The 115,343-nt window shown below is 37.7% G+C and carries 105 protein-coding genes and 2 tRNA genes (2 of these 107 cut by a window edge); 45 read left to right on the forward strand and 62 right to left on the reverse strand.

Annotation, left to right across the window (positions count from 1 at the left end; all coding sequences use genetic code 11):
* The 3 genes from ACSZOX_RS09910 to ACSZOX_RS09920 all read right to left on the reverse strand — a co-directional run.
* Positions 1-258, reverse strand: partial view of a hypothetical protein gene (locus ACSZOX_RS09910; protein WP_437919727.1) — the 5' portion only. It extends 204 nt beyond the left edge of the window; only the first 258 of its 462 coding nucleotides appear in the window; its start codon is at positions 256-258; the stop codon falls past the left edge of the window.
* A gap of 41 nt (positions 259-299) precedes the next feature.
* Entirely contained in the window at positions 300-593 is a 294-nt protein-coding gene (locus ACSZOX_RS09915) for a hypothetical protein (protein ID WP_437919728.1), read from the reverse strand.
* A gap of 623 nt (positions 594-1,216) precedes the next feature.
* Positions 1,217-1,435, reverse strand: a complete 219-nt coding sequence (locus ACSZOX_RS09920; RefSeq protein WP_437919729.1) for a hypothetical protein — start codon at positions 1,433-1,435, stop codon at positions 1,217-1,219.
* A gap of 200 nt (positions 1,436-1,635) precedes the next feature.
* Here ACSZOX_RS09920 and ACSZOX_RS09925 point away from each other — a divergent pair, with 200 nt between their 5' ends.
* The 3 genes from ACSZOX_RS09925 (at position 1,636) to ACSZOX_RS09935 (ending at position 4,238) form a co-directional block, all read left to right on the forward strand.
* Positions 1,636-2,253, forward strand: a complete 618-nt coding sequence (locus ACSZOX_RS09925) for an ABC transporter ATP-binding protein (protein ID WP_437919730.1) — start codon at positions 1,636-1,638, stop codon at positions 2,251-2,253.
* 9 nt (positions 2,254-2,262) lie between these two features.
* Positions 2,263-3,381 (forward strand): hypothetical protein, encoded by a 1,119-nt coding sequence (locus tag ACSZOX_RS09930; RefSeq protein WP_437919731.1) that lies wholly within the window; start codon positions 2,263-2,265, stop codon positions 3,379-3,381.
* Between the two features lie 119 nt (positions 3,382-3,500).
* Positions 3,501-4,238, forward strand: coding sequence for a prolyl oligopeptidase family serine peptidase (locus ACSZOX_RS09935; RefSeq protein ID WP_437919732.1), 738 nt, complete (start codon positions 3,501-3,503; stop codon positions 4,236-4,238).
* 223 nt (positions 4,239-4,461) lie between these two features.
* Here the strand turns inward: ACSZOX_RS09935 and ACSZOX_RS09940 are convergent, their stop codons facing one another.
* Entirely contained in the window at positions 4,462-6,210 is a 1,749-nt protein-coding gene (locus tag ACSZOX_RS09940) for an alpha-L-rhamnosidase (protein ID WP_437919733.1), read from the reverse strand.
* Positions 6,211-6,245: 35 nt separating this feature from the next.
* Complete coding sequence (locus ACSZOX_RS09945) at positions 6,246-8,909, reverse strand: glycoside hydrolase family 78 protein (protein ID WP_437919734.1); 2,664 nt, start codon at positions 8,907-8,909, stop codon at positions 6,246-6,248.
* A gap of 263 nt (positions 8,910-9,172) precedes the next feature.
* Between ACSZOX_RS09945 and ACSZOX_RS09950 the strand changes: the two genes are divergently transcribed.
* Positions 9,173-9,850 carry a hypothetical protein gene (locus ACSZOX_RS09950; protein WP_437919735.1) on the forward strand — a complete coding sequence of 226 codons (678 nt, stop codon included), beginning with the start codon at positions 9,173-9,175 and terminating at the stop codon, positions 9,848-9,850.
* 8 nt (positions 9,851-9,858) lie between these two features.
* Here ACSZOX_RS09950 and ACSZOX_RS09955 read toward each other — a convergent pair whose 3' ends face one another.
* Positions 9,859-10,389, reverse strand: coding sequence for a hypothetical protein (locus ACSZOX_RS09955; RefSeq protein WP_437919736.1), 531 nt, complete (start codon positions 10,387-10,389; stop codon positions 9,859-9,861).
* Between the two features lie 54 nt (positions 10,390-10,443).
* On the reverse strand, positions 10,444-10,656 hold the full coding sequence (locus ACSZOX_RS09960; protein ID WP_437919737.1) for a hypothetical protein: 213 nt from the start codon (positions 10,654-10,656) through the stop codon (positions 10,444-10,446).
* An 82-nt stretch (positions 10,657-10,738) separates the two neighbouring features.
* Here ACSZOX_RS09960 and ACSZOX_RS09965 point away from each other — a divergent pair, with 82 nt between their 5' ends.
* Complete coding sequence (locus ACSZOX_RS09965) at positions 10,739-11,125, forward strand: hypothetical protein (RefSeq protein ID WP_437919738.1); 387 nt, start codon at positions 10,739-10,741, stop codon at positions 11,123-11,125.
* A gap of 51 nt (positions 11,126-11,176) precedes the next feature.
* Entirely contained in the window at positions 11,177-12,193 is a 1,017-nt protein-coding gene (locus ACSZOX_RS09970) for a TQO small subunit DoxD (protein WP_437919739.1), read from the forward strand.
* A 194-nt stretch (positions 12,194-12,387) separates the two neighbouring features.
* On the opposite strand, the gene ACSZOX_RS09975 is transcribed toward ACSZOX_RS09970, so the two are convergent.
* Positions 12,388-12,475: transfer RNA gene (locus ACSZOX_RS09975), tRNA-Ser, on the reverse strand.
* A 180-nt stretch (positions 12,476-12,655) separates the two neighbouring features.
* On the opposite strand from ACSZOX_RS09975, the gene ACSZOX_RS09980 reads away from it, so the two are divergent.
* The 5 genes from ACSZOX_RS09980 (at position 12,656) to coaA (ending at position 16,810) form a co-directional block, all read left to right on the forward strand.
* Positions 12,656-13,705 carry a patatin-like phospholipase family protein gene (locus ACSZOX_RS09980; protein WP_437919740.1) on the forward strand — a complete coding sequence of 350 codons (1,050 nt, stop codon included), beginning with the start codon at positions 12,656-12,658 and terminating at the stop codon, positions 13,703-13,705.
* A 56-nt stretch (positions 13,706-13,761) separates the two neighbouring features.
* Entirely contained in the window at positions 13,762-14,994 is a 1,233-nt protein-coding gene (locus tag ACSZOX_RS09985; protein ID WP_437919741.1) for a nucleoside recognition domain-containing protein, read from the forward strand.
* Between the two features lie 33 nt (positions 14,995-15,027).
* Positions 15,028-15,393, forward strand: a complete 366-nt coding sequence (locus tag ACSZOX_RS09990; protein ID WP_437919742.1) for a methylglyoxal synthase — start codon at positions 15,028-15,030, stop codon at positions 15,391-15,393.
* Between the two features lie 6 nt (positions 15,394-15,399).
* Complete coding sequence (locus ACSZOX_RS09995; protein WP_437919743.1) at positions 15,400-15,801, forward strand: OsmC family protein; 402 nt, start codon at positions 15,400-15,402, stop codon at positions 15,799-15,801.
* Between the two features lie 61 nt (positions 15,802-15,862).
* Positions 15,863-16,810 carry a type I pantothenate kinase gene (coaA, locus tag ACSZOX_RS10000; RefSeq protein WP_437919744.1) on the forward strand — a complete coding sequence of 316 codons (948 nt, stop codon included), beginning with the start codon at positions 15,863-15,865 and terminating at the stop codon, positions 16,808-16,810.
* Here the strand turns inward: coaA and ACSZOX_RS10005 are convergent.
* On the reverse strand, positions 16,807-17,679 hold the full coding sequence (locus tag ACSZOX_RS10005) for a mechanosensitive ion channel family protein (protein ID WP_437919745.1): 873 nt from the start codon (positions 17,677-17,679) through the stop codon (positions 16,807-16,809). The genes coaA and ACSZOX_RS10005 overlap by 4 nt on opposite strands.
* Before the next feature lie 328 nt (positions 17,680-18,007).
* On the opposite strand from ACSZOX_RS10005, the gene ACSZOX_RS10010 reads away from it, so the two are divergent.
* On the forward strand, positions 18,008-18,961 hold the full coding sequence (locus tag ACSZOX_RS10010) for an acetyl-CoA carboxylase carboxyltransferase subunit alpha (RefSeq protein ID WP_437919746.1): 954 nt from the start codon (positions 18,008-18,010) through the stop codon (positions 18,959-18,961).
* A 55-nt stretch (positions 18,962-19,016) separates the two neighbouring features.
* Here ACSZOX_RS10010 and ACSZOX_RS10015 read toward each other — a convergent pair whose 3' ends face one another.
* From ACSZOX_RS10015 to ACSZOX_RS10025, 3 genes are all read right to left on the reverse strand, one after another.
* A complete protein-coding gene (locus tag ACSZOX_RS10015) occupies positions 19,017-19,919 on the reverse strand; it encodes a polysaccharide deacetylase family protein (RefSeq protein WP_437919747.1) in 903 nt (300 codons plus the stop codon).
* A gap of 292 nt (positions 19,920-20,211) precedes the next feature.
* Positions 20,212-20,670 (reverse strand): hypothetical protein, encoded by a 459-nt coding sequence (locus ACSZOX_RS10020; RefSeq protein ID WP_437919748.1) that lies wholly within the window; start codon positions 20,668-20,670, stop codon positions 20,212-20,214.
* Between the two features lie 107 nt (positions 20,671-20,777).
* Positions 20,778-21,464: a hypothetical protein gene (locus ACSZOX_RS10025; protein WP_437919749.1), complete on the reverse strand. Its 687-nt coding sequence runs from the start codon at positions 21,462-21,464 to the stop codon at positions 20,778-20,780.
* Between the two features lie 227 nt (positions 21,465-21,691).
* On the opposite strand from ACSZOX_RS10025, the gene ychF reads away from it, so the two are divergent.
* Positions 21,692-22,792: a redox-regulated ATPase YchF gene (ychF, locus tag ACSZOX_RS10030; protein WP_437919750.1), complete on the forward strand. Its 1,101-nt coding sequence runs from the start codon at positions 21,692-21,694 to the stop codon at positions 22,790-22,792.
* Positions 22,793-22,964: 172 nt separating this feature from the next.
* Positions 22,965-23,849, forward strand: a complete 885-nt coding sequence (locus tag ACSZOX_RS10035; protein WP_437919751.1) for a DUF72 domain-containing protein — start codon at positions 22,965-22,967, stop codon at positions 23,847-23,849.
* 52 nt (positions 23,850-23,901) lie between these two features.
* Here the strand turns inward: ACSZOX_RS10035 and ACSZOX_RS10040 are convergent, their stop codons facing one another.
* Positions 23,902-24,891, reverse strand: coding sequence for a tetratricopeptide repeat protein (locus ACSZOX_RS10040; protein WP_437919752.1), 990 nt, complete (start codon positions 24,889-24,891; stop codon positions 23,902-23,904).
* A 72-nt stretch (positions 24,892-24,963) separates the two neighbouring features.
* On the reverse strand, positions 24,964-25,734 hold the full coding sequence (locus ACSZOX_RS10045) for an NlpC/P60 family protein (protein ID WP_437919753.1): 771 nt from the start codon (positions 25,732-25,734) through the stop codon (positions 24,964-24,966).
* Between the two features lie 83 nt (positions 25,735-25,817).
* On the opposite strand from ACSZOX_RS10045, the gene ACSZOX_RS10050 reads away from it, so the two are divergent.
* On the forward strand, positions 25,818-26,285 hold the full coding sequence (locus ACSZOX_RS10050; RefSeq protein WP_437919754.1) for a universal stress protein: 468 nt from the start codon (positions 25,818-25,820) through the stop codon (positions 26,283-26,285).
* Between the two features lie 30 nt (positions 26,286-26,315).
* Here ACSZOX_RS10050 and ACSZOX_RS10055 read toward each other — a convergent pair whose 3' ends face one another.
* The 8 genes from ACSZOX_RS10055 to leuS form a co-directional block, all read right to left on the reverse strand.
* Positions 26,316-27,305 carry an RsmB/NOP family class I SAM-dependent RNA methyltransferase gene (locus ACSZOX_RS10055; RefSeq protein WP_437919756.1) on the reverse strand — a complete coding sequence of 330 codons (990 nt, stop codon included), beginning with the start codon at positions 27,303-27,305 and terminating at the stop codon, positions 26,316-26,318.
* Between the two features lie 188 nt (positions 27,306-27,493).
* Entirely contained in the window at positions 27,494-28,774 is a 1,281-nt protein-coding gene (locus ACSZOX_RS10060; RefSeq protein WP_437919757.1) for an ABC transporter substrate-binding protein, read from the reverse strand.
* Positions 28,731-30,281 (reverse strand): glutamine-hydrolyzing GMP synthase, encoded by a 1,551-nt coding sequence (gene guaA, locus ACSZOX_RS10065; RefSeq protein WP_437919758.1) that lies wholly within the window; start codon positions 30,279-30,281, stop codon positions 28,731-28,733. The genes ACSZOX_RS10060 and guaA overlap by 44 nt, the downstream gene beginning before the upstream one ends.
* Positions 30,282-30,434: 153 nt before the next feature.
* The gene (locus ACSZOX_RS10070) at positions 30,435-31,118 is read right to left on the reverse strand and encodes a head GIN domain-containing protein (protein ID WP_437919760.1); all 684 of its coding nucleotides are present in this window, start codon (positions 31,116-31,118) and stop codon (positions 30,435-30,437) included.
* Positions 31,119-31,159: 41 nt separating this feature from the next.
* A complete protein-coding gene (locus tag ACSZOX_RS10075) occupies positions 31,160-31,669 on the reverse strand; it encodes a hypothetical protein (protein WP_437919761.1) in 510 nt (169 codons plus the stop codon).
* Between the two features lie 159 nt (positions 31,670-31,828).
* On the reverse strand, positions 31,829-32,560 hold the full coding sequence (locus tag ACSZOX_RS10080) for a DUF3307 domain-containing protein (RefSeq protein WP_437919763.1): 732 nt from the start codon (positions 32,558-32,560) through the stop codon (positions 31,829-31,831).
* Positions 32,557-33,156 carry a hypothetical protein gene (locus ACSZOX_RS10085; RefSeq protein WP_437919765.1) on the reverse strand — a complete coding sequence of 200 codons (600 nt, stop codon included), beginning with the start codon at positions 33,154-33,156 and terminating at the stop codon, positions 32,557-32,559. The genes ACSZOX_RS10080 and ACSZOX_RS10085 overlap by 4 nt, the downstream gene beginning before the upstream one ends.
* 159 nt (positions 33,157-33,315) lie before the next feature.
* Positions 33,316-36,099 carry a leucine--tRNA ligase gene (leuS, locus tag ACSZOX_RS10090; protein WP_437919766.1) on the reverse strand — a complete coding sequence of 928 codons (2,784 nt, stop codon included), beginning with the start codon at positions 36,097-36,099 and terminating at the stop codon, positions 33,316-33,318.
* A 214-nt stretch (positions 36,100-36,313) separates the two neighbouring features.
* Between leuS and ACSZOX_RS10095 the strand changes: the two genes are divergently transcribed.
* The 5 genes from ACSZOX_RS10095 to ACSZOX_RS10115 are packed head-to-tail and all read left to right on the forward strand — an operon-like array spanning position 36,314 to position 39,978.
* Complete coding sequence (locus ACSZOX_RS10095; protein WP_437919768.1) at positions 36,314-37,192, forward strand: cell division protein FtsX; 879 nt, start codon at positions 36,314-36,316, stop codon at positions 37,190-37,192.
* A gap of 12 nt (positions 37,193-37,204) precedes the next feature.
* On the forward strand, positions 37,205-37,453 hold the full coding sequence (locus tag ACSZOX_RS10100) for a DUF3098 domain-containing protein (RefSeq protein ID WP_437919770.1): 249 nt from the start codon (positions 37,205-37,207) through the stop codon (positions 37,451-37,453).
* Between the two features lie 5 nt (positions 37,454-37,458).
* A complete protein-coding gene (locus ACSZOX_RS10105; RefSeq protein WP_437919772.1) occupies positions 37,459-38,253 on the forward strand; it encodes an undecaprenyl-diphosphate phosphatase in 795 nt (264 codons plus the stop codon).
* Positions 38,254-38,973 (forward strand): tRNA pseudouridine(55) synthase TruB, encoded by a 720-nt coding sequence (gene truB / locus ACSZOX_RS10110; RefSeq protein ID WP_437919773.1) that lies wholly within the window; start codon positions 38,254-38,256, stop codon positions 38,971-38,973.
* A 21-nt stretch (positions 38,974-38,994) separates the two neighbouring features.
* Complete coding sequence (locus ACSZOX_RS10115) at positions 38,995-39,978, forward strand: bifunctional riboflavin kinase/FAD synthetase (protein WP_437919775.1); 984 nt, start codon at positions 38,995-38,997, stop codon at positions 39,976-39,978.
* Positions 39,979-40,013: 35 nt separating this feature from the next.
* Here the strand turns inward: ACSZOX_RS10115 and cmk are convergent, their stop codons facing one another.
* The 5 genes from cmk to yihA all read right to left on the reverse strand — a co-directional run bounded on the left by cmk (position 40,014) and on the right by yihA (position 45,069).
* The gene (gene cmk, locus ACSZOX_RS10120; protein ID WP_437919776.1) at positions 40,014-40,706 is read right to left on the reverse strand and encodes a (d)CMP kinase; all 693 of its coding nucleotides are present in this window, start codon (positions 40,704-40,706) and stop codon (positions 40,014-40,016) included.
* 1 nt (position 40,707) lies between these two features.
* The gene (locus ACSZOX_RS10125) at positions 40,708-41,121 is read right to left on the reverse strand and encodes a hypothetical protein (protein ID WP_437919777.1); all 414 of its coding nucleotides are present in this window, start codon (positions 41,119-41,121) and stop codon (positions 40,708-40,710) included.
* A gap of 5 nt (positions 41,122-41,126) precedes the next feature.
* Positions 41,127-43,502, reverse strand: a complete 2,376-nt coding sequence (gene topA / locus ACSZOX_RS10130; protein WP_437919779.1) for a type I DNA topoisomerase — start codon at positions 43,500-43,502, stop codon at positions 41,127-41,129.
* A gap of 92 nt (positions 43,503-43,594) precedes the next feature.
* Positions 43,595-44,449, reverse strand: coding sequence for a 4-hydroxybenzoate octaprenyltransferase (locus ACSZOX_RS10135; protein WP_437919780.1), 855 nt, complete (start codon positions 44,447-44,449; stop codon positions 43,595-43,597).
* Positions 44,446-45,069 carry a ribosome biogenesis GTP-binding protein YihA/YsxC gene (gene yihA / locus ACSZOX_RS10140; protein WP_437919781.1) on the reverse strand — a complete coding sequence of 208 codons (624 nt, stop codon included), beginning with the start codon at positions 45,067-45,069 and terminating at the stop codon, positions 44,446-44,448. The genes ACSZOX_RS10135 and yihA overlap by 4 nt, the downstream gene beginning before the upstream one ends.
* 110 nt (positions 45,070-45,179) lie before the next feature.
* Between yihA and ACSZOX_RS10145 the strand changes: the two genes are divergently transcribed.
* Positions 45,180-46,088 (forward strand): ABC transporter ATP-binding protein, encoded by a 909-nt coding sequence (locus tag ACSZOX_RS10145; protein WP_437919782.1) that lies wholly within the window; start codon positions 45,180-45,182, stop codon positions 46,086-46,088.
* A 14-nt stretch (positions 46,089-46,102) separates the two neighbouring features.
* Positions 46,103-47,413 (forward strand): ABC transporter permease, encoded by a 1,311-nt coding sequence (locus ACSZOX_RS10150; protein ID WP_437919784.1) that lies wholly within the window; start codon positions 46,103-46,105, stop codon positions 47,411-47,413.
* Between the two features lie 59 nt (positions 47,414-47,472).
* Here ACSZOX_RS10150 and ACSZOX_RS10155 read toward each other — a convergent pair whose 3' ends face one another.
* Genes ACSZOX_RS10155 through ACSZOX_RS10165 form a run of 3 tightly spaced genes read right to left on the reverse strand, consistent with a single transcriptional unit; the run spans position 47,473 to position 52,876 of the window.
* On the reverse strand, positions 47,473-49,773 hold the full coding sequence (locus tag ACSZOX_RS10155) for a GH92 family glycosyl hydrolase (protein ID WP_437919785.1): 2,301 nt from the start codon (positions 49,771-49,773) through the stop codon (positions 47,473-47,475).
* A gap of 36 nt (positions 49,774-49,809) precedes the next feature.
* Complete coding sequence (locus ACSZOX_RS10160) at positions 49,810-50,514, reverse strand: basic secretory protein-like protein (RefSeq protein ID WP_437919786.1); 705 nt, start codon at positions 50,512-50,514, stop codon at positions 49,810-49,812.
* Positions 50,515-50,527: 13 nt separating this feature from the next.
* Positions 50,528-52,876, reverse strand: coding sequence for a GH92 family glycosyl hydrolase (locus ACSZOX_RS10165; protein WP_437919787.1), 2,349 nt, complete (start codon positions 52,874-52,876; stop codon positions 50,528-50,530).
* Positions 52,877-53,117: 241 nt separating this feature from the next.
* Here ACSZOX_RS10165 and ACSZOX_RS10170 point away from each other — a divergent pair, with 241 nt between their 5' ends.
* Together ACSZOX_RS10170 and ACSZOX_RS10175 are read left to right on the forward strand one after the other, a co-directional pair.
* On the forward strand, positions 53,118-54,509 hold the full coding sequence (locus tag ACSZOX_RS10170; RefSeq protein WP_437919789.1) for a sensor histidine kinase: 1,392 nt from the start codon (positions 53,118-53,120) through the stop codon (positions 54,507-54,509).
* A gap of 14 nt (positions 54,510-54,523) precedes the next feature.
* Positions 54,524-55,237, forward strand: a complete 714-nt coding sequence (locus ACSZOX_RS10175; protein WP_437919790.1) for a response regulator transcription factor — start codon at positions 54,524-54,526, stop codon at positions 55,235-55,237.
* A gap of 57 nt (positions 55,238-55,294) precedes the next feature.
* Here ACSZOX_RS10175 and lysA read toward each other — a convergent pair whose 3' ends face one another.
* The 4 genes from lysA to serC all read right to left on the reverse strand — a co-directional run bounded on the left by lysA (position 55,295) and on the right by serC (position 59,939).
* A complete protein-coding gene (lysA, locus tag ACSZOX_RS10180; RefSeq protein ID WP_437919791.1) occupies positions 55,295-56,461 on the reverse strand; it encodes a diaminopimelate decarboxylase in 1,167 nt (388 codons plus the stop codon).
* A gap of 12 nt (positions 56,462-56,473) precedes the next feature.
* Entirely contained in the window at positions 56,474-57,787 is a 1,314-nt protein-coding gene (locus ACSZOX_RS10185) for an aspartate kinase (RefSeq protein WP_437919792.1), read from the reverse strand.
* Positions 57,788-57,911: 124 nt separating this feature from the next.
* On the reverse strand, positions 57,912-58,859 hold the full coding sequence (locus ACSZOX_RS10190; protein WP_437919794.1) for a D-2-hydroxyacid dehydrogenase: 948 nt from the start codon (positions 58,857-58,859) through the stop codon (positions 57,912-57,914).
* A 12-nt stretch (positions 58,860-58,871) separates the two neighbouring features.
* A complete protein-coding gene (gene serC / locus ACSZOX_RS10195) occupies positions 58,872-59,939 on the reverse strand; it encodes a 3-phosphoserine/phosphohydroxythreonine transaminase (protein WP_437919795.1) in 1,068 nt (355 codons plus the stop codon).
* Positions 59,940-60,272: 333 nt separating this feature from the next.
* Here serC and gyrA point away from each other — a divergent pair, with 333 nt between their 5' ends.
* Genes gyrA through ACSZOX_RS10210 form a run of 3 tightly spaced genes read left to right on the forward strand, consistent with a single transcriptional unit; the run spans position 60,273 to position 65,105 of the window.
* Positions 60,273-62,837 carry a DNA gyrase subunit A gene (gene gyrA / locus ACSZOX_RS10200; protein ID WP_437919796.1) on the forward strand — a complete coding sequence of 855 codons (2,565 nt, stop codon included), beginning with the start codon at positions 60,273-60,275 and terminating at the stop codon, positions 62,835-62,837.
* Complete coding sequence (locus ACSZOX_RS10205) at positions 62,803-63,933, forward strand: tetratricopeptide repeat protein (RefSeq protein ID WP_437919797.1); 1,131 nt, start codon at positions 62,803-62,805, stop codon at positions 63,931-63,933. The genes gyrA and ACSZOX_RS10205 overlap by 35 nt, the downstream gene beginning before the upstream one ends.
* A gap of 2 nt (positions 63,934-63,935) precedes the next feature.
* Positions 63,936-65,105 carry a tetratricopeptide repeat protein gene (locus ACSZOX_RS10210; protein ID WP_437919799.1) on the forward strand — a complete coding sequence of 390 codons (1,170 nt, stop codon included), beginning with the start codon at positions 63,936-63,938 and terminating at the stop codon, positions 65,103-65,105.
* Between the two features lie 50 nt (positions 65,106-65,155).
* Here ACSZOX_RS10210 and ACSZOX_RS10215 read toward each other — a convergent pair whose 3' ends face one another.
* The gene (locus ACSZOX_RS10215) at positions 65,156-65,659 is read right to left on the reverse strand and encodes a lipocalin-like domain-containing protein (protein ID WP_437919801.1); all 504 of its coding nucleotides are present in this window, start codon (positions 65,657-65,659) and stop codon (positions 65,156-65,158) included.
* Between the two features lie 130 nt (positions 65,660-65,789).
* On the opposite strand from ACSZOX_RS10215, the gene ACSZOX_RS10220 reads away from it, so the two are divergent.
* From ACSZOX_RS10220 to ACSZOX_RS10250, 7 genes are all read left to right on the forward strand, one after another.
* Positions 65,790-66,671, forward strand: coding sequence for a cupin-like domain-containing protein (locus tag ACSZOX_RS10220; protein ID WP_437919803.1), 882 nt, complete (start codon positions 65,790-65,792; stop codon positions 66,669-66,671).
* 52 nt (positions 66,672-66,723) lie between these two features.
* Positions 66,724-67,050 (forward strand): YchJ family protein, encoded by a 327-nt coding sequence (locus tag ACSZOX_RS10225; RefSeq protein WP_437919804.1) that lies wholly within the window; start codon positions 66,724-66,726, stop codon positions 67,048-67,050.
* A 95-nt stretch (positions 67,051-67,145) separates the two neighbouring features.
* Entirely contained in the window at positions 67,146-67,514 is a 369-nt protein-coding gene (gene rpsF, locus ACSZOX_RS10230; protein ID WP_437919805.1) for a 30S ribosomal protein S6, read from the forward strand.
* Positions 67,514-67,777, forward strand: coding sequence for a 30S ribosomal protein S18 (gene rpsR, locus ACSZOX_RS10235; RefSeq protein WP_105716646.1), 264 nt, complete (start codon positions 67,514-67,516; stop codon positions 67,775-67,777). The genes rpsF and rpsR overlap by 1 nt, the downstream gene beginning before the upstream one ends.
* Before the next feature lie 12 nt (positions 67,778-67,789).
* On the forward strand, positions 67,790-68,233 hold the full coding sequence (gene rplI, locus ACSZOX_RS10240; protein ID WP_437919806.1) for a 50S ribosomal protein L9: 444 nt from the start codon (positions 67,790-67,792) through the stop codon (positions 68,231-68,233).
* 119 nt (positions 68,234-68,352) lie between these two features.
* A complete protein-coding gene (locus ACSZOX_RS10245) occupies positions 68,353-68,646 on the forward strand; it encodes a hypothetical protein (protein ID WP_437919807.1) in 294 nt (97 codons plus the stop codon).
* 122 nt (positions 68,647-68,768) lie between these two features.
* Positions 68,769-68,841: transfer RNA gene (locus ACSZOX_RS10250), tRNA-Lys, on the forward strand.
* Positions 68,842-68,877: 36 nt separating this feature from the next.
* Here ACSZOX_RS10250 and katG read toward each other — a convergent pair.
* Entirely contained in the window at positions 68,878-71,160 is a 2,283-nt protein-coding gene (gene katG / locus ACSZOX_RS10255; protein ID WP_437919808.1) for a catalase/peroxidase HPI, read from the reverse strand.
* 218 nt (positions 71,161-71,378) lie between these two features.
* Here katG and ACSZOX_RS10260 point away from each other — a divergent pair, with 218 nt between their 5' ends.
* The 4 genes from ACSZOX_RS10260 (at position 71,379) to ACSZOX_RS10275 (ending at position 75,169) form a co-directional block, all read left to right on the forward strand.
* A complete protein-coding gene (locus ACSZOX_RS10260; protein ID WP_437919809.1) occupies positions 71,379-72,014 on the forward strand; it encodes a 3'-5' exonuclease in 636 nt (211 codons plus the stop codon).
* Positions 72,015-72,052: 38 nt separating this feature from the next.
* Positions 72,053-73,960: a DUF294 nucleotidyltransferase-like domain-containing protein gene (locus ACSZOX_RS10265; RefSeq protein WP_437919810.1), complete on the forward strand. Its 1,908-nt coding sequence runs from the start codon at positions 72,053-72,055 to the stop codon at positions 73,958-73,960.
* Positions 73,961-74,243: 283 nt separating this feature from the next.
* Positions 74,244-74,825, forward strand: coding sequence for a helix-turn-helix domain-containing protein (locus tag ACSZOX_RS10270; protein WP_437919812.1), 582 nt, complete (start codon positions 74,244-74,246; stop codon positions 74,823-74,825).
* A 179-nt stretch (positions 74,826-75,004) separates the two neighbouring features.
* Complete coding sequence (locus tag ACSZOX_RS10275) at positions 75,005-75,169, forward strand: hypothetical protein (RefSeq protein ID WP_437919814.1); 165 nt, start codon at positions 75,005-75,007, stop codon at positions 75,167-75,169.
* A gap of 348 nt (positions 75,170-75,517) precedes the next feature.
* Here ACSZOX_RS10275 and ACSZOX_RS10280 read toward each other — a convergent pair whose 3' ends face one another.
* The 9 genes from ACSZOX_RS10280 to ACSZOX_RS10320 form a co-directional block, all read right to left on the reverse strand.
* Positions 75,518-78,457 carry a M16 family metallopeptidase gene (locus ACSZOX_RS10280; RefSeq protein ID WP_437919816.1) on the reverse strand — a complete coding sequence of 980 codons (2,940 nt, stop codon included), beginning with the start codon at positions 78,455-78,457 and terminating at the stop codon, positions 75,518-75,520.
* Between the two features lie 202 nt (positions 78,458-78,659).
* Complete coding sequence (gene dctA, locus ACSZOX_RS10285) at positions 78,660-79,937, reverse strand: C4-dicarboxylate transporter DctA (protein ID WP_437919818.1); 1,278 nt, start codon at positions 79,935-79,937, stop codon at positions 78,660-78,662.
* Between the two features lie 158 nt (positions 79,938-80,095).
* A complete protein-coding gene (locus ACSZOX_RS10290; protein ID WP_437919820.1) occupies positions 80,096-80,773 on the reverse strand; it encodes a YceI family protein in 678 nt (225 codons plus the stop codon).
* Positions 80,774-80,910: 137 nt separating this feature from the next.
* Positions 80,911-81,309: a response regulator gene (locus ACSZOX_RS10295; RefSeq protein WP_437919822.1), complete on the reverse strand. Its 399-nt coding sequence runs from the start codon at positions 81,307-81,309 to the stop codon at positions 80,911-80,913.
* Positions 81,310-81,344: 35 nt separating this feature from the next.
* The gene (locus ACSZOX_RS10300) at positions 81,345-81,908 is read right to left on the reverse strand and encodes a chemotaxis protein CheB (protein WP_437919823.1); all 564 of its coding nucleotides are present in this window, start codon (positions 81,906-81,908) and stop codon (positions 81,345-81,347) included.
* 30 nt (positions 81,909-81,938) lie between these two features.
* The gene (locus tag ACSZOX_RS10305; protein ID WP_437919824.1) at positions 81,939-82,763 is read right to left on the reverse strand and encodes a CheR family methyltransferase; all 825 of its coding nucleotides are present in this window, start codon (positions 82,761-82,763) and stop codon (positions 81,939-81,941) included.
* Positions 82,764-83,120 carry a response regulator gene (locus ACSZOX_RS10310; protein ID WP_437919825.1) on the reverse strand — a complete coding sequence of 119 codons (357 nt, stop codon included), beginning with the start codon at positions 83,118-83,120 and terminating at the stop codon, positions 82,764-82,766.
* A gap of 22 nt (positions 83,121-83,142) precedes the next feature.
* Positions 83,143-86,736, reverse strand: a complete 3,594-nt coding sequence (locus ACSZOX_RS10315; RefSeq protein ID WP_437919826.1) for a response regulator — start codon at positions 86,734-86,736, stop codon at positions 83,143-83,145.
* A 4-nt stretch (positions 86,737-86,740) separates the two neighbouring features.
* Positions 86,741-88,210 (reverse strand): ATP-binding protein, encoded by a 1,470-nt coding sequence (locus ACSZOX_RS10320; RefSeq protein ID WP_437919827.1) that lies wholly within the window; start codon positions 88,208-88,210, stop codon positions 86,741-86,743.
* 713 nt (positions 88,211-88,923) lie between these two features.
* Between ACSZOX_RS10320 and ACSZOX_RS10325 the strand changes: the two genes are divergently transcribed.
* Positions 88,924-89,322: a nuclear transport factor 2 family protein gene (locus tag ACSZOX_RS10325; RefSeq protein WP_437919828.1), complete on the forward strand. Its 399-nt coding sequence runs from the start codon at positions 88,924-88,926 to the stop codon at positions 89,320-89,322.
* Between the two features lie 28 nt (positions 89,323-89,350).
* Here ACSZOX_RS10325 and ACSZOX_RS10330 read toward each other — a convergent pair whose 3' ends face one another.
* From ACSZOX_RS10330 to fbaA, 9 genes are all read right to left on the reverse strand, one after another.
* Positions 89,351-90,340, reverse strand: a complete 990-nt coding sequence (locus tag ACSZOX_RS10330; RefSeq protein WP_437919829.1) for a Gfo/Idh/MocA family protein — start codon at positions 90,338-90,340, stop codon at positions 89,351-89,353.
* Between the two features lie 96 nt (positions 90,341-90,436).
* The gene (locus ACSZOX_RS10335) at positions 90,437-92,731 is read right to left on the reverse strand and encodes a GH92 family glycosyl hydrolase (protein ID WP_437919830.1); all 2,295 of its coding nucleotides are present in this window, start codon (positions 92,729-92,731) and stop codon (positions 90,437-90,439) included.
* Between the two features lie 78 nt (positions 92,732-92,809).
* A complete protein-coding gene (locus ACSZOX_RS10340) occupies positions 92,810-93,775 on the reverse strand; it encodes an NAD(P)H-quinone oxidoreductase (RefSeq protein ID WP_437919831.1) in 966 nt (321 codons plus the stop codon).
* A 1-nt stretch (position 93,776) separates the two neighbouring features.
* Positions 93,777-96,563: an outer membrane beta-barrel protein gene (locus ACSZOX_RS10345; RefSeq protein WP_437919832.1), complete on the reverse strand. Its 2,787-nt coding sequence runs from the start codon at positions 96,561-96,563 to the stop codon at positions 93,777-93,779.
* A 123-nt stretch (positions 96,564-96,686) separates the two neighbouring features.
* Entirely contained in the window at positions 96,687-97,214 is a 528-nt protein-coding gene (locus ACSZOX_RS10350; RefSeq protein WP_437919833.1) for a ferritin, read from the reverse strand.
* A gap of 173 nt (positions 97,215-97,387) precedes the next feature.
* Positions 97,388-97,750 carry a hypothetical protein gene (locus tag ACSZOX_RS10355; RefSeq protein ID WP_437919835.1) on the reverse strand — a complete coding sequence of 121 codons (363 nt, stop codon included), beginning with the start codon at positions 97,748-97,750 and terminating at the stop codon, positions 97,388-97,390.
* Positions 97,751-97,850: 100 nt separating this feature from the next.
* The gene (gene hpf / locus ACSZOX_RS10360) at positions 97,851-98,195 is read right to left on the reverse strand and encodes a ribosome hibernation-promoting factor, HPF/YfiA family (RefSeq protein ID WP_437919837.1); all 345 of its coding nucleotides are present in this window, start codon (positions 98,193-98,195) and stop codon (positions 97,851-97,853) included.
* Positions 98,196-98,209: 14 nt separating this feature from the next.
* Positions 98,210-99,091, reverse strand: coding sequence for a tyrosine-type recombinase/integrase (locus ACSZOX_RS10365; RefSeq protein WP_437919838.1), 882 nt, complete (start codon positions 99,089-99,091; stop codon positions 98,210-98,212).
* 138 nt (positions 99,092-99,229) lie between these two features.
* Positions 99,230-100,309: a class II fructose-bisphosphate aldolase gene (gene fbaA / locus ACSZOX_RS10370; protein ID WP_437919839.1), complete on the reverse strand. Its 1,080-nt coding sequence runs from the start codon at positions 100,307-100,309 to the stop codon at positions 99,230-99,232.
* Between the two features lie 382 nt (positions 100,310-100,691).
* Here fbaA and ACSZOX_RS10375 point away from each other — a divergent pair, with 382 nt between their 5' ends.
* Genes ACSZOX_RS10375 through ACSZOX_RS10390 form a run of 4 tightly spaced genes read left to right on the forward strand, consistent with a single transcriptional unit; the run spans position 100,692 to position 105,225 of the window.
* Positions 100,692-101,057 (forward strand): ArsC family reductase, encoded by a 366-nt coding sequence (locus ACSZOX_RS10375; protein ID WP_437919840.1) that lies wholly within the window; start codon positions 100,692-100,694, stop codon positions 101,055-101,057.
* Position 101,058: 1 nt separating this feature from the next.
* The gene (locus ACSZOX_RS10380; RefSeq protein ID WP_437919842.1) at positions 101,059-103,020 is read left to right on the forward strand and encodes a M1 family metallopeptidase; all 1,962 of its coding nucleotides are present in this window, start codon (positions 101,059-101,061) and stop codon (positions 103,018-103,020) included.
* Between the two features lie 12 nt (positions 103,021-103,032).
* Positions 103,033-103,725 (forward strand): hypothetical protein, encoded by a 693-nt coding sequence (locus ACSZOX_RS10385; RefSeq protein WP_437919843.1) that lies wholly within the window; start codon positions 103,033-103,035, stop codon positions 103,723-103,725.
* 27 nt (positions 103,726-103,752) lie between these two features.
* Positions 103,753-105,225, forward strand: coding sequence for an amino acid permease (locus ACSZOX_RS10390; RefSeq protein WP_437919845.1), 1,473 nt, complete (start codon positions 103,753-103,755; stop codon positions 105,223-105,225).
* Between the two features lie 81 nt (positions 105,226-105,306).
* On the opposite strand, the gene ACSZOX_RS10395 is transcribed toward ACSZOX_RS10390, so the two are convergent.
* Entirely contained in the window at positions 105,307-105,540 is a 234-nt protein-coding gene (locus ACSZOX_RS10395) for a hypothetical protein (protein ID WP_437919847.1), read from the reverse strand.
* A gap of 426 nt (positions 105,541-105,966) precedes the next feature.
* Positions 105,967-106,251: a hypothetical protein gene (locus ACSZOX_RS10400; RefSeq protein ID WP_437919848.1), complete on the reverse strand. Its 285-nt coding sequence runs from the start codon at positions 106,249-106,251 to the stop codon at positions 105,967-105,969.
* A gap of 184 nt (positions 106,252-106,435) precedes the next feature.
* Between ACSZOX_RS10400 and ACSZOX_RS10405 the strand changes: the two genes are divergently transcribed.
* Positions 106,436-106,561, forward strand: a complete 126-nt coding sequence (locus ACSZOX_RS10405) for a hypothetical protein (protein ID WP_437919850.1) — start codon at positions 106,436-106,438, stop codon at positions 106,559-106,561.
* Here ACSZOX_RS10405 and ACSZOX_RS10410 read toward each other — a convergent pair.
* The 4 genes from ACSZOX_RS10410 to ACSZOX_RS10425 form a co-directional block, all read right to left on the reverse strand.
* Positions 106,555-107,259: a hypothetical protein gene (locus tag ACSZOX_RS10410; protein ID WP_437919851.1), complete on the reverse strand. Its 705-nt coding sequence runs from the start codon at positions 107,257-107,259 to the stop codon at positions 106,555-106,557. The genes ACSZOX_RS10405 and ACSZOX_RS10410 overlap by 7 nt on opposite strands.
* A gap of 30 nt (positions 107,260-107,289) precedes the next feature.
* On the reverse strand, positions 107,290-108,201 hold the full coding sequence (locus tag ACSZOX_RS10415; protein ID WP_437919853.1) for an alpha/beta hydrolase: 912 nt from the start codon (positions 108,199-108,201) through the stop codon (positions 107,290-107,292).
* A gap of 414 nt (positions 108,202-108,615) precedes the next feature.
* On the reverse strand, positions 108,616-109,092 hold the full coding sequence (locus ACSZOX_RS10420) for an adenylyltransferase/cytidyltransferase family protein (RefSeq protein WP_437919854.1): 477 nt from the start codon (positions 109,090-109,092) through the stop codon (positions 108,616-108,618).
* Positions 109,093-109,162: 70 nt separating this feature from the next.
* Positions 109,163-109,642 (reverse strand): adenylyltransferase/cytidyltransferase family protein, encoded by a 480-nt coding sequence (locus tag ACSZOX_RS10425; protein WP_437919856.1) that lies wholly within the window; start codon positions 109,640-109,642, stop codon positions 109,163-109,165.
* Between the two features lie 229 nt (positions 109,643-109,871).
* On the opposite strand from ACSZOX_RS10425, the gene treY reads away from it, so the two are divergent.
* A complete protein-coding gene (treY, locus tag ACSZOX_RS10430) occupies positions 109,872-114,062 on the forward strand; it encodes a malto-oligosyltrehalose synthase (protein WP_437919858.1) in 4,191 nt (1,396 codons plus the stop codon).
* Here the strand turns inward: treY and ACSZOX_RS10435 are convergent.
* Entirely contained in the window at positions 114,059-114,739 is a 681-nt protein-coding gene (locus ACSZOX_RS10435; RefSeq protein ID WP_437919859.1) for a DUF421 domain-containing protein, read from the reverse strand. The two genes, treY and ACSZOX_RS10435, sit on opposite strands and share 4 nt — an antisense overlap.
* A gap of 276 nt (positions 114,740-115,015) precedes the next feature.
* Positions 115,016-115,343: the 3' portion of a ferritin-like domain-containing protein gene (locus ACSZOX_RS10440; protein ID WP_437919861.1), read on the reverse strand. Its footprint extends 194 nt past the window's final position; 328 of the gene's 522 nt are visible here — the last part of the coding sequence; its start codon lies off the right edge, out of view — the gene reads right to left on this strand; the stop codon is at positions 115,016-115,018.

Here is a 115,343-nt window from a genome sequence, read left to right on the forward strand (position 1 = left end):
ATCGATATTATTTACTTTTAAATGGATTGTATTGTTCTGGTGTTTCCTCACTTTGAACTCCTTGATCGGAGTGTAAGTATCAACATTGTAGGTGCTTAATACAGTGTCTAACAAAATATCTCCGTTTAGATAGATCTCAATTTTGTCGCTGGATATATTATAGCTTCGAGATCCATTATAGTAGATTATTCCTTTGTTTTCATCGACATTACATGCGGATAGCAATAATACTAGGGTGGAATAAAAAAAGATTCTCATAGCGTTAATTGGGTAACGGATTTTCATATCTGGCAATTATATTATGTGTCATTTGATATTTTCTCTATCACAAAAACATTATTTCCTGTAGTTCTATACGCGAAATACCCTGGATCCATATTGGATAGGGAAAGTAACGTGTTGTCCAGTTTAATTATTTCTTCCATAGAAACAACGCTATAATCCGACTCTTCTGCCTTAGTCTCTCCAACAAATTCCCACATCCCATCTTCAAAATAATGATATACTCTTGTTATTTGATCGGCTTTATCCAATACGAATGAAGTTGTCAAAACAGCTTCATTTGGATCTGAAAAATAATTATGTATAATCATCAATATTGCTGCGTATTTTAGTTCTTGTCGTTAGATGCAGTTATCCTGAATTTCCGGACAACTGCATCTTCCTCAAGTTCGTTGTCTTTAAATATCTTTTAAAGGTTCATCACTAATGATTCTTACATCTACTTGATAAAGAGCACCTATCATCTTTCGAGACGGCTAAATATTTTCATCAGCGTAAAACATTTACGTTCCTTTCTATGAAACTGCTTGCTTTAGTGTCCGGAAAATTTTTACCTCATGCTATAATGCCTTCATAGGCTAACATATCGGACGATCTTCTTTTTCCGTCTGCAGCAATAGGTTTCAGTTGGGTAGTGACACTAACCAGTTGGCTAGCTTGATATTCTCGCCCATCTATTTTAATATAGCTTGAAAATTAGGTAATAGAGTTTGCATTTTCATACAATGATTGTTGTTTAAGACAAAAAAATCATTTTGTTTGAAATAACGAACATAATTTATTAACCTCTCTAATACTTCTACCCCACTAAAAATGGGCATTTACCGTTTCCATATTCTGTAGGATATGATTTGTGCTATTTTTAACGGTCTGAAATAACAACAGCCATCTAAAAAAATCCAGATGGCTGCAATAAATTATACTGTCCAAGCAGCTATTTCAGTGCTTCGACCTGCTTTACTGTAAGTCCTAAACCTTTGGCAATATCGTCTAACGGAATGCCCATATTTTTAAAGTTCAAAGCAGATTTAAGTTTTTCGGCTTCTGCCTTGGCACGCTCTTCCAAACGGCCCTGTTTCATGCCCTGTTGTCTTTCCTGTTTTTTAACTATTTCTATAACACCCATATCGATTGTACCTCCTGACAATTGCATTATGTTAAATGTAAGAATTATTGGACTTTTACAGGGAAGAAATACCACGAAAAATTATTTTCAAATATGAATCTTTACCGCTCTATTAATGCTTCTAACCGAATAAAGAAGGGCATTTACCGTTTCTATATTCTATAGGGTATGATTTGTGCTATTTTTAACGGTCTTAAATAACAATTTTCATTAGAAAACATGCCCTCATGCTAGAGATAAGAAATTTAAAAAAATACTACGCATCGTACTTAGCACTCGATATACCATATTTGGATATGAAGGACGGGATTTATTGGATCAACGGTAAAAATGGTTCTGGTAAAAGTACATTTCTTAAATGCCTTGCTGGCCTATTACCGTATCGGGGCGGGATCTCAATGCAGGGGCATTCGTTAAGCAGGCATCCCGAGAGGTATCTTCAGTATGTGAACTATTCGGCGACAGAACCTGTTTATCCTGATTTTCTGACAGGACAAGATCTAATTCATTTTTTTCTTTCGGCAAAGCACGGAAATTCAGTAGATGTAAATCCATTGGTTAACGGTTTTCAGATGCAATACGTTATCCGAGATCGCCCCATATCGCAATATTCTAGTGGTATGTTAAAAAAACTGTCACTAATTTTGGCTTTCATAGGACAGTCAAGACTTATTCTATTGGATGAACCTTTTATAACGTTGGATCTTGATGCTAGTGCTTTTTTAGCGGATCAGATTTATACACGGAGTAAACAGGGGGCAACAATATTGGTTTCTGCTCATACAGAACATTTTCCGCTTGAAGCAACCCGGGTAAATTTGGAGTTAGGCAAACTATTATCTTAAGAAGCCCCGATGAGAAGCACGTTTTTGCAAATTTTTGTCAAAGGATTTTATAAGCGATATACGAAATCTTTCTTGTTGTCTTTCGTTATGGTGAGCAGCTACTTTTTGTATATGCAGACAGCGGGCGTTTTTCTAACAGAAACTGCTGATTATTGGACGATGTTTGTATCCATCAAGCTGCTAACAGAGCCTCTTTTTGTCTTGCTTTTTTGTTTGATAGCAATATTTTATGCTTGCCTGGCTGTCCGCTACGTCAGAATAGAAATCGCTAAAAAGTCGAATCAGTTTTTGTATTATACGTTTATGGGAATGCCAAAGGGACAGCGTTGGAAAATATGGATGATAACCGTGCTTCTAATCCAATTGCCACTTTTTATATATGTTTTATATTCCCTGTTTGTAGGTTATTACTACTGTACTGCGCCCCCATATGGACTTCCTATTCTGCTTTTTTTGACGGCAGTTAATGTTGGAACGGTTATCTGCATGGATACGTTGTCAAGAACTCATTCGTCCACTAGGCAAAGTAAAAAGAGTTTAGGGACGCGCTTTATTCCTTTGAATCTTGTGTTACTTATCAACCACTGCTACAACAACAAGCTTGTTCTTATTGCGACAAAAATACTGGTGTTGGTAACGGTTTTTCTGTTCAAGGAACCTTTAGCTGATCTCGATTTCCGGCTGACAATACTACTTGCGCTCATCCTCGCCTGTTTTAACAGCGCACTCTTATATCAGGATTTCGTTTTTCAAAGCCAACGAATGGCTTTCATGCTAAATTTCCCAAAAACCATTTTCCATCGATTTATAGAGACTAGTCTATATTACAGCATCTTGATTTCTCCCGAAATAGTATACGCTACAATCGCTTCGAATTTTTTCCTGGGCGTTGGCGTATTTACACTATCGTACTTAATTTTCCTCCATTTTGTCAAGAGTTTGATTTTAAGTGTAGGAAATCGCCCCTTAAAAATCAGTAAGGCAATAACGCTATACTTTTTCGTCGGGCTGACGCTTATTCTTTACGAAGCAACGATCTTATTGATGATATTATCCCTGTTAGTAGCCGTGTTATTGTTCTATAAATATTTCCAATACAGTAAATTCTGCGACAATCAGAATTCTTGACGACCTAGTTAACAGCTCATCGATATCTCCCCCAGACAAATAAGTACTCAGCGAGCTGGATGTGGGCAATGGCACTTTGAAGTGAACGAAGAAATTAGTATACTTAGCGTTTAATTATCATGGCTATTCAATCTTTCAACAACATGTTCAGTTTAAAAGATAATCGGTTTGCTGGTATTTTTTCGCTTATCATTTTTAGCTTTTTTATGTCGCAATCCTTTGCTCAGGAAAAACAAAAAGTCAATTATAAGCACTTGACTTATCTCCCTAAAGATTATAATACAGACACGGCGAAATATCCACTTGTTATTTACCTACACGGTGGAGCACAAAAAGGTGATGATCTTGAAAAACTAAAGATTTATGGTTTGCCTTATTTGGTGGATCAGGGAAAGGAATTCGACTTTGTGATGGTCGCTCCACAATGTCCAGAAGGTAGATATTGGTCTACGGAAAATTGGTTTGATTCGCTATACAACGAAGTAACCACAAACTATCGCATCGATAAAAGTCGCGTTTATGTAACCGGAATAAGTATGGGCGGCTACGGAACGTTTATCGCTGCGTTGGATCATCCGGACAAAATTGCAGCGATTGTTCCATTATGTGGAGGGGTTAACGATAGTGATACTACTCGCATTTGCAAACTTAAAGACATCCCCATCCTAACATATCATGGAACGGCTGACGACGAAATATCTATACAAGAAACAGAGCGAATTGCTGAATCGCTAATTAAATGCAATGGTAATATTATTTTTCATCGACTTGAAGGTGAAGGGCATGGAATTCAATACCTCTATGAAACTAAGCCTGAGATATATGAGTGGCTGTTAAGGCAAAGAAAGAACATGTGATAAGCCTCCATAACTAAACGTTTTCTCCAAATTCTATGGCAGTGAGTCTATTATCGATAAACTTAATTCCTGAAATAGTTTCTAAAAAATCAACTGGAGCTTTATTATCTATTTAACGTAACTGTCTCCATTTTTTAGTGAATGAAGTATTATAAAAATACGGAAATTATTTCCTTTTATGAAAGGAAATAATTTCCGTAGATATAATGTAAAATGTGATTCTTTATCGAGCTGTATTCAACGTTACCTCCAGTTCTTTGGGAGCTTTAATTTCGGTAGTGATCTTGCCGTCGTCAGATTTTGTATGCTTGACCCATATCTCTCCAAATGGCGTGGGATACGTTCCTTCCACATAGGTAAGTTCGCCCAGATGCGGTGACACCGTATATTTTTTTGCTGGCACAAGTACTTTGACACCCAATACATGTTCAGAAAGCCAGGCCGTCGGTCCGGAAGCCCATCCGTGACATAGACTATGTCTATGGCCAACGTAACAATAATCCCCAAAGTCTCCGTGGATATCCACTTTATTGTCCAGTACGATTTCATCGATACGAGATGCATTTTTGATCCATTGCAGATTGAAGTCTTCCCAGAATGTGGTTGCTCCCAAATCTAACATGGCGCCCCAATATTGTGAAATGATGTCCATAGCCTCTTGATACCTATCCGCTTTTGCCATTGCTTCCAGCATATAGTAGCCATAAAAGGTTGAAAAATTTTGTGCTCCGCCTACAGAGATTACTTGGTCATAGGCTGATTTGGGCTTCATTAATCCTACTAAAGACATCAGCGATGCTGCTTGCTTTGAATTATTATGTTTAGGTGTATAATTACGCATAGATCTTATCGTAGCGTTGCACAATTTTTCGGTGTCTTTATCCCCTAGTATTTGACTCAGCTCGGCCGCTTTCTCCAAAGCGAGTATGGTCATTGCCTGAAGACCCGCATGTACAGCAAGCGAGTCTTCGCTTGACGGCCAGTCTAGAAACCTGAATCCATCCATTTGTTCTTTGCCATCGACCACTTTAGAAGAAATCTGCGCGACCAGCCTCTTCAAATAGTCTCCTTGCTCCTTTAGGTACTCCAAATGGCCATGGTGCATATACCAATCATGGTGCAAAACAATCCACCACATAGAATAAGTACTGATCCCACACATCCATCCCGGTAACGGTGTTGCATCCCTTGCCAAATCCAGACTTTTGGGTACGACATCATTATAGCCGAAGACTGCATTGACTGTCGCAACTTCCGGATGAAGGTCTCCAACCCAGACCAATCTATCGCGTTTAATACCGTCCCAAAGATAATCCTGCATATTGAGGTGGACGGTATAAGCGCCTACTTCCCAGATTTTATTTAATCTTTCATCATTGCTCTTGAAACTCCCGAGATATGGAACATCTCGGTACGTCGCTATTGCCCTGACTTCCCGTAATTGCAATTCAGATTCTCGGTCCAAAAAATCTATCCGTACAAATCGGAAACCAGACTCCCCAGTTTGATTTTTACCCAACCAAGGGAGTTGCATATTGAAATCACGCATGGCGTGGTCGTTTGTAGCACCTTTGTCTCCTATCTCCGACATGGCCTCGCTCACCGACTCCCCTAGCCTGATACGAATATTTCTAGGATTATGAGAACCTGCCCATGCTCCGGTGACAATTTCAACCGCTCCGTGTATTTCCTTTCCAAAATCCAATAAAATACTCGCAGTATCACGAACTGAATTTCGCAAATGTACAATATGCTGATTGGTCAAACTCGCCTGACCGTCTCCCTTAATCAATATATTGTCTACATCACGTATTTGTCCTTTAGACCAAATAATTTTGGTTGGATATCTGTACTCCCGCGTCAATGGACTGATTAATCTGTGAGCATCCTTAGGACTCTCTTGACCGAAGATTGACGCACAACTGCCTGTTACCAATAACAAGATACTATAAAGACGTATTCGATGCGCCATTGAAATGCTAGATAAGATAAAATAATCCATACCGGTTATTGTAGTTTTATTTTGATTTGATGCTTCCCTGCTGACAAAATCTTTAGCTCTTTGTCTGCAACATTGTATGGCATATAAAAAGTAGCTGTAGTATTGGGGGGAATAACGACATCATACAGCACCTGTTTTCCTTTCTTTTTCCATTTGGAGAATATTTCGCCATAAGGAGAGTTAAATTTCACTTCAGAATGATCTAAGCCATCTGGAAAAATCGGCTTTAACAAGATATGCTTAAACCCTGGTTGGTCGGGATCCGGAAGGATACCACCAATAGATTTGAAAAGCCAGCCTCCAATCTCACCAAACATCATGTGATTATCAGAAATATCCCGCTCGGCTTCTAGGTCCCAGTTTTCTAGCAAGGTGGTTGCACCATTGACGGCCCACCATCCCCAAGATGGGTAAGTGTCTTGCACGGCTACTTTATAGGCGGTCTCGCCATACCCGTTATCTTTCAACGCATTGAGCAAAGCCTTCGCCCCCAATACGCCTACATCAAGATGAAAATTTGCTTGTCTAACTTTCTCATTGAGATTGGCTGCGACTTTTGATTTCATCTCTTCAGGAACTACTCCCCAATAAAGCGGTACGCTCAGCTCGGTTTGACTACCGTTTGCATACGATCCTGTCTCGGGATCGAGAAATTTCTTATTAATGGCCTGCTTGATCTTTTCACTTAAGGCAGCGTATTTAAGGTGATCCTCATCTTTACCAAGAAGTCGTGCAGCTTTTGCTAAAATGCTGGCATCCGTATAATAATAGACAGACGAGGTCAATTCCAGGTTTGAAGTGGTCTTGACGGGCACCCAATCACCTCGGCCAAAGGTGGTCAGTCCTTCAGGGCTGATACGCGTGACATAATCCACGTACCGCTTAATGTTGTCGTAACAATCTTCCAACAGTTTGCTATCACCGTAAAACATATATATTTGCCAAGGGATGATGGCGATTGTACTCGTCCAGTCCAGACCATTCGCGGTACCATACCCCCATCCTCCCGTAGGTATGATATCTGGCAATACGCCGTTTGGCTGCTGCTCATCACGATGGTCGGCAAGCCACTTTTCATAAACTGTGATCGCGTCAAAATTATAAAGTGCACTTTCTATGGCAAGGTGACCGTCACCTGTCCAACCATTTTTTTCGCGTTGTGGACAGTCCGTAGGATACCCCATCAGATTGGACAGATAGGCATTATTCGTAATTTCCCACAACTTATTGACCAAAGAAGAGGATGTATGAACAGATCCGATAGGGCGCACATCGCTGTGCATAAAATAAGCAGTGATATTTGAAGCCGTTAAATCCAGCGGTTTGTCGCTGGTGATCTCAACATACCGAAATCCTTTATAATTGAACTTCGGCATAAAAACGTCTTGTTTTTTACCGCTCAATATAAAAATATCAGTCTGGAAGGGATCATTTATGCGATCGCCTCGATAATACACGTCTATATTCGACATATCAATACGGCCATCGTCGTGTAAACGTTCGCCATGCTTGATCTTCACAACTGTGCCCTCTTGTCCGGTCAGCTTGACCTCGCTTACTCCGGCCATATTTTGGCCCATATCAAAAACATAAGTCGTGTCGTTTATTTTTTTGACCGATTGGGGATGATAAACATTAACCAATCGAATAGGTACGACCTGTTGGGAAACGATATGGTTGGACGGTGCTGCACGATACCTCACGCCGCTCCAAGCGGAATCTACAAAACCAACCTTATCCCATCCTTCTTGTTCTAAACGAGCATCGTAATGTTCTCCAGTATAGATATTGTTTGACACAATGGGGCCTGCAGAAGTCTTCCAATCCCGCTCGCTGACAATGGTTTCTATGGAACCATCCGCATATTCGATCCTGAGGTCCATACAAAATGTTGGTCTGGCTCTCCAGGGTGCATTGTGAAAATCCCAGACGGCTATAGCTTGGTGATTATACCAGCCATTTCCCAGGACTACGCCAATAGCATTTTCCCCTTTTTGAAGCATTGTAGTCACGTCATGTGCTACATATAGTGTACGTCGATCGAACCGTGTATACATCGGATTTAAACGTTGGTCGCCAACCCTTTGTCCATTCAACGAAAGTTCGTATAGGCCGGCAACCGCAATGTATACACGTGCGCGTTTGATTGGTTTTGACGCTACAAATTCCTTTCTGAAATAAGGCGCTGGCCTGTACTGGATATCGTGATGGTCGCTTATCCAGGTGCCCTGCCAGCGTTGCTCTCCCATCATACCGGTCTCAAATGCAGCTACGTCGGAATTCAGAACAGCACCATGTGTATCCCAGAGGCTTACCTTCCAAAAATATCGGGTCAGGGGCTGTAATGCGACGCCATCGTAACGCACCAATTGGCTATCATTCTCCATCCTGTTGCTATCCCAGATACGTCCCTCTCCCTTCACAACTTCATTGGAATCTATACCCACCACGATACGGTAAGCGGTTTGTTTCGCTCCATCATTCTGGTCGGTTACTTTCCAGATCAACCTCGGGTTTGGGTTATCAATGCCCAACGGTGAAATGAGATGTTCACAAGTCAATTCGACCGAGCGTGTAGATTTGCTTTGTGCAACTACCTTGATGGCCGTGAGACTATGGAAGAACGTGATAAATACAGCAATGATTAAGATATTCAATTTGACGTTCATACGTTTTGTTAGTTTGTTGAGATAAGATACAAATTATTATTTGTTATAAAGCTTATCTGCGGCTGACAAACTTTACGTTTATGATTTTGTTCATCTATAAATAAATTGCTTCAAAGTCTCCAATTATTGTTGAAATCCGATATTTCTTTTTATAATATTAAGCGCATGAATGAATAACCAAGTGTATTTATTTCATTTATTTTAAGTATCTTAAGAAAAACAATTATACAGCTATGGATATCTTAATAAGAACTATACATTATATGGCAACTCACATATGGCTCCCACTGGTCATTGCTGCAATTGTTTTTATTCTGCAAGTGGCAATTCCAGTGATGAGAGCTGATAGTGGGAAAATAAAGTATTCTTTTCTAAAACATGTACTTCCCCTTTGCATTTCAATGTTGCTGATAATACTCTGCATTTTTGAGTTGCCGAACTGGAGCAGTGCTTTGCTCAATAAGTATGGAGATGAAGGCACTGGTGTGATTACGCGTATTGAACAGACCAACAATATGTATAATAAACAGTATATCCAGCGATATACGGTTATCATAAAAGATGAGGCCGGCAAGACAATTGAGACCTATTTTAATAGTTCTGATTTTAACGTCTACCCTAGCGAAAATATTGTTTCCTATCCGGGGGTAGGTGAACAGTTTGCGCTAAAGTATTTACCATCTGACCCAAAATTATTTGTCATACTTGCGAATAGTAAAAGTGCGTATACCAAGAGAATATATTGCCAGGCGGCTTTTGAGGCTTTAATTGAAGCAAGAATAAAATTTGAAGCAGATAGTTCTAATTCGACTTACCGAAATGTTTATATCAGAGCCGTCCAAGATGTGTTGAACAACGCGTGTTATGAGAATTCCCCCTCTGGAGAACGACTTATTGAACGGGATAAGAAGATCATCGAGAAATTAATTGGAGGTAACTAACCAGTACTTTACTGTTTTTCTGATTCCGTTATGGAAAATCCCATAAATGCGCATAGAAGCATTGAAGCCGCCTGCCTGGCTTTTGTAGCAACAGGTGTTACCTTTAACCCTGTTTCGCTATTGGTCAATATCCCATCAGATCCCCAGGTCATGTCTTTTTCTGTTACGCCAGAAATAGAGCCATCTTTGTTTATTATAACAAGCAGCGTGTCTTTGTCGTCCGTAAATTTATCGACATTCAGACGGGCTACTAGTGTTCCGTCGTCAGACTTCATTTCTCCTGAAGATGTGATGGAGCCTATAAAATCGTTAAATAGGTAACATTTTCCGTCTTTATCCATACTTAATATTACTTTCTCGGAATCCGAATCAATAATCTTAAAAGCTTCTAAAATTATCGTGTCTTCACCGGCAAAATTCTTTTGATTGTGCTGTAATATTGACGAATCATGTCCTAAGACTTGTTCGTATTGCTTTCCACTGGAGTATAGTACCGTAGTAAGTGCTGCAAAAAATAAAGAAATATTCAAAGCTCTCATTTGATAAATATAACAAGTTTTCTCTAGGAGATTCAACTGCAATTCTTAAAACAGCTAAGAATTTAGGAACAATTTAGCTAATCTTTGTCTCTGATTAATTAGTAACAAGCTTTCTTCTTTACTCAAATCGCTTAATGGCAATGAGCCTAAAACACCCGATTTTGCTGCTGCTTCCACCATCTGTGGCGTACCCACACCAAACATTGGTGCTTGGATAACGGGATACTTCACTCCAACAATCGCCGTCAATTCATTGCTCCATTTCATAATACAAATTTTAAACTTTCGGGTATGTGACTTTTTCCTACACTTTTTATTTTGCTTTAAAAATAAAGCTATATTTGAACTTATGACAAGTGCAAATAAGGAATTTTTAAATATAAAGAACTTTCTTCTTTTGATTGTTCTCTTGTTTGCATTGGCTCCATGTGCTGTTAAAGAGGCTTTACATACTCCATTTGATATTGAGTATACCCAGCCGCTTAATAAAACCAAAACTACTGTTAGTAATTCAACTAATTGTTCTTCTACAGCTGATTTTATTTCTGCTTCGAAAAGTCGTAAAATAAAGATATTCCCAGATTTCCATCCTTGCTTCGTTGCTTTTGATTTTCAGAAGAATAATTTTGGCTTGGTCGAGAAAAAAGTTGTTAGTATAGGCAATCAACCGAATTACGTAAATCGTCTTCCTCCTAAATACATTTTATTTAAACGTCTGAAAATAGCTGTTGTATAGTATATAAACAATACTAGTACAATTCAAAAACGTTTAATTAAAAGTATAAAAATGAAAAACATTCACCATGATCCGTCATATAATATGGCGGGGCTTTTTACACTGTCTATCCGGTTGGTAATAGGCTGGACTTACTTTTCCGCGTTTTGGCGTAGAATGGTTTTGGAAAATAAATTAATCCCCGAGGAAGCGGGATACATTGGAGAGAAATTTAACCATTTTTTACCCAATGCTTTAGGCATAAAGCCGGTTATCGAATACCTCGTTACCCATCCTGAAGCTCTACAAACTTCCATGATTGTCTTTACAATTATCGAAGCTATAGTAGGATTATGTGTGATGCTCGGACTTTTTTCACGTCTGATGGGAATTGGTGTTTTCAGTTTGGCAATAGGAATCTTGTTAGGTTCTGGTTGGCTAGGAACAACTTGTCTGGATGAATGGCAAATCGGGGTACTGGGTGTTGCAGGCGGATTCACGTTATTCTTGACAGGAAGCGGAACTTATTCTTTAGATAATCTCTTGATAAAAAAGAATATTGGTCTTACACATTCGAAATGGTTTAAATGGCTGGGATCGGGGGTATTTCCAATCTCAAATCCGAAACGTCTCATTTTGGTGGGCTCTATCTTAATTTTTGGATTTACTCTTTTTACCAATCAATATTTTCATGGTGGCGTTTTTGGCGTATTACATAATAAATCTGTAAAACCGAAAATTGAAATTAATAACGTCATATTGGAAAACAATCAACTTAAATTTCAAGTATACAGGACAGAAGGCGCAGATGTGTATGGTTCTTTTTTAATTGGAATTCAAATTCATAATGATAAAAATGAGTTGATCTTTGAGATGAATGGTAATGAACTATCGCAATTCCCGAAGGAGAAAATTCACAACTATTATGTCGCCAAGGTAAAACCAGGGAAATACAGTTTAATCATACCTTTAGGGGCCAAAGCTGATTTGGATATCACTATTCCAAGTGAAGGCCTACTCAAAGAAAAAGGCCATATACTCAAACTGATAGATATTAGTGGTGCGGAATGGAGTTCGAAAATAGAATAGTAATTAGCATTTAATCTAAAAGTGGTTGTGGATGCAGCCACTTTATATCGAATATTTTTAATTGTATCATTATCCTTGACTGTATTATGTTTTTATGATGTCCAAGCTCCTCGCACCTATGCGGGTAACAGTCGATCAAATAAAAAAACGCTGGACATAAAAAAAGCTCCAATTTTTTAAATTGAAGCTTTTCGCGGAGAGGGAGGGATTCGAACCCTCGATACAGTCATCCCGTATACAGACTTTCCAGGTCTGCTCATTCGACCACTCTGACACCTCTCCTTTCGGACTGCAAATATAAGAGAATATTATTATCCCTCTAATTTTTTTCAATAAAATTTATTTTGAATTTTTTTGGTCTACATTCCGCACAACAAATCTGTATTTTTTGTATTTTTTTAAAGATTTTAACACAGGTGTTCACTACATTTTACCTATTTTAGGTGCATAAACCAATCAACAATGAAAAGGATACTTTCTATTGACGGTGGCGGTATACGCGGGATCATACCTGGCATGTTGTTAGTAGCTCTTGAAGAAAAAATTAGGGAAGCAACAAATAATCCTAAGGCACATTTAACTGATTTTTTCGATTTTTTTGCAGGAACAAGTACAGGAGGAATATTACTATCTATTCTATTATGCCCTGATGATACCAATAAGATGGTTCAAAAATATAGCGCCAAGGAGGCTTTAGATATATATCTTAATCATGGTGCTAAAATTTTCGCTGCAAAAAGGTGGCGTCGATTCTTAAGTAGATTTGGTCTTTTGAGCGAATTGTATGACAATCAGGTGCTGGAGCGAGTTTTACAGGAGTATTTTGGCGACAGAAAGCTCAGTGAGCTATTGAAACCTTGTATTATTACAGCGTACAATATCGAATTGCGTAAGAACCATCTTTTTAGGCAACAGAAGGCTATTTCACATGGTGAATCTCGCGACTTCTATCTTCGTGACGTCTGCAGAGCTACTTCTGCCGCCCCTACCTATTTCTCGGTAGCAGAAGTGTTTTCGTTAGCAAAAACAAGATATCCTTTAGTTGATGGAGGTGTCTTTGCTCACAACCCTTCGCTCTCTGCCCTACTTGAAGTGATCAAGAGCTATAATACCTATAAAATCAATGATATTTGGATATTATCACTTGGTACAGGTTTATCTAAGATATCGTACGACTATGAGGATTTCAAAAAGAAAAGAGCGATCTCTATTGGGCCTGCCTTGGTTGATATCATGAGTAGTAGTTCAGCAGAAAGCACAGATTATTTTTTAAAGCAGTTATTTCGCTCTGTAAACAAAATTGAAAACTACATTCGCATTGAACCCAGTAACCTTTCATCAATTGATCCTGCAATGGACGCAGCGACATCAAGTAATATCCAAAAGATTGTTTCATTAGGAGATAAACTTGTTAGCGAAAACGAAGACCTCTTGAATCGAGTTGTGTCTGAAATCGTGAATGACAAAAAGGTAAATAAGGAGAGGTCGGTATGGAATTTCCTAAAAGATTAAACAAATCGAATGGTTTTGGTTCATAAAGCTTACATTTACGACGGTAAAAAATACTTATGGCCTTAAATTACGTTTGGATAGCTTTTTTTGTAATAGCTTTTGTTGTAGCACTTGCTAAACTTCTATTTTTAGGAGATACTGAAATCTTTTCGCAGTTAATTAATGGAATGTTTGATAGTGCTAAGACCGGAGCCGAGCTATCTCTAGGATTAGTAGGGATTATGACATTTTGGCTTGGCATCATGAAGGTCGGTGAAAAAGCTGGGATGATTTCTCTATTTGCCAAAGGCGTGAATCCGTTTTTTAGTAAGTTGTTTCCCGGAGTACCAAAAAACCATCCTGCCAATGGGTCCATCATTATGAATTTTTCGGCTAATATGCTGGGATTAGATAATGCCGCGACACCGGTTGGATTGAAAGCTATGCAAGAGCTGCAAGAGCTTAATCCCGAAAAAGAAACAGCGACCAATGCCCAAATCATGTTTTTAGTATTGAACACGGCGGGTATAGCATTGATTCCAACTTCTGTGATAGCCTTACGGCTAGCGAGTGGCGCAGCAAATCCAACAGATATCTTTATTCCTTCTCTAATAGGGACCTTTATCTCCTTTATCTCAGGAATGGTAGCTGTTGCTTTTTATCAAAAGATAAACCTTTTCAAATTACCTATTCTGGCATTTTTGGCCTTTTTTATCGGCCTAATGGCTGTATTGTATTTTGGACTGCATAATCTCCCTCCTGAACAAATGGAAAAAATCACAGGCCTTATTGGTGGTCTATTGATTTTTTCGATTATAATGTTATTCATAGTTTTTGGTGCCGTAAAACGAATAAACGTATACGATGCTTTTATTGATGGAGCAAAGGAAGGCTTTGGAACGGCTGTGATGATTATCCCTTTTTTAATAGCAATTTTGGTGGCTATTTCAGCATTTCGGACAACAGGCTGTATGGATTATATTGTAAATGCTGTTGCTTATGTAGTTTCGGCATTGGGCATGGATACTCGTTTCGTTCCTGCGCTGCCCGTAGGTTTGATGAAGACATTAAGTGGGGGCGGTGCACGCGGACTAATGGTTGACGTTATGCAGACATATGGTGTTGATTCTTTTCAAGGCCGCCTCGCTAGCGTCATTCAAGGCTCGTCAGAAACTACATTTTATGTTCTTGCCGTATATTTCGGTTCTGTAGGCATAAAAAATTCCCGTCATGCATTAGTCTGTGGATTAATTGCAGATGCGGTGGGACTTATTGCAGCTATTATTTTAGCATATATATTTTTTGGGTAGATAGTAAAAGTGATTGAAGAACAAATTATACAAATGAAAAAGACAATTGCATTAATTGCACACGATGGCAAAAAGGCAGATATGGTAGCCTTTGTAAAAGATCATGTTGAACACCTTAGAAATGCGCTTATCATTGCCACAGGAACTACCGGTTCTTATATTAAACAAACAGGTTTGGAAGTGGAGTTAAAATTAAGCGGTCCTATGGGAGGTGATGCCCAAATTGCAGCCTTAACTGCCGAAGGAAAGGTTGATGGAATCATTTTCTTTAGAGATCCGCTGGGAAAACATGCACATGAACCTGATATCCAAATGTTGATGCGTATATCCGATCTGTACAATGTTCCGCTAGCCACTAATCCGGCAACAGGTAGTTTAATTATTGCGGGATTATTTTAATGTCTTATGGCCAGAGAGGTACGAGTTAAAATAGGAAAAGAAAAGTATAAAACAGAAATCGAAGTAGATCAGCTAAATTTACTTGCGGATGAACCAGAAGATGTTGGAGGAGGCAATTTAGGACCTTCGCCAACAGAACTTTTGATGTCTTCTTTAGGTACATGCAAAGCGATGACTATCCGTATGTATGCAGATCGCAAAGGGTGGGATTTAAAAACTGTGCAGATAAAAATTGTCATAGGCGAACAACAAACCGATTTGCAAAAGACTACATTTTTTAATTGCCATATTGCATTAGATGGCGATCTTGATGATAGTCAACGTCAACGCTTATTGACTATAGCTGACCGATGCCCTGTACATAAGATACTGACCAATCCAATAGTCATAGAAAGTAATTTAATATAAATTGTTACACTATTTTTTTTTCGGAACGTAGTATATTTGCCCACATTGAAAATATAAACGTATGTCTTCTAATAACCAAAGTGGCGTAAGTAGCCCGTTTCAGTTATTCGATAGAATAGAATGGGCAAATCTAAACGGTCATTTTTCCTATAATTTGACAAATGAAGATGTAGAAAATCTGCATGCCCTCAATGAACCATTGACCATTACGGAGATTGAAGAGATTTATTTCCCACTTGCTCATTTACTTGATATCTTAATTCAGCGTGCGAAAGATGCACATCAAGTCGTAAATGGTTTTCTCAATAAACATACGCAAAGTCTTCCTTTTATTATCGGTATTGCAGGTTCTGTCGCTGTTGGTAAAAGTACAACAGCGAAGGTTCTTCAGAAGGTATTGTCTATGTTGCCAGGTAAACCTCGCGTGGATTTGGTAACAACAGACGGCTTCTTATACCCTAATGAAGTTTTAATTACGCGCAATATTTTAAATAGAAAAGGATTTCCAGAAAGTTACGATACCAAATTGCTATTAAACTTCCTTTCTGCAATGAAATCCGGTATAGGGAACTTCGAAGTTCCTGTCTACTCTCACTTAGAATATGATATTGTGCAAGGTCATCGCCAACAAGTCTCTAAACCGGATATACTTATTGTAGAAGGTATCAACGTCTTGCAGGTAAATTCTTCCAAAGGGAACAATGTATTTGTCTCCGATTACTTTGATTATTCCATTTATGTCGATGCCCACGAGAATGATATTATGGAATGGTATGTCAAACGATTTGAATCGTTACGCGCGACATCCTTTCAAAATCCCGAATCATACTTTCATCGGTATGCAAATATGAATGAACAAGAAAGTGTAACGATGGCAACAAGTATTTGGAATGAGATTAATCGCCCCAACTTACACGAGAACATATTACCTACACGATACAGGGCTGACCTGATTTTAGAAAAGGGATCGCATCACTTTGTAAAACAGATTAAAGTCCGTAAGATCTAATTCTTTTGCAAGTCATAAGCTCTTTTAAATTGTAAAACTTCCAGCAAAATTTCATTTTCCAACTGCTTGTGTAGTTTATTGCTAGAGCTTGTGGCATGCATTTCCATCTTGTACTTTACAAAATCTTTCCCTATTTCTACTACTTTTAAATGTAAGTCGTTGTCTTCTGTTAAATAAGGGTGATTTAGTAATGTCTTTTGAATACTCTCTTCTAATTTGTCGACTTCTACAGCCGTCTGCAAAGGAAGTTCAAAGCGAACAGAAAAAAGATTTGAACGGTGCGCTGAGAAATTAACCATGGGTGAAGTAAACACGAGGTTATTTGGCACCATGATTATATCATCTTCCTCGTCCTGAATTATAATGCTGGAAAATGTAATATCGACAATTCGGCCTTTATATTCCCCTATTTTAATGCGATCTCCGACCGAAAGCTGATCATTAAACATGATAAAAAGACCAGATAGCATATTGGTTATATATTCTCGAAAGGTGACAGCAATAGCCATAGCCACAATGGTGAGACTTGTGACAAAAGCAGCCGGATTTATGCCGAATGTCAGCATGATCGCAATGATCCCTGTGCTGGTATTTAGAACCGCCGTCAGTCTATTTATACCGAGCACGAAATTTCCCCTTACACTTCTGTTTTCGTTCCGCTTATTGTATAATGTAATAATGATGAATCTACCTACAGAAAAAATGATGCTTGCCGTAAGGAAAAGGTTTAGTGCATTGGAAGCGTTATCTAAAACACGGTGCGTCTTGTAAAAGTCCGAAAAGTACCAAAACGAAATGTACAGCAAGATCCATACAGTAAGCTTTATAATAAATTGAAGAATGCTACGCTGTTTTCTATCGTCCCCCATAGTATGAATCATGTATTATTGTTCCAGTTTTTCACCTTTTTGCAACGAATCGTTGCCAGGCATTACCTCTGTTATCCTTTAATAGAAATGAATCTATTATTTTTAATGCATTAAAAATACATTTTTTTTAATACGATGAAAAGAAGAATGCTTACAGACTTTAACGGAACCTAATGGTATTTCCTTTATATATAGGTATTTAAACCACATAAACAATACACCAACATGTTGATTAATAATTTTTTAGCCAACTATTCCAGTCTGCGCATTTTAAAATAGATAAAAATGATTTAACTTAGCAAGCTAAATGTGCTAGAAACATATAAATATGCAAACAACATTTGATTTTGAAAAGCCTATTGCAGATTTGCAAACTCAAATAGAGAAGGTTCTACAAGTTCAGGAAAAAACAAAAGTGGACATGAGTGCAACCGTAAGCGAGTTGGAGACAAAGCTTGAGTCGACAAAAAAAGATATCTATACAAATATGACCGGATGGCAGAAGGTTCAGATGTCACGTCATCCAGATCGTCCACAAACGTTTGACTATATTGAAATGATTTGTGAGGAATTTATCGAATTACACGGAGATAGAACCGTAAAAGATGATAAGGCGATTGTTGGAGGTATTGCATCTATTGGCGGCCAGTCCGTTATGGTTATAGGTCATCAAAAAGGGAAAAACACAAAGGAACGGCAATTTCGCAACTTTGGAATGGCGAATCCAGAAGGGTATCGCAAAGCGCTACGTTTGATGAAAATGGCGGAGAAATTCAACAGGCCAATTGTTACTTTAATTGATACCATGGGAGCATATCCCGGACTTGAAGCCGAAGAACGCGGTCAGGGAGAAGCTATTGCTCGGAATCTTTTGGAAATGTCTGTATTAAAAGTTCCAGTTATCTGTATCGTGATTGGAGAAGGTGCATCTGGTGGAGCACTTGGTATTGGCGTTGGAGACCGCGTTTACATGTTGCAAAACACCTGGTATTCGGTGATATCTCCTGAATCCTGCTCTTCTATTCTCTATAGAAGTTGGGATCAAAAGGAAAAAGCAGCAGATTCACTTAAGCTTACCGCAGAAGATATGCTTAAGAATGGTCTTATAGATGGTATTATTGAAGAGCCAATCGGTGGTGCACATCAAGATCCCGAGATAACAGCAGAAAATCTTAAATCTAGAATTCTTACTGATATTCTTGAATTGCAGTTGAAAGATGCAGATACGTTAGTTCATGAACGTATAGAGAAATTTAGTAAAATGGGCGTTGTTGTAGAATAACATCCGTTTCGTTACTAACAAAAAAATCCCTCAAGAATCTTGAGGGATTTTTTTGTTAGTAACGAAACGGATAATCTCGAATAAATTCGAATTTATAATCTGTATTATTTTGTATACTGTCTATAAGTGAAGATAGTAACTGTTGCCCTTTTTTATTCTGGAACATATCATCGTGCATTAACAGCACAACATTATTCGGTTCCATCGATGACTTGTTATTCATATAATTACAAATCCTCGTATATATTTCGTGAACAGACTGTATAGGCTTGCCCGTAAGTCCGTGTATCTTCCATTCCACATCCCATCCATAAATCTTATAGCCGTTTGTATAAAGCATGTCGGCAGTGCTAGCTCCACTCTGCAAATCGATTCTTCGCACATCGTCATATATCCATATATTTCGACCTGGTAAACGGATGATTTTGTACTTTAATTTAAGGTCTATTTCATTTTTTTCAAAATCGTCAAATGCACTAATAGGATTACTGTAGAAAGTTGTGAATTTATTATTTGCATGGGTATAACTATGGTTATAACACTCGACCAAGGGATTATTGTAATATTTTTGGAAGTCCCTTTTTAAGCCTTTGGACATGTTTGCATGTTTACCTACCAAAAACACATTAATCTTTATGTTTTTCGCTTTGGAAATAGAATCTATAGCTGTACTCCCTAATAGCGGACCATCATCAAAAGTAAAATAGACATGTTTAGGGAGTTTATTCAATTCGTTACGCACAGAATCCTTTACACGTTTGCGTTCGAATTTTACGAGTTTTGCTAAAGAATCCTTACTAATTGGGTTTACTGTATCTGTGGGGATATGAACAGGAGCCTTTAACCTCTTTGAAAGAGCTCCATCGGGTTTCTGATCGGCTTTTTCCTCTAACACTTCTACCCTATTTTTTTCTTTAATTAATGTATCTTGCGTTGAGTCTGCCGCTTGTGTATTCATCCCTGAGTGGCAAGATGCGAAAAAAAACGAAACATACACTATCGATCCTAAACCTAATAGAATCTTCTTCCCTTTTAACATGCTCTTTATAAGATTATAAGATTTTTTTACAAAATTATACTATATAATGTTTATAAGCAAAAAAATTAACTGAATGATCGGGTTGTTTTACGTTTTTTTTGTAAAAGCTTCATTATAAAGCTCTATTGTATTGGAATAATTTCTTATTCAATAATAGAAGGCCTATTGTTTTACCAATAAGCCTTCTTTGTCGTTTCACTTCAAGGAACATTTAATCGCGTTTATGATTCCTTTTATGTTTTTTATAGTGCTTCTTAGTGTATTTATCCTTTACAACATGCCGATGGTTTCCTCGCGCATCGCGCAGAATATGCTGCGTATGATTACTAGAATACCTCGCATATTGCTTTCTTACTTGGTTGTGATTTCTCCATGGGTTATCATTGTTAAGCACAACCTTATAGGTTTTGTATACGTCTACATGCCTATATCTTTTAGGCATAGAACGGGCGGTAACCCATCTATTTCCTTGATAATAGGTGTACCGACTTTGAACAACATCGTAGTAAATATCAATCTCCGGCATGTAGTAGAATCGGGCATAATTATACCCTACCGGACCCCATTGCGGTTGAGACCCAATATTGATATTTACGCTTACCTGTGCGTCGGCTGAAGTTACTGTGAATAAAAAACCAGCAAAAAATAATGTGTAAATAATTCTTTTCATAAAGTCTCCTTTTTTAATTGCTTACTATATCCTGTTATTTATTATTATGACAGCAAAACAATTAAAAAAGATTAACTTGTATTATGTTAAAAAATGTAAAAATAACGCTAGAAGGCAAATCCCACTTTTAGACCAGCTTCATAAAGATGTAGTCGCGACGTCATACTTCTTACCGAATAATTATCGCCATTCAAGCTCCCATCAAAACTCTGTCCTTTGACATCCTTTAATCGACCTTGTTTATATTCAAAATAAGGGCCTGCTGATATGGCAAAGCTTCTCGCTATTTTCACATTTACTCCTGCCTCTATATTTGCTAAAATCCCCGATGATAATGTGCTAGTGCGCTTATATTCACTCCCATTGATATATTCAGTATGTTTATCTTCGCTTATCCTGAAATTATAACCTAAAGATGTAGCAACAAAGGGGCTAACACGTTTATCCAATATACGGAAGCGAAAATGCCCATATAGAGGAACCGATACATAGCTTCTAAAAGCATCCCAGTCATCGTCGTCCAAATCCCAATTATCTACCTGGACTAAATGTCGGACTCCAGTTCCCGCACCTACTGCGATATGCGGATTGAGATGGATAAGTCCAATATAGTTAAACTGAAGACCTAAGAAATCGATATTGTCGTCATCAAATGCATCAAAATTTTCTCGTGAAGTCCCTGCCGTATAAGACATCCCAAAATTGAAATTATGAGAATAGTAAGGCTTAAAATCTTGAGCACACAGGCTTAAGGTAGTAGAAACAAACAAAATAAGTACAAATAGATTTTTCATGTGTAATTAAATATTTAGGGGTAAAAGCTTTTATCGAAACAAATACATGCGTAGTGTCTGGTTTATGAACATAGGTATCCTTACAAGTATAGAGGTAAAAATACAATTATTTCAATTAAATTAGAGCAGATTGTCGAAATAAAAACACATATCAATGAAGGATTTTACCGATTCCAAGATTCCTTTATTTTAGTTATCTTTGTGCGATTTTAAAAAATGAAATTTTCATGGCTTTACAATGTGGTATAGTGGGTTTGCCGAATGTGGGTAAATCAACATTATTTAATTGCTTGTCGAATGCAAAAGCTCAGGCAGCAAATTTTCCTTTTTGTACAATAGAACCCAATGTGGGGGTTATAACCGTTCCTGACGATCGATTAAACACGCTAGCTGAACTTGTGAAGCCTCAACGTGTTGTGCCAAATACTATAGAAATAGTGGATATAGCCGGTTTAGTAAAAGGCGCCTCTAAAGGTGAAGGTCTAGGTAACCAGTTCTTAGGCAATATCCGTTCTACTAATGCAATTATCCATGTGTTACGTTGTTTCGACGATGGGAACGTAATACATGTGGACGGTTCTGTAGATCCTATTCGAGATAAAGAAATTATTGATACGGAATTACAACTTAAAGATTTAGATACGGTCGTTAAGCGCATTCAGAAAGTCGAAAAGATGGCTAAGACGGGTGGAGATAAAGATGCAAAAAAAACTTTTGAGATATTATCCGTTATAAAACTCCATCTTGAATCTGGAAAATCAGCAAGAACAGCACCTATCTCAGAGGAAGATTTCGAGTTTATCCAAGATTTATCCCTTTTAACAATAAAGCCTGTATTGTATGTTTGTAATGTTGACGAAGGATCGGTCAATTCAGGGAATGCTTATGTAGAGAAAGTCAAAGAAGCAGTAAAAGACGAAAATGCACAGGTACTGGTAATTTCCGCACAGATAGAATCCGAAATAGCACAACTGGAATCCTACGACGAACGTCAGATGTTTCTAGACGATCTTGGTTTAACGGAATCAGGAGTGAATAAATTGATTCGTGCGGCTTATTCTTTACTTGATTTGGCGACTTATTTTACGGCTGGTATTCAAGAGGTTCGAGCTTGGACTATTGAAAAAGGATTTACTGCTCCTCAAGCGGCAGGTGTGATCCATACCGATTTCGAAAAAGGCTTTATTCGTGCTGAAGTCATTAAATATCAAGACTATATTGCATTAGGTTCGGAATCTGCGGTCAAAGATGCAGGAAAACTATCTGTAGAGGGAAAAACGTATATCGTCGAAGATGGTGATATTATGCATTTCCGATTCAATGTATAGATCGGAAACCACTAGTCTAAAACGCCCCCTTGTTATCAAGAGGGCGTTTTTTTCATATCCTACTTTAAGTACTTTTCCTCTATTCGTTAAGACATTTTCGAGATCATTAAAAGTTTTCCCTTTAAATTGTTCGCGCTATCGTTTTTCTCTACACCATTGTTTATATTCGAATATGAAATTTGGTCAAGTAGAAAATCCGGAAGAAGTAGACTTTACCCTTCCACCTATTCATGAAGATACGCTAAATCTTTTACACGCAAATAACTATAAAGGTGATTTGGAAGTATATGTAGGCTGTGCAAAGTGGAACAAGACTGATTTACGCGGTTTTTACCCCCCGGGAGTTAAAGATGAATTACCTTATTATTCTAAGCAATTTAACGCAATAGAGCTTAATACGACATTCTACAACTCGCCGTCAAAAAAACAAGTCGAGATTTGGAAAGATAAATCCGAGAAAGATTTTAAATTTTTCCCAAAAATACCGCAAAGTATTAGCCATTATAGTAGACTTCAAAATGTTACGGAAAAAGTGGAAGCTTTTGTTGATGCCACTGTCTTATTTCAGGAAAAGCTCGGTATGGCCTTTCTTCAGATGCACGACTATTACAAACCAAAAGATTTTGATCGGCTTAGCTCCTTTTTAACGGAGTTTCCGAAAGGCTATCCGTTAGCCATAGAACTTCGAAATACGGAATGGTTTTCAGATACAGATACAAAAAATAAATTGTATAAATTATTAGAAGATACAGAAAAGACAAATGTACTCGTAGACACCGCTGGAAGGCGTGATTTATTACATATGCGGTTAACAACACCTGTGGCCTTTATTCGATATGTAGGAGCAAATATACCTAGTGACTACGATCGATTGACTAAATGGATAGCGGTTATTAAACAATTAAAGGATGCTGGATTGGAAAAATTGTATTTTTTCATTCATCAAAATACCGAAGAAGAATCTCCTTTATTAGCAACACATTTTATCACGCTACTCAATAGAGAAATTGGCACTACACTTCATATACCAAAGAAAGAGCAATCGACATTATTTTAATATAAACTTCAATAGCCTTGAGTAATTAGACCAAGGCTATTGGCTCTTGTCGCTATTCCTCCGCTTCTATTTCTTCAAATAGCAACCTATCTTCTGCTGCTCCCTGCACATCGCCTAATTTTTCTTTAACGTCAGCTCGATAAGCATAAAGATCAGAATAATAAGGATTTAAAGAAATAGCTTTATCATAATCTTCTAGTGCCTCCCGCCATTCGTCCAGTTTTTCCCAGACATCTGCACGCAAGGTGTAAACATAAAAATCTTCAGGCAAGAGATTAACAAGTGCATTAAAATCACAAATTGCCTCTCTGTAAGACATTTGATTGACGAGAAAGTTACCTCGTTCCTCATACACTAAACTGCTTGAAGGCGATAAGTTTACGGCCATATTAAAATCATCCAAAGCATTTGTAGTGACATTTATGGATTCATAAAATTTTGCTCTAGAAATAAATCCTTGAAAATATTGGCTATCAATAACCAAAGCACTATTGAAATCATTTAAGGCCAGATCGTATCGAAGTAACCGCATGTAGATGGCTCCTCGGTAGACATATGCATCTGCCGACTTTGGGGACAATTCGATAGCCGTCGTATACAATTGCTGCGCCCCTTCATAATCAAACTGTTGAGTGGCATCTAAAGCATCATTAAGAATGGTTTTCAAGTCATTGCCAGTATCTTTTATGGTTGTAATAGCAGGTCTATTCTCAAGCCATTCTAAAAAGATATGATAATTAAAATCTAATCGTTTGGCAACTTGATAGTCATAAAATGAACCTTCTTCATCCCCGAGCTCCCGATTTAAGATTGCCCGGGCAGCATAAAAGAAGGGTTGATCTGGAAAATCTTTTATCCCTAATGTATAACGTTGAAAAGCTTCCTCTTTACGTCCATCTCTATAGTGGGCTAGTGCCGAATGCGCAAGCAAAATCGCTTCATCTTCTTTATTTTCCGTTTGATTATTCGAATGACTTAGTCTATCTATTGGAAACAGTTGGCTACTTGCTAATAGATAATACCTGTTGTCTTTTAATTGCATATAGGATTTAAAATATTTCAAACTTAGTAATGTAAAGGAAATCCGTTTTCGCTATAGGTTGCGAAAAACAATTTATAGAAACCGTTTTATAATACGCAATTTGTGCGTATATCGTTTCCATTCATTGTTATATATCCCCTCTGAATCGATTTTATCTATCCGAACTTTTGTCGACGCATGAAGGATCGTTTCATTATCGATCATAATGCCAACATGTATAATTTTACCCTCTGGATTATCGAAGAAAGCCAGATCGCCCATTTTTGTCTCTGACAGAAAATCGACCGTTTTACCGTATTCCGCCTGCTCATAGGCATCCCTTTGTATAATGTGTCCGAAGTAAGCTAATATGGCTTGGCTCAACCCCGAACAATCCACACCATAAATAGATCGTCCTCCCCATAAATAAGGGCTATGAAGATAGTAGTCAATTAATTTAGGAAATTCCGTTGAAAAGTCATCGGTAGTAGGCAGACGTAGTTTTCCTTCGATACGATATCTGAAATTTTCAAAACCACCGTGTTGAACAAAATGGGGCAAAAAACGGCTCGTAGGTAACAATGCTACCGAAGCATGTTCAGAGATTGCCTTTGCTCCTTCGATATCCACTACCAAAAATTGATTTTCATCAAAACTATGTTCCCAATCTTCCACGATATGAAACTGTCCTTTTTGTAACCAACCTTCATAATGCGGACTAAATGTTCGTATAAATGCCCATTCAGAGTCGTCTTCCAGTAACTGAAATAATTCACCAAAAAAAAGCTGATTCGTCATTTCGCTTCGATGTGATGCTGTAGCTCTAAGTGGTACAACTGTCAAATTGCAAATTCCTATAACCATGATTATTTTCCTGATCTAAAAACAAATGGATCTTCTAAAATGTTCTTATCATACGAAGATAACTTTTTTAGACGCCAAAACAGATGAACAATCACAGATTTAATCGTATACTCGTTGCCGTGGACGACACCCCATGTTCGGTGCGTGCCATAGCTTATGCAAAAGACTTAGTTAAAGAATTTAATTCTTCTTTAGCTTTAGTCACAGTAGTTCCGCCTACGTCACCTGCAGCCTATGGAGCCGATCCCCTCTTAGGACAGCAACCTATTATCGTTCCTGAGGTATCGGAGATTCAACAGGAGTCGGCACAGCGCTATCTCGAGTCAGTAGGTCAAGATTTTGAAGGTGCCCACGAGGTATTTCTTTTTAACAAAATAGGAAATATTCGCGATGAAATATTAAATACCGCGAGTGAATGGACGGCTGACCTGATTATCATGGGATCAAATGGAAGAACGGGATTCGAACATTTCATTTCGGGCAGCGTTTCAGAATCCGTTATTCGGAAAGCATCCTGCCCTGTATTAGTTGTTCCTGGAAACTGTGATTAGTGAGAACGAACTTGATGTAAGCCTCCCCTTTCAGGGTTTTCTCAATCGGACTGCATACATGCTGTCCGATTTTCTTTTATAACCTTCAATAAATCCTCCGGATTCTTTAACTAGACCATGTTGTGTTTCCAAAAAATGGACTAGTTCTTCATTTTCTTCTTTGAATACCGAGCAGGTTATATAAATCAATTGTCCTTTTGGATTCAAAAAGGGAAGTACAGTCGAGACAATTTTCTTTTGTAAAGCGGAAAATACTGAAATCTGTTGTGATTTAAATTGCTGAATCATTTCAGGGGTTCTACCCCAGGTGCCTGAACCAGAACAAGGCGCATCGACAATAATACCATCAAAAGTCTCGCCTTTCATGATATGTGAAATATCCTGAGATAGATCAAGCACCTTCTTTCTATAAGGTGTTTTAACGCCCGCTTTCTCAAATCTTTCATCAAGATTTCTTAAAATGCTCAATCTGATATCTGATACAAAAAGATTAACCTGTACATTCTTTTCAAGAAGAAGCAACGATTTCCCGCCAGAGGCTGCGCAAGCATCCCACCAGCTTGTTCCTTTATTAAATTCCCCAACATCTAAACTCTCCTGTGATGACAAATCTTGAACTTCAAATAATCCTTCTAAGGAACTTATAGTCTGCAGCTTACTTCCATTCGGAAGCCTATAAGCATTTCTGCCCTCCCGCTGAAAATCTATTTCATTTTTTTGCAGTTCCTTTTCTAATAATTCTTGTGCACCTTCTTTTATTCGAATAAATAAATCGGGCTGCACTAAATGGCTATTTTCAAAGGCGCTAACGTCAACTTCTTTTGATACATGATCGGTAAATGGAAATATTCTCCCATTTAAATCATATCCTTGCATTTTCAAGAAATCTAACTTTTGCGTACTATTCTGAGGAATCAGATCAATCCATTCAGGATGATAGAGTGCAACCAAATCACTTTGACACTCGCATAAAAATTCAGCTATTATAACTCTTTCTATTTCGGTTTTGTCAGAAAGCAAATTCCCTAATCTAAAATAGTTATAACATAGGCGGGATATCATACGCCTATCCGACGATCCCATTTGTCGGTTTTCCTTAAAAAAACGAGTTAGAAATCTACTAAACGGCTCGTCAAAATGATAAGCATGAAGAGCGCGTTGAAAGTTACGCAATTGCTGTTCAACCCTACGTTGATTAATTACAGTCATTAATTCAGTTGAAAAGAAGTCCCTTTATATATTTTATAAGAAACATTTTTATTTACATATCCCGAGTTCGGATCCTGATCAAAGCTATAAGAGCTAAAAATACCATCGAAATTTTCCGTTAGAATATGTTTTGCATAAGAATTTCCATATTTCGACAGTAAACCTCCGAAATACCGAGCCGCGTCGTAACCTTTATAGGAGTAATCTGAAGGATTCACACCATACAACGTGTAATATGCATCTTTAAATTGCTTCACAGTAGTCGTCCAGGTTTTCAAATGACTTTCTGAAGTGATAACAGGATTGTAATTAGAAAAATTATCGTAAATACTAAAATCTATCCGATCCCATAGCGGATGTCCGTAGAGATTAAAAGAATAAAAGCCTTCTGTAGATTTCCTATCAAGATTGCTTAATAGCGTACGCAATTGATATTTATCTGTACTACCTACAACAAGTATATTAGTTCCACCCGTTGTAAGAGATTCGTTCAATTGTTCTAAAGAAGTAACCGATTTAATCAGAATAGAAGATTTCGCTATTTTGACCTGAGCTATAAAGTTACTTAGAAATTGTTTACCATCATTGTCGGAAGTATTATAGACAATCACCACATCTCCTATACTGTAGTCTTTCGCAACCCTCCTCGCTATAGCTTGAGTATGTACATCAATTGAAGGCGTTAAAGAAACTAAATTTGAGAGGTTAAAGTCACTTGCTTTAGATGCAGCCAAAGGGTTTATCTGTAGCACATCGTTATTTGGCAAATTTGTACCAAATGCTCGTATTTCCTTTGGATAAACGGGACCGACAATTAAACTCGCACCTTCAATATCCTCTGATTTTGCAATCGAGATACTTTGATTCTCATTATCTTTCGAATCGATAACATTTAATCCAAAGGATTTTCCCTCTTTTGCGAGTTCATCAAGTCCAAATTGAAAACCTTGATAAAAATCTAGTGCTATTGAAGAACGTTTTACATCTTCTTTAGAGAGTGCTGCAGGATTTAAACGATCTAATTGAAAGGGTAAAACAAGCGCAATATTATTTGCGATAACACTCCTTCTTTTTGCCTCTTCTATTTCGGCCTCATTTTTAGAAGAACTGTTTTTGTCTACGCCTGTATTATTGGAGCCCACATTTCCCCCGCGGTGATCTGGAGACTTTAATACACTTACTTTTGGAGAACAAGCGCTTACGAGAAGCGCTAGTCCTAATGCTATCAATAATCTTTTATTCCCACTCAATAGTTGCTGGTGGTTTGGAGCTAATATCATAGACAACTCTGTTGATTCCTTTAACATGATTGATGATTTCGTTAGATATTTTCGCTAATAAGTCGTACGGTAAATGAATCCAATCGGCCGTCATTCCGTCTAAAGAGCCCACTGCACGAAGAGCCACAACATGTTCATATGTTCTTTCGTCGCCCATTACCCCAACAGATTGCACAGGTAAAAATATAGTTCCAGCCTGCCAAACGCGCTCATACCATCCAGACTCCTTTAAATTTCGGATGTAGATATCGTCTGCATCTTGCAGAATTCTTACTTTTTCTTCAGTGATATCACCAAGAATACGTATTGCTAGACCTGGACCAGGGAAAGGGTGACGTCCTAATATATTTGGATCTACATCTAACGTTTTTCCCACTCTTCTTACCTCATCTTTGAATAATGTTTTTAGTGGCTCAATAACCTTCAACTTCATAAAATCAGGTAAGCCACCCACATTGTGATGGGATTTGATTGTTGCAGAAGGTCCTTTTACAGAAATTGACTCTATGATATCGGGATAAATTGTCCCTTGCCCCAACCATTTTGCCTCAATACCCTCCGGCAACTCATTTTGTACATCTTTTGCTGCTTGATCAAAAACATCGATAAAAGCTGCTCCTATTATTTTTCTTTTTTGTTCAGGCTCAGAAATACCCGCTAGGCGACCATAAAAAAGATCTTTAGCATTTATTCCTTTGATATTTAACCCCATGTTTTTGTAAGAATCCAAGACCTGCTCGTATTCATTCTTACGAAGCAATCCATGATCTACAAAAATACAGTGTAGATTTTCACCAATAGCTTGGTGTAGAAGAACAGCAGCAACGGTGGAGTCAACTCCTCCTGATAACGCCATAATCACGTGATCATTTCCTAATTGTTCTTTCAATTCTGCAATTGTTGTTTCTACAAAAGCGTCTGGAGTCCAATCTTGCGAACATCCGCAGATGTCTACAACAAAATTTTTCAGCAGCACTTGTCCGTCTGTACTGTGTGTCACCTCTGGGTGAAATTGTATCCCATAGGTACGTGTACCTTCGATATGGTAAGCAGCCACACGCACTTTATCTGTACTCGCAATGATATTGAAGTTCGTTGGTACTTCTTTAATAGTGTCTCCATGCGACATCCATACTTGAGATTGTACTGGAACTCCTTTTAAAAGCTCGTTTTCTTGATCAACAAATTGTAGATTAGCGCGGCCGTATTCACGAATCTCAGAAGGAAGGACATCACCTCCAGATTTTTGAGCTAAATACTGCGCTCCATAACAAACGCCCAATAGCGGAAATCTACTTTGGATGTCAGCATAATCAATCTGAGGAGCATCTTCTTGTCGAACCGAATAAGGGCTGCCAGAAAATATAACACCTTTAACAGCATCGTCAAAATCAGGCAAGTTATTAAACGGGTGGATTTCACAATAAACATTAAGCTCACGAACACGACGTGCTATCAACTGTGTATACTGTGAGCCAAAATCAAGGATGATAATTTTTTCGGACATGCGGCAAAGTTAAGTATTTCACCTTGTAATTTTAAGGAATTTTTATTTCCCCCTATCCGTATATTTTTTCTTTTTCTATCGCCACGATTTGGTAAGCCATGACTAGTGTCGTCTCGGAGTCTGTATTCTTTATAGTTTACGTTGGGAAATACGTTAATTTTCAGTTATGAAATTGATTTTTCCACCTGCTAATCGTTTTTGTTTTCTCTCCGATGGATTGCCGTAAATATTTATTACTCCTCCTGCACGTGTTTGCACATCCGCAGATACCGAAGCGTTTACTTCGCAGACTCCTCCTCCATTTGTCCTGGCGACAACTTGGCTACTCTTCAAATTACGCGCATAGTAGTTACCTCCAAATGTTGAATTGACATTTTGGGATTTGGTCTCCCCTTGCAGTGTTATATTTGCTCCTGTTGTACTATTTACAACAACATGGGACGCTTGCAGATTGACATCAATCTTTCCACCTTCATTTGCCCATATAGCAACTGTATCCGCTACGATCTTATCACCGTTTGTTTGAACAATAGCACCTTTCTGGATCAAAAAATCAGAAAAGTTGCTTGCGTATACTTTAATAAAAGTATTAACTCCCTTCAAAGGATAGCCATTAGTCATTTTAATACGCAATTTATCCTCTTTTTGAATAACTTCTACTTTATCCGACAGTTCGCCCTCTATAGACACAACATTCTTATCGCTAACGATAATTTCTACATTCAATTTATCAGTGACATCTAATTCTTTAAAAGAACCAATTGGAATTTCAATTTGAGCTTTAGCAAAAGATAGGGATAATATACCTGCGAAAAGAAATACTAATTTTGTACTCATATATACCATTTAGAAAACAAAAATACATAAACATTCTCTAGCTAACGTCCCAGTAATGCAAGTTCACTGTCAGAATACATCTTTGCTCCTTTGAGATAGGTATATAGTAAATCTTTCGTTTCTTTATCACTGAGCTTGTAGAGATTATTCACTAAAAACTCCTTATCTTCTTCTATATTATCTTTATAACCCAAGTACGAAGGAATGTAATACTGTATACAAAGTCTGATGTAGCGGAGCTCTACATTGTTGGGGTTTCCAGAGATTTCCTTTTCCAGCATATTTTTACCATCTTTAAAATAGCTCATTTTTTTTAAGGGATTACCAATATGCTTTGCCATAAACATATGATATGCTGCTTCGTAGCCCCTTTCGACTGGAGAATCAGCATACTTTTCCAAAGCTTGCAGGTGTCGTTTGCAGGCTTTCTCATCCTTGTGTCCGATCTTGAAATCCTTTCGAATATCCGTTATAGAGAGGTTTTGAGCATAGAGTACACTTATTGTTATCAGTACTTGCAATACGGTAATAAAAAGACAATTTTTCCTCATAAGCTTATTCCGCTGGTTACATGGAGAAAAGTTACAAAAAATAAGCCAATTTACGAGTTTAATTACGGTATAAATCGTTGTTTCTACGTAAAGATAAGAGGGTAATTATTTTAATTAAAGTTATTATCAGTTGATTATAATGTATTTATTTACAATTTCCTAAACAAAAAATTTCAATCCTAATCGCAGTCCATAACCGATCATTATACCCAATATAAAACTAGCCAATGTACCTACTAAAATGTACTCTGTGAATTTAGTATCCTTTGTATTGGTAAGGTCCCCAAATCTAAAAATGGATTTTGCGCCTAAAAGAAATCCTATTCCTGATAAAAAACCGAGTTGTATGAATAAAACAATAAGCAATCGTTCCATGACACCAATTAATAATCCCGCGTCATTTAATGAATTTTTTGGCTTCTGGAGAAAATCTACGTCCGTAGTCCATTTACTAAAGAAAATCCGCAATGCAATAGGGCTTACATAGGTTGTCAAGATAAATGCAATCGTATATAGCAACGTTTTTGACGATATTATAATGTCAATCCACGTTGTTGAAAGAGGGTATTCAAAAAACAGAACAGCCAATAGAACGAGCAGATGTAGCAGCTGATCGGTTACGAAAATTTGAAATGGCTTAAAGGGCCATTTCCTTTCCAGGTATATTTTAAAACTATCGATTACAAGATGAGAAAGAGTTACAAAAAGTATCGTCTGCCATTGTGCTCGCAATTCCCCCAAAAAAAGAAACAGAAGTAATATCGCATGTACGGAGATATGGAGCAGCAAATAAGTGATCTGTTCTTTCCTTTTATCTACCCAACCTTTTGGCTGCAATACAAAATCACCTAAAAGATGTGCCAATAGAAGTTTTAGAAAAAAAAGACTCATAGTTCTAGTAGTTTTTGTGTACAATAAAGCAGCGCCTGGTTGAGTTGTACAAAAGAGCCTTTTTGGAGCTCAAAGCTAACTTGTCCTTGATGTTTCTTCTGAAGCTTTTTAGCTAATTCAGTTTGATTAGCTTCCTCGTGCAGGAGCGCCATTTTTAATGTTTGGGCTATATTCGGGGTCCATCGTGCAGCAATTTCCGTTAAAAGAGAAAGAATAATGTTACACACCTTATCTGTTTCCTCTTGCCCCGATTGAAGAAGCAATGTGTGTTTTTTTAATCGATCAAAAGCTTCTCCTGAATTGATTAAAGCCGTGCCAAAAGAGGTTTTAACCGACTGGGAATCATAATCTTTAAAACCTACACCTATACCTATTCTAGCATCTAACTTCAAAGCAATCATACTCATTTTAATGTAAAATGCAGCTTTAAAGGCTTCTTCGAGAGATAATTCGCATTGAAAACTATCGCCTCTATAGATGTCATATTTTTCGCTATACATACCGATAGCTTCTTCCAAAGCGGGTTGCCAAAGCTTCGGGCTTTCTTTTCGGGATCCGACAATATCGCCGGTTAATATTGCGATTTTCTGTTCCATGTTATATCAAAAATAGCAAAAAATAAAGTATAACCAAATTTAGTGATATTTTTATTTATCATCGTTTTTAGTGATATTAAAGATTATTATCAATCTCTCTACTATAGAAAAAGCCGCATATTTGCGGCTTTTTCTATGGTAGAGAGCTTTTTGCAAAGATTATACAACGATGTTGATGATTTTACCTTTTACAAAGATCATCTTTTTGACAGCTTTTCCATCCAAAAAACGAATCACATCCTCATTCGCCAAAACAGATTCTTCAACAGCCTTTTGATCTAAATCTAAAGGTAATGGTAAATTCATTTTCATTTTGCCATTAATGGATACGGGATAAGCAAATTCCGATTCGACAAGATAATCCGCATTAAAAACAGGGTAAGATGCAAATGAAAGTGTACCCGCATCATTTCCTAAAAGCACCCATAGCTCTTCTGTAATATGTGGCGCATAAGGCTGTAGCGTGATAACTAAATCTTGTAAAATTTTACGCTTATTACACTTCAATTCTGTCAATTCATTAACACAAATCATAAATGCAGAAACCGAAGTGTTGAAAGAGAATCGTTCGATATCTTCTTCTACTTTTTTAATGATTTTATGCAAAGCTTTATATTCCGCCTTTGTTGGTTCGTCTTCAGAAACAACGAAGTTGCCTTCGGCATTGTGGAACAGGCGCCAAACCTTTCTTAAGAACTTGTATACGCCCTCTATACCATTTGTATTCCAAGGTTTCGATTGTTCTAAAGGCCCTAAAAACATTTCATACAGACGCAGGGTATCTGCACCATAGGTTTCGATTATGTCATCAGGATTAACCACATTGAACTTGGATTTGGACATTTTCTCTACTTCTGTACCACAGATGTATTTACCGTTTTCCAAGATAAAGTTTGCTTGTGCAAAATCTGGTCTAAAACCTTTAAATTTTTCTGTATCCAGAATATCGTTGGAAACAATATTTACATCCACATGCAGTGCAATAGTATTGTAGTTTTCTTTTAAGCCATAAGAGACAAATGTATCTGTACCCCTTCCATCTTCATCTAAGATACGGTAGACAAAGTTCGATCGCCCCTGAATCATACCTTGATTAATCAACTTCTTAAAAGGCTCTTCTTCCTGATGATAACCAAGGTCCTTTAAAGCTTTGTTCCAGAACCGTGAATAGAGAAGGTGCCCTGTAGCATGCTCTGAACCACCTATATATAAATCTACAGCTTTCCAATAGTTGACTGCTTCCTTGGACGCAAATAACGCTTGATTTTGCGGATCCATATAACGGAACCAATACCAAGAAGACCCTGCCCATCCGGGCATTGTACTTAATTCATATTCGTATTGATCTTTATATTTCCAATTTTCAGCTCTTCCTAGTGGAGGTTCGCCACTCTCTGTCGGAAGATACTTATCAACTTCGGGTAATAGTAAAGGTAATTCGCTCTCCTCAATGAGGTAAGGAAGTCCATCTTTAAAATAAACAGGAACAGGCTCACCCCAATAACGTTGACGTCCGAAAATCGCATCACGCATTCTGTAATTCACCTTTGATTTTCCAAGATTCAACTCTTCTAATTTGGCTGTAAGCGTAGCGACAGCATCGTTATAAGTTAACCCATTAATCATATCAGAGTTTATGTAGCGCCCATCTTTGTTTGGATCCGCAGACTCTTCGATCTGTTGGGTGTCTGAAATTTGTATAATAGGCAGATCAAAATGCTTTGCAAAGACATAATCACGCTGGTCTCCGGATGGAACCCCCATAACAGCGCCTGTCCCATAGCCTGCTAAAACATAATCTGCAATCCATATCTGTACATCATTACCTGTTAGGGGATGTTTAGCATAAGCCCCGGTAAAAGCCCCAGACACCGTTTTTGTATCAGACATACGGTCCAGTTCAGACTTTTTAGCGCTCTTTTCTCTATATGTATTGACGGAAGCACGGTGTTCTTCTGTCGTCAACAGGTCTACCCATTCGTGTTCAGGAGCCAAAACAATAAAGGAAACACCGTAAATCGTATCTACCCGCGTTGTAAAAACCTCAATATCGGATTGAATCTGAGGAACAGGAAATTTCACAGATGCTCCAACGGATTTACCAATCCAATTTCGCTGCATCTCCACTAGAGGCTCTGGCCAATCAATAGATTCCAACCCTTGAAGCAAACGATCTGCATAGGCTGTGATACGCATAGACCATTGCATCATTTTCTTTTGTTCTACTGGATAGCCACCTCGTTCAGACACACCATTAATAACTTCGTCATTTGCTAAAACCGTACCCAATGCCGCACACCAATTAACTGTACTTTCCCGCAAATAAGCCAATCTATATTTTAAAAGCTCGCGCTGTTGCTCTTCCTCAGAGAAAACAGCCCATTCTGCGGCTGTAAATACACGTGTATCCTCGTCGGATACGGATATAATACCTTGGGAACCATTTTCTTCAAACAAACTTATTAATGTTTCTATTGACTCCGCTTTATCGGTCTTTTTATTGTACCAAGCATTGAATAGCTGCATAAAAATCCACTGCGTCCACTTGTAATATTGTGGATCAGATGTCCGGACTTCCCTCGACCAATCGTAAGAAAAACCAATATTGTCTAGCTGCTCACGATAGCGCTCTATATTTACTTCAGTAGTCACCGCAGGATGCTGACCTGTTTGAATAGCATATTGTTCTGCTGGCAAACCGAAGGAATCATACCCCATAGGATGCAAAACGTTAAACCCTTTCAACCGTTTATATCTGGAAAAAATATCCGATGCAATATAACCTAGTGGATGACCTACATGCAGTCCTGCCCCAGATGGATAAGGAAACATATCGAGAACATAATATTTAGGCTTGTCTGTCTGTGCCGAAGGCTTGAATGTACCATGTTCAGCCCAAAATAGCTGCCATTTCTTTTCTAAAGATTGATGATTGTATTCCATTGTAACCTGTTTCTGCTAAATCAAAGAGAGGCGAAATTAGCTATTTTACAGCAAAAAATAGACATAAAAGTTTTATATTAAACAATAAATGCAGATATTAGAAGTTGAATATACATAAGAAATATGTGTTTTCATCCGATATTATTACATGAAAATATTTCTTAAGTGCGCATTATTATTTACTTTCGCATCAAAATAGATTAACAATATTTATATGTCGACTCACGAAGAAGGTTCTACACGAAAGAAAACAAAGTCTATTTATGTATCTACAGTTATAAGTGTTGCATTGGTATTACTGATGACAGGACTTTTAGGGCTGATATTAGTACATGCAAAAAATCTTTCAAAATACGTTAAAGAAAACATCGTCCTCAATATCATTGTGAATGATAATGTGAATGAAGGAGACGTATTGGCAATGCAAAAAGATATTGAAAAGGATCCATACGTTTTACGTACTGAATACATCAGCAAAGAGTTAGCAGCAAAAAATCTTAAAGAAGATTTGGGTGAAGATTTTGTTGAATATTTAGGACACAATCCGTTGCTACCTTCTATTGATGTATATTTAAAGGAAGATTATGCAAATACCGATAGTATCCAGACATTTATACAAAAGGCTTCTAAAAATAGCCGTGTAAAAGAAATCGTCTACCAGGAATCACTCATTGATATGGTCAACAAAAATATCCGTATTATAGGTCTGGTGGTACTGGCATTTACAGTCGTTTTGCTGATTATTGCCGTAGCATTAATTAATAACACAATCCGTTTGGCAATTTATTCTCAACGTTTCCTTATCAAAAGTATGCAGTTGATTGGTGCAACGAAAAATTTCATTCGAAAACCCTATCTTTTTTATGGTATTTTCCATGGGCTATTAGGGGCTTTGATTGCCATTCTCCTTCTTATATTTACATTACAATTCGCGCAAAAACAAATTCCCGACTTGATTTTTTTACGTAACTGGTATGAATTTGGCGCCATATTTTTAATTGTCGTATTATTGGGCGTGGTAATTTCTGGACTTAGCACCTATTTTGCCGTTACCAAATATCTTAAAGCCAAATCACATAGTCTTTATCGTTAATTATTCCTAAACATGTCTGAAAAACAACACAAGTCTTCTTCCTTACGCAATGAACCGAAAGCGGGCTTTGCATTTGAGAAAATAAATTATCAAATATTTATCGCTAGTATTGCCACAGTGGTGCTCGGTTTTATATTAATGATGGGGACTGAAGATATCTATAGCTTTACTAAAATAACATTAGCCCCTCTAGTTGTCATTATTGGATTTGCTTTAGGGTTTGTAGCGATATTGTATAAACCGAAAAAGAAAAACAACTAAAAAATATGACCTATTTTCAGGCGATAGTATTAGCTATCATTGAGGGATTAACAGAGTTTTTACCTGTATCATCCACAGGGCATATGATCATTGGGACAGCTTTAATGGGTATGGAGCCCTCTCCTTTCGTGAAACTGTTTACCATCGTCATACAATTGGGAACTATACTATCGGTATTAGTTTTATACTTCAAACGGTTCTTTAAGTCTCTTGATTTTTATTATAAGTTAGTTGTTGCAGCTATTCCCGCTTCGATTTTAGGCTTAGTATTAAACGATTTCATAGACTCTTTGTTAGAAAGTCCTTTGATGGTTGCTGTCATGTTAGTCGTTGGCGGTGTGGTCTTGTTATTTGTGGATAAATGGTTTAATAAACCTGCCGTCGATAACTCGGATAATATCACATACAAACAGTCATTCATCATTGGTTTATTTCAATGCTTGGCTCTTATTCCAGGCACCTCTCGTTCTGCCAGTACAATCGTCGGTGCCATGACGCAAAACTTGACACGCAAAGCGGCAGCTGAGTTTTCATTTTTTCTAGCCATACCTATGATGCTTGGCGCATCAGTTGTCAAACTATATAAGTTTCTGAAAGAGGGGCATACTTTTTCAGGAGAAGAAATTAATTTGCTTGTTATAGGGAATATTGTAGGATTTATTGTTGCTATTATAGCTATCAAAACATTTATCAATATATTGACCAAATATGGTTTTAAAGCTTTTGGTTGGTATAGGATTGTGATCGGCGTGGTGATTATTGGATTAATATTGGGAGGACACAGTCTACAAATTATTTAAATGACAAATACAGAAGAAAAGCATACCGCTCCTTTTCGTTTTGCAGAAGGAGCAGTTTTATTAATAGACAAACCGCTCGAGTGGACAAGCTTTGATGTAGTTGGTAAATTACGTAATGCCATGAAACCTGAGAAAATCAAAGTAGGGCATGCGGGAACATTAGATCCACTGGCTACAGGTTTGTTGATTATATGCACAGGAAAGTTTACAAAAAGAATAGACGAGTTTCAAGCGCAAGAGAAAGAGTATACAGGCAAGATAACCATAGGAGCAACTACACCTTCTTTTGATTTAGAAACGGCGATAGATGCTGTATTTGACTATTCGCATGTCACACCAGAATTAATCTATTCAACAGCTGAACGTTTTCTGGGAGAGCAAGAACAGTACCCTCCCGCTCATTCGGCTATAAAGATCAATGGTGAACGTGTCTATGAAAAAGCAAGACGAGGTGAAGAGGTTGAACTTAAATCTAGAAAAGTTACAATTACCTGTTTTGAAATAGTAAAGATTGAGTTACCAGATGTTCATTTTAAAATAGGCTGTTCGAAAGGCACTTATATTCGTTCTATTGCAAGTGATTTCGGAAAGGCTTTAGGGATTGGTGCACATTTAAGCGCGTTGAGACGTACAAAAAGTGGCGATTTTCACGTAGATGATGCCTGGAATTTGCAAGACTTAGTCGAAAAAATTAAATTAAACAAAACGTTGGATCGTTAGACATAATCCTATAAATCAGGAATGAAAATATATAGAAGCTTAGATGAATTTGAGACTTTATCAAATGCAGTTGTAACAATTGGCACATTTGACGGCGTTCATATTGGTCATCAAAAGATTTTATCTAAATTGAGAGAATGTGCTCAGGAAATTAAGGGAGAGACAGTCTTGTTAACCTTTTTTCCTCACCCTCGGCTAATTATTAATCCGGACGACGAAAATTTGCGTCTCATTAATGATATAGAGGAAAAAACACATCGCTTAGCACTTGCAGGAATAGATCATTTAATCATCACTCCATTTACTCGTGATTTTTCGAATCAAACAGCAGAAGAATACATTAGCAATGTGTTGGTCGGAAGATTAGGCACTAAACAGATTGTCATAGGCTATGATCACCATTTTGGAAAAGATAGACAAGGTTCTATCAAAGATTTAAAACATTTTGCCGGGATTTATGATTATGAAGTTGAACAAATCCCCGAACAAGATATTGAAGATGTTGCTGTCTCGTCTACACGAATAAGAGAATCATTGATAAAAGGAGATATCGAGACAGCAAATAAGTATCTAGGTTATCCATTTGAGCTGACAGGAAGTGTGGTACGAGGTGATCAAATCGGCAGAGAAATTGGTTTTCCTACAGCAAATTTGAATGTTCACGAAGCGCATAAGCTTATTCCTGCATACGGTATTTATGCTGTAGAAGCTGAGATATATCCAAATGTCCCTTTTATACAAACTGGAGATTATATTCCTTTAGAGCCGGAACGTATCGCTAAAGGAATGGCTTATATCGGTACACGGCCTACGGTAGATGGCATGAATAGAAAGATTGAAATCAACCTTTTAGATTTCAAAGATGATATTTATGGAAAAACGCTTCGGGTTAAGTTTCTTAAATTTATACGCCACGATCAATGGTTTGATTCCTTAGAAACAATGAAGAATCAGATTAAGGAAGATGAAAAAAACATCAGAGCTTATTTTCAGGAAAACAGCTGATCAGCGAAATTCCGAAATGAAAAAGGCGATTGAATTTAATCAATCGCCTTTTTCTGTTTACGCCTTAAATACTCCTCCAGAACAATTGACAATTGCTGTTCTTGTGTTAAATCTGAATTATCTAACACAAAAGCATCCTCCGCTTGCCTTAAGGGACTTTCCTCACGTGTGCTATCAATGTGATCACGATGAGCTAGGTTTTCAATAACATCCTCCATACTGACCAACTCCCCTTTAGCAGATAACTCTGCAAAACGACGTTCAGCGCGTACACTTGGGCTGGCAGTCATGAAAATCTTCAAATCAGCATCGGGAAACACCGTAGTTCCAATATCACGTCCATCCATCACGATATTACGTCGTTTACCAAGCTTTTGTTGTTGCGTGACCATCGCATGCCGAACTTCTTTAATAGCACTTACTTCACTTACGTTGTCAGAAATATACATCATCCGTATTTCTTCCGAAACATCTTCATCATTCAGTATAACCTGTATTTTTTCTGCGTTCGGAATAAAGTCTATATGAATGTTTTCTAAAGCCTCGTTTATCGTTTCCAAATCGTGTAGTTGGATATTATTTCGTAAGAAATACAATGTTACCGCGCGATACATTGCACCGCTGTCTATAAACACGAAATTCAATTGTTTTGCCAATGCTTTTGCAACAGTGCTTTTGCCGCAGGACGAAAAACCATCAATTGCTATAATGAAATTTTTACGTCCCATTTTAACGATTGCCTCCTATTACTATTCCTGGTTTATTCACGAGCGGAACCTTAATGATATTTTCATCAACTATACTTTCGGGAAGAAAAATATATTTCTTATCAAATATCGTGTTGTCGATATAATAGCTTAGCCAATATTCATTAGTAAGACCAAAAACCTGCGGATCTATCGCCTCTATTTTAACGGTAGCTTCGGCCGCGATATCACCTAAGAAATGTCGTAACGTTGTTGTTGAGACTTCCTTTCCCTCCTTTTGGCCATACCCCTTAGACGAAACCAACACATTGGTAATGGGGACTTTCTTTTCGTTAACAAGATAGACATTCCAAACTTTTTCTGTTGGTGAATCACGTTCTAAAACGATAGCAATCGAAATATTTTCTACCGTATTATCCGGCAAATCTTTTTTCATAAAAATTACTTTTTAGCTTTTGCCTTGGATGTTGTCTTACGTCCACCTTTAGCTGCAGTCTTTTTTGCGGCTAACGCTTTTCCTTTAGGATCGGCTTCGGCCCATTTGAGCACATCTTCATATGTTATTTTCTCCACTTCTGTGCCCTTTGGAATCTTTATATTTTGTTTTCCAAAGCGGATAAATGGGCCCCATCTTCCGTTTTCTATTTGTGCCTCCGCATTCTCTTCGAACACTCGGATTACCTTTTCAATATCACGCTGACGTTTATCTTTAATAATCTGGATAGCCTCGCTTTCCGAAACCTCCATCGGATCGAGATTCTTCGGTAAAGAGTAGAAAGCACTAGCATGACGAATATAAGGACCAAAACGGCCTATAGCTACTGTCATTTCTTTATCTTCAAACTCACCTACTTTTTTAGGCAATTTGAACAGTTCTAATGCATCTTCGAAAGTAATTGTCTCGATCATCTGCCCCTTTCTTAATGAAGCAAATCTTGGTTTCTCTTCATCTTCAGCACTTCCAATTTGTACTAAAGGGCCAAACCGTCCCACACGAACAGTTACAGGTTTTCCGGATACAGGATCAATGCCTAAATCACGTTCATGACTTGCGCGGTCAGCGTTTTCCAACGTATCCTGTATTCCTTCATGAAACGGCCCGTAGAAATCTTTCAACATGGCCGTCCATTCTTTATCTCCTTGTGCTATTTCATCAAATTCCTTTTCTACCTTCGCAGTAAAGTGATAATCGATAATGTCATTAAAGTGTTCTACAAGAAAATCATTAACAAGTACACCAATATCTGTTGGAAACATTTTAGATCGCTCAGCACCAGTTATCTCGGATTTTAATTGTTCGAGCACCTTATTGTCCTCTATTTGAAGCACCGTATAATTACGTTCGCGACCGTCCCGATCTTCTTTCACAACGTAACCACGATTCTGAATAGTCGAAATGGTTGGCGCATATGTTGAAGGACGGCCAATGCCCAATTCCTCTAATTTTTTTACCAAAGAAGCTTCCGTGTATCTCGCAGGAGGACGTGAAAAGCGTTCAGTCGCACTCATTGATTTCAGGTTCAAGGCTTGCCCCTTTTCTAGCGGTGGTAATAATGCATTCTCTGAGTCCTGGTCTTGAGATGTCTCCGAATCATCATCAGTTGATTCCATGTACACTTTCAAAAAGCCATCAAATTTCATAACCTCGCCCGTAGCTACAAGTTCCTCTTCACGAGTTGATATTTCGATTTTTGCTGTTGTTTTTTCAAACTCAGCTTCACTCATCTGCGAAGCAATAGCCCTTTTCCAAATCAGTTCATATAGCCTTCTTTCAGCATTATCTCCATCGATACTATGTTCCGAGAAGTAAGTCGGACGAATCGCTTCGTGCGCCTCCTGAGCTCCAGCAGATTTAGTTTTATATCGACGTAGTTTATGATATTTATCACCATACGCTTTCACGATTTCGGCCTCGGCAGCGTTAATTGCAGTATCACTCAAGTTGACAGAATCGGTCCTCATATATGTAATACGTCCCGCTTCATAAAGACGTTGAGCGACCTGCATCGTACGAGCAACTGAAAAGCCTAACTTACGACTAGCTTCCTGTTGCAAGGTAGATGTAGTGAAAGGTGCTGAAGGCGTTCGTTTAGCAGGCTTCTTTTCTAGTGATCCTATTTGAAAAGAGGCATTAATACTATCCTGCAAGAATGCCGCTGCATCCTCTTTTCTCTCAAAACGGCGAGGTAACTCGGCTTTGAAAATTTCTTTATTATTTCCAGTAGTAAACTGAGCTACAATCTTATAAGAAGCTTCTGCTTCAAATCTATTGATATCACGTTCTCGTTCAACGATAAGTCTTACAGCAACTGACTGAACCCTACCAGCTGACAATGAAGGCTTTACCTTTTTCCACAACACGGGAGAAAGCTCAAATCCTACCAACCTATCTAACACACGACGGGCTTGTTGGGCATTTACTAAATTAAAATCAATCTTACGAGGCTGATCAATAGCTTTTAAAATGGCAGGCTTGGTTATTTCATGAAATACAATACGCTTGGTTTTATCATCTTTCAGTGCTAGTGTTTCATACAAATGCCAAGATATGGCTTCCCCCTCGCGGTCCTCATCGGATGCTAGCCAAACCATTTCCGCATCCTTGGCTAATTTCTTTAACTCACTGACTACCGACCTTTTATCAGATGGCACCTCGTACTTTTGTTTAAAATTGTCATTGGTGTCTATTGCGTCGTCTGTCTTCACTAAATCACGAATATGGCCATAACTAGATTTTACTAAGAAATCTTTTCCTAGATATCCCTCTATTGTTTTGGCTTTTGCCGGTGACTCTACTATCAATAAATTTTTTGCCATTTATAAATGAATGATTTCTGCAAATAAAGCTATTTCAAAATGGAATGACAATAATTTTTTGTCACTTCCTCAAAAAAAGATCTTAATTGCCTTTAAAAGAAAAGCAATATATCTAATAAATAAAACGCAGCGAAAATAACTGACGCTATCCCATTGGTTGTCATAAAGGCACGATTTACTCGACTTAAATCAGTTGGACTTACAATTCGATGTTGATATATAAGCAAAATACCGTAGAATATGACACCTAAATAATAAAACCAACTAACCGGCATATAAAACACAGGAAGCAAAATAAAAAGAAAAGATAAGCCATGCAATCCTTCTGAAATACGCAAGGCTCGTTTTCCTCCAAAATATGCTGGAATAGAATTTAATCCATTTTCTCGATCGAATTGTTCGTCCTGCAGTGCATATATAATATCAAACCCACCCGACCAGCACATCACCGCAATACCATAAAATACAGGTACGATATGAAACTGATTTGTGACAACCAGATAAGCACCTATTGGAGCCAATCCCAGGCCAACACCCAAAACGAGGTGACATAAAGGAGTGATTCTTTTCGTGTAACTATAAAATAGTACAACAAACAGTGCTATAGGTGACAAATAAAAACAAAGCGAATTGATAAAGAAGGTAGCGCCAACAAACACCACACAATTTACTAGCGTGAAAATAAGTGCTTGTTGAGCGGATATCTTCCCTGAAGGAATATCACGCATTGCTGTACGAGGATTGATGGAATCGATATCACGATCCAAATAGCGGTTAAAAGCCATAGCAGCATTTCTCGCAGACACCATACAAACTAACATTAGTACTAATTTCTTCCAATCGAAACTATTCGAAGTTGTATGTACAGCAAGAAAAAAACCGATAAGTGCAAACGGTAACGCAAAAATGCTATGAGCGAATAGCACTAATGACATGTATTTTTTCATAAATTCGAATCTTGATTTGGAATAACGAATCTACCATTAATTTCGTCTATAGTTTGCAGAATATTATCTGTTCCTTGTTTTAGTTCTGCAGACGTAATGAAACGAGTGGGGACTTGTTCAAACCATTTAAGAAGAGCCTTAGAAAACTTAGCAATATTTTGATCTGTCTTTACCGCAGACTGCTTGTCAGCCTTCGTGAAGATTAATAAAAATGGTAAACCTTGTTCTCCCAACCAACAACAAAAGTCTAAATCTATCTTTTGGGGTTCATGACGACTATCTATTAAAACAAAGATGCATTGCAAATTTTCACGTTTAGTCAAATAGGCTCTGATAAACTTTTCCCACTCCGTGCGATTTTTTTTTGAGGTCTGTGCAAAACCATATCCCGGCAAATCGACAAGATACCAATCATCGTTAATGACAAAATGATTTATCAATTGTGTTTTTCCAGGCTTTTGAGATGTCTTAGCCAGATTTTTCCGTTGGGTAAGTGCGTTGATTAATGAGGATTTCCCCACATTGGAGCGCCCAATAAACGCATACTCCGGCAAATTGGGTGCAGGTAGTTTACTAACTTCTGTATTACTACAAACGAATTCTGCAGATTTTATTAACATATGCAAAGTTAATTAATTCCACTACTTTCACGAGCCAATAACCAAGAGTTTTTTGGAAAAGAGCCATTTTTAGTTTTTTTTTAGTTATTTTAAGGAAATTAAATTAGTCAATGCTTGAAGTAAAAAATATAATAAAACAGTACAGTAATCATCGTGCATTGAACGATGTTTCTCTTACGGTTCCAAAAGGCAGTATCTTTGGCTTGCTTGGCCCAAATGGTGCGGGAAAAACTTCACTTATACGTATCATTAACCAAATAACGGCTCCCGATAGAGGAATAATTCTTTTTGATGGGGAACCTCTCCATCCCAGGCATATTGAACGAATTGGCTATCTGCCTGAAGAAAGAGGGCTTTATAAAAAAATGAAAATAGGTGAACAGATGCTTTACCTAGCACAATTAAAAGGGCTAAAAAAACAAGAGGCTTTGTTTAAAATTAAACATTGGTTTGAAAAACTTCAAATAGAATCGTGGTGGGACAAAAAAGTGGAAGATTTGAGCAAAGGTATGCAACAAAAAGTCCAGTTTGTCGCGACAGTAGTGCATCAACCCGATTTGATTATTTTAGACGAACCATTCTCCGGATTCGATCCCGTAAATGCGCAACTTATACAGAATGAGATTTTAGAACTGAATAATCAAGGAGCTACGATCATATATTCGACCCATCGTATGGAGTCTGTTGAAGAATTGTGTGACCATATTGCGCTTATCCATCAATCGGAAAAAATTCTTGATGGGCCGGTAAAAGAAATCAAAAAATCGTACCAAAATCAAACCTATAAAATAGTATATCAGCAAAAAGAAGGATTGGATATTTTACAACACGAATTTAAATTTAACATTTTGGAACAACAAAGTTTTAATGATGTCAGCGAGATGGTTATCAGAGGAAGTGCGGGTCGATCATTAAATGAACTTTTACTTGAGTTGATCCCCTTTATAGAAATCCATCAAGTGCTAGAAATTATTCCGTCAATGCAAGATATTTTTATTGAAAAAGTAACTTCAAAATAAATCGATCAAACTACATGAACAAGGTTCTATTAATCATTCAGCGAGAATACACAAGTAGAGTAAGAAAGAGATCATTTTTACTTACAACTTTTCTAGTTCCTCTATTTTTTATAGGCATGTATATCGGTGTATTTTTCTTGACAAAGAAGAGCTTTGAAGACTCCCATGCGATTGTGCACGTTATAGATCAACATGGTGAAATTGGAAATAAGCTTCTGAATAACAAAAATATAACATATACCTTTTCAAATATTGATTTACAAAAACAAATTGAAGAAATCAAAGATCGAAAGGATAATACGAACTTATTAATTATACCCGAGAACTTTTTGGAAAAACGACAAGTGGAGCTATTGTCATCAGGGAAGCCCAATATCGCAACACAAAGCGAAATCCTATCTAATTTAAAGGAGATTGTACGTATTAATGAGTATAATAAACTCGGAATCAACACAGATAGTATTAATAATATAAATGACCAAGTTAGCATTGCTGCTAAAGAAGTTACAGATACAGGTGACGCGAAAGAGAGCCATACGGAAGTAGCGATGGGAATTGCGATGGCATTATCTGTATTAGTCTACCTTTCCTTATTTTTATACGGAGCGCAGGTAATGCGAGGTATAATTGAAGAAAAAACAAGTCGTATAGTAGAAGTTGTGATTTCTTCTGTTAAACCCTTTCAGTTAATGATGGGGAAAATTGTCGGTATAGGATTAGTAGGTCTTACTCAATTTTTACTTTGGCTGCTGTTAACCTTTGCGTTAACAGGTGTTGCAACTACAGTCATTTTCGAACAGCGAGACGAAGCGTCTGAGTTTGCTAGCCAATCTATTAAAAAAGATAATGTTTTGGCCTCGACACAAGGTTTTGATCTTGCCACAGCTTTCGAATCAGTTAACTTTACAGAATTAATACTGTGTTTTTTTCTTTTCTTTTTGGGCGGATATTTTTTGTATAGCGCACTTTTTGCAGCTGTGGGTTCTGCCGTCGATAGTGAAACCGAGGCAACTCAATTTACCATGCCTATTACAATGCCACTCCTACTTACATACGTCCTTTCCTTTGGCGTATTAGTCAATGATCCAAATGGTTTAATTGCTACTTGGCTGAGCTTCATCCCTTTTACCTCTCCTATCGCTATGCTTGTACGCATACCTTTTGGTGTACCAACTTGGCAAATTGCCCTATCTTTAGGAATATTGATCGCAGGTTTCTTACTGACAACTTGGGTTGCTGCCAGAATTTATAGGACCGGAATTTTGATGTATGGTAAAAAAGCTAGTTTCAAAGAGATCATAAAATGGTTTAAATATAAGAGTTGATAGAAACAGACTTCTTAATACAAGCGGAGATCTCGTAGGCCTCCGCTTGTAAATTTAAACTACAGCAATTTCTTGTTAGGTTTATTAGCCATTACAAACTTTAGCTGGCCACCTGCTACAATATCTTGATGTTTCAGGATTAAACTTTCCAATTTTTCCCCATTAAGTAGTACTTCCTTGATGTAAACATTTTTTGCAGACTGATTGATCGCACTGATTTCGAAAACTTTCCCGTTTTCTAAAGTGATACGTGCATTTTTTACCGCAGGGCTCCCAATCCAATATTCATCTGAAGCAGGCGCTACAGGATAAAATCCCAGAGAATTAAAGAGATACCAAGCACTCATCTGTCCACAATCATCATTTCCTCCCAATCCATCGTGTCCATTGTGATATTGATTATTCAAAATCATGCGGATACGATCTTGTGCTTTCCAAGGCGAACCACAAATATTGTAAAAATAGACTACGTGATGCGCTGGCTCATTTCCGTGTACATAGTTCCCTATAATGCCTTCACGGGTAATATCTTCTGTATTCGCAAAAAACTTATCGGGTAAATGCATTGTAAATAAAGAATCTAGATAGCTATCCAGCTTCTTTTTACCACCCATCATCTCCATTAATCCTTGTGGATTATGAGGCACATATAGGCTGTAATTCCAAGTATTTCCTTCTATAAAACCTTGCCCATGTGTTTCCAACAGGTCGAAATTAGTCCGAAAATTTCCATGACTATCTTTCGGGCGCATAAAACCTATACGTTTATCATATACATTTCGCCAATTCTCCGAACGCTCCATGAATGTGTTATAAATCGCTATATCTCCAAGGTGTTTAGCTAATTGCGCAATACACCAATCGTCATAAGCATATTCCAAAGTATTGGAAACCGATGTACCTGATAGTTCATCAGGCACATAACCTAATTTAATATAGCTGCCAATCCCTTCGTAATTTCTGGTATTCGCAGTTTGTACACATGCCATTAAAGCTGCTCTTGGATCACCTTTGTAGACGCCTTTGATAATGGCGTCTGCAACAACGGAAACCGAATGGTAACCACTCATGCACCAATTATCATTTGCATAGTGCGACCAAATAGGTAGCATTTTGAGTGTGCTCTGGCTGTAATGTGCCATCATCGATGCCACCATATCCGCGTTGCGCTGTGTATTGACGAGATTCATATAGGGATGAAAAGCACGAAAGGTATCCCATAAAGAAAACGATGTGTAGTTTGTAAAACCCTCTGCTTGATGTATCTCCTGGTCCAACCCTTTGTATTGACCATTATGGTCCATATAAATTGTAGGCATAAGAGCTGCATGATACATCGCAGTGTAGAAATTTACATAATCTTCAGGTGTTAACATTTCAACGTCTATCTTTCTTAACTCAGACTCCCAGAGATTCTGGCCATCCCGTTTTAGGCGATCGAAATCCCAATGGGGGACTTCTATATGCATATTCTCTAGTGCATTTCGCATACTGACGGGGCTTAAAGCCATTTTCAACTGCACTTGTTCCGATTCTTCTGTAGAAAAATCAAAATGCATCTTTAAATTCCGACCAGCTAATTCGGGAAAATTACTTGTCTGATTAAACTTTCTCCAAAACCCTTGGTAAACCTGATCTTTACTAGATTCTTTAGCTCCATATTCTTTAAAGGGTTTAGAAAATTTAATCGCGAAATAAACTGTTCTTGTTCTTGCCCAGCCATTGCTTTGTAGAAAGCCCGTTACCACCGAATCATTTAAAACACGGACAACTGTCCATACATTTTTCCCTTCATAGTCATATATGCCTGACTTAAGATCTAATACGATATGCGCTTGCTCTGATTTAGGAAAAGTATAGCGATGAAACCCCACTCGATTAGAAGTGGTCATTTCAGCAAGTACCTTAGGGTCCTCAAGATATACTTTGTAATAGTTTGCTTCTGCTACTTCGCTCTCGTGTTTAAATCGAGAGCGATATCCGTTTTCAGGGCGATCAGATGTCCCTGCGTTCAATTGTAATGTCCCTACAGTAGGCATAACCCGTATATCACCCAGATCGGAATGCCCTGTACCGCTAAAATGTGTATGACTGAACCCTACAATAGTGGAATCTTTGTATTGGTAACCTGCACAATATTGATAAACTTCTCCATTATACTTACCGTTGACAGCATAAGGAATCGTATCAGTATCGGGACTAAGCTGTACTGCACCAAAAGGAACCGTTGCTCCTGGGAACGTATGTCCCATTTTTGCGGTTCCGATTATAGGCGAAACGTACTTAACCAGTTCTTTTTGCTGTGCTACCGTTAAGATGGGAAATAGCAGAAGCAATAAAATTTTTGATGTAGTTTTCATTCTTATCTTCTGTGTATACTCATGTATCTGTCCTACCTATATTGTTGGGTTGGATTTATATAACTCCCACAATTGATCTAAATTCTTTCCTGTTTGTTTTTGCCAGAACTCGGGTGTATAGGACTTACTGCGCATCGCTTTATCTAGTTTAACAATCGTACCTTTTTTTATATTTTTTTCTAACCACACGAAGAACCGCGCTGTAATACGATATGCATTTTCATAATGATGATCCGCCTTAAAATCGGGAAGCGACCATTTAGCCCCGTCGTTGTCTACACCATCAACATAACGGACATAGTCCGCTATGCCCTCAGTGATCCATCCAGGACCACTTCCTCCCGGATAAGCTTGCACGAGGTGCATGCCTTCATGTGTTACGATATCAATATCTCCAGGATTCTTGGCAAACCACTCCGGATTAAACCTGATAACTCCCCCTCCTGCCGCAGCAATACCCTTGTAATCGGGATCCATAACAAAAACAACTTTTGTAATCGCTGCTTTATTGTACTTCTTTGCTAACTTAGGATATGTGTTAAAAAAAGTCTCTATAAGACGATTCTTAACCTTTTCATCAAAATCTTTTGCTTTATCAATATAGATTAAGCTGTACTTTCCTTCTTTCAGCGTATCCACCGAAATTGCGATATCCATATCTTTATCTAAGCGGCTCCAGTCATCTTGTGCACTAGCGATACGACACATGCCAACAGCGATAATTAAGAGTAATTTTTTCATTTCCTTTATCAATTTAGAACTTGTTTTTATCTAATGTGAAAGAGTACGGAACAGCATCTTTTGAAGTTCCTCTATTTTTGTTCGGATTGCTATCCATTTCAATAGTTAACTCACCACCTTTTAAGAGGGTCTCATGGTCAATCCAGTTTTTGTCAAAGCGTTTTTCGTTTAAATAAGCATTTTTAATAAAACGTTTGTCTGAACCATTGCCTGGCGATGTAATAAGAAAGGAGTTTCCGTTTTCAAGATGAATAGTTGCTTTTTTAAATAGAGGTGCCCCCATGACATATTGGTCCATTGCCGGACATACAGGGTAAAATCCGAGCGCCGAGAAAACATACCACGCAGATGTTTGTCCATTGTCTTCGTCACCACAATATCCATCAGGAGTAGGCTTGTACATACGATTCAATACTTCTCGAGCCCAATACTGCGCTTTCCAAGGTTCACCCGCATAGTTGTAGAGGTAGATCATGTGCTGTATAGGTTGATTACCGTGAGCATATTGTCCCATATCCGCAATTTGCATTTCACGGATTTCGTGTATTACACCTCCATAATAACTATCGTCAAATGTCGGTGCCTGCTGAAACACAGAGTCTAACATGAGAATAAATTCTTCCTTTCCTCCCATAAGATCTATCAAGCCTTGAACATCATGAAACACAGACCACGAATAATGCCAGCTGTTACCCTCAGTGAAAGCATCACCCCATTTCAATGGATTAAAAGGGGATTGAAACTGCCCATCTTTATTTTTCCCACGCATCAGTTTTGTTTCAGGGTCAAACAACTTTCTGTAGTTCTGTGACCTATCTGCATATAATTTGATTTCATCTTTAGGCTTCTTTAGTGCTTTTGCTAAACGATAGATAGCGAAGTCATCATAAGCATACTCTAGGGTACGTGCAGCATTTTCATTTATGCCAACATCATAGGGCACAAAGCCGAGTTCGTTGTAATAGCTTACGCCTTTTCTCCCAACAGCTGTCATCGGCCCTTCATTATTTGCTCCATGTACCAACGCTTTATAAAGTGTTTCTATGTCATACCCTCGCCCACCCTTTAAATAGGCTTCAGCGACAACAGATGCAGAGTTATTACCAACCATAATATCTGCGAAACCTGGACTGCTCCATTCAGGCAAAAAGCCTCCTTCTTTATAGCAGTTCAAAAGGCCTTCTTGCATCTCTTTATTTATAGAGGGATATACCAGATTCAACAAAGGATAAAGCGCACGGAATGTATCCCAAAAACCAGTGCCAGCAAACATGTATCCGGGCATTATTTTTCCAGTGTAAGGGCTATAATGCACAATCTGGCCTTCGTCATTTAACTCATATAGTTTATTAGGAAAGAATACTGTACGGTATAATGTACTGTAAAATGTGCGATATTGCTCATCAGTGGCGCCTTCGATTTCGATACGTCCCAACACGTCATTCCAGCGTTTACGGCCGTCTTCTTTTATCTTTTCAAAGCTGTGATCTTTCAATTCTCGTAAGTTTACCAAAGCCTGCGAAGGACTAATGAAAGATGAAGCTACTTTCGCATGTATTACGGTTTTACTATTTACACGTTTAAAACCAACTATTGCGCCCGCGTGATTTCCCGTCACTTTTGCTTGTTTTTTAGTTAGTCCATCTTCAACGATTTGAAAAGTATCGAACGGTTGATCAAATACAATCACAAAATAGTTTTTGAAATTGGGTAATTTACCTCTGCTGTAGCGACTTGAATAACCGATAATCATATTTTTCTCCGGTATAATTTCTATTTCGGAGCCTCTATCGAAGGCATCAAGGACGACAAAAGCACTATCAGGACTGCGGAAGGTAAATCGAAACATCGACGCTCTCTCCGTTGGAGTCACTTCAGCCGTAACATGATGGTCTGCAAGGTATACGCTATAATAATATGGTTTAGCAATCTCCGATTTATGAGAGAACCAACTTGCACGTTTTTCTTGATCGAATTCAGCATGGCCAGAGATAGGCATAAGAGAAAACTGTCCATAATCATTCATCCAAGGAGAAGGTTGATGGGTTTGCTTAATTCCTCTTATTTTATCGGCAGAATAAGTGTATTGCCAGCCATCTCCCATCTTACCGGTTTGTGGTGTCCACATATTCATTCCCCACGGAAGACCTATAGCAGGATACGTATTCCCATTAGAAAGAGAAACCTTAGAATCCGTCCCCATCAAAGGATTTACATAATCAACAGGTGTCAATAATTCGGGGGGAAGATTTTCTTTATCTCCTGTAGAGACTTGAAGATGTTGAGACGCCCCAAGTGTTGAATTTAGCGTAAGAAAAACACACAATACAACAAGGCAATTTCTAGCGTTTTTTAGTTTCATAAATAGTATAACATAAGATAATTAACAGGCATTAAATCAATTTGTTTGTTAGATGATGTCGTTAAATACTACTCCATCAAAATATACCTAACAAATAAATGATTTACCTTACTTTATTTTTGTTAATGACTTCACAACGAATGGTTAACAAAATGTTAACGAGCAGCGAATGGTTTAAATTGCTATGAACTATTGAGAATTGTTAGTAATATCGCAATTACAATTATCTCGCATTGCACCGATGAGTAAAAAACATATCCCTATATCGATTATTAGCTTTTCAGTGCTTTTAATTGTTCAATACCTTCTAATATATAACACCTTCATATTAAGAAATAACCAGTATCAAGTTTTAGAACGAAAGAACTTAGATAGCTCCTATCGTGCCATATTACTAAACGATAAACTTTTCGTGGGCGGGCAATCTATAATTGACTCGCTTATAAAACCGGCATATACACCATTAAAAGCTTCAGTCAACAAACCGAAAGAATTTGACCGCCTATCCGAGTTATTCTGTGATACATTGTTTAGAACCTTACGATTACGCAGTAATATGGATAGTGTTTTTGAATCGCTGCTGCTACAGCATGAATTGAGTGCCAATCTTGCGTATCGATTAGTAGTAACCGATTTTGAAATAACATTTGACGGGCGCACTTATTTTAAGATCTTAAATGGAAAATGGAAAATTGGCAACAGTCAGCCATATTTAACGATAGACGGAAGCTTAGATGAGCTTAATAAACAAAATCTAATTACCAGCGTTACCGTAAGCAGCTCCCAGGCAAACTCTTATAAAATTGCATTTTCTTTATACGCAGATGACATTGCTACCCGTTTTAATAAAATTATATGGCAAATGGGACCAACCTTACTATTGTCATTTTTAGCAATATCATTGGTTATTGGTATGTATTATCTCACATACAGAAATTGGATCAGGCAGAAAAAGATGACAGAAATGACTTCTGATTTTCTCAATAGCATCACACATGAATTTCATACACCAATAACCACAATAGTTGTTGCAAACAGGAATATTGAAAATTTAGATACCGGTGAGCAGAAAGAAAAAATTAAAGAATTCACCGCCATCATTGATCGGCAATCCTCTCGTCTTCAAAAATTGGTTAAGCAAGCTCTAAATATCACAGAACTCAATCAATACAATTTAGAGAAAGAATCCTACAACATATTCACTGTACTTTCGGAATCTGTAAACGATTATCGTCTCAGTCTAGATAAACGAGTAGAAATAGAACTCATTAATGAAAGTTCGTTTATGTCTAAAGAAATGACATTTAATAAATTTTTATTCACGACTGCAATTTATAATATTTTTGAAAATGCGGTAAAGTACAATCGTTCACCTGTCAAACGAATCGTCCTAAAGATTATTGAGAAAAATGGAGAGCTTGGGATACAGATTGAAGATAATGGAATTGGGATAAAAGAAAAGCAATTCGAATCTGTATTCCAAAAATTTTACCGAGGTAGAGAATCAAACTATATTCCGGGCTTGGGACTGGGATTGTTTTACGTTAAAAAAGTAGCTGAGGCACATTGCTGGCGCTTAGAGGTTAGAAGTTTCGAAGACATGGGCACCACTTTTACCATTTGGATTAAATAAGTATGACAAACAATATGGATTCTAAAAGACGGGTTCTTTACGTCGAAGACGAAAAGGATTTAGGAAATGTCGTTTCCCAATATTTACAACTTTTTGGATTTGATATCACCTGGGTCTGTAACGCGTCTGAGGCATTGACAAACTTTAAAACGATGAAGAGTTTCGATATTATTTTAATTGACGTCCAATTGCCAGACTATAATGGATTCAAGCTAGCCGAAGAAATAAATGCCCTATCACCAGGCCAGTCGTTTATATTTCTTACTGCGCGAAGAGAAAAAAAGGATCGACTACAAGGATTAAATATAGGTGCAGATGATTATATAACGAAACCATTTGATGTTGATGAGCTCGTTCTAAGAATCAAAAATATATTAAGGCGACGGGACTTTAATGCTGAAAGGTCGGAGGATAGACTGGTCGTTTCCAACATTGTTAAAATCGGAGACGTTGAAATCAATGCTGACTTGCATAAAATGTATGTTTCGGGTAAGACCGCCATTGATTTGACTCTAAGAGAAACGCAACTTATCTTATATCTGGTGGAAAATGAAGGGAAACTCGTAAAGAGAGAAGAAATTCTATTACAGATTTGGGGAGAAAACGATTATTTTATGGGAAGAAGCCTAGACGTTTTTATATCGCGCTTGCGAAAAATCATGAAAAATTCAACGCAGCTGTCTATAGAGACGGTTTACGGTATGGGGTTTATCCTTAAAATTTCCTGATCCTATTTTGAATAAAAAAGTTTACTGCCTTTATTCTGCAGTAAACTTTTTCCCGGCTTAATCAATAAGCATATCGTTGTATACGTAACGAATTTCGTCACGCAGGTTATAACGGGAAGCCATTACTTCTCCATATGCGCCCGCTGTACGGATGGCAATAAGATCACCTCTTTTTGATTCTGGCAAAGGCACTTCTTTACCGAAGCAATCTGAGCTTTCACATATTGGCCCCACTACATCATAATTGATAGTTCGATTATTAGACTCGCCAATATACTCGATCTTATGATAGGCTTGATACAACGCTGGTCGCATCAATTCTGTCATTCCAGCATCTAAAATTAAAAAATGCTTTTTAACACCGCTCTTTGTGTAAAGCACCTTACTTACCAATGTGCCACATTGTGCGACTAGCGCTCGACCTAATTCAAAATGAACCTCTTGATTTTTATTTCGCTCCAAAAATTTGTCGAAGATCTCGAAATAAGCTTCAAAATTCGGAATAGGATTTTCATCAGGATTCTGATAATCGACACCCAAGCCGCCTCCTACATTAAGGATCTTAATTGCCGTACCACGCTCTTCAAACCAATTTTTCCACTCATTAACTTTGACACATAAGCTTTTAAAGACATTCATGTCTGTTATTTGTGAACCTACGTGAAAATGTAAACCTATCAATTCTACATTTTGACATTGCCTAATGATAGATGCCGCCTTTTCAAGTTCTGAAGTCGGAACACCAAATTTGTTTTCATCAAGTCCTGTCGTTATATAGTGATGGGTATGAGCATCTACATTCGGATTAATCCGCAAAGAAACATGAGCTGTGACACCAACCTGCGCCGCTAAGGAATTGATGACCTCCATTTCCTGGATAGATTCCACATTGAAAGCAAAGATATGATGCTCCAACGCTGTTAAAATTTCTTTGTCAGATTTCCCTACGCCAGCGAAAGTGATCTTATCTGCCGGAAAACCAATATCGATAGACTTTTGTACTTCATTTCCACTCACACAATCTGCGCCAAACCCTTTCGATTGCACAAGGTGCAATAATCGGTCATTGAAATTCGCTTTTAAGGCATAATGTACATGAAAATTGTAGCGATCAGCTGCTTGCTTAGCTTTATCCAATGTCTCATTCAACAAGTTTAAATCGTAGTAGTAAAAAGGTGTTTCTAATGCACGTACTTTCCCTTGTTGATTCGTATTAAATAACATGTTTAATTAAATTTAAAATAATCGATTATGTAAAGATCGTAATGCTTCAGTCTTGTGTTCGGTATCTAAAAGAATAGAGACATTATAATCCGAACCTCCATAGGAAATCATACGTAATGGAAGGTGTTTTACGGCGTCTAAAACTTTTGCTGCGTAACCATGCGTATTTGCACTAAAATCGCCAACGACGCATACGATTGTTTGATTGTAATCGACACTAACTTTTCCGAAATCCTCCACTTCTTTGATAATGTCGCCCAAGTACTTCGTGTCATCTATCGTTAACGAAACAGCGACTTCTGATGTCGTAATCATATCAATAGGCGTCTTATACCGTTCGAATATCTCGAAAATCTTCCGTAAGAATCCATACGCCAATAGCATCCTAGAAGAATGAATATGGATAGCCGTGATATCATCTTTAGCTGCAATTGCTCTTATTTGCCCTTTTGTCCCACCATTCTCGCTAATGAGTGTTCCAGCGGCTTGCGGATCCATCGTGTTTAGTAAACGAACCGGAACATTGTATTTCTGTGCAGGGAATACACTTTGTGGGTGTAGGATTTTCGCTCCAAAATAAGCAAGCTCTGCAGCTTCATCAAAGCTTAAATTGGCAATAGGTGATGTATTTTTAACCACACGAGGGTCATTGTTATGCATACCGTCGATATCGGTCCAGATCTGCACTTCGTCGGCATGAATAGCTGCTCCTACTAAAGAAGCGGTATAGTCTGAACCACCACGACGTAAGTTGTCGATCTCCCCAAAAGAATTTCGGCAGATATAACCTTGTGTAATGAACAGCTTATTATTTGGATAGATCGATAGTAAGTTTTCCAACTTTTCACCTATTGCTTCAACTAAAGGCTCGTTGTCTTCATCAATTTTCATAAAGTCGAGCGCAGGTAGCAATACAGAAGGCACACCTATTTCATCTAAATGAAAATGAAATAATGTGGTAGAAAGAAGCTCACCTTGAGCTAGGATTATCTTCTCCTCAACGTTGGTAAATAAATCGTTGCCTAATGACGAAATATAATTAAAATGGTAATCAATTAAGCTTTTTCCTCTTTCCAACCCTTGCTCTGAGGTAAAAAGGTCTTTTATCAAATGCTCATACTTATTCTTATGTTGTTTGATAAGGTCATCTGCGACTTCTTTTTTACCGGCAGAAAATGCTTGTCCAATTTCAACAAGAGCATTTGTTGTACCTGCAACAGCTGATAGAACAACAATTTGACGCTCCGAAGGATTCACAATTTCTAATAATCCTTTTATGCGTTCCGCACTTCCGACAGAAGTGCCTCCAAACTTTAAAATTTTCATAATCCTAAGTATACTATGCTTTAAGTGTGTAAAAGTAAATAATTTTAAATTGTATATATATAAAAATGCGGCACAATGCTTTGATATCGCTTTGTGCCGCATGAGTCGTAACTATGCGGAAGTACTACTTCTTCAGTGCGTCAATAAGTAAATTCGCTAGTTCTATACCAATGCGTTCCTGCGCCTCATTTGTCGCTGCTCCGATGTGAGGTGTCAACGAGATGCGAGCGTGGGAAAGAATTTCCTTACGTGGAGTAGGCTCATTATCAAAAACGTCTAAAGCTGCAAATGATACCTTTCCAGCATCTAGAGCTTGAATAAGTTCCAATTCGTCAATAACACCCCCGCGAGAAGCGTTTACTAATCCTACACCGTCTTTCAATAACGCAAATTCCTCTTTTCCTATCGCTGGTTTATCCAGAAACGGTACATGTAAGGTGATGAAGTCAGACTGTTTTAACACCTCTTCGAATGCTACTTGTTTTACTGGTAAAGAAACTTCAATATCTCCAGAAAACGTGAGGCTAAGTGATTGAGGTCCTTCGAATAAATCCGTATAAATAACATTCATCCCTAAGCCCAATGCAACTTTAGCTGTTTCACGACCAATTCTTCCGAAACCAACTACACCTAAAGTTTTACCTCGTAGCTCAACACCGTTGGCGTAAGCTTTTTTAAGGCTTCCGAAATTGCTATCGCCTTCAAGTGGCATTTTGCGATTAGAGTCATACAAAAAGCGAACTCCATTTAACAAGTGAGCAAATACCAACTCCGCTACTGACAAAGATGACGCTGCGGGCGTATTGATGACATCTATACCTTTAGAGCGAGCATATTCCACATCAATATTATCCATTCCTACTCCTCCCCGTCCTATAGCTTTTAAATTCGGACAAGCATCAATTAATGGTTGTCTTAATTTAGTTGCACTACGTACAGTTATAGCGTCGTAATCTTGAAGTTTTACAGACAATTCCTCCTGTGGTATATGATTTGTATCAACCTCAAAACCCGCATCTTCTAAAATTTTCTTTCCAATAGGGTCTATACCATCATTTGCTAATATTCTCATGTTTGTTGTTCTTTATTTATTCCTATCCTCAAATTCTCTCATTGTATCAACTAAAGCATTGATTGAGGTTATTGTTAAAGCATTATAAATAGAAGCGCGGAAGCCACCAACTGATCGATGTCCTTTGATTCCGATCAAACCCCTCTCTTTTGCAAGTTCTAAAAACGCAGCTTCTTGTTCTGCCGTATCCATGACAAAAGTAACATTCATCCTTGAACGATCGGCTTCAGCAGCCGTTCCTTTAAAGAATGGATTTCTTTCAATTTCGTCGTAAAGTGTACGTGCTTTAACAATATTTTCTTGTTCGATCACTTCTACTCCACCCTTAGCTTTCAACCAACGTAAATTTAACATGGAAACGTAAATCGAAAATACAGGAGGTGTATTATACATAGAGCCCGCTTTAGCATGAGCCTGATAATCGAAAATAGTTGGAATTGTACGTCCGGATTTTCCCAATATATCGTTTTTAACGATAACTAGTGTTGCGCCAGCTGGTCCCATATTTTTCTGTGCACCAGCATAAATCAAATCGTAGTCTTCAACATTGATAACACGGCTAAAAATATCTGAAGACATATCAACTACTGTTGGAATATTTACAGCAGGTTTTTCAAATATCTCTGTTCCGTATATGGTGTTATTCGACGTATAATGAAAATAAGTTGCATCAGCAGGAACCGCAAAATCTTTAGGAATGTAATTGTAATTTTTATCTGAAGATGAAGCAACAATCTCTACATTTCCTAATTTGGACGCCTCTTTTGCAGCTTTAGATGCCCAAACACCAGTATCTAGGTATGCAGCTTTGCCACCTTCTGGCAATATATTCATAGGAACCATTGCAAATTGTTGGCTGGCTCCACCTTGTAAAAACAAAACAGAGTAATCTGAAGGAACATTCAATAGTTCTCTCACTAATGCTTCCGCCTCAATCACCACCTGTTCGAACTCTTTGGAACGGTGCGATACCTCAAGAATTGAAAGTCCTGTATTGTTAAAATCAATGACTGCTTCAGAAGCTTCTTGAAATACCTCCTTTGGAAGGATGCATGGTCCTGCCCCAAAATTGTGTTTCATCGTTAATATATTAATAGTAAATAAATTATAACATGGCCATTTAACCTTCCGCGATTAAATGAAAAGCAAAAATAGCATATTTTTTAAATTTTATCATCTTTCTTAAATATTTATTAGTAAATATATAATCAATAGCTTTTTTTAATAAAAAAATGACAGAAATAAAACGAATTAAATTTCTGCAAGTTGTATTGCATACTCGAATTATTTGATGTTTCGTTTTTGTTAATTTTAACGAATCACAATATACTTACAAATTAAAAAAAATCGTAACTTCGCATGCGATGTGTGCAAAATTTTTAACGCATCAAGTTTGATCGAAACCACATAAATATGGCTGAAGAAACAGAAAACGAAAACAATCTAGTACCTGCTAACGACAGGATCATTCCAATTAACATCGAGGATCAAATGAAATCTGCTTACATAGATTATTCTATGTCAGTAATTGTTTCTCGCGCCTTGCCTGATGCAAGAGACGGCATGAAACCTGTTCATAGAAGGGTGCTTTACGGCATGCTGGATTTAGGGGTGACAAGTGGTAAACCTTATAAAAAGTCTGCACGTATCGTTGGAGATGTACTCGGTAAATACCACCCGCATGGCGATTCGTCCGTATATGATGCAATGGTGCGTTTGGCGCAGGATTGGAGCATGCGTTATCCCCTCGTCGATGGACAGGGTAATTACGGGTCAGTAGATGGTGATCCGCCTGCGGCTATGCGTTATACAGAGGCAAGGTTAAAAAAAATTGCCGAAGAAATGCTTTCCGATATCAACAAAGATACTGTTGATTTTCAATTAAACTTTGATGATTCATTGGAAGAACCTTCTGTACTTCCAACACGTATTCCCAATCTACTTGTAAACGGGGCATCGGGAATTGCGGTTGGTATGGCTACGAATATGGCTCCCCATAATCTTTCTGAAGTTGTTGACGGTACAATAGCCTATATTGATAATCGAGAAATCGAGATTTCAGAATTAATGCAATATGTGAAAGGCCCCGACTTTCCAACAGGTGGTATTATCTATGGCTACAATGGTGTTAAGGATGCTTTTGAAACTGGACGCGGACGTGTTGTCATGCGTGGAAAAGCGGAAATTGAAACCTTAAAAAATGGCCGAGAGTGCATTATTGTCACAGAAATTCCTTATCAAGTCAATAAAGCAAATATGATCGAGCGTACTGCGGAGCTCGTCAATGAGAAGAAGATCGAGGGAATTGCGACCATACGAGATGAGTCCGATCGTGATGGATTCCGTATTGTTTATGAAATTAAACGAGAAGCCAATGCAAACGTTGTATTAAACAACTTGTATAAATATACAGCGTTACAAACTTCTTTTTCTGTTAATAACATTGCCTTGGTTAAAGGCCGCCCAATGTTATTAAACCTCAAAGATATGATTCACGAATTTGTGGAACATAGACATGAGGTCGTTGTGCGACGTACACGTTTTGAATTAGCTGAAGCAGAAAAACGTGCGCATATCTTAGAAGGATACCTGATCGCTTTAGATCATCTTGATGAAGTAATTCGTTTAATTCGCGCCTCTGAAACCCCAGAAGATGCTCGCGTTGGATTGATGGAAACGTTCGGATTGACAGACATGCAAGCCCGTGCAATTCTAGACATGACCCTTCGTCGTTTGACAGGACTAGAACGCGATAAAATTAAGGAAGAATACGCGGAACTCATGAAAACGATAGATTACTTGAAAGAGGTCTTGGCGGATGAAGGTCTTCGTATGAAAATTATTAAAGACGAATTGTTGGAAGTCCGTGAGAAATACGGTGACGAACGTCGTTCTGTTATCGTTCATTCAGCAGAAGATATGCGGATGGAAGACTTTATTGATGACGAAGAAATTGTCATCACCATATCCCACAATTCGTACGTAAAGAGAACTCCATTAACGGAGTATCGTCGCCAAGGACGCGGAGGTAAAGGGGCCATCGGTTCGTCAACGAGAGACGAAGATTTTACAGAGCATATTATTACGGCGTCTGCGCATAATTATTTACTTCTATTTACGGATAGGGGTCGCTGTTTCTGGCTTCGTGCTTTTGAGATACCTGAAGGCGGTCGGACCTCACGTGGAAGAGCGTTGCAAAATATTATTAATGTTCCTAAAGAGGAAAAAATTAAGGCATTTATAAAAATAACAAACCTTAAGGATCAAGAATATTTAGAGAATAACTTTATCATTATGTGTACCAAAAAAGGTACAATTAAGAAAACCTCTTTAGAAGCTTATTCTAGACCAAGAGCCAACGGTATCAATGCTATCAATATTAATGAGGGAGATGAACTTCTAGAAGCTTGTTTAACAACGGGTAACAGTGAGGTTGTCATGGCACTGCGTTCGGGACGAGCTATTCGTTTTAACGAGTCAACAGTTAGACCGATGGGACGCACAGCGACTGGCGTACGTGGAATTACCTTAGCTTCCGAGACTGATGAAGTAGTTGGCATGATTGCTGTAGATAGTGTAGATACGACAGTATTGGTGGTGTCTGAAAAAGGATATGGTAAGCGTACCGATGTCGAAGATTACCGCGTAACCAATCGTGGCGGTAAAGGTGTTAAAACGATCAATGTTACCGAAAAGACTGGTGGATTAGTCGCTATTAAGGGGGTGACCGACAATGACGACTTGATGATTATCAATAAATCAGGTATAGTTATTCGAATTGGTGTAGATGCACTAAGGGTAATGGGACGTGCAACACAAGGAGTCCGATTAATAACATTGAACGATACGGATGAAATTGCATCCATAACGAAAGTAGCGCGTGAAGAAGAGTCGGAAGAAATCGATGTGAATGAAGCGAACGTAGAATCAAATGATATTACAGATGCTAATGATAACGAAGAACAAAATGCGGAATAATCTGGGGACTGCCTTGTCGGCAGCCCTCCTATTTGTGTCTTTTGGGACATTTGCTCAATCTAATTTTAAGGAAGGAAGCAATGCTTTTGCTCTCTATACACAAACTGGAGAACTTAAAAACCTAGAAAATGCAAAGAAATTTATTGACGCGGCTTACTTGACTCGAAGAGACTCCAGCAATACGCGTGTAAATGTGTTGCGTTCGATGATTTACAGCTCTATGGCTTATGCTGACTCTACGCGCTCTATAAAAAATCCGAAGGATCCTATCGATATTACTTATGATGCATTGTCGAAAATAAAGACGCGAGAATTTGCGAATTATACCTCGGAAATGAAGTATGTAAAACAAAATCTAGCCGCTGCACATATTTATAATGCGAACAAATCCTTACAAAAACAGGATTATGCAAGCTCCTATGATAATTACTTGAAGGTTAAAAGTTTAAATATAGCCGGATATGATGTAACGTATAACCTAGCATTATTAGCTGTTCAAACACAACAGTATGACGCTGCTGTAGGGTATTACGATCAGATTTTAAAAAGCCAGAATGCTAGAGCGGAACATTATCTTGAGCTTACAGACGTCTATAAAAGAATTGGCAATAAACAGGCTGTTTTGAATACGCTACAAAGTGCTCGATTAAAATATCCGCAAAGTAAAGCTGTTTTAATGAATCTTGTACAGGAATTTGCGCAGAATAATGAGTACAAAGCTATTGTGCCAATTATCGATGAAGCTATTAAATATGAGCCTGAAAACATCGAATTGAATTATTTAGCAGGCTATTCGAATGAAACGGTTGGAAACATCGATATTGCTAAACGATACTATCAACAGGTCTTGCAATTAAATAGCAATAATTATGAGGCAAATTTAGCATTGGGTTTGATTTATCTTCAAGATTTTCTTCGCGATGAAAATAATGGAGAAGCGCAGTATAATGCGCAAAATCTTTTGCTTAAAGCAAACGAAATTCGTCCTTATGACGTTAATGCTTTAAAGTCTCTCTCGCTTTACTATGAGAAATCTGGTGATTTAGCACAGTTAGATCGTGTAAGGTTATTATTGAATCAACTATCAAATAATTAGATATGAATTTTAAAAAAGCAATAGTATTTTCTTTGTTAGTGGCTGCTGGTACCACTACCTTTGCACAAACTAGCAATTTAAGAAAGGCTAAAACTAGTCTTCAAAAATTTGAAGAGTTAAAAGCAGCTGGTTCTGCGGAGTTAGGTAAAAGTAATCTAGAGTCTGCTAAAGAAGCTATCGATTTAGCAATAGCGCACGAGAAAACAAAAGAGGATGCTGAAACTTGGACTGTTTATGCGTTGGTAAATGCAAATTTAGCTGCTTTGGAGAATACCGTAGAGGCGGCGACCGCTGCAGCTGAAGGGATCAAAAAAGCAAAAGAATTGGATGCTGAAAGCAAAAACGCGGATAATATTAAAGTTGCCGGACAAGTTCTTGGCCAGTTTAATTTTAATCAAGGTGTAGCTGCTTGGGAAAAACAAGATTTCAAATCCGCTTACGGTTCTTTTAGCGATGCCTTAGTTTACCTACCAGGTGATACAACATTGACGTATTATTCAGGTCTTGCTGCTATTCAAAATAAAGATTATGCAAACGCTATAGCCAAGTACAAAGAGTTGGTTCCTGTCAAAGAGTTTTCATCCCACAAAGCAGTAGTTATCGATTTACCAAAATTATACCTCTCTGCTCAAGACACGGCAAGTGCGATCGAATATGCTGCTCAAGCCGTGCAAGCTTATCCTAACGACAACGATGCTTCTGTTCAAAACATTGAACTTAATCTAATCGTTGGAAACGAAGCCAAAATTATTACGGATATTGAAAGTCAGATCGCTAAAGATGCAAGCAATAAGTCTCTATATTACTACTTAGGTATTGCGCAGTCTGCGTCTAATAACAGTGAAAAAGCTGCTGAGGCCTATAAAAAAGCCGTGGAATTAGATCCAAATTTTTCTGATGCAAATCGGAATGCTGCCGCGACGATTATCAACAGTGTCAGAGATCAGCTAAACGCGTTAAATCAAGATAAAACGTTATCGAATACAGACTACAATACAAAAGTAGCTGCACTAAAAGAGAAAATAAAAGAAGCATTGCCGTATTTGGAGAAAGTGGTTGAACTGAACCCTTCAGACGTTGATGCACTAAGAAGTTTAAAAGGCTATTATGATTTCCAGCAGGACGAAGCTAAATCAACTGAGATTCAAGCTAAAATTAATGCGGCAAACTAAATTGTCAATAATCTTTAAAATAAAAAGAGCGCTTTGTAAAAGCGCTCTTTTTATTTTAAAGAAAAGTCATTCAGAAGTATGTTTTCATCGAAGAAGTTATCGATAGACTTGTCCGCTCGCTTCCAGGTCATATACGAATTAACATAAATCCCATTGGAGAGGACTGGTTCAGTGGATCTTAAATAAAGTATATCATTCTCAAAATCTATTTTTCGCCTTTGTATTTGATTCTTCCAATTTGGAAAAAGAGAGCTCTTAATCATATAGGTTACTACAGCATTATTACTATCTACTTTATACTTACCACAAAATGCCATGTATCCTTGTAATGAAGAAACCATTTCCTCTTGTGTTGCCAATAATTTATCATTACTACTGTAAGATAAACGGTTTTCCTTTGCAATCTGAACTGACATGAAACCTTCGGATGAATATATTAAAATGCCAAATGGATTCTTCCCCATAGGAAATAAGGAATCGTCCCCCGCAATAGGAACTTCTATATAGGAAAGGAGTTTCCAGGTACCAACTAGTTCATTTTTTAAAGATGTCATACAATTCAGTTGTATTTGTTATCGTTTTAAGATCATAACGTAATTTTTTAAATATTAGTTTTGGTAAATTGCATTATTAGCGCATTCTGACAGAAATATTTTTGTTACATTTAAACTACAAAAGTAAGATATGATTTTATTGCAAGTCGATACGGTTGACGATATCAGCAAAGAAGCTTTTTTTAAAGGCTATTTTAAGAAACAGAAGCCTGTTTTAATAAAAGGGTTTGCGAAAAAATGGGAAGCATACGACAAATGGAGTCTTGACTATATCGCCTCAAAAGCTGGCGAACAAGAGGTAGGTCTATATGACAACAAACCTGCAGATCCAAATAAAGCCACAGACGAGCCGGTCACTACGATGAAAATGAAGGATTATATTCGTTTAATAAAATCGCAGCCCTCTGATCTACGCATTTTCTTTTATATTATCACCGATAAAATTCCTGAGCTGTTAAAGAATTTTTCTTACCCTGACCTTGGGTTTAAATATTTTAAACGTATCCCTACCCTATTTTTTGGAGGAAGTGAAGCGCGTGTATTGATGCATTATGATGTGGATTTAGGCGATCTTTTACATTTTCAATTCGAGGGAAAAAAAAGGGTATTGCTCTTTCCTCCCGATCAGGCATCCTGTCTGTATAAAGTGCCTTTATCCGTACACACCGTCTATAATTTGGATTACGAAAATCCAGATTATCATCTCTTTCCTGCCTTGCGTTATGCTCAAGGTTATGAAATCTTCATGGAACATGGGGATGCCCTGTTTATGCCAAGCGGCTATTGGCATTTTAACCGATATTTAGAGCCTGGCTTTTCTGTCACACTGCGCTCCTTTCCAAATTCATTGCCACGCCTCTTAAAGATGCTCCGGGAAGTATTTGTCATTCGTTATACAGACAAATTGATGCGCAAGATTTTCAAGAAGAAATGGGTCGATTATAAACAAAAACTTGCCTTTAAAAGAAGTCAACGGGTTTTTAAAGAAAAACAAAAGAATAATGAGCCCTGATATACACTTATGTCCTTGCGGCTCAGAAATATTATATCCTGATTGCTGTGAAATGATTCATAACAAGGTTGATTTAGCTTTGACTGCCGAGCAGTTAATGCGCGCACGTTATTCAGCATTTGCTTATCATTTAGTCGACTTCTTGTACGATACTGTTCATCCGCGGACACGAAGATTGCATCAAAAAAAGGAAATTTTATCCTGGTCTATGGCGAACAGATGGCTCAAACTAGAGATACTTCATAGTAAATTAGAAACCGTAGAGTTCAAAGCCTATTATCTGGATGCGCACTTCAGAGAAACTATTCACCACGAACGATCCACATTCAAACAGTTAAACGGTATCTGGTATTATGTAGATGGTAAGTTCCTTTCTTAAAAAAGAAAAGTAACGCTTGTTTTTTAAGAAAAAATAATCTAATTTTGCACTTCCGTTATTCGGAAAAATATAATTAATTAACAAATTCATTAAAAATGCAACAGTACGAATCTGTCATCATTCTTACCCCGTTGCTTTCTGAAGATGCTGCGAAAGAAGTTATCGCAAAGTTCAAAAGTATCTTAACAGAAGGCGGAGCCGAAATTGTCGCTGAAGACAATTGGGGTTTGAAAAAATTAGCGTATCCAATCCAGAAAAAAACAACTGGATTTTATCACTTAACTGAATTCAAGGCTCCAGGTGAATTAATTCAAAAGTTAGAACTTGAGTACAAACGTGATGAGCGTGTTATGCGTTTCTTAACTATTGTGTTGGATAAACATGCAATAGCATACAGTGAGAAAAAGCGTAGCGGTGCATTCAACAAAAAGACTGAAACTAAAGCTGAGGAGGTAGCAAACTAATGGCAAACGAAAACATCCAATACGTAACTGCTCCTAAAGTAGAGGACAACCGTAAAAAATACTGCCGTTTCAAAAAGAACGGTATTAAGTATATTGATTACAAGGATGCAAATTTCTTGTTGAAGTTTGTAAATGACCAAGGTAAAATTTTACCTCGTCGTCTTACTGGTACATCTTTGAAGTTTCAACGTAAAGTTGCACAAGCTGTTAAACGTGCTCGTATTATTGGTTTATTGCCTTACGTAGCTGATTCATTAAAATAGGGAGGATACGACATGGAAATTATTTTAAAGCAAGATATTAAACACCTAGGTGAAAAAGACGATTTAGTTATTGTTAAGCCTGGTTACGGTCGTAACTATTTAATACCTCAAGGATTTGCAGTTTTGGCAACATCATCTGCAAAGAAAGTATTAGCTGAGAATATTAAACAAGCTCAGTTTAAACAAGAGAAAATTAAGAAAGATGCGACTGAGTTAGCTTCTAAATTAGAAAACGTTAAGTTATCTATTGGAGCTAAAGCTGGCGAAAGTGGAAAAATCTTCGGTAAAGTGAATAGCATACAGATTGCTGATGCATTGAAAGCACAAGGCTTTGATGTGGATCGTCGTCGTATCACTTTTGAAGTAGAACCAAAAACTATTGGTGAGTATGTAGCAAACTTAAACTTACACAAGGAAGTTAAAGTTCAAGTTCCTTTTGAAGTAGTTGCTGAATAATTCATTATAAGTTATAATGTATAAAAAGGGGATAACAATTGTTATCCCCTTTTTTGCTTAACTTTCCATCCTTTAAGAATAGAAAGTTTTTACTAATTTGCAAAAAAGTGTTTATGAAAATGAAAGGATTTCTATTTGGTATCATTACAGCTATTGTTATTATCGTATTGTTCAACAATAAAGAAGAAGCAACATTTTGGCTATTTAAAGATATACGAACATCAAAGCTGATTATTCTCGCGGCGTTTTTTCTTTTAGGTGTTGTTGTCGGTGGTATCGTTTTTCGCCGTAAAAAAGTTCGTGTAAAAGAAAATAATAACATGAGCAATAGCGATTATTTGCAAGACGAATCTTCCAACTCTTCACACAGCAACCTTTCTGACGAAGATCGTGAATTTTTAGGCAAAAATTAAGTCGCTTATAGCTAAATAATTATACCCTTGTCGATACAATAAACGCAACATGCTATTGCTTTTGTTAATAAAATTCTTACCTTTGCATCACTTTAAGCAATCAACATAAAAGAAGCTTAAACGATTCCGTAGCTCAGCTGGTAGAGCAATACACTTTTAATGTATGGGTCCTGGGTTCGAGTCCCAGCGGGATCACAAAAAAAGCCCTCAACAATAGTTGAGGGCTTTTTTTTATTTTCTTTTCAAGTCAAATCTATCCAAATTCATCACTTTTACCCAAGCTGCAACAAAGTCTTGAATAAATTTTGCCTCGCCATCTTTACTTCCATATATTTCGGCAACCGCACGTAACTCGGCATGAGATCCAAAAACTAAATCCGCCCTTGTAGCAGTCCATTTCAAATGCCCTGTTTTTCGGTCTCGGCCTTCATAAAGTTCTTCATCCTTTGTAACGGCACTCCATGAAGTTCCCATATCAAGTAAATTCACAAAGAAATCATTGGTAAGGAATCCTGTGTGAGATGTAAAAACACCATGGCGTGAGCCATCATAGTTAGTTCCAAGAACACGTAAACCTCCTACTAAAGCTGTCATTTCTGGAATAGTAAGCGTCAGAAGTTGGGCTTTATCAACGAGTAATGTTTCAGTTTTGGCATGAACTCCTCTTCGTTTATAATTCCGGAATCCATCTGCTACTGGCTCTAAATAACCGAAAGATTCTATATCAGTTTGTTCCTGCGTAGCATCCATTCTACCGGGAGTAAAAGGTACCGAGATTGTATGTCCCGCTTTCTTCGCAGCTTCCACTATTCCAACAGATCCAGCTAAAACAATGATATCGGCTAATGAAATTCGCTTTCCATCTTTTTGATTTGTATTGAAATCATCTTGTAGCTCCTTTAAAACACTTAGAACCCGTTGCAATTGAGATGGTGCATTAACATCCCAATCTTTTTGGGGACTTAGTTGTATCCTAGCTCCATTAGCTCCGCCACGTTTATCTGAACCTCGAAAAGTTGATGCCGAGGCCCAAGCTGTGCCTACAAGTTCAGCGACAGTCAAACCAGTTGCTAAAAGTTTTGATTTTAATAGAGCCACATCTTCCTCATTGACCAACTTATGATCCCGATCCGGAATAGGGTCTTGCCATATAAGAACTTCCTCAGGTACATCTGTGCCCAGGTAACGGGAACGCGGTCCCATGTCACGATGTGTTAACTTGAACCAAGCTCTCGCGAAGGCATCGGCAAATAAATCAGGATTTTCAAAAAATCGCCTAGATATCTTCTCAAATTCCGGGTCAAATCGCAATGATAAATCGGTCGTTAACATCGTTGGTAGATGCTTTTTATCTACATTATACGCATCGGGAATAATTTCATCAGCATTTTTAGCGACCCATTGATGCGCCCCTGCAGGACTTTTACTTAGCTCCCACTCAAAGGAAAATAGATTTTCAAAGAAATTATTACTCCATTGCGTTGGCGTTTTTGTCCAGATCACTTCTAACCCACTTGTAATCGTATCTGCTCCTTTACCAGATCCGAAGTTATTATGCCATCCTAACCCCTGCGCTTCTAATCCAGCAGCCTCAGGCTCCTTTCCCACGTTTTCCGCAGGAGCTGCGCCATGTGTCTTCCCAAAGCTATGCCCGCCGGCAATAAGTGCGACAGTCTCTTCATCATTCATCGCCATTCGGCCAAATGTGTCTCTAATATCCTTAGCTGCAAGAATCGGATCTGGATTTCCGTCAGGCCCCTCGGGATTTACATATATCAAACCCATTTGTACTGCTGCCAACGGCTTTTCCAAATCTCTAGTGTGTACATCGCCATCTGCATCATCGTCAGATACAACCACGCTATGTGCTTTATGAGCACCATCTGAGCCGTGGGCATACCTGAGATCACCACCAAGCCAAGTCGTTTCTGATCCCCAATAAACGTCTTGATCAGCTTCCCAAACATCTTCTCTTCCTCCGGAAAAACCAAAAGTTTTAAAGCCCATAGATTCTAAAGCTACATTTCCAGTAAGTATCAATAAATCAGCCCATGATATTTTCTGTCCATATTTTTGTTTTATTGGCCACAATAATCTTCTTGCTTTATCTAAGCTAACATTATCGGGCCAGCTATTTAAAGGCGCAAAACGTTGTTGACCTGCCCCAGCCCCTCCTCTTCCATCTCCAACACGGTAAGTTCCTGCACTGTGCCAAGCCATTCGAATAAATAGAGGTCCATAATGACCAAAATCTGCTGGCCACCAATCCTGGGAATCCGTCATCAGATGATGCAAATCTTTCTTTACTTCTTCTAAATCCAAACTTGTGAAAGCCTTCCCATAGTCAAAATCCCCCTTTAACGGATTGGATAGCTCCGAATGTTGACGAAGAATATTTAAATTTAATTGTTTGGGCCACCAATCCCGGTTCGTAGTCCCTTCTCCTCCAACTTGTAGTTTTTTTTGCCCCGCATGAAAAGGGCATTTGCTGATGTCATTCTCTTCTTTTTGCATGTTGATCTAAGTTTATACTATTTCATTAACAATTACTAAGTCCGCTATGTTTGTTTTCTTTCGATAAAGTTAGCTTATAATTAGAAACCAGTTAAATCAAAAAAATCTATTAAGAATAAGTGAAAATGATAACTTCTTACTCTAATTAAATTTTATTGAAATAAGAACATTTGTAATTCTTCGAGAATAACTATATTTAGCCATCCAATTAAATCGGTTTGAAGGATTATTTACTTTTTATAGATACAGAAACGTCGGGTATTCCCAAACGTTGGAATCGGCCTTACTCAGATCAACATAACTGGCCTTCCGTTATTCAGGTTGCCTGGATAATTTATACGTTGGACGGTCATGAGGTAAAAAGGATGAGCAGCTATATTTACGAAAATGATATCCATATCAGTACTGATTCTTATAAAGTACATGGTATACAATCAACTTTCTTAAAAGATAACGGGCAGCGTCGAAAACATATACTGCGTAAATTAGCGTATGATATCAAGAAGTACAGACCGCTTATCATTGGTCATTTTATAGAGTTAGATGTACAGGTGCTAAGTGCAGATTTCTATCGCGCGCAGCTACAAAACCCGTTTATTGAACAAGATTTTTTCTGTACGATGCTGGATAGCAAAAAATATGTGATCAATCCCTCGATTGAATATTTACGGTTACCTCAACTTTTTGAACAGTTATTTGATGAAAGACCTACAGAACTTCATGAGGCAGAGCGAGATGCAGAAATTACTGCGAAGTGCTTTTTTGAATTAGTACATCGCCAAGAGATTTCTAGATTGGATGTAGCCAAACAAAAAGATCAGTTTTTAAAAAAGCTTAACTTTCTAGATAAATAAGATTTGTAACTTAGTCCATCGAGAAAAAAATCCGATTTATGCAGAATTTAATTGAACTTCTGAAAAATACGAAACCCTTCGATCTGCTTCCTGATAGTGTGCTTGCGGGTATTTCAGAATCATTGATACCTACAACTTACCATAAGGATACATTGGCTTATCGCCAAGAAATTACCGAAATGAAGGGAGTTGATATTTTACTAAAAGGCGAATACGAAACGTTTTTCTTTGATGCCTTGGAAAATAAAAGGTCGATCGAAATTCATCATTCGCCCTATTGTTTTGGCGGAATATCGGTATTATTAAATAGAACCCGAGCATTAAAATCCGTCATGGCAAAAAAAGGAACGGTTGTCTATAGTTTGCCGCGCAAAGAGTTTCTGGAATTGTGTAATGCATATGATGAATTTTTTCAATTTTACACAACAGATTTCGGGAAGCGGATGTTGGATGATGAATTTTCACACTTCGTAAAAACGCCTGCGTCTTTCGAAGAAAGCTATATCGCTGCAGAACAACTATATTCCCGTAAAATCGACGGTATAATTTATAAGGATATAGTTTATAGCTATGAAAGTACGCCAATATATGAAGTCGCTACGCATATGGCGACGAATAAAGTGAGCTGTTTATTTGTAAAGGATACGCAAGATCATATTATCGGCTATGTAACAGACATCACCTTACGCGACAATGTGATCGCGCAAAGGGTAGATCCGGATAAACCTATTGGAAGCGTTATGGACAATCCGATTATGTCCATTTCTCATCAGGCCTATCTTTATGAAGCCGTACTTATGATGTTCAGTACAAAAACACGCTATCTGTTGGTGGAGAAAGACGGGAAATATGTCGGTTTTTTGAGTAGAAACAGACTACTAAGTGAACAAGGTCAATCGCCATTGGTATTTATCCAATCTGTAAAACTAGCGGAAACCACCGACGAATTGCGCCAGAAATGGAATTATGTACCCGAAATTATCAAACAACTGCTCGGTAGAGGAATAAACGCTGAAATTACAAACCAAGTAATTACGACGATTGCAGATACTATAGCCGTAAAAGTGATTGAAAAGGTTATCCGGGAAATGGGAGAACCACCAGCAAAGTTTGTGTTTATGGTAACAGGAAGTGAGGGACGTAAAGAACAGACACTAAAAACGGACCAAGACAATGCAATCATTTACGAAGACAAAGCGAATGAACATCGGGAAATGGTTCGAGCTTATTTTCTGTCTTTTGCCACAAAAGTATCGGATTATCTTAATGATATTGGTTTTGTATACTGTAAAGGTGGATATATGGCAAGTAACCCAGACTGGACACACTCCCTTTCCCATTGGAAAAGAAATTATAAAAAATGGATTGAGGAAACTATTCCAGAAAATGCCATTAAATTTTCCACGTTTTTCGATTGCAGGTTTTTATATGGCGATCGTACCATTATCGAGCAACTAAAAGAATTTTTAGAAGTAGAGCTACAACGCCCAAATGATCGTTTTTTTGCATTTATTGCTAAAAATGCACTTCAATATGAACCACCGCTGACTTTCTTTAACAATATAAAAACGGAAACGATTGGTAAATCCGAAGTCTTCAATATAAAGAACGCAATGACACCTATCGTCGATTTGGTTCGTGTGTATGCGTTGAAGAAACGCGTTTATCAAGAGAATACGGGTGAACGTCTTAAAAAGTTGATGGAAATGGAGGTTTTTACACCAGAACAATATCAAGAACTCTATCAATCCTATTATTATTTGATGGCACTGCGATTGGAAAATCAAGCAAACCAAATCTTAACGGAGAAGCTCGAACCCAATAATTATATCCGAATAGATAAACTTACGAAGATTGAAAAAGCCACTTTAAAAGAAATTTTTAAGACTATAAATAATTTCCAAGTGGGCATAAAAATGCGTTTTACCAGCAATCTATTGGGTTAAGATGTCAGATCTCTTCTTGTTTTATAATAAAAGTGCATTGCCATTTACCCTAATATTTTATTTATCAATTTAAAATTGGTAAATAGTGACAGCTTTATATGAAAGCACTTGATAATACAAGGAATGAACAAAAACTCATTCATAACATTTATAAAAAAGAAATAATTTAATACGCAATTATTACGGAGTATCTATCTTTGCAGTCCAACGCGACGATCTTCTTTCGACGAAAAACAGAAGTTAAGTTGTAGGATAGATAAATTAAAATTATACAGTTTAGGTAATGTACGGAGAGGAAACGTATAGAAAAGAATATGGACGTCAGGTAGCCAAATATTTGAACGCATTCGGTCTTACGGAAGAGGATTTAGGAAAATTGATCAACTCAAGTTCAGACAATGTTCGTGATATCGTTTCTGGAAAAGTCGGTTTGAGTTTAAGCAAGATGATTAAGATCGCCAATGTTTTCTCTGTACATTATTACGATTTTGCCAATCCGGGATATCCTTTACCGGAAGAAAGACATCTGTCAAGAATTACCAAGAAAAAAATAGAAAGAAGGAAAAGTATTGGTATTATCCAACGTGACCAATCAGGATTTCTAGCTCAGGAATTAGATCGTCTAATCCGCGAGGGAGCATTAAATACTCCCAAAACAGCGAAGGATCTACACCTACAGATGGATGAGCAGCTAAGCAAGCGAAGCGCAACCGAGATAACAAACTTACTCAACAAACCCCCTCGAAATCTGTTTATTATTAAATTGAGCAAAAAAATCAGCAAGCAAAACACCTACATTCACAAAGATTTCTTTGTTGCTTATGAAGCATCAGATCCTGATCTCTTTAGCGTTGTGGATGAGTAATTTTTGATTTACCCCAATTATGTGCTTACCAAGATCTAGACTTGCCTTCTAGGCTATTTAAGCAAACATCAAAATTATATGGAACAATTCTAAATACGGAAAGAATTGCTATCTTTGGCCAAAGAATTTGATTGAGAATTGTCTTTTGAAATCGTGTAAAACTAAAAGTTAGCACTCGAATGAATACAAGCACCAATCAAGCTAAAGTCAATATGTATAAGAAAAAAAGTGAAAATGTAAAATTATGGTTAAAGCGCGCTGGCGCTGGAGCATTTCTATTTTTTCTTCTTAAGGGAATTGTTTGGTTGATTGTATTTGCATTGGCTGCAAAATCCTGTTCCTAATATACTCTTCTTTTTATTTTATTTTTAGGGGAACAGCTATATGTCTGAAGCTCGATTACGGTTTGATTTATATCATCAAGCACAATTCTTCAAAAAAATTAAAAGAATTTGACTTAGTGTATTTTTTACACTATATTTGTCCTTTCATAATTTAGGTTTATAATTGGTTAGTTAAGGGTTTTCATTCTCTCCGTTTGAAAACCCTTTTTTATTTTTTTTAACCTAAGCAGTACATTTTTGATATGTTCTTTTATCGAAATTAAAATATAAAAGGTTCCGTACCTATCCAAAGAAAAAGGCCCGCTTTACAGCCGGCCTTCTCTTATTTTAACAATGTATATTAGCAAATTAGTATCCAAAGATTTCTTCAAGGGATAAAACCTTTACAGGCCCTATCTTCTCGAGATTCTCCTTTGGAAGGGAACTGCTCTCTCCAACAATACAATAGACATAAGGTTTATTGCTTAGCTCTTTTGCATGGAAATTTTTCAAATCATTATAATTCAAATTCGGAGTTTGCTCATAAACCTCTTTGCGCATATCTTTTGAATTTCCTAAACGTTTCGCAGCAATATAACTGTTTAAAATCCCTGCATTTAACACACGTTCACTCGCGATGGATTTCAATAAGCTAACTTTAGCAGTTTCCAAGGCTATTGCCGATTCAGGTAGTACGTTTAACAATTCATTCATACCACCTATTGCATCGTTGAATTTGTCTGTTTGTGTTCCGACATACGCACCTACACTGTAATGGTTTTCCTTTTTAGCTGGTTGACCAAAATAAGCATAGGTTGAATAGGCCAAAGCCTTTGATTCACGTATCGTCTGGAAAACAATACTACCCATTCCTCCTCCAAAGTAGGTATTGAATAATGATATCGTCGGCGTATTGATCGCATTATACACATCAGAATTTCTGAACCAAAAAACTTCTACTTGCTTCATATTATAATTGGCGAATAGTACTTGATTCGCTGTTGTAGCTTGTTCTTCAAAACGAATACCTTTTTTAGGGACAACATAAGCTGTTTTTTCAGCTTTTAAAGGAGGGGTTTGGCTCACCAATTCCTTCACAGTTAATGGTCCATAATATAAAATAGTGTATTTCATTTTAGAAAGATCATGTAAAAGACCCACAAGATCTGCAGCTTTAACTTGATCCAACTCCGCATCCGTAAAGGTGTAGTTAAATGGATTTTTCGTACCATATTTAGCATATGATTTTAAGCCCTCCATAATGCTCGCTTTATTTTCCTTAGCGTTCGCACGCGATTTCTTTAAACGAGAAAGATAAGCTTGAAAAGCAGATTCATCAGCTACACAGTTACGCAACAAATCCTGAATCAAGAGAACCGTAGGTTTGAAATTTTCATTTAATCCTGTAATAGACACTCTGGTTTCCTCATTTCCTGCAGAAATAGAAAAAGTAGAAGCTAATTTGTAAAACTCTTTACTAAATGTTTCGCTACTTTTACTTTGAGTTCCCAAAAACTCGAAATAATCTACGGCTAAACCTAACAACTTATTATCCCATTTACCAAGGCTGTATTGATAAGTTAAGCTAAATAGTGCATTATCTTTATTCTTAACGGCCAAGATATCTGAATCACCTTGTTTACCCTTTGCAATCTCCTTATCATAATCGACCCATATCGGTTGAATAGACTCCTCCGGCATGGCATTCACTTTTTGTAAAAAATCCGATTGCGCATCACGATTTACCGTGATAGGCGTAATAGCAGGTTTTTCTACTTTTACAACATTATCATCTGTAGCCTGTCTCTTGTAAACAACGACATAATTATCATCACTTAAGTATTTATTTGCGAATGCAACGAGGTCAGCTTTGGTGATAGTCGTTAACCTATCCGTATAAGCTAATTCGCTTGCCCAATCTACCTCAGAAGTGAAAGCCGACATCAGCTCTTCCGCTCTATCGCTGTAGCTCTCATTTCGTGTAATCTGATCTTTACGCTCATTATTTATAATGGATTTAATCAGATCTTCAGAAAAATCGCCATTGCGAAGTTTTTTTAGCTCAGCCAACAGCAAATCTCGAACTTCCTCGAGTGACTGCCCCTGTGAGGGATTTCCCTGAAGAATTAACATCGAATAATCCTTCAAAACATAAGGAAATGCGCCAGCGCCTAATAATTTCTGAGATTTTAACAGATCCAGGTCAATAAGCCCAGCTGAACCATTTGTTAAAATATTAGCCATTAGATTGAGCATCTGCGCATCTTTGCTCGCAGCTCCAGGAAACCGGAATCCTAAAAACAAAAATTCTGTATTGGGTCCCTTGACTTCACGAATAATAGGTTTTACAATGGGTTTCTCCTGCTCAAAAGTATAGGCCGGAACCTCCTTTGTTTTCATATAAGAAAAGGCACGATCGATTTTCTTCACCATTTCTGTCGGATCAAAATCTCCAGACATGATGATTCCCATATTATTTGGCACATAATAAGTGTCGTAATAAGCTCTAATAGCCTTCAATGAAGGATTCTTAAGGTGATCTACAGTTCCAATTACTGTTTGTTTACCATAATTATTATTCGGAAATATAGCCTCGAACATCGACTCAACAGCTTTTCTTCCGTCATTATCCAAGGCAATGTTTTTCTCCTCATATACAGCTTCTAATTCCGTGTGAAATAGACGTAACACTGGCGACTTGAAACGCTCAGCCTGTACTGTTAAGTATTTATCAACCACATTGTTTGGAATATTCTCAATATATACCGTCTGCTCGAAGGAAGTGAAAGCATTCGTCCCTTCAGCGCCCATGTTGCTCATTAACTTATCATACTCATTTGGAATAGCAAATTTTGCTGCTTCTCCAGATATACTATCGATTTCCTTGTAGATATTTTTCCTATCCAGCTCATTTTTTGTAGAGTTGTATTTCTCATAGAGCGCATCAATTTTATCCAATAGAGGCTTCTCCTCCTGCCAGTTCAACGAACCAAACTTATCTGTTCCTTTAAATAGCATATGCTCTAGGTAATGCGCCAATCCTGTATGATCTTTCGGATCTGTTTTACTACCTGCTTTTGTAGCTATATAGGTTTGAATTCTCGGTTCTTTTTTGCTAGGACTTAAAATAACAGTCAACCCATTTTTCAATTTATAGAATCTCGCCGATGTAGGATCATTACTCACATAAGTGTAAGTGTAACCATCTTCCGTCGCTTCTTTCCATTCGAACCTTTGCTGCTGGGCGAACAAGCCCGTGTAAAAAAATAGCAATGATGAAAAAATCGTTGCCCTAAAAATTTTTCTCATACGTGTATTATATGTTTTTATACGTGTAGGAAGCAGCCCCATTTTTCACGTATTTATACGCTATATATAAATGGAGTAGCTTCGATGCCATAAAAGTAAACTAACTTCAACAATATTATCAAGACAACAGCCTTATTTCCATTAATTTTTCAGAAAAAAAAGCTTTTTACGATAAAAAATATGGAAAAAAGTAACAATAGCTTTATGCTAATGTCTTAGGGTTTGTTTCCTCTATTTTTTGCATCAACTTATCGTATTCAAGCCCTTTTTCGTATTTAGCAATTACTAAGGTGGCTGCTGTATTTCCAATGATGTTGGTAAGCGCCCTTGCTTCACTCATAAAACGGTCTATCCCCAAAATTAGTCCAACCGATTCTACAGGTATATGCCCCACAACTGGTAATGTCGCGGCAAGTGTGACAAAGCCACTACCTGTGACTCCCGCAGCGCCTTTTGATGTAAGCAAAAGAATTAAAAGTAAAGATATTTCCTGCTGTAGTGTCAGATGCATATTCAATGCTTGGGAGATAAAAACAGCTGCCATAGTGAGGTAGATGCAGGTTCCATCAAGATTAAAAGAATAGCCTGTTGGTATGACCAAACCTACAATAGATTTACTGCACCCTGCATCTTCCAATTTTTGCATCACGCCTGGTAGCGCAGATTCTGAAGAAGATGTTCCTAACACAATTAACAGTTCTTCCTTTATATATCTTAAAAGTTTAAAGATGCTGATTTTAACATAAAAATGAAGAACCCCTCCTATAATAATCACAATAAAAAAAATACAGGTTAAATAAAAGCTTAACATCAATAGTCCTAAAGACGACAAAGCTTCTACGCCATATTTACCGATTGTAAATCCCATTGCTCCCATCGCTCCAATTGGAGCAACATACATAATCATTTTAATAAGCGCGAATAGGCCTTTCTGAAAAGAATTCAAAACAGAGATTACAGGAGAAGAATGGCCACTTCCTATTTTTGTTAGTGCAATACCAAATAATACAGCAAAAAATAGTACTTGCAAAAGATTGTCAGATGCCACAGAAGCAATAACGTTGTCAGGTATAATACTGAGAATCCAACTCATAAAATCCTTATGCTCTTTGGCTGACGAAATGTACTGGGCTACTCCAGTAGCATCAAGCTTACTGACATCTTTATTCATGCCTGTCCCAGGTTCTATCCAATTCACAAAAACCAAACCGATGATTAAAGCGATTGTTGTCATGATTTCAAAGTAAACCAAAGCAGAGAAACCAATCTTTCCCACCTTTTTAACATCCTGCATACCCGCAATTCCCAAAACGATTGATGTAAAAATTAAGGGCGCAATGACCATTTTGATCAATTTAATAAACGCATCCCCTAGAGGCTTCATTTTTATAGCCGTATCCGGATATAGCACGCCAACGGCAATCCCGATAATAATTCCTAGAATAACCTGGACATATAAACTTTTTAAAATCTTAGGCATATAAAATTAGCGTTTCAATGTTGATGAACGATTGATCGTATCAAAGTATTAAAGATAAATAAAAAGATTAAGCTATTCCTTATATACATATTAAACAAATCAAGCGGCCTTCATTTCTGAAAGCCGCTTGATATAATGACCAAACAGTCTATGCAAAACTATTTCTTTGCAGCGTCCATTTGGATGCCGATTTCAATATCTTTACTAATCATCCACTCTGCTGGATCAGCTTCAGATGTTCCAAATTTGATACCCCAGTCAGCTCTGTTTACTGTAAATTTAGCGGCTACTGATACTTTCTGTTCTTCAACCGTAACTTTTGCTGGGAATGATATATTTAATGTACTATCTTTTAATGTTAGATTTCCACTCACCGTTTTATTTGCACCATCAATTGCGTCTTTCGCTGTTGTCGCATCCAAGTCCGTGACGCCCGTAATTTTGAACGTAGCTGTACCAAATTTCTCCACATCAAAGAAATCTGGATTCTTTAAGTGATTTTCCAAATCAGAAGCTTTCTTATCCGCTTCTGTTACGGAAGCAGAATCAACCTTTAAAGATTTCATATCAATAACAAATTCTCCGGCTGTAACGTTACCATCAGCTACTGACAATTCGCCAGATTGCAAACTAAGTACCCCCCAACGTGGTGCGAAACCACCTTTGTGAAATGCTTTCCAATCTACCTTTGAAGTACCTAGGTCAACCGCAAATGAATCACCTTGTTTTTCCGCTACTGTTTGCTCTTCAGAAGCACCTGTTTTAGCGTTGTTGCCTGAACAAGAGGCAAAAATTATAGCGGCTGCAGCCACCATTGACAAACCGATTTTTTTCATAATAAATGTATTTGTTTTAAATCAATCTAAAAATATTTATCTTTTTTGATTCCTACAACATAAATTTAAATTATAGTCATAAAAAGACATAGGAATTACCATTCTGTAAATGTTCTAACATTAAAAATGTTCAACAATTATGCTTTACCTTCGGTATCAAATTTTGAAGCAGACTCTGCGAGTACCCGTTCTACGGTATTCTCTAGATCCACGATATCAAACGGTTTCGCCAAGTAAGCATCTGCTCCAGCCTTTTCCATCAAAAGATGAATATCGTTATTCGCAGATATATAAATTACAGGGATATTTTTGTATTCTGCATGCTGCTTCAACAGTTTAGTTGCTTCAATCCCTCCTATATTAGGAATCCAATTGTCCATCAAAATGATGTCGGGTTTTATTGAACTGACTTTTTCTATGATATCGTGCGACGTTTCAGAACTAGCTACCTCATACCCAGCGTATGTTAAGATAATGGAACACACTTCCAGTATGTTGACATCATCGTCAAAAATTAATATAGTCTTGTTTTTCATAATTATTAAAGTAATCCCTTATTTGTTTGCGTCATTTAATCCTTTTCATTTAAATTGTTGATCCACCCGGCAATTTCTTCCGGTCTTAATATATAATCCACCTTAGCAGACAAAATAGCTTGGCGAGGCATGTATTCAACTTCCGCCGTATCGGGAGCCTGCACAGCAGTTATTCCATATAACGATTTGATATAGTTAAAGCCCTCCACGCCATCAGAATTTGCACCAGAAAGAAGTAAGGCTACTGTATTTCTCCCGAAAACATTTGCGGCAGATTGAAAGGAAACATCTATAGATGGGCGTGAATAGTTCAATTTCTCCGAATAATCTAATGAAATTAGATCCCTACTTTCAAAGAGCAGATGATAGTCTGGAGGGGCTATATAAACATGTTTCGCTTGTATTACCATTTTATCTTCTGCTTCCACCACAGTCAACGAGGTATAATTATTGAGTAAGACATCCAAGATAGAATCACGATCGGGTTTACGATGTAAAATAAGAATAATCGGAAATTCAATAGCCGAACTCAAATCAGGTAGCACCTGGAGAACCACTTTTAAGCTACCCGCTGAACCTCCAATTAATAACACCTTCATCGCTTCAATATCTATCTAGTATTCACAAAATTAAACTATTTTTCTCCATATTTTCTCCGTATCTACTTGTTGGTATTTCCTTTCGATATTAGAAAAACGCAATGTCTCTTTAGCTCCCAACGCTAAAAAACCCAGATTATCTAAACTATCATCAAAAAGACTAAAGACATTGTTCTGCAAATCCTTGTCAAAGTATATCAACACATTGCGGCAAACTATCAACTGAAATTCATTAAACGAACTATCAGAAACAAGGTTGTGCGTAGAAAATATCATCTTATTAGTTAAATCCGTATTGAATTTCGCCATATCATAATTGGCCGTGTAATAGGAAGAAAAATCCTCTTTTCCACCCGCCAAAATGTAGTTTTCAGAATACTGTTTCATCTGATGTAATGGAAACATCCCTGTTCGGGCTTTCGCCAAAACACCAGGATTAATATCCGTGGCGTAAATAAGCGATTTATGATAAAGATTAGCCTCTTTTAGTAAAATCGCCATCGAATAAACTTCTTCGCCGGTAGAACAACCTGCCAGCCAAATGCGTATAAAGGGATAGGTGCCTAATTGGGGAAATATCCTTTCCCTTAGCGTCTTGAAGAAAATAGGATCTCTAAACATCTCGGTAACATTTACCGTTATCTCTTCTACGAAACGCAGCAAGTAATCCGGATGATTCAACAGTTTATAGCGTAATTCTGCAAAGCTGCTGAATTTATCTATCATACAAATTCTGTTTACTCTCCTTTTTAACGAAGCTTTGCTATACTGGGTGAAGTCATATCCATATAATCGTGATACATCCAATAGAAGCATTTCTAGGTCGTCATCCTTTATGATATTCGGTTCCAACATTTAACTTACCTTTTCAATAACACTTACCAATTCATCAATATCTACAGGCTTACTTACGTAAGCCCAAGCACCTGCAGCCAAACACTTATCGCGATCGCCTCGCATAGCTTGTGCTGTAACAGCGACAACAGGAACATCCCCACATGCTTCACAGCTTTTGATAACACCTAAAGCTTCATAACCATCCATTTCAGGCATCATCATGTCCATTAATACAACACGAATTCGTTTATCAACTTTTAACAATGCTATCCCTTCAATAGCGGATGTACAACTAATCGATTTATATCCACGCACTTTAAGCGCTAAGCTTAATGCGAAAATATTACGGCTGTCGTCATCAATGATTAATACCATTTCCTTTTCCATCTTAATTCAGCTACGAATGTTCATACAACCAGACACGCAATAATGAAAGAAGTTGATCCGTATCGACGGGTTTAGAGATATAGTCCGATGCTCCAGCCAAAATGCAACGCTCTCTATCTCCTGTCATCGCTTTCGCAGTAACTGCCATGATAGGAATCTTTCGGTGCTGGGGTATTTCCCGAATTAATCGGATCGTTTCATAACCATCCATTTCGGGCATCATCATATCCATAAGAACGATAGCAACATCCGGATTTTTCTCTAATTCTTGTAAAGCTTCCCTGCCGTCAATTGCTGAAACTATCTTCATTTGATATTTTTCAAGAGCCTTTGTTAAAGAGAAAATATTACGAACATCATCATCAGCAATCAAAACTTTTTTACCTTTCAGCACATCATTCAAAGACCCCAATTTGTTTTTATGATTGCCTACTGAGGGTTGTTCTTTTTCTTCTACTAAATGTAAAAACAAGCCGACTTCATCAAGGATACGTTGGTAAGAATGCGCGGTTTTGACAACAATAGAGTCTGCATATTGCTTTATCCGAAGTTCTTCTCCCTGAGAAAGATTCTTTCCTGTGAAAATGATGATAGGTAAATTCTCCAATCCCTCATTCTTTTTTATCGCTTCCAAGGTTTCATAACCGTTTTGGTCAGGGACACCCATATCTAGTATAACACAATTTACATGATCCGATACCAATGCTTCTACACTATCGTGCACACTTGTTTTTATTTCGGAGGTTATATTGAAATTACTTAAGAAGTAGGATAGTGCCATCGCGTGCTTCGGATTTTCTTCTACAATAAGAACCTTTTTAGGCGAGCGACTCAGCGCATCTTCTATTTTCTTAAACATTCCTCCTAAGTGCTCTATGGCAACAGGCTTACTTATAAAGTCGATTGCTCCTTTCAACAAGCTTTCACGCTTAACCTCCAATGATGACATGATGTGAACAGGGATGTGTCTGGTTTCAACATTACCTTTGATCTCATCCATCACCTGCCAACCATCTTTAATTGGCAATTGAATATCCAATAAAATAGCAAGCGGTTGAAACTTTAAGGCTGCCTCAGCTGCCAAATCACCACGCACGACAACAACGCCTTTATAATTCTGTTGGCGCGTATACTTTAATAAAATTTTTGCAAAATCCGTATCGTCTTCAACAATCAAAATTACCTTGTCACCTTTCTTCAGGTTTTCACGATCATCATCAATTTCATCAGGGATGTTCTCTGTTGTGAATATCTTGCTATCCAAATCTCCTATGCTATCCTCTACATCTAAGCTGATCATCTCAATAAGCTCGTCTGTAACAGGTTTCACTGCGATGGATATCCTCCGCTTCGGAATCAACAACGTAAAAGTACTACCCTCATTTTCTTTACTCTGTAACCTTATTTCACCGCCCAACAACCGTGTAATTTCGCGACTTATCGACAAACCTAGACCCGTTCCACCATATTTTCTTCGGGTAGAACCGTCGGCTTGTTGGAAAGCTTCAAATATGACTTTTTGTTTTTCCTCCGCTATACCAATTCCAGTATCGGTTACTTCAAACTTAATCAATTCTCGGTCCTCAACATGCTCTTCTATGCGCAGTCGAACACTGCCTTTGTTCGTGAACTTAATTGCGTTTGATAAGAGATTTCGTAACACTTGTTCTAAACGTAAACGGTCCGTTTCAAACTGATCGTCCAATGTCGGCGAAATTTCGACAATTAATTGAAGGTTCTTATTGTTTATTACAGGACTGAATAAACTCCGTAGATCTTTAGTAATATCCACTAAGCTTACATTTTGATAATCGAGATCCATCTTTCCCGCTTCTATTTTGGAAAGATCCAATATCTCATCAATAAGGCTCAAGAGACTTGTTCCTGAGCTCTGTATAACTTTTGCCGATTCAATTTGATCCTCGTTTAAGTTCTCCTCATTGTTCTCGCCTAAAATTCTCGACAATAAAAGTATCGAATTTAAAGGGGTTCGTAGCTCATGAGACATGTTTGCCAAAAATTCTGACTTGTATTTTGTACTCAAAGCTAACTCTTCTGCTTTTTGCTGAATATCCAAGTTTCGATCTGCAATCAGTTGATTCTTTTCTTCAAGCTGTTTCGATCGCTCCTCTAATTCCTGATTCGACTGTAATAATTCTTCTTGTTGAACTTTTAATTCCTCTTCTGAAGCCTGAAGTTTTTGTGTTTGCGCTTCCAATTCTGCATTCAGGTTTTCAAGCTCTGTATGCTGCGTCTGCAATTCTTCTGCTTGCGCCTGTGTCTCCTCCAATAAAGTCTGTACTCTTCGTCTACTTTTTGCAGCAAGAAGTGCTAGGGCAACGTTCCTACCTGATTCTTTAAGAAATTCGAGTCTTAGGTCGTCGAAAGGCTGCATAGATCCTAACTCTATAATACCGATACAACTTTGTTCAACGTTGACAGGCAATAACAATACCTGATTCACACGCATTGCCCCGTGAGCAAAGTTTACCGTATAATTAAAATCACTTACACCATCGAATATTTTCTCTTTACACTCTTGAAAAACCTGGCCTATCATGCCTTCTCCGACCGAATAAGTATGTCGCATATGTTCTTCAAGACCATACGACGCGTGAAGTTTTAAAGCACCGTTTTCTAATAAATAAAAAGCACCATTTATACTGTTTGAATAGCTTACTAATTGATTGAGGACCTCTTTCGCAATAATCTCTTCGCTCTTATTTCCCATCAAGCGTTCATTCAATCTCGCCAATCCAGTCTGTCTCCATTCATTATTATTCAATTGATCAAACGAAATTTTTAGCGAATTCGTCATCTCATTTAATGCTTTTGCTAAACTCCCTAAATCATCTTGTTCTAAGTCATTTGCACGTACAGAATAATCCCCTTTCGACACAGTTGTAGCAATTTTTTGAATAATGTTCAGTCTGCGGGAAATCTCCCGATCTTTTTGCCGCAAGGATTCTCTTAAAGATTCCCTTTCATTGAAATCTTTTCGAATACGGAAATAGAAAACAGATGTTGTAATCAATGAAATGACTGCGGCAAGAATCACAAAGACAGAGGTATAGGAAGACGATTTATCCAAGTCTGCTCTTCGACTATCGAGTAAGATATCTTCATGCGCAATAAATCGACTAATAATCTGTCTACAGCTATCCATTAATAACTTACCTTCTTCCAGCTGTTTAACCGTAACGGTCTGCCCTTCACGTTTAGCCGCTACAAGATCATCTAAAATATCCGTTCTTAAACCGACTAACGACGTAAGTGTATCAAGTCTCTTGCTTTGCAACATGTTATCTGCCGTCAATCGTTTAGCTCGCTCAAGTGATTTCGGCAAAGAAGCTACGCTTTTTACATAGGGGTCAAGAAAAGATTCCTTACCCGTAAGATGAAAACCTCGTTGGCCTGTTTCTGCATTTTGTAAATCAATAAGTATCGTATTGGCAGACGAAATAGCCCGGCGTGTGTGATCAACAATTTCCCGATTACTGATTTGTTTTTGAATACTTACATAAGATGCCGTGGAGCTGATAATTAAAAGAAGCAATGACACTCCAAATCCAATTTGTAAATTTTTAACAAATTTTTTCGACATAAAATTAATTTAAAGGTAAGGTAAAATAAAAGGTAGAGCCCTTTCCGACTTCGCTGTATAATCCGAAAGTGCCCCTATGCTGACGAATGATCTCGGAACAAATGTAGAGACCTATTCCTAACCCCTGAAATTTCAATGAAGTTTCTTCTACGCGATAGAATTTATTGAAAATATCAGGTTGTTTATGTTCCGGGATACCTATACCGAAATCTGTTACTTCTATCTTCAATAGATTCAAATCAGTACTCGTATTGATGATTATTTTGTCGGTATTTGGTGCATATTTTATCGCGTTAGTCAAATAATTGATAAGCACCTGTTCAATACGAATTTCATCTGCGGTAATGGGTTCCTCTATCGAATTTCCAGTTCTTTCTATTTTCATCGCAATGTTTTCATGCGTATGATAGATGGTATCAATAACATTTGCCAAAAGTGTTTCGAAATCGAAAGCCTGCATATTCATTCGCAGTTTTCCGTTGTCAATCTTGGAAATATCAAGAAGATCAGTCACCAAGCTGTTTAACTTACTCACCTGCGTTTGTACCTTATTGACATATTTATTAAATGTATATTCTTTTTCTGGCGGAGCAGATCGTCCCAATAATTGGGTATAAGCTTTGATACTTGTAAGCGGTGTTTTTAACTCGTGACTTGCGATACTCAGAAATTCGTCTTTTTTCTTCTCTATAAGTTTTCTATCATCAATATCCGTGAATGTACCAACCCATTTCGAGATATTTTCATTTTCAAGAATGGGCATTATGCGTAAAAGATGAAAGCGGAAACTATCTTCATTAATCTCTTTGATTCGTACTTCTAACTCGAGAGGAATATGATGTAACATCGCATTTGCCCATTCCTCTTTGATACAAGGATCCTCTGGGTGCGTAAGGGGAAATGATGTCGCGGAAGTAGCATAAGAAAACCATTTATCGTTGACAAAATCAATTTCTCCTATTTCATTTGCCGTAAAAGCAATTTGTGGAAGGGACTCAAGGATTAAGTGCAAATAATTTACGCGTTCCGTCAATTCCGCCTGTGCTTTTTTTCGTATTTCTATTTCATTTCGTAATGTCTGCTGCGTTTCATTTAAGGCCAAAGTCTGCTCGTATAAGCGATAGAAGGTTTTAACTTTTAACAATAAAATATCCGGATCCACGGGTTTTGTAATATAATCTATTCCTCCAGAAGCATAACCTTTTGTAATGAACTTCTTATCTGTATTTACTGCCGAAAGAAAAATAATAGGTATATCTTTTGACTTGCTAAATCCAGACAACGTCTCAGCAACTTCAAAACCATCTATACCAGGCATTTGCACATCAAGTATTATTAAAGCATAATCATTTCGCAAGACCTTCTTTAAGGCTTCTTCACCTGATAATGCAGTGTCTACTGCGAAATTTTTTCCTTTAAGAAGCAATTCCAAAGAATAGATATTTTCTGGTTTGTCGTCTACGATTAATATCATGTTAAAGCCTAATTTTTGGATAGATTCCCTTTCAGTACACAATTCACTTCAAATTTATTGGCATAATAAAATACATTTTATTTTAAGCTAATAATTCCAAAACATACGTATTTCTAAATGGTATTCAAAAGTGCTCAAAAATCAATCCAATCTGAATATAGCTAAAATTTAGAAACTGGTAAAACCGTACTATTGGAAGAGTAGCCTGGATACGTATTTATACCTAAACCTCCTTACATGACGATATGTTCTTAGGGCTGCGGAGGATTAACTGCTGATAATTAAGATCTTTTCTTTTAATCGATTGCTACAACAAGCGTTTGACAACTTGAAAACACAATTGAAATCTGTCGTTACACAAGTTATAAAGGAAAACAGAGGTTGTTACTACGTGAGCAAATCTATTAAAACAAGTATTTAACCTTTTCTAATACGTATTTTCACAAAGGGTTTTGTTTTTTTTTTCTCAGCAGTACGATCAGAGATATGTAACATATTGGTCGCAAACAAAGAGAGCCTATAAAACTACGCCGTTTGAAAAATGGATTAAGCAAAAACCTTTACATTCCAAGATCCGATAAAAATCCGACGTTAACTTATAATTTTATTGCACTTTGTTATATGCGCTAGAGTTACTACCTTAGTTTCGAATAGTAAATCTACCTAATATGATTCAAAAAAGAATTTTATCAATTTTAACAATTTTAGTTACTATGCTATCTATTAGCAAAACAAATGCACAAACTACATCAATTAAGGAAGTGGAAAATACCGTTAGTACACTTGTAAGGCTCATGCTCAAACCTGATGAAAAATCTTTACAGTTACTGACAAATGCAGAACTAACCTATGGGCACTCTAGTGGAAAGATAGAAACGAGGGATCAATTTATTGAAACGTTGGTGTCGGGAGCATCTATTTTCGAAAAAATAGATATCACCGAACAGTCTGTTCAAGTTGTTGATCATACAGCTGTGGTTAGACATATTTTAAGTGCGCAAACAAATGATCCAGGAAAAGGTCCCGCGACGATAAAGTTGGGAATTGTTCTTTCTTGGGTAAAGGTGAAAGGACAATGGCAACTACTTGCCAGACAAGCTTATAAGCTTTAATACATTAATTCCTGAGAGAAGGATTCTCTCAGGAATTTCTTTTAGAACGTAAAATATAATCGATTATTTGCGTTGTCCTCAACGCACTATCTCCTGTGGAAGGGCAAACGTCATAACCAAGCAAATCTCCTACGATAGTCTCAATTAAAGGCTGTTGAATATGTAGCGGTTGTTCTAAAGGAAAGTGTTCCGTTCCCTTTTCTGTAGCACAGTCTATCGGCTTAAAATCAAAAGAACTAAATCGAATTTCTCCTGCTGTCCCTATAATAGTGACTTGATCTTTTTGGCTTTGGACAGAACTGGAGAATATCCAGCTCCCAGTTCCCAAAACACCATTCTCATGTTGCCAAATAGCATGAACAGTATCAGGAACAACATAATTCCCAGCAATATTTACAGACGAACCCGACGCCTGCACAACCGGACCGATAAGATAATCTAAAATATCAAACGTATGAGGCGCTAAGTCCGAAAAATATCCCTCGCCTCCTATCTCCTTGTTGATGCGCCAGGTATGCGTTTCTGGATTTAAATCCGATTCATGTGGAGGTCGAATGAGTTGGATGGAAACAGACAAAACCTTTCCGATCACTCCTTCTTCTAATAACGCTTTCACTTTATCAAAATAAGACAAAGATCTCCTGTAGAAAGCAACAAAAAGTTTATTTCCCGTAGCTTTAGCAAGCTCATTCATCTGAATAGCTTGCTCCAAAGAAAGTGCCATAGGCTTTTCTACATACACTGATTTTCCAGCTTTGAGCGCCTTTGTTGTTAATTCATAATGTGTGTCAGGAGGCGTCGCAATATAAATAATGTCAAGTGCACTGTCCGAGATGATGTCGTCTACATGTTCATATACTTTTTCAATATTATTTGCCTGTGCATAGTCCTTTGCTCGCAGGAATGTTCTTGAACATACAGCGACTAATTTAGAATTAGGGATTTTCGAAAAGGCCGGAGCACTCTTTTTTTCCGTTACATTTCCGACGCCAATCATTCCCCAATAGATTGTTTTCATAACACTTATTTTTTAGATCACTACCTGTTGCCAACAAAAATACGTATTAAAAAAATAAGCTTCAAAAATAAACAAAGGGCTATTAAAGCCCTTTGTTTATTTATCATCTTTACTTAAAGAAAACGGTAAGTCACCTTTACTGATCCCTCTCTTCTTATTCGGGTTAGCTTGCATATCAAAAGATAATGTGGCACCCTTTAACAACTCACTATGTTTAATGAAGTTCTTCGTGTAATTTTTTCCATTCCATTTTAAAGACTCTACATAGATGTTCTTATCGGAATTATTTTGAGCTTGTATAGTCACGTCTTTTCCGTTAGAAAGATGTAATACCGCTTTTTTGAATAGTGGTGCACCTAATACATATTCATCCGTTGCCGGAGTGACAGGATAAAAACCTAATGCAGAGAAAACATACCAAGCTGAAGTTTGTCCATTATCTTCATCCCCACAGTACCCATCAGGATATGGAGAATACATCTTTTTCATCGTCTCTCTCACCCAGTACTGTGCTTTCCAAGGAGCGCCAACGTGATTGTAAAGGTATATCATATGTTGAATAGGCTGATTTCCGTGCGCATATTGTCCCATATTAGCAACCTGCATCTCTCGTATTTCATGAATTGGAAAACCGTAATAAGAATCATCAAAAATCGGCGGTAAACTAAATACCGAATCGAGTTTTATTTCCATTGCCTGATATCCTCCCATAGATTGGGCCAAACCTTCTATATCCTGAAAAACAGACCAGGTATAATGCCAACTATTTCCCTCGGTAAAAGCATCTCCCCATTTGAACGGATTGAATGGACTTTGAAACTCTCCATTTTTATTTTTGCCACGCATTAATCCGGTTTCCTTGTCAAATAGCTTTTTATAATTATAAGATCTGTTTTTATACAAATCAATATCCGACTTTGGCTTGTTAATAGCCTTTGCTAGCTGGTAAATTGCAAAGTCATCATATGCATATTCCAGTGTGCGAGCCGCATTTTCATTAATTTTGACATCATAAGGAACATACCCAAGTTCATTGTAATACGAAGCCCCGGCTCTTCCAACTGCTGTCAACGGTCCTGCATTATTAGCCCCGTGTAAAAGTGCTTCGTATAACGTCTCGATATCTTTAGAACGAATACCTTTAATCCATGCATCAGCCACCACCGAAGCCGAATTATTCCCCACCATAACATTCCGTAACCCTGGACTAGCCCATTCCGGCAACCAGCCACTTTCGCGGTAAGCATTAGCCAAACCATCCTGCATTTTTAAGCTAATTTCCGGATACATCAGATTTAGAAAAGGGAATAGACTTCTAAATGTATCCCAAAACCCTGTATCAGTAAACATATAACCAGGTAGAACTTGACCATTATAAGGCGAGTAATGAACGACCTGTCCGTCCCCATCTATCTCATAGAACATTCTCGGAAACAATAAAGAACGATACAAACAAGAATAGAAAGTACGCATATCGTCAATAGATCCGCCTTCAACTTCTATTTTCTTTAATGCTGTATTCCATATATCCTCTCCCTTTAATACACGTTCATCGAAATTTGTCGCATCTAATTCTTTTAGGTTTCTCGCTGCTTGCTCGTAGGAAATAAATGAAGAGGCTACCTTAACGGTCACCTGGTCTCCTGGATTTGCAATTTGAAAGCCAACTAAAGCGCCTACATGTTCCGCCTTCGCTATATATTTTCCATCAGTAAGGGTTGAATCAGCAAAGGTTCCAATATTGGAAAACGGACGATCAAACTCCAAAACAAAATAGTTCTTAAAGTTTTCAGGTACACCACCACTGTTCTTCGTAGAATAACCAATTATACGTTGTTCCTTTGGTAGAACTTCGACATACGAACCTTTGTCGAAAGCGTCTAATAAAATATATGCATCGTCTGTTTTCGGAAATGTAAAACGAAAATATGCGGCACGTTCAGAGGGTGTGATTTCTGTCTTTACATCATAGTCAGCAAGATAAACGGAATAATAATGAGGTTTCGCTACTTCTGCTTTATGAGAAAAGTAACTCGCTCTTTTCTCTTCGTCAAAAACCTTTTGTCCAACCATAGGCATAATTGAGAATTGACCATAATCATTCATCCAAGGCGAAGGCTGATGCGTTTGTTTAAAACCACGGATTTTCTCGGCAGTGTACATATACATCCAACCATCCCCCATTTTTCCCGTTTGAGGACTCCAAAAATTCATCCCCCAGGGCATTGCAATCGCTGGATAAGTGTTACCAGTAGACATAAAATAAGTCGACTGCGTTCCTACCAAGGTGCTAACCAAATCAATAGGTTTTTCTATTTTGCCAACTGTTTGGGCTTTACTAACCAATAGGCTTCCACCTAATAGCGCGGTAATCAAAAATCTAAATTTCATAGACAATAGGCTTACTATATACTTTTCTAAAGTAAGAAAAAAACAGGAAAAATCAATAGCTAAAAGTATTTAGCAACATTAAAAAACAAGAGCAACCTTCCCTAGATGCGTGCCTGACTCGATCAATTGATGTGCTTGAACAACCTCTTGTACCGTAAATTGCTTATGCAATTGTGGGATAAATTTGGTTCCCATTAATGGCCAGACAAAATCTAACACCTCTTGAGTAAGTTGTGATTTAAACGCAATATTACGAGATCGTAAAGTACTTCCTGTTATTAAAAGGCGTTTTTGCATTACTTTAAGCAAATCCAATTGCACATTCCTTCCACCCATCGCGTTAATATAGACTAGCCGTCCATCAGCCGACAATAAATTTATGTTTTTATCGAAATAGGCACCTCCCACACAATCGAGTATAACATCAATATGTTCTGTTTTCAAGAATTCCTCAAAATCAGTCGTACGATAATTGATGATAATGTCTGCTCCTAAATCTTTACAATAATCATATTTGTCTGCCGTACTCACCGTAACGGACACTCTTGCACCAAAGGCTTTTGCTAGCTGTATTGCGGTACTACCGATTCCTCCAGCCCCACCATGTATCAAAATATGTTCGTTATCTTTTAAGCTAGCCCTTCGAAAGACATTGTCCCAAACTGTAAATATGGTCTCCGGTAGTATAGCCGCTTCAGCAAAATCCAAATGCTTTGGAATAGGTAAACAAATATCTTGGTGAGCTGCAACAAATTCAGCGTATCCTCCGCCAGAAACCAAACAACAAACCTTATCGCCAACATGCCATTTTGTAACACGCGCTCCTATTTCCCGGATAATTCCCGACACCTCCAATCCAGGTACATCGGCTACAACCCCTTTTGGAGCAGCATAATGTCCTTTTCTTTGGAGAATATCAGGCATATTTATTCCCGCAGCTTTTACCTCCACCAATACCTCATCATCCTCAATGCCCGGTTTTATTCGATCTACAATCGTTAAGACTTCCGGACCTCCATGCTGACTAATGACAACTGCTTTCATACTATTTTTTCTTTGGATATTTTTGGAGACGCATATTCAATGTGACCATAAAATATCGCCCCAATCTATTGTTTTTAGCCTCATACAGATCGTTACCTATATATTCACTGTAAGTTCCCATATTTTTATTTTGATCCAATAAGTCAAAGCCCTGAAAACGCAAAAGAGCTAATTTATTAGGCAGAAATGCCACTTCCAAATAAGCATTTAGAATAGTAGGATTGTTGTTCATAAAACTACTTTCATATCCCGCATTAAAGCGCTGCGACATCTCAGCACCAAGGGTCACATAATCACTAAGGTATCCTTTTGTCGCGCCACTCATCAAAACACTATGTGCTGTAATCCTTGTATGATACGGCCAGGTATAGCTAGCGTTGTTGAGCAAATAATTTGTACTAAACATAGACTCCATGTAGTCGCTCCAACTGTACCGCAATTGTAAAGACTGCGAATAAATAAGTTGTTTCGTAGTATTCCGCTTCTCATTGACAAAGGACAAGTTATTGTAGTAATCCACGTTACCTACAACGTCAAAAAGAAGACTTTCATTAAATAAAGGTGTATTGAAGAGATAATACCACTTCAGATCATAATAACCGTCCGTATTTTTAAACGTTGTCTCCTGGATTGTTGAACCAGTAATAGCCTTCTTATCTGAAACAATTTTATTAAGAACGTAGTTGTATGCGAAATTGGTCTCAAAATATTGATTTCTACTGGCAATAAATTTTCTAATCGTGGTGTTTACGCGATTGGAAAACTCTGCTTTAAGTTCAGGATTACCAACAATAATGTTTTGGGAATTGCTATTATCCCGAATAGGGATAATATGAAGAAAGTTAGGTTGATTATTTTTACCTATATAATCGAGACTCCAATCCATCTCATTATTAATTCTCCATTTGAATCCAGTGCTTGGTACGAGGTTCACATTTGAATATTGGTAATTTAAATCTTCGCGAGGAAGGTATCCATCAAGTGTGGTGGGCTGTACAGCAAACCCGATATTTGCACGAAACTTTTTATTAGGAACATATTGATAGTTTAACCCCGCCCGGCTACTACTAAAACGGTAATTATAACTCACCCCAAGCGAATCGACAAAATAAAGTTTACCAAGATCTTCTGACTTAATCTTATCTTCCACGAGTCGTGAAGTCGTCATATCTGTCAATTCGTAACCATAAAAAAATTCAATCAAACTGTAGTCTGAAAAAGGCTCGGTAAACGTGACAGCTCCTTTCACTCCATCCGTTCCATTTTTCTGCTGAATAAAATATTGTTGTTCAAAACGTGAACTGGTCGGAGGCGTTTCGGATGAATCGATCGATGTATAACCATCCCAAACATCTTCAACTTTTTTTTGGCTATTGAAATTAAGATCAATATTTGCTACAAGTTTACGTCCAGGCTTTTTAAAAGATCTCGAATATAAAAAGTTAACGTCTAGATTCGGATTTTTTTGATACGATGTATCTTGATATTTCCCGGTATTGGTTAAACTATTATTCTTAATTAATCGTCTCTTTAAATTTCCAAAATAAACCCTGCTGTACGAAAAAACAGGCTTTATCTCTAAGATGTCATTATTTTTAAAGCGATGCTTAAATTCTCCCGAGAGTCTATGAAAATTGTCATCGTTGATTGTTGTATAATACTCTTCATTTGAGATCGAATTCCCAATATAGTTCGAACGCAACAATGAATTTCCCGTGGTTATATTCTTTTTCCTTGTAAAGTTATAACTCGCGTTGAACGTCGTCTTTTCTGAATAGCTGTCAGAAAAATTCATTCCGAATGATTTTACATTATTTAATCCATCTGTTGGATCCACAAAATCATTGATATCAAACAACGATTTATCACGTTCTCCTACTCCATTAGGAGAACCAAATGAGAATAGACTCGTGTTCGTATTGTTTAATGATGTCACTGCAGAAAACTCTTGTCCATCATTAAAGCGATTTATTCCTGCACTACCGATGAACCGATCACTTGTACCCGCCCCTGCAGTGAGCTGCCCAAATGTAATCTTTTTACTATCTTCTTTAAGAATGATGTTTAATATTTTCTCCGATTCGCCTGTTTTTACGCCAAGCTCATTTGCGTAATCACCATAGGAATTGATGATCTGCACATTTCGGATAAAATCGGCAGGAAGGTTTTTTGTAGCCGTTATCACATCTCCTCCAAAAAATTTTTTCCCATCGACAAGTACAGAGGATACGGGCTTTCCCTGAGCATATACCGTACCATCCCGCGATACTTGTATCCCCGGCAATTGCTTCAAGGCTTCTTCCAACAATGAATTCTTTCTAAATTTGAAGGCATTCATATTGTACTGAATAGTATCTTCCGAATAAACAACGGGAATAGTTTTGACCACATAAACGCCTTCAATAAGCGAATTTTGTGTCGTCATTATGACGTTAGGAACCAACACATAGGACGTTAGTTCATGTGACGAAATTGTTTTTGTTACAATTTGATGTCCAAGCATACTGAAGGAAAGTCTGATACTGCTACCACCGACATTTAGGAAACTATAATATCCATTCTCTGCGGTCGTCGTTACAAGTGTATCGGAACTACTTGTTAACCGGACTGTCACTCCTTTTAATTTTATTTCAGCAGTGTCTAACACATATCCCTGAATCTGCTTGATACTGGGTTGGGCATATAGGCCAACCGTACCTAAAGCATAGGAACATATGGTGATAAAGAAGTATATAAAGCCTCTATAATTATCCACAAAAGCTATTTCTATTTGCTCGTTTGCGTTCAATATACAAAAAATTGATTCCCGATAAAAGTTTATATAATAACGACGATTTATATATTTTTTGTATAAATAAATAGCGGGCTATTTCTTTCGAAATAACCCGCTATATATCAGTAAGTAATGAAACTATTCGCCGTCGAAAGCAACTTTAACAAGATGTCTATCAATCTCCCATTTCCCTGTGCCTTCTTCTCCGATTACGTCAAATAACTCGAGAATACGACGCGCAACATACTCCTCTTCTACTTGCTCTTCCAAAAACCATTGAACAAAGTTGAATGTTACATAGTCTTTCGATTTCATACATTTATCTGCAATATTATTGAATTGCTCAGTCACGAACATCTCTTGCTCTAATGTCTGTTCAAAAACACCACGGAAAGACTCAAAATCAACCGGAATATTTGTTACTTCTGGAGAAATAGCACGGCCTCCGCGATTGTTGATATAGTTGAAAAGTTTCAACATATGTGCACGCTCCTCATCAGCCTGCTTCGCAAAAAAACTTGACGAATTATCCAATCCTTGATCGTCACACCAAGAAGACATTGCTAGGTATAATGCCGACGAATGTGCTTCAACTTTAACTTGTGCATTTAATATATTTTCGATATCCTCAGACAAAGAGGATTTTAATTTCAATAGATCTTTCATATTCTCTTTAATATTATATTATCAACTACATAATAACAAACAACATTTTCCTCATATTGTTTGTACAAATATAGAACATGATTTAACGTTTAACAGAAAAAAAATACAATACGAATTGAGTCTAAATTACGTTAGACTATAGATAAGCTGTTTAGAATCAGTACGATTAAAGATTAGCGAACGAGAATCGCATCCCTTCTAAAAATTTTCTTTATTTCACTATTAAGTTCAATAGCGAACTTTGCTCCGGAAAGAATCTCTTGTAAATTCAAAACATCTTCCACACGCAATAAAAAGCAACGGTCCGTACGAAATGGCATGACAATCTCAAAATCAGAACTTCGAGAAGAATCAGTTAACATTGCCAGCACATCTATGGAATCAATTCTTTTTTTGAACAGAAAAAAATCAGAAATTCTAAACGAAGTAATTGTTTGGTTGAATTCCAACCAATAGCAATTTTTGCGGCTACATTGATACACAGCTCCACACTCTGACTTAAATACCTCTTCTACATGTGCTAATGGACAAATCATTGCTTACTTTAATTTGGAACAAATATAAATTTTATCAATATTCAATCCAAATAAAAAAGCCGGTTTTTTTACCGGCTTTCTATTTTTATTTCGATGAAGATTAAAACTCTTCTTCATTATCTGTTAGTAACTCCTTGTGATTGCTCGCATTCGTTCTGGTTTTGGTTTTCAGTTTGTTAATCTGTCTTCTTATTGATTCTACAGCAACATCAGTAGCCTCTTCAAAACTTTTAGCCTGTGCTTTAGCAAAAAGCTGACTACCGGGGACATTCATCTTCAGTTCAACTATCTTATTGGCTTCATCATCAACATTTTCTAGACGTAAATAACAAACGCCTTCAATAATATTGTCTAAGAATTGTTCTAACTTCGCTGTTTTTCTTTTGATAAATTCAACCAATTTTTGATCTGCATCAAATTTGATAGACTGCACAGTAATGTTCATTTTTCCTCCTTTTTTTAAGCCTTTGGATGGGCTTGTTTATAAATTGATTTCAATCTTTCTACCGAGTTATGGGTATAAATCTGAGTAGCTGCTAAACCCGCATGTCCCAAAAGTTCCTTAATAGCATTCAAATCAGCCCCATTATTTAGTAACGTCGTCGCAAATGTATGTCTTAGTACATGTGGACTTCTCTTTTTCTGACTGGTAATCTGCGTTAAATAGCGTTTTACAATATCGTAAACTAGTTTCGCATACGCAGGTTTTCCTTCTTTAGTAACGATTAGATTATTCGATTTGTTTTTAAAATCTTGCATATATTTAAGTTTTAAATATTGCCTAATTTCCAAAACCAACGTATCATGTATCGGCACGAAACGTTCTTTGTTTCGTTTTCCTAAAATCAAAATCCTTTTATTATAAGTATCGATATCCTTCTCTTGTATAGCTAGCAGCTCCGAAAGTCGAATACCTGTACCGAATAAAAGTTCCAATATCACAAAATCCCTAGCCACATCAAATGCATCTACGTTCTCCTGCTTATTTTCTAAAAGACGGAGCATTTTGTCTTGCTCTACTACGACGGGTAATTTTTTTGGCGTTTTTAGTGCATTTACCTGATTTATCGGATTATTATCCACAATCCCCTCTCTGAGTAGGAATTTGTAAAAAGAACGTAATGAGGAAATAGACCGATTGATGCTCGAAGCTTGACGTCCTGACTCGCGCATTTTTGAAAAATAGTAGCGAGCATCACGATATCCAACTTCATGCAAAAGCAAACCTTCATCTTTTAAAAAAGACAGAAAATTGTCGATTTCCCCACTATACGCGATCACCGTATGTGTAGAATAACGCTTTTCAACTTTTAGAAAATTTATGAACTTTTCTTTACTCATTGCCTACATCCTCTTTTTATAAATGTAGCAAAAAGAACAAAAAAAACAAATTAATACAGGCTTATTTTCCAATAAAACCCACAAAAAAAGAACCTAGCTTAGGCTAGGTTCTTTTACAATTATTTTGAAAGCAATTAATTAGAGCTTATCATTTACACCTACGGCGTTCAACTCTGTAAAAGCCTGTTTCAAACGTACGACAAAAGCATCCTCTCCTTTACGTAACCATACACGAGGATCGTAATATTTTTTATTTGGAGAATCTTCCCCTTCAGGATTTCCAATCTGTCCTTGAAGATAATCGTGATTTTTCGCCTCATAAGCACGAATTCCATCCCAGAATGCCCATTGCATATCTGTGTCAATGTTCATCTTGATCGCACCATATGAAATCGCCTCTTCAATCTCTTCAGGTGATGAACCTGATCCACCATGAAACACAAAGTTTACAGGTTTCTCTGCTGTTAAACTAAATTTGTTACGGATATACTCTTGCGAGTTGTGTAAGATAACAGGCTGAAGTTTTACGTTACCTGGTTTGTATACGCCATGAACATTACCAAAAGCTGCTGCTACAGTAAATTTATCAGATACTTTTGAAAGCTCTTCAAAGGCATAAGCTACTTCTTCAGGCTGTGTATATAATTTAGAGCTATCTACGTCAGAATTATCTACACCGTCTTCTTCTCCACCAGTAACCCCCAACTCAATTTCAACGGTCATACCTAGAGGTTTCATACGCTCCAAATATTTTCTCGAAATCTCAATATTTTCTTCGATAGGCTCTTCTGATAAGTCCAACATATGCGAAGAGAACAAAGGCTTACCATGTTGCGCAAAAAACTTCTCTCCTGCATCTAATAAACCATCTATCCAAGGAAGTAATTTTTTTGCAGCATGATCTGTGTGCAATACTACTGCAACACCATAGTGTTCAGCTAAAAGGTGTACGTGGTGCGCTGCAGAAACAGCCCCTAAAATGCACGCTTGAAGACCGTCATTATTTAATGATTTACCAGCATAAAACTGGGCTCCCCCATTTGATAGCTGAATAATAACAGGTGAGTTCACTGCTTTAGCAGTTTCCATAACAGCATTAATGGAGTTTGTTCCGATAATGTTTACAGCAGGTAGCGCAAATTTATGTGTTTTAGCAAGCTCAAAAAGTTCTTGAACTTGATCGCCTGTCAAAACACCTTTAAAATCTTTTAGGCTCATATGTTTTGTCTAAGTTTTATTTCGAGATTAAAGGTACATATTTTTTTTTATCGAACAAGCCTTAGTGTAAAAAATACACCCTACGTTGTTTATAACAAACTCTTCAATTCCTCTTATTCGGAGAGGACGAATTCATTTCATGCAAGACAAGCGTATGCGCGGTCAATAGCTATCTTTGCTATTATATTAACAAGTTACACCTACATTTTTACCAAAATAAACCCATATATGGATTTGAACAAAACAATATAGTTATGCTTTTATCGAATACAAACGTTTTAACAGGTCTTTTTATAATTTAACTGTATACTAAGAACCTATTTGTTAAAACACATGAAGGTTATACGCTTTTTTAAATATATTAATATCTTTATCCGTTCAAATGAAGAAAAACACGATGAAACTAAACATCTACGGCATAAAAAATTGCAACACGGTAAAAAAGGCACTCGATTGGTTGGATCAAAACCAACTTTCTTACACTTTTCATGATTATAAAAAAGAACCTGCTACAATAGAAAAATTGCAACAATGGGAGCAAAAAATAGATTGGCAACAGTTGGTAAATAAACGTGGTACAACTTGGAGAAAGCTAACGGAAGACGAGCAAAGTCGTATTCAAGATGCCGATTCTGCCAATGAAGCGCTTTTGTCTAATAACAGCATGATCAAACGGCCAATTATTGAGTACGGAGAGGAAATATTATTGGGGTTTGATGAAAAAGAATATACAGAAAAATTAAAGTAACATGATGACCAAAAATCTTTCATTCACTTTATTGCTTGCAGCATCAGCTTCGCTATTCGGATTTGACCTTAAAGCGCAGAATGCTAGCGTATACGATTATACGGAAGCTTTTAATCCGATCTTCTATACGCAGAATGGAAATACTTATCGTTCGGCTAGCGGAAAACCCGGACATGCTTATTGGCAAAACCGAGCGGACTATAAACTACAAGTTACCTTAGATGATCGTTCTGATGTTGTTGCTGGTCATGTCAAAATAACCTACACTAATAATAGCCCCGACACATTAACCTATTTATGGTTTCAATTGGATCAAAATCTCTTTGACGAGCATTCGCGTGGTCAAGCTACACTACCGTTGGAAGACAGTCGTTATGGCTCTGCGAGCTCTACTTTTCAAGGAGGATTCAAATTGGCCAATGTTAATGTGCAGAATGTTCCGGGAGCTGTATTCAAAATTATCGATACACGCATGCGGCTGGACTTACCGAAAGCCCTTCCCGCCAATGGAGGTACCGTTGATATTACATTAGATTTCTCTTATACAATCCCCGAATATGGAGCGGATCGCACGGGTATTCTAAAAACTAAAAATGGAAAAGTCTATACCATTGCACAATGGTATCCTAGGCTCTGTGTTTATGATGATATCCTAGGCTGGAACACGGAACCATATACAGGGCCAGGCGAGTTTTACCTCGAATACGGCAATTATGATGTGGAAATAACAGCACCTTCAAATCACATTGTTGTGGCAGGAGCCGAGTTACTAAACCCGGAGGAGGTATGGACGACGGAACAACTATCTCGCTATCAGAAGGCGTTTGGAAGTGAAAAAACAATCGCAATACGACCTGCTGCAGAAGTCACCACTTCCAAATCCCGGCCAAGTAAATCAGCTACTTTAACCTGGAAGTATCATTTAGATCAAGCGCATGATTTTGCTTGGGCATCTTCCGAAGCTTTTATTGTTGATGCCGCTAAAATTAATATTCAAGGTAAAAAACCTATTTTGGCTATTTCAGCTTACCCTGTAGAAAGTAATGGCAATAATGCCTGGGAACGATCGACAGAATATACAAAAGCGTCGATCGAATACTATAGCCGGAAATGGATGGAATACCCCTATCCTGTCGCTGTAAATGTAGCATCTAATGTTGGAGGTATGGAATATCCTGCTATTTCTTTTTGTGGACATGAAGCCAAAGCTGGAAACCTTTGGGGAGTAACCGATCACGAATTTGGGCACAATTGGTTTCCTATGATTGTGGGAAGCAACGAACGACTTCATGCTTGGATGGACGAAGGTTTCAATAGCTTTATAAATGAACTTTCGACTGAAGAATTTAATAAAGGTGAATACCATAAGATATTTGGAAACAAGAACAGTATGGCACGGGCATTTTCCGTTCGGAGTCTAGAGCCAATAATGTCTTCTCCACAAAATATGAAAGAACGTAATATCGGCACATTAGCCTATTACAAACCGGCTTTCGGTTTACGTTTACTTCGGGATGAGATCATTGGAGCAGACAGATTTGATAAGGCATTTAAAAATTACATTTCTTACTGGGCTTTTAAACATCCGGCTCCAGATGATTTCTTTCGAACAATAGAAAACGAAACAGGAGAAAATCTTGCTTGGTTCTGGCGAGGATGGTTTAAAAATAATTGGGCACTTGATCAGGCTATCACCGGTGTAGATTATGTTAAGATGGATCCAAAAAACGGTGCTATTATCAGTATTGAGAACTTGCAAAAACTCCCTATGCCTGTTGTCGTTGAAGCAATAACAGCATCAGGAAAAAAAATAAGAAAAAAATTACCGGTAGAAATATGGCAACGTAATAAATCTTGGAGATTTGTTCTTCCGTCCGTCGAAAAATTAACGAAAGTAACGATAGATCCAGACAATGTTTACCCCGACATCAATCCCGACAATAATATTTGGCCAAGAAATTAATAGGATATCAACATGATCAATAAGCTAAAATCAACTATTTTTTTAACAACACTACTTTCTGTATTTATCTACTTACCAAAAATCAATGCGCAGGAAATTAAGGGTATTGTGCATGAATTGGAAAGTAGTCAACGGGTTTCAGGTGTTCTTGTTAAGAATATAAACAATAAGACAGAGACAACCACTGATGCGGAAGGAAATTTTAAAATTAAAGCAACAATAAATGACTACCTGACATTTACCCAAGCCGGATACGAAGTCGATACCGCTTTTGTTTACGAAGAAGGTGTACAGCGCATTTATTTAGTAAGAGATCAAAAGAGCATCGTCATCGACGAGGTCGTTATTAGTCGATTGACCGATAGCAGACTAGTTGCTGAAATTGAAAAAGCTAAACGCGAAGGACAAGTTACAGAAACTTCACAGAATAAAGGTGGTTTAAGGCTCTCTCCTTCACGTCTTTTTGGCCGTCAAAGTAAACAAGCGCGTCAAAGCTTGGATCTGCTCCTATCAGAACAACGGAAACGAAAAGTAGACCGTATTTTCTCCAATAAGATGATTACATCCGTGGTTCCGGTTTCGGAAGGTGAACTGCCATTGTTTAAAGAACAATTCCGTCCTACTTTAGAATTTATAGAAAAAGCTTCACCAGAAGATATAAGAGTCTATCTTTTGGATGCTTACAGCAAATTTAAATCGAAATAAGATATATACTACTAACCCAATAAAATTATGCTTTATAAAAAATCTATTCCTCAAATTATTCAAGAAGCCCGAGAAAGTGGCGAACATACCTTAAAACGCACGCTTTCCAGTACAGGATTAATTGCTTTAGGAGTCGGAGCTATTATCGGTGCTGGTTTATTTTCATTAACAGGTATTGCTGCCGCTGAAAATGCGGGGCCAGCAGTTATACTCTCTTTCGCCATAGCTGCATTAGCCTGTTCTTTTGCAGGACTCTGCTATGCCGAATTTGCGTCAATGATTCCAGTGGCAGGAAGTGCTTACACATATTCCTACGCGACAATGGGTGAATTCGTTGCCTGGATTATTGGATGGGATCTTGTATTGGAATATGCGTTGGCGAGCGCGACGGTGGCCGTAAGTTGGTCCCAATATTTCAACCAGTTCTTGATGACTTTTGGAATCTCCATTCCTGAACAATTTTTAAAAGGTCCATGGGAAGGTGGTTTAGTAAATATTCCAGCAATTGTCATTGTGTGCTTGCTCTCCCTCCTACTGATGCGCGGCACAAAAGAGTCATCAACGGTAAACAATTTGTTGGTAATACTAAAAGTTAGCGTTGTATTAATATTTATTGTTTTGGGTTGGAGCTTTATTGACTCAGCAAATCATACACCTTTTATACCTGCAAATGAAGGCGAAGAGATGCTAAAAAATGGACAAATTGGATTTTGGTCCTTCTTAACGAGCGACAGCTTTGGTAAATTCGGTATCAGTGGAATATTGCGCGCCGCAGGAGTTTTGTTTTTCGCATTTGTAGGATTTGATGCTGTTAGTACAGCCGCTCAGGAAGCCAAGGACCCGAAGAAAGGTATGCCGATAGGTATTATTGGCTCTCTTGTTGTATGTACGATTCTATATGTTTTATTTTCCTACGTCATGACTGGACTAGAAAACTACCAGATGTTCAAAGGAGATGCAAAACCTGTTGCTACAGCGTTTGCCAAAACGGGCTACACCTTCTTGAACTCAGCGCTTATTGTCACGATCATTGCAGGTTACACATCTGTTATTCTTGTAATGCTATTGGGTCAAAGTCGTGTCTTTTACTCTATGAGTAAAGACGGTCTTCTTCCCAAAATTTTCTCCGATTTATCCAAAAACCAAACACCTTGGAAAACGAATTTAATCTTCATGATCTTTGTATCTATATTTGCGGGCTTTGTTCCTGTATCTGATTTGGGACATATGGTTAGTATAGGTACACTTTTTGCCTTTACCTTGGTTTGTATTGGTATATTGGTTCTTCGGAAAACTAATCCTGAAATTGAGCGTCCTTTTAAAACACCTTTCGTACCTGTCATTCCTATATTAGGTGTCGTTGTATGTATACTATTAATGGCCTCATTACCTATTGAGAGTTGGGAACGATTAGGTGTATGGTTACTTATCGGATTGATAATTTATTTTATTTACGGAAAAAAACACAGTAAAATCAGAAAGCTTTATAAGAAAGATTAATTCTGTGAGATAATATCCATAAGCAAAGCCCCCAAAAATGTTCAATTTTTGGGGGCTTTGCAAATAAAGACATCTGTCTATTCACATCAAAACGTTCCCTCTCTTTATTCTTCTCTGTTGTCGACCATCCAAGAAATGGTCTTTAGATAACATTGCAAAATCATGCACCACCGTCTGTACTTCCGCCAAAGCAGGTGAAGGCGCAGGGAAATTAGCATTGTCTGTCATGGCGTTCACAATTGTATTTGCGTACACCACCAGCTCATCATCTTTCCACCGGGAAAAACCGATGAGCGCTTTAAATTTAGTTGCCATTTTTTTAGCAAGGATACCCTGTGGCATCCCGTGACGTCCGTTTTCCTCGCGAGCTATTCGAACAGTACAAACGTAAAAAACAAAGCAGATCCAAATGAAACTTTGGCGCGATTTGGCGGAAATTGGCGGGATTTGGCGAAAAACAGGCCCAAAAACAAAAAAAATCGCCATTTTCTACTTATACATTAAGCCAGTGTACTTATACATTAAACAAAACGCAATGTAAAAAACAAAAAACTTCATGAAGTTGACAAAGAAGTTCATGAAGTTTTACGCAATGTACATATACACTGAGCCAGTGTATACGTACAAAATCCACAATTACATGAAGTTTACGCGAAACTCCATGTAAATGTTCAACAACTTCATGTAGTTTACAAAAAAGTGCATGTACATGTCGAACGACTCCATGTAGTTCACAAACGACTACATGGAGTTTATCAATAAGTTCATGTAGTTTTCGAAAAACTCACCTGCGTTCTGCGCAATGTACTTATACACCAAGACAATGTACATATACATTAAAGCAAAGTATGTATTGGGCGAGTCTTTGGATAAGTAGAAAAGGTCGTCGACAAAGCTGTCCGTAACAACAACATCGTTAGGAAAAACGTCCCCAAAGAACAACGTAAACAAGTCAAACGACAACAAAGCAATGTCACTATACAGCAGCTCCATGTCACCTGTCATTGACGCAGTGTATAGCGACATTGCAACAATCTACCCCTACAACAGAAAGCCGACATCAAACAACAACGACCTTCCACTAGACATTGCCAACTAGGTCTTGTCCTTTCTCCTACTCGTAACCGTGGAACCAAAAAGTCAAACTGGATCCAAAGCCGGCCCCCGTCTTATTTATTTTGAGTACAATACTAAATTCGTACAAAAAAGCGTGAAAAAATCACCTTTTCGTCTACCGCTGCAAACAGGTCTCATAGAATTGCCTACGCGTCCTTTTGAAGGATTAGCTGGTGTTTTTAGCGACAGCTTGCCTAATGGATGTGGGGTTCGTTATTGATCTTCCAAACCATATTTCTCCCTATGCCTATCTAGGATACCTTTACTTTTCGCTTTAACTTGCGGCGTTAATTTCTCCCAATTTTCATCAAAAAGGATCTCATAGATATCTTCTTCATTGCCTGCAGGGTAATACGCCGTGGCTTTAGATTTCAAAAAGGGTTTACCCTTTTCCAAAGGGATAGTATAAACGATCTGAAGATAAGGTTTAGCATCTAATCCATCGCTATCACCAAAATAAGCAAGATAGAATTCCGGTAGACCATCGTTATCCTCGTCTGAAATCGTACAATTCTGGTAATCAAACTGTGGCCAATATACAGGATTACCAAAGTCGCGGAATCTAGCTTTTTGTATCAAACCATTGTGATCTTCTAAAAAAATGAATGCATATAAATTGTGTTCGGTTAATACATCGCGAGCATCCGAATCCATAAAATCTTCGGTATTCAGTATCTTTTTCTTAAATACAAAATAGAAAACACCTACATTAGTACGCGCTGTTGTAATCATCGTTGTTTTCCCAAATGACTTATTTTCATACCCAGGACCATTTTGAAAAGGAAAATCTGTATCATTTTCAAATTGCACGGAATCTTTCGGATAATAAGTCTTTATATTTTCTGATCGTTCTTGTGCATACAAAGAGTTAAGAAATAGTGCAAATAGCGTTGTTATTATAAAAATTCTAATCATCATATATATGAAACAGTTATTTAATGTGTATGGTTATAAAATAGTAATCTCCTTCAACCAAGCCTCACACAACTGTAACCAATAACCTGTAGCCCCCACTTTTTTGTTAACGGAAATAGCATGATCCCCCTTCGTAAACAAGTGCAAAGCGGCTGAAACGTTGTTTTTAAGTAAAGCTTGATAATAGACGATACTGTTTTCAGGAGAAACAGTTTTATCGTTAGAAGCATGTACAATAAATGCAGTAGCTGTGTTTGGTTTGATTTGTAGTTGAGGACTGAACAATACTTTCTTCTCTGTGGAAGCCCCTTTTCCCAAAAGTTGATCCCTACTCCACGGGTGAGCAAACTGCAGCATATCAACAACAGGAGAAATAAGAATTTGAAAATTAGGCACATAGGAGATCTGATCTAACGAATCCCCTACAGATGCTACATCGTGCGGATAAGTTGACAAGGTCGCTGCAAGATGTCCTCCGGCAGAGGTTCCAAAAACACCAATCTTAGATCTGTCGATTCCCCATTTTTCAGCATTGTAGCGAAGGATACGCATAGCACGTTGTGCATCTTGTATCGGAGCCAATTCGGAGTTCACCACGTCTAAAGACTGGGGTAAACGATGTTCCAGAACAAAAGCAGACATCCCCATGCTGTTAAACCATTTCGCAACATGATATCCAGCAACCTCATAAGCCAACTGTGAATATCCTCCGCCAGGGATAATTAAGACCGCAGCATGTTTATCTTTTTGGTCTGATGAAAAAAAGGCTTCTAAACGAGGTGATCCAACTTGTAAAATCCGACCATTAGCGATACTATCGTTAAGATGAAGTCCCTTAGAATTGGGAAAATTCGTAGGAGACCATAGCGGAATAGTCGTTTTTTGTCCAAAAACGGCAATACCAGAGACGATAAGAAAAATGAAAGCTGAAATACGCTTTTTCATATGTAAATAATTTATTTATCAGTGTTAGATTTCATTGGAATAAATGAGCTCGTTTCACTCGGTTTGTTTTTTAAAGACCATATGAAATGTCCACGTTATTTTCATTCGTATTTGTATTTATTGATCGTTTTTAATTCTAATGGAATCAATGAGCTCATTACATTGATATAGTTACCTTGATTTACAAGTATAAAAAACTAGAACTAAATTTTGAAATCAACACAGCTCAATTCATACGTTTTATTTTTGTACCCAACATTGCATCGATAAATCATATCAAAATACACGTCAGATAAAAGATCGTGCAAAAACCGAGCTTAAATTTAGCGCCAACGATGTTCCAAAACGAATAAGCCAAGCGTTTCACACTTGGCTTATTCCTCTTAAATTTACTTGATCAAACACTGCCCCCTCTTAAACAGGTTTATGCAAAGTCAGACTCTTATCCTTCTGAATGGATAAATCCATCTTCGCTTTTTCTTTATCTGATACAATATCCCTTAAACTATGACTCGAGAAGCGATGTCTCCGTTTGGTATACACTATTTGTATATCGTTTTGTTCACAACAACGCTTTCCGATAAAATCCTTGTTTTTATATTCTTCACCGATAAAACGAACATCTACATCGCGAGATTGCAAAATATCCAATACATCCTGTAGCGAATCATATGGTAAAATTTCGTCCACAAACCGACAGCCTTCCAGTTTTATAAAACGCTCGACGACCGTTTGGGCTGGTTCTTTTGTTGAATCCCCCTGCTCATCAAAATACCCTCCTGCTTGAAGTCCTACAATGAGATAATCACAATGCTTCTTTGCCTCTTCCAACATAACCAGATGACCTACGTGCAGTAAATCAAAAACCCCTAAAGTTATTCCTATTTTCATTTAAAATCTATTAAATAATCCATACAAAATCGTACATCGCCAGCTGTAATATATTTTAGAAAAACGCAAGTTAAGCTTTCGCCCGCTGTGCTGTAAATTCAAAGTTGTCTGCGAGATGAACAATTGCTATATCATCATTTTCTTGCTTTTCTGCAATGATCGAACGCAAACAAGAACTTGAAAAGCGGTTCTCTCTGCGATTAAAATACAGTTCTATTCCTTTCTCTTCACAGTACGCGCGTCCTGTAAATTGTTTATGCATGTATTCGTCCCCCAGAATGCGGACGTCAAATTTATAAGACCGTAAGATATCTTCTAAATCACGTTCGGTAGCATAGGGAATAATTTTATCGACATGTTTACACGCACGCAGTTGCATATACCGTTCGAAAACCGTTTGTGTAGGTTTATTTTTTTCAGGTCTATCCAAAGTAGGATCGGTTTGTAAACCACAGATCAGAAAGTCACATTGATCTTTAGCATCCTCAAGCATTTTAATATGCCCAGCATGCAGAAGGTCGAAAGCAGAGAAAGTGATACCTATTTTCATGATGATTTTAAATTGTTTGAATTTTAAAATAAAAGAAGAAAATTTGTTTGGAGATCTGTCAAAATTACATTCCAATTTCCATGCATTTTCTTTCCAATAGAACACCGAATTCAAGTAGTCGTTTTGACTTTTTTCAAAAAAAATTACCGCCTTGGATTACCATGTCTTTTCCTGAAAACTATTTCAAATGTAGATTGTTCAAAAGGACAACATCGCAAAAAAAAGAATCATGCACCGTCTCCCCTTGTCAACTTATCGCATACAATTTCAGCAGCACTTTACTTTCCAGGATTTGAAACAGGTATTACCATATTTCCAGCAACTGGGAATCGACACCCTGTATGCATCGCCTATCCTCCGTGCCAAATCTGGAAGCACACACGGTTATGACACCGTTAGTTTCGACGAGATTAATCCTGAAATAGGAAATCTCCAGCACTTCAAACACATCAGAAAGCAATTAAAGACCATGAATGTAAAATGGCTACAAGACATTGTGCCAAATCACATGGCTTTTCATGAAGAAAATAATTGGCTTTGGGATTTGCTGGAATTCGGGAGAAATTCGAGCTATCGCAACCATTTTGACAATGTTTATAGCGATGACCAGTTTTTCGTCGAAGGAAAGCTTATCGTACCAATCTTGACGGATCGTCTTTCAAATATATTGGCTAAAAATGAGCTTCATATTATTCAAGAAAAGAATAGATTGTTACTGACTTATCTCGATAATAAGATCCCTCTTTGTCCAACATCTTACGCCTTGGTGTTTACAAACTTTTTTAAACAACTGTCCGAATCCTCACTTCTTTCATATACCCAAATCAAATTTTCCAATTCCTTTTCGCCGCGACAGTGGTTGGCGCTCAGAAATCATCTTTTCGGTCTTCTCAGCCCACTCGAAGAAGAAAAAAAACTACCGGCGTATCTTTCGCTATTATCACAAAACCAAACATTCATGACCGAAATTCTTTCTTTGCAGCACTATCAGCTCTGTTGCTGGCAAGAAACGGATACGCATATCAATTTCCGCAGGTTCTTTACCGTGAATGCCCTAGTCTGTACAAATGTACAGCACAAGAATGTTTTTTCAGATATACATAAAGGTGTGAAGACAATGCTAGACAACGATTTAATCGATGGTCTTCGGATAGATCATATTGATGGACTATATCGTCCAACAAAGTATTTAAACGACTTGCGCAAACTTGTCGGCAATGAGCTCTATATCGTCGCGGAGAAGATTCTAGAATCAAAAGAGAAACTACAAGCCCATTGGCCTATACAAGGAACTACGGGGTATGAGTTTCTATCAACATGCAGTAATTTACTGACCCATCGCGCTAGCAAAAATCAGTTTAGCATCTATTATCATGAGTTTTTGAAGCAACATATCGATATCGGTAAACAGCAGCTTCAAAAGAAAAAGCATATCTTAAAAGAGCACATGCAAGGGGAAGTGCAGAACCTCGGCACACTTTTCTATAATTTAAATTTATACACAAAGAAAAAACCTCTTCAACAGAAACGACTTAGTTATGCAATTTTATCTTTTCTAACGTACTTTCCAATATACAGAATCTACAGCGAATCTTTCCCATATACGCTTCAGGACTATCAATTGATTTCGGAACTTTGGACTACGTTAATAAAAAACGAAAGCGACTACGAATTTGAATTAAAGGCATTACAAGGGGTATTTGAAAAGGCCCAGAAAGAAACCGATCCGGAATATCGTCAACGTGCTGCCAAGTTCTTTTTACGGTGCATGCAATTTACGGGACCAGCTATGGCTAAAGGAGTTGAAGATACCTTGATGTATACCTACAATCGGTTTATCGCGCATAATGAAGTCGGTGATCATCCCACAAATTTTGGTTTAAAGAAAAATGCATTTCATCGGTTTATGCAAGACAGGCAGAACTATTGGCCAGCCGCCTTAAATGCAACAGCAACTCATGACACGAAACGTGGCGAAGATGCTCGTGCAAGGCTTCTTGTATTGAGCGACCGTCCAAAACTATGGAAAAAATATGTCGATCAGTGGAATGCACTTATTTCAACACATTACAAAGAACAGCTCCCCTATGCCAATGATATTTATGCTATATACCAAGTATTGCTGGGTTCTTTTCCGATGCCAACCACTTCTGAAGTAAATTTTCAAGACAGACTACAAGACTATCTTATAAAATACTTACGTGAAGGAAAAGAATACTCGAACTGGACAACACCGAACGAAACGTATGAAATGCAAGTAATGAAATTTTGTACTTTTCTTTTGGATCAAAACAAACCTTTTCTTTCTCATTTCCGCTCATTCTTAACGGAGATTGTAGACTTTGGTATCATAAACTCGCTGGTTCAGGTTATTCTGAAATTTACCTGTCCGGGGATACCTGATGTATATCAGGGGACTGAGCTTTGGGATCTCAATTTTGTGGATCCCGATAACAGACGCGCTGTCGATTATCAGATAAGATCGGAATACATCAATCAATTGAACGTCCTCCAAGAACACAGGGCCTTCGAATCACTATGGGAAGAACGTTACAACGGTAAAATCAAGCTTCAGTTGGTTCGCAAGTTATTTCAATTGCGCAATCAATTTCCGGATCTATTTGAAAAAGGAGACTACATCAAAATAGAAGTAAAAGGGAAATATAAAAAACATATTCTCGCTTACGCTAGGCGACATGAAAACAACTATTTAGTAATTGCATTACCGTTACATCTGGCAGCTACTGAAAAAATGCACAATGGAGATATGACGAATTTAGATTGGGAAGACACAGAAATCATCCTACCTGTGAAAGATCCGGTAAATTGGAAGAGACTCTACTTTGAAGAAACAGGTCAAGGAACAAGTGTTTCTTGCAACGAGATTTTAAAAGATCTTCCATTCGCCCTTCTACTTTTCGACCAACCTCCTGTAACACGAGATGCCGGGATTCTCTTGCACATTTCTTCGCTCCCTGCTGTTTATGGAATTGGTGATCTAGGTAAGCAAGCATTTAAGTTTGCGACATCCTTGAAACAAGCAGGACAACGTTGGTGGCAAATATTACCTTTGGGACCGTTATCCCGCGAACAGTCGTATTCGCCATACAGTACATTGAGCAGCCGCGCGGGCAACCCCTTATTAATTGATTTAGCACAATTAAAAGATGAGGGGCTACTCTGTTCTGAGGAACTGTTAGAAGCAAAAAATTTACCTCAATCCTATGTTGATTATCCAAAGGTAGAATCTAATCGTGAAAAATTGCTAAAAATTGCTTTTGAAAGGTCATCAATTGATAATAACAGTACATTTCACAACTTTTGCACCGAAGAAAGGGCTTGGCTCGATGATTTTTCCCTATTCATGGTGCTAAGAAAGCACTTTGCAAACCTTCCGTGGTACAGCTGGTCTTCGAAGTTTCGAGATCGAGACGATGCCAGTATTACCAAATTTAGTACCGAAAATACATACGCTATCACTTACGAGAAATGGCAGCAATATTTGTTTTTCCAGCAATGGAATAAACTAAAAAACTATTGCCACAGCATTGGAATCCAACTCTTAGGAGATATCCCAATATATGTCGCTTACGATGCAGTTGACGTGTGGTCGAACCCAGAATTGTTTTCCCTTACAGCGGAGGGCCGATTGAAGGAGGTAGCAGGAGTTCCACCCGACTACTTTAATACAGCAGGACAGCTTTGGGGAATGCCTGTGTACCACTGGCAGCGCATGAAGGAAAATGGCTATAACTGGTGGGTGAAGAGGGTTCAACACAACCTGCAACTCGTAGATAAAATACGTCTGGATCATTTTCGCGCATTTTCGGCCTACTGGTCAAATCCATCTACGGCCGAAAATGCTATCCAAGGAAAATGGATTACGGGACCTGGAGCAGCAATCTTCGAAACACTGAAAACAGCATTAAAAAGCCTACCTTTCGTAGCAGAAGATTTGGGTGATGTCGACGACGACGTATACACCTTACGAGATCTATACGAACTACCTGGAATGAAAGTCCTACAATTTGCTTTTAATAGCAATCTTGCCATTTCACCCCATATTATACACCATCATGAGCGTCGTTATATTGTCTATACAGGCACGCACGACAATAATACAAGTAAAGGCTGGTTTGAAAAAGAACTAGATCTCGAGACTAGGGAGCAGATCCGCGCCTATTTCGGTTGTAAATTAACGAAAAAGAATATAGCAGATAAGATGATAAGGATGGCCTATGCTTCTGTGGCCGACACGGCTATTATTCCTATGCAAGATATACTGAGTTTAGGCAGTAAAAGTCGGATGAATACACCTTCTACGACGGAAGGAAATTGGGTATGGCGAATGCCAACCAGGGCATTTACTAAGCACCACATTCGCAGACTTAAACACTATACGCAATTATTTAATCGTTAGTGTCTCTTAGTTTTGATGGCTTTGGTCCATGTGGCTCGTTCACAGCGCGAGCACCGCTTGGATTCATTTTGAAAAGAATGAACTATATTTCCACAGTACATACATGCAAATGGGCCAGCATGCAGATCTACATTTATTTCTACATAAGTCGATGGGAATAGCGGCAAGCCAAATTGTATATCCTCTTCAGGGTAAAACAATATACTCATGGTACCGTCTACTTCCAATATACCTTCTTTAACCTGTCCCAGATGTTCAACCGACTGATTACGGAATTCAGCGAAAAATTCCATTTTCGAAAAATCATGATCGTTCTCATGTTTGATATCGAACATACCATCTTTCACGACTGTCATGACCTTTCCTTCCAAAGCATTTGCGACAAAGGAAAAACGAGCAGTAAACCAAGTAATCAGCTTATACACTCCCATCACACATATAAAAACAATAACGGAATACAGTATCGGAATATCCTCTTGAAACATGGGATCTCCCGCTGCAGACCCTAAGCTGATAATAATGGCAACTTCAAAAAGTGTAAGCTGACGCACACCACGACGGCCAGACAAACGGAGTATCGCCAAAATGAGCAAAAACATAAAAATCGTGCGTCCTACGATCTCACTTAAAAATTCTATTTTCGCGCCTTCAAGCAGCATTTTTTCCAGTTCGCCCATCCGTTAAATGAAGTGTATTCATATCAATAACCGCCCTTCGGTAAAAAGGTTGACGAATTAATTAATTTCTTCCTAAACGCATTTCCGACCCAATACTCAACTCTTCTTAATCTTAATTGTATGAGTTGTAACTCGAAAATTAACGGGCCATACATATCTCGTCTATTAAATAAATACGAATCCGTCACCGGCAGCGCACGATCAACCTTATTGAATAATTTTAGATAGTTAATTGATCACCGCTGACGATGACGGACATCATTAAGTGAAAAATGCTTAAACTATTGGAGCTACATTTGAATCGCTCATAGCGATTTCAGTTAATAACTCATCCGTTTCCTTTTCTTCAGCCAGTGTCTGTCCAAGGAGTTCCTTCACTTCATCATGCTCCATGAGCTTTGCATAGGTTACTAAACAGCCGTAGCTCGCAATTTCATAGTGTTCTACCTTTTGGGCTGCTGCTACCAGGGCTGCATCTAACACTTCAGGACTATCTTGAAACTCCTCTATAATTTCATCCGCTTCTGCCAGTAAGCCCTCCATCGCTTTGCATTTTTTTCCACGCGGAGTCATATCCAGACTTGAAAAAACAGACCGCAAACGT

Origin of the sequence: Sphingobacterium sp. LRF_L2 (genome assembly GCF_965644235.1) — a bacterium.
Taxonomy (GTDB): Bacteria; Bacteroidota; Bacteroidia; order Sphingobacteriales; family Sphingobacteriaceae; genus Sphingobacterium.

Bases quoted from the DNA above. Each gene is read 5' to 3' on its own strand.
- ACSZOX_RS09915 (WP_437919728.1), bottom strand. From the start codon at position 593: ATGATTATACATAATTATTTTTCAGATCCAAATGAAGCTGTTTTGACA.
- ACSZOX_RS09920 (WP_437919729.1), bottom strand. From the start codon at position 1,435: ATGCAATTGTCAGGAGGTACAATCGATATGGGTGTTATAGAAATAGTT.
- ACSZOX_RS09925 (WP_437919730.1), top strand. From the start codon at position 1,636: ATGCTAGAGATAAGAAATTTAAAAAAATACTACGCATCGTACTTAGCA.
- ACSZOX_RS09930 (WP_437919731.1), top strand. From the start codon at position 2,263: ATGAGAAGCACGTTTTTGCAAATTTTTGTCAAAGGATTTTATAAGCGA.
- ACSZOX_RS09935 (WP_437919732.1), top strand. From the start codon at position 3,501: ATGGCTATTCAATCTTTCAACAACATGTTCAGTTTAAAAGATAATCGG.
- ACSZOX_RS09940 (WP_437919733.1), bottom strand. From the start codon at position 6,210: ATGGCGCATCGAATACGTCTTTATAGTATCTTGTTATTGGTAACAGGC.
- ACSZOX_RS09945 (WP_437919734.1), bottom strand. From the start codon at position 8,909: ATGAACGTCAAATTGAATATCTTAATCATTGCTGTATTTATCACGTTC.
- ACSZOX_RS09950 (WP_437919735.1), top strand. From the start codon at position 9,173: ATGGCAACTCACATATGGCTCCCACTGGTCATTGCTGCAATTGTTTTT.
- ACSZOX_RS09955 (WP_437919736.1), bottom strand. From the start codon at position 10,389: ATGAGAGCTTTGAATATTTCTTTATTTTTTGCAGCACTTACTACGGTA.
- ACSZOX_RS09960 (WP_437919737.1), bottom strand. From the start codon at position 10,656: ATGAAATGGAGCAATGAATTGACGGCGATTGTTGGAGTGAAGTATCCC.
- ACSZOX_RS09965 (WP_437919738.1), top strand. From the start codon at position 10,739: ATGACAAGTGCAAATAAGGAATTTTTAAATATAAAGAACTTTCTTCTT.
- ACSZOX_RS09970 (WP_437919739.1), top strand. From the start codon at position 11,177: ATGAAAAACATTCACCATGATCCGTCATATAATATGGCGGGGCTTTTT.
- ACSZOX_RS09980 (WP_437919740.1), top strand. From the start codon at position 12,656: ATGAAAAGGATACTTTCTATTGACGGTGGCGGTATACGCGGGATCATA.
- ACSZOX_RS09985 (WP_437919741.1), top strand. From the start codon at position 13,762: ATGGCCTTAAATTACGTTTGGATAGCTTTTTTTGTAATAGCTTTTGTT.
- ACSZOX_RS09990 (WP_437919742.1), top strand. From the start codon at position 15,028: ATGAAAAAGACAATTGCATTAATTGCACACGATGGCAAAAAGGCAGAT.
- ACSZOX_RS09995 (WP_437919743.1), top strand. From the start codon at position 15,400: ATGGCCAGAGAGGTACGAGTTAAAATAGGAAAAGAAAAGTATAAAACA.
- coaA (WP_437919744.1), top strand. From the start codon at position 15,863: ATGTCTTCTAATAACCAAAGTGGCGTAAGTAGCCCGTTTCAGTTATTC.
- ACSZOX_RS10005 (WP_437919745.1), bottom strand. From the start codon at position 17,679: ATGGGGGACGATAGAAAACAGCGTAGCATTCTTCAATTTATTATAAAG.
- ACSZOX_RS10010 (WP_437919746.1), top strand. From the start codon at position 18,008: ATGCAAACAACATTTGATTTTGAAAAGCCTATTGCAGATTTGCAAACT.
- ACSZOX_RS10015 (WP_437919747.1), bottom strand. From the start codon at position 19,919: ATGAATACACAAGCGGCAGACTCAACGCAAGATACATTAATTAAAGAA.
- ACSZOX_RS10020 (WP_437919748.1), bottom strand. From the start codon at position 20,670: ATGAAAAGAATTATTTACACATTATTTTTTGCTGGTTTTTTATTCACA.
- ACSZOX_RS10025 (WP_437919749.1), bottom strand. From the start codon at position 21,464: ATGAAAAATCTATTTGTACTTATTTTGTTTGTTTCTACTACCTTAAGC.
- ychF (WP_437919750.1), top strand. From the start codon at position 21,692: ATGGCTTTACAATGTGGTATAGTGGGTTTGCCGAATGTGGGTAAATCA.
- ACSZOX_RS10035 (WP_437919751.1), top strand. From the start codon at position 22,965: ATGAAATTTGGTCAAGTAGAAAATCCGGAAGAAGTAGACTTTACCCTT.
- ACSZOX_RS10040 (WP_437919752.1), bottom strand. From the start codon at position 24,891: ATGCAATTAAAAGACAACAGGTATTATCTATTAGCAAGTAGCCAACTG.
- ACSZOX_RS10045 (WP_437919753.1), bottom strand. From the start codon at position 25,734: ATGGTTATAGGAATTTGCAATTTGACAGTTGTACCACTTAGAGCTACA.
- ACSZOX_RS10050 (WP_437919754.1), top strand. From the start codon at position 25,818: ATGAACAATCACAGATTTAATCGTATACTCGTTGCCGTGGACGACACC.
- ACSZOX_RS10060 (WP_437919757.1), bottom strand. From the start codon at position 28,774: ATGATATTAGCTCCAAACCACCAGCAACTATTGAGTGGGAATAAAAGA.
- guaA (WP_437919758.1), bottom strand. From the start codon at position 30,281: ATGTCCGAAAAAATTATCATCCTTGATTTTGGCTCACAGTATACACAG.
- ACSZOX_RS10070 (WP_437919760.1), bottom strand. From the start codon at position 31,118: ATGAGTACAAAATTAGTATTTCTTTTCGCAGGTATATTATCCCTATCT.
- ACSZOX_RS10075 (WP_437919761.1), bottom strand. From the start codon at position 31,669: ATGAGGAAAAATTGTCTTTTTATTACCGTATTGCAAGTACTGATAACA.
- ACSZOX_RS10080 (WP_437919763.1), bottom strand. From the start codon at position 32,560: ATGAGTCTTTTTTTTCTAAAACTTCTATTGGCACATCTTTTAGGTGAT.
- ACSZOX_RS10085 (WP_437919765.1), bottom strand. From the start codon at position 33,156: ATGGAACAGAAAATCGCAATATTAACCGGCGATATTGTCGGATCCCGA.
- leuS (WP_437919766.1), bottom strand. From the start codon at position 36,099: ATGGAATACAATCATCAATCTTTAGAAAAGAAATGGCAGCTATTTTGG.
- ACSZOX_RS10095 (WP_437919768.1), top strand. From the start codon at position 36,314: ATGTCGACTCACGAAGAAGGTTCTACACGAAAGAAAACAAAGTCTATT.
- ACSZOX_RS10100 (WP_437919770.1), top strand. From the start codon at position 37,205: ATGTCTGAAAAACAACACAAGTCTTCTTCCTTACGCAATGAACCGAAA.
- ACSZOX_RS10105 (WP_437919772.1), top strand. From the start codon at position 37,459: ATGACCTATTTTCAGGCGATAGTATTAGCTATCATTGAGGGATTAACA.
- truB (WP_437919773.1), top strand. From the start codon at position 38,254: ATGACAAATACAGAAGAAAAGCATACCGCTCCTTTTCGTTTTGCAGAA.
- ACSZOX_RS10115 (WP_437919775.1), top strand. From the start codon at position 38,995: ATGAAAATATATAGAAGCTTAGATGAATTTGAGACTTTATCAAATGCA.
- cmk (WP_437919776.1), bottom strand. From the start codon at position 40,706: ATGGGACGTAAAAATTTCATTATAGCAATTGATGGTTTTTCGTCCTGC.
- ACSZOX_RS10125 (WP_437919777.1), bottom strand. From the start codon at position 41,121: ATGAAAAAAGATTTGCCGGATAATACGGTAGAAAATATTTCGATTGCT.
- topA (WP_437919779.1), bottom strand. From the start codon at position 43,502: ATGGCAAAAAATTTATTGATAGTAGAGTCACCGGCAAAAGCCAAAACA.
- ACSZOX_RS10135 (WP_437919780.1), bottom strand. From the start codon at position 44,449: ATGAAAAAATACATGTCATTAGTGCTATTCGCTCATAGCATTTTTGCG.
- yihA (WP_437919781.1), bottom strand. From the start codon at position 45,069: ATGTTAATAAAATCTGCAGAATTCGTTTGTAGTAATACAGAAGTTAGT.
- ACSZOX_RS10145 (WP_437919782.1), top strand. From the start codon at position 45,180: ATGCTTGAAGTAAAAAATATAATAAAACAGTACAGTAATCATCGTGCA.
- ACSZOX_RS10150 (WP_437919784.1), top strand. From the start codon at position 46,103: ATGAACAAGGTTCTATTAATCATTCAGCGAGAATACACAAGTAGAGTA.
- ACSZOX_RS10155 (WP_437919785.1), bottom strand. From the start codon at position 49,773: ATGAAAACTACATCAAAAATTTTATTGCTTCTGCTATTTCCCATCTTA.
- ACSZOX_RS10160 (WP_437919786.1), bottom strand. From the start codon at position 50,514: ATGAAAAAATTACTCTTAATTATCGCTGTTGGCATGTGTCGTATCGCT.
- ACSZOX_RS10165 (WP_437919787.1), bottom strand. From the start codon at position 52,876: ATGAAACTAAAAAACGCTAGAAATTGCCTTGTTGTATTGTGTGTTTTT.
- ACSZOX_RS10170 (WP_437919789.1), top strand. From the start codon at position 53,118: ATGAGTAAAAAACATATCCCTATATCGATTATTAGCTTTTCAGTGCTT.
- ACSZOX_RS10175 (WP_437919790.1), top strand. From the start codon at position 54,524: ATGGATTCTAAAAGACGGGTTCTTTACGTCGAAGACGAAAAGGATTTA.
- lysA (WP_437919791.1), bottom strand. From the start codon at position 56,461: ATGTTATTTAATACGAATCAACAAGGGAAAGTACGTGCATTAGAAACA.
- ACSZOX_RS10185 (WP_437919792.1), bottom strand. From the start codon at position 57,787: ATGAAAATTTTAAAGTTTGGAGGCACTTCTGTCGGAAGTGCGGAACGC.
- ACSZOX_RS10190 (WP_437919794.1), bottom strand. From the start codon at position 58,859: ATGAGAATATTAGCAAATGATGGTATAGACCCTATTGGAAAGAAAATT.
- serC (WP_437919795.1), bottom strand. From the start codon at position 59,939: ATGAAACACAATTTTGGGGCAGGACCATGCATCCTTCCAAAGGAGGTA.
- gyrA (WP_437919796.1), top strand. From the start codon at position 60,273: ATGGCTGAAGAAACAGAAAACGAAAACAATCTAGTACCTGCTAACGAC.
- ACSZOX_RS10205 (WP_437919797.1), top strand. From the start codon at position 62,803: ATGCTAATGATAACGAAGAACAAAATGCGGAATAATCTGGGGACTGCC.
- ACSZOX_RS10210 (WP_437919799.1), top strand. From the start codon at position 63,936: ATGAATTTTAAAAAAGCAATAGTATTTTCTTTGTTAGTGGCTGCTGGT.
- ACSZOX_RS10215 (WP_437919801.1), bottom strand. From the start codon at position 65,659: ATGACATCTTTAAAAAATGAACTAGTTGGTACCTGGAAACTCCTTTCC.
- ACSZOX_RS10220 (WP_437919803.1), top strand. From the start codon at position 65,790: ATGATTTTATTGCAAGTCGATACGGTTGACGATATCAGCAAAGAAGCT.
- ACSZOX_RS10225 (WP_437919804.1), top strand. From the start codon at position 66,724: ATGATTCATAACAAGGTTGATTTAGCTTTGACTGCCGAGCAGTTAATG.
- rpsF (WP_437919805.1), top strand. From the start codon at position 67,146: ATGCAACAGTACGAATCTGTCATCATTCTTACCCCGTTGCTTTCTGAA.
- rpsR (WP_105716646.1), top strand. From the start codon at position 67,514: ATGGCAAACGAAAACATCCAATACGTAACTGCTCCTAAAGTAGAGGAC.
- rplI (WP_437919806.1), top strand. From the start codon at position 67,790: ATGGAAATTATTTTAAAGCAAGATATTAAACACCTAGGTGAAAAAGAC.
- ACSZOX_RS10245 (WP_437919807.1), top strand. From the start codon at position 68,353: ATGAAAGGATTTCTATTTGGTATCATTACAGCTATTGTTATTATCGTA.
- katG (WP_437919808.1), bottom strand. From the start codon at position 71,160: ATGCAAAAAGAAGAGAATGACATCAGCAAATGCCCTTTTCATGCGGGG.
- ACSZOX_RS10265 (WP_437919810.1), top strand. From the start codon at position 72,053: ATGCAGAATTTAATTGAACTTCTGAAAAATACGAAACCCTTCGATCTG.
- ACSZOX_RS10270 (WP_437919812.1), top strand. From the start codon at position 74,244: ATGTACGGAGAGGAAACGTATAGAAAAGAATATGGACGTCAGGTAGCC.
- ACSZOX_RS10275 (WP_437919814.1), top strand. From the start codon at position 75,005: ATGAATACAAGCACCAATCAAGCTAAAGTCAATATGTATAAGAAAAAA.
- ACSZOX_RS10280 (WP_437919816.1), bottom strand. From the start codon at position 78,457: ATGAGAAAAATTTTTAGGGCAACGATTTTTTCATCATTGCTATTTTTT.
- dctA (WP_437919818.1), bottom strand. From the start codon at position 79,937: ATGCCTAAGATTTTAAAAAGTTTATATGTCCAGGTTATTCTAGGAATT.
- ACSZOX_RS10290 (WP_437919820.1), bottom strand. From the start codon at position 80,773: ATGAAAAAAATCGGTTTGTCAATGGTGGCTGCAGCCGCTATAATTTTT.
- ACSZOX_RS10295 (WP_437919822.1), bottom strand. From the start codon at position 81,309: ATGAAAAACAAGACTATATTAATTTTTGACGATGATGTCAACATACTG.
- ACSZOX_RS10300 (WP_437919823.1), bottom strand. From the start codon at position 81,908: ATGAAGGTGTTATTAATTGGAGGTTCAGCGGGTAGCTTAAAAGTGGTT.
- ACSZOX_RS10305 (WP_437919824.1), bottom strand. From the start codon at position 82,763: ATGTTGGAACCGAATATCATAAAGGATGACGACCTAGAAATGCTTCTA.
- ACSZOX_RS10310 (WP_437919825.1), bottom strand. From the start codon at position 83,120: ATGGTATTAATCATTGATGACGACAGCCGTAATATTTTCGCATTAAGC.
- ACSZOX_RS10315 (WP_437919826.1), bottom strand. From the start codon at position 86,736: ATGTCGAAAAAATTTGTTAAAAATTTACAAATTGGATTTGGAGTGTCA.
- ACSZOX_RS10320 (WP_437919827.1), bottom strand. From the start codon at position 88,210: ATGATATTAATCGTAGACGACAAACCAGAAAATATCTATTCTTTGGAA.
- ACSZOX_RS10325 (WP_437919828.1), top strand. From the start codon at position 88,924: ATGCTATCTATTAGCAAAACAAATGCACAAACTACATCAATTAAGGAA.
- ACSZOX_RS10330 (WP_437919829.1), bottom strand. From the start codon at position 90,340: ATGAAAACAATCTATTGGGGAATGATTGGCGTCGGAAATGTAACGGAA.
- ACSZOX_RS10335 (WP_437919830.1), bottom strand. From the start codon at position 92,731: ATGAAATTTAGATTTTTGATTACCGCGCTATTAGGTGGAAGCCTATTG.
- ACSZOX_RS10340 (WP_437919831.1), bottom strand. From the start codon at position 93,775: ATGAAAGCAGTTGTCATTAGTCAGCATGGAGGTCCGGAAGTCTTAACG.
- ACSZOX_RS10350 (WP_437919833.1), bottom strand. From the start codon at position 97,214: ATGAAAGATCTATTGAAATTAAAATCCTCTTTGTCTGAGGATATCGAA.
- ACSZOX_RS10355 (WP_437919835.1), bottom strand. From the start codon at position 97,750: ATGATTTGTCCATTAGCACATGTAGAAGAGGTATTTAAGTCAGAGTGT.
- hpf (WP_437919837.1), bottom strand. From the start codon at position 98,195: ATGAACATTACTGTGCAGTCTATCAAATTTGATGCAGATCAAAAATTG.
- ACSZOX_RS10365 (WP_437919838.1), bottom strand. From the start codon at position 99,091: ATGAGTAAAGAAAAGTTCATAAATTTTCTAAAAGTTGAAAAGCGTTAT.
- fbaA (WP_437919839.1), bottom strand. From the start codon at position 100,309: ATGAGCCTAAAAGATTTTAAAGGTGTTTTGACAGGCGATCAAGTTCAA.
- ACSZOX_RS10375 (WP_437919840.1), top strand. From the start codon at position 100,692: ATGAAGAAAAACACGATGAAACTAAACATCTACGGCATAAAAAATTGC.
- ACSZOX_RS10380 (WP_437919842.1), top strand. From the start codon at position 101,059: ATGATGACCAAAAATCTTTCATTCACTTTATTGCTTGCAGCATCAGCT.
- ACSZOX_RS10385 (WP_437919843.1), top strand. From the start codon at position 103,033: ATGATCAATAAGCTAAAATCAACTATTTTTTTAACAACACTACTTTCT.
- ACSZOX_RS10390 (WP_437919845.1), top strand. From the start codon at position 103,753: ATGCTTTATAAAAAATCTATTCCTCAAATTATTCAAGAAGCCCGAGAA.
- ACSZOX_RS10395 (WP_437919847.1), bottom strand. From the start codon at position 105,540: ATGGCAACTAAATTTAAAGCGCTCATCGGTTTTTCCCGGTGGAAAGAT.
- ACSZOX_RS10400 (WP_437919848.1), bottom strand. From the start codon at position 106,251: ATGTCGCTATACACTGCGTCAATGACAGGTGACATGGAGCTGCTGTAT.
- ACSZOX_RS10410 (WP_437919851.1), bottom strand. From the start codon at position 107,259: ATGATGATTAGAATTTTTATAATAACAACGCTATTTGCACTATTTCTT.
- ACSZOX_RS10415 (WP_437919853.1), bottom strand. From the start codon at position 108,201: ATGAAAAAGCGTATTTCAGCTTTCATTTTTCTTATCGTCTCTGGTATT.
- ACSZOX_RS10420 (WP_437919854.1), bottom strand. From the start codon at position 109,092: ATGAAAATAGGAATAACTTTAGGGGTTTTTGATTTACTGCACGTAGGT.
- ACSZOX_RS10425 (WP_437919856.1), bottom strand. From the start codon at position 109,642: ATGAAAATAGGTATCACTTTCTCTGCTTTCGACCTTCTGCATGCTGGG.
- treY (WP_437919858.1), top strand. From the start codon at position 109,872: ATGCACCGTCTCCCCTTGTCAACTTATCGCATACAATTTCAGCAGCAC.
- ACSZOX_RS10435 (WP_437919859.1), bottom strand. From the start codon at position 114,739: ATGGGCGAACTGGAAAAAATGCTGCTTGAAGGCGCGAAAATAGAATTT.